The sequence below is a fragment of the Pseudonocardia spirodelae genome, from assembly GCF_037727765.1.
Classification (GTDB): Bacteria; Actinomycetota; Actinomycetes; order Mycobacteriales; family Pseudonocardiaceae; genus Pseudonocardia; species Pseudonocardia spirodelae.
Genome location: NZ_JBBJUP010000003.1, coordinates 1 through 111,610 on the forward strand (window position 1 = coordinate 1; position 111,610 = coordinate 111,610).

Below are 111,610 nucleotides of genomic sequence, written 5' to 3' on the forward strand. Positions count from 1 at the left end.
GCGAGCTGTTCCGGACCACCGAGCAGGAGCGCCGTCTGGCCGCCGCCGGGGTCGCCGTCGACCCCGCCGACACCCGCGGGGAGGTCGAGGACGTGCTCGCCCGGGTGCTGGAGCGGGCCACCCTGACCCGACCGGACGTGCCGCCGACCGGCACCGTCGGCGGGCGCGGCGGCCGCCAGGGCGTGCACTCCGAGAAGCTCGAGCACGCCCTCGTCGTGATGCAGAGCCTCGCCCGCCGCCACCCCGGTGCGTCGTGGTGACCGGGCCGGGCGGCGTCGTCGCGCAGGTCGTCGACCCCGAGATGCCGATGCTGACCCTCGACGACCTCGGCGTGATCCGGTCGGTGACCCGGGACGGGGACCGCGTGGTCGTCACGATCACGCCGACCTACTCCGGCTGCCCGGCCGTCGAGGAGATGCGCGCCGACATCCGCAGCGCCCTCGCCGGCGCCGGCTACCCGGCGTCGGAGGTGCGCACCGTGTTCGCCCCGGCCTGGAGCACCGACTGGATCAGCGACGCCGGGCGGCGCAAGCTCGCCGAGGCCGGCATCGCCCCGCCCGGGTCGGCGCCGCGCACGTCCGGGCCGGTGCCGCTGACGCTGGACACGCCGTCGTCGGTGGTGCGCTGCCCGCAGTGCGGCTCGCCCGCCACCGAGGAGCTGTCCCGGTTCGGGCCGACCGCGTGCACCGCGCTGCGTCGCTGCACCGCCTGCCGGGAGCCGTTCGAGCACATGAAGGAGCTGTGAGGATGAGCGAGCGGCGCCGCGCGGCCGCCTGGCGGGCCCGCGCCAACCAGGCGTCCGGGCGCACGATGCTGGCCCTCGACGACGAGATCGAGGCGCTGCTGGCCGAGGACGCCCCGGCGGCCCTGCCCACGGGGTTCCACCGGCTCGTCGTGACCGGGGTCGACCGGCTGTGCGACGACGCCGTCGCCGTCACCTTCGACGTCCCCGAGGACCTGCGCGAGCACTACGCGTTCCGCCCCGGCCAGTACCTGACGCTGCGCACGGAGACCGCGGACGGCGAGCAGCGCCGTTCCTACTCGGTCTGCTCCGCGGCCGGGACCGCCCCGCGGGTGGGGGTGCGCCGGGTCGACGGCGGCCTGTTCTCCGCGTGGCTGGTCGACGGGCTGAGCCCCGGCGACGTCGTCGAGGTCGGCCCGCCGAGCGGCTCGTTCACCCCGGAGCTGACCGCGGGCACCCACCACGGCCTGGTCGCCGCCGGCTCCGGGATCACCCCGGTGCTGTCGATCGCCGCGTCGCTGCTGGCCGCGCACGACGACACGAGGGTGACCCTCGTGTACGGCAACCGGCGCACCGACACGGTGATGTTCACCGAGGAGATCGCCGACCTCAAGAACCGCTACGGCCCGCGGCTGCACCTGCTGCACGTGCTCTCGCGCGAGCCCACCGAGGCCGACATCGTCAACGGCCGCCTCGACGCCGAGCGGCTGCGGCTGCTGTTCACCGCGCTCGTCGACGTCGACGGCGTCGACGACTGGTGGCTCTGCGGCCCGCTCGGGATGACCGAGGCCGCGGTGTCGGTGCTCGGCGAGCTGGGTGTCGACCGCTCCCGGGTGCACCGGGAGCTGTTCTACGTCGACGAGCCCCCGCCCGAGGTGCACCGCGCCGAGGACGACGCCGTCACCGGCGTGGGCGCCGAGGTCACGGTCGTCCTCAACGGACGGTCGACCACCCTGACCGTGGCCCCCGGCGAGTTCGTGCTCGACGCCGCCCAGAAGGTCCGCGGCGACCTGCCGTTCGCCTGCAAGGGCGGGGTCTGCGGGACGTGCCGGGCGAAGGTCACCGGCGGCGAGACCGAGATGCGCCGCAACTACGCCCTGGAGGACGACGAGGTCGCCGCCGGCTTCGTCCTCACCTGCCAGACCCGCCCGGTCTCCGGGACTGCGACGATCGATTACGACGCCTGATAATCGGCCCATGCCGATCGACGTCGAGCGGGACGGGCACGTCGCCGTGCTCACCATCAACCGGCCCGAGGCACGCAACGCGCTCGACCCCGGGCACCAGGAGGCCCTGGGCGCGGCGGTCGCGGCGTTCGAGGCCGACGACGACCTGCGCGTCGCCGTGCTCACCGGCGCCGGGGACACCGTGTTCTCCGCCGGCGCGGACCTGAAGACGCTGATCCCGGCCTACCGGGACCGGGTCCGCGCCGGGGAGTCCCCGCCGTGGAACTTCGGCGGGTTCACCACCACCCCGCGCACGAAGCCGATGATCGCCGCGATCAACGGCCACGCGCTGGCCGGCGGCTGCGAGATGGCACTGGCGTGCGACATCCGGCTCGCCTCGCCGAACGCGACGATCGGGCTGGCCGAGACGCGTTGGGCGATCATCCCCGGGGCCGGGGGCACGGTGCGGCTGCCGCGCGCGGTCCCGCCCGGGATCGCGATGGAGATGATCCTGACCGGCGACCCGGTCGACGCCGCCGAGGCCCACCGGACCGGGCTGGTCAACCGGGTCGTGCCCCTGCCGGAGCTGCTGCCGGCCGCCGTCGCGCTGGCGCACCGGATCGCCGGGCGCGGGCCGCTGGCGGTGCGCGCCGCACGGGCGTCGGTGCTGGCCGGGCTCGGCGTCGACGAGGCGACCGCGCTGGCCGGGGAGTTCGCGCGCTTCGTCGAGGTGATGCGCACCGACGACGCCGTCGAGGGCGCCACCGCGTTCGCCGAGAGGCGCGAGCCCCGCTACCGCGGACGGTGAGCGTGCGCCGCGGGCATCCGGTGGGGCCGACCGGCTCCGTGATCGTCCGCGCGCTGGGGCTGCTCGACGCGTTCGGGCCCGACCGGCCCGCGCTGACGCTGAGCGAGCTGGCCCGCCACGCCGGCGTCCCGCTGTCGACGGCGCACCGCCTGGTCGCCGACCTCGCCCGGTGCGGCGCCCTGGAACGCGACGACGCCGGCCGCTACCGGATCGGCCTGCGCCTGTGGGAGCTGGGGGCGCTGGCCCCGCGCGGGCAGGCGCTGCGCGAGACCGCGCTGCCGTTCCTGGAGGACCTGTCGCGCATCACCCGGGAGAACGTGCAGCTCGCCGTGCGCGAGGGCGCGGAGGTGGTGTTCGTCGAGCGGCTGGCCGGGTCGGCCGCGGTGCCGGTGCACACCCGCGTCGGCGGCCGCTTCGCGCTCACCGCGACCGGCGTCGGGCTGGTGCTGCTCGCGCACTCGCCGCCGGAGCTGCAGGACGAGGTCCTGGCCGGGCGGATCGAGCGCTTCACCCCGTTCACCGTGACCGACCCCGGGCGGCTGCGCAGGATGCTCGCCGACATCCGCCGCGACGGGCACTCGGTCAGCGACCGCCAGGTCACCGACGACTCGCTGTCGGTCGGCGCCCCGCTGCACGACGCCCGCGGCCACGTCGTCGCCGCGCTGTCGCTGGTCGTGCGGCACGGCAGCGTCGACGCCCGCGCGCTCGCCCCGCTGGTGCGCACCACGGCGGCGGGGATCAGCCGCGCCCTGTCCGCCCGCTGATTGTCTTCCATTTCCCGGAAGCGCCGTACGGCTCCGGGCCCCGGGCCCCGCATCCTCGCCGGTACCACCACCGACGCACGGAGACGACGGAGTCCCACATGCGCCCCACGCCACCGGCGGACGCGGTCCGCCGCCTGCTCGACGACGCCCCCATGTCCCGCTACCAGTGGGGCGCGGTCGCGGCGTGCGTCCTGCTCAACGTCCTCGACGGCTTCGACGTGCTGGTCATGGCCTTCACCGGCCGCTCGGTGTCCGCGGAGTGGGGCCTGTCCGGCGCCGGGCTCGGCCTGCTGCTGTCCGCGGGCCTGGTCGGCATGGCCGCCGGATCCGTCCTGATCGGACCGTGGGCGGACCGGGTCGGCCGCCGCCCGGTCGTGCTCGGCTGTCTCGCACTGGCCGGGGTCGCGATGCTGGCCTCGGCCGCCGCGCAGTCCCCCGGCCAGCTCGGCGCGCTGCGCCTGGTCACCGGGCTCGGCGTCGGCGGCATCCTCGCCACCAGCAACGTCATCGCCGCCGAGTACGCCTCGGCGCGCTGGCGCGGGCTCGCGGTCAGCCTGAACTCGACCGGCTACGCGCTGGGCGCCGTGCTCGGCGGGCTGCTCGCCGTCGCGCTGATCGGGCAGTTCGGCTGGCGCTCGGTGTTCCTGGCCGGCGGCCTGGCCACGCTCGCGGTGATCCCGCTGGTGTGGTGGCGGCTCCCGGAGTCGATCGACTTCCTGCTGGTCCGCCGCCCGCGCGGCGCCCTGGAGAGGGTCAACGCCCTGCTCGCCCGGACGGGGCACGCCCCGCTGGACGCGCTGCCCGGGGGAACCCCGGTGCGCACGGGCGTCGCCGCGGGCTACGGCGCCCTGCTGCGCCCCGCGCTGCGCCGCACCACGCTGCTGATCTGGGTCGGGTTCTTCTGCGTGATGGCCGGGTTCTACTTCGTCACCAGCTGGACGCCGACGCTGCTCGTCGAGGCCGGGCTCTCCCCGGAGTCGGGTATCGCCGGGGGCACCCTGCTCAACGTCGGCGGCATGTTCGGGGCCGCCGCGCTCGGCCTGCTCGCCGCCCGGTTCGCGCTGCACCACGTCCTCGCCGGGTACCTGGTCACCACCGCGGTGCTGCTGGGGGTGTTCATCACCACGACGTCCTCGCTCGCGCTGGCCTTCGTCGTCGCGGTGCTGGTCGGGCTGTTCGTCAACGGCTGCGTCGCCGGGCTGTACGCGCTGGCCCCCACCTCCTACGGCGCCGACGTGCGCACCACCGGCGTCGGCACCGCGCTCGCCGTCGGCCGTTCCGGCGCGATCCTCGCGCCGACCCTGGCCGGGGCCCTGCTCGACGGCGGCGCCACCCCGCAGTCGCTCTACCTGCTCTTCGCCGCGGTGTTCGTCGGCGCGGCCGTCCTCGTCCTGCTGCTGCGCCGCATCGGTGCGGCCACCACCACCCAGGGAGTCCCCGCATGAGCACGATCCCCCGCGACCAGTGGTACGTCGCCGCCTACTCCGGCGAGATCGGCCGGGAGCTGTTCGGCCGGACGATCTGCGGCGAGCCCGTCCTGTTCTGGCGCACCGAGGCCGGTGCCCTCACCGCGCACGCCGACCGCTGCGTGCACCGCCGCTTCCCGCTCTCCCAGGCCCCCAGCCGGCTCGTCGGCGACACCGTCGTGTGCGGCTACCACGGCTTCACCTACGGCGCGGACGGGAAGTGCGTCGCCGTGCCGGGGCAGAACCGGGTGCCGCGCACCGCGCGGCTCGCGCCCTACCCCGTCGTCGAGCAGGACTCGCTGGTCTGGATCTGGATCGGCGACCCTGACCGCGCCGACACGACGCGCATCCCGCGTGCGACCTACCTCGACGACCCGGGCTGGACGACCGTGCGGGGGATGGAGCCGCTGGCCGCGCGGTTCTCGCTGCTGGTGGACAACCTGCTCGACCTCTCGCACGAGACCTACCTGCACGGCGGCTACATCGGCACCCCCGAGGTGGCGGCCACCCCGATCTCCACCGAGGTCGACGAGGACGCCGGCATCGTCCACGTCTCCCGGCACATGGACGACGCCGAGTGCCCGCCGTTCTACGAGCGCTCCACCGGCCTGTCCGGGCGGATCGCGCGCTGGCAGGACATCGAGTACACCCCGCCGTGCCTGTACAAGCTGCACTCGCGCATCGCGCCGGTCGGCTCCGTCCCGCACGCCGACGGCTCCGACCCCGACGCCTTCCACGTCGAGGTCGTCTACGCGATCACCCCGGAGACCGAGACCTCCACGCACGACTTCTGGATGGTCGCCCGCGACTTCGCCCGCGACGACGAGTCGGTCTCGGCCTTCCTCGCCGAGCAGAACCGCACCGTCGTGCTGCAGGACGTCGAGGCCCTCGACGTGCTGGAGCGCGTGATCGCCGCCGAGCCCGATGGCTACCAGGAGCTGTCGGTCAACATCGACACCGGCGGGCTGGCCGCGCGCCGGATGCTGGCCCGGATGGCCGCGGGCGAGGAGGCGGTCCTCCGGTGAGCGACATCCCCGAGGCGCCCCCGGTGCTGCACGGGCGCCGGGTGCAGCGCATCCACTGGGTGCTGGGCACCGACCGGCAGCGCGCGGTGTGCCACTGCGGCGCCGAGCGCGTCTTCGACGACCCCGTCCCGCTCTGGGAGTGGCTGCTCGCCCACCCCGACGGGCACGACCCCGTCGCGGTCCCGGACCCCCGCGACCGCGTCCTGGAAGGAGCGACCCGATGACCGCCCGGCTCGTGGTGGAGAAGAAGGAGACCGCCGCCGACGGCGTCGTGGTCCTGACCCTGCGCGACCCGTCCGGCGCGGACCTGCCGGAGTGGACGCCGGGGGCGCACCTGGACCTGGAGCCGGCCGCGGGCCTCGTCCGGCAGTACTCGCTGTGCGGGGACCCGCACGAGCGGTCGGTGTACCGGGTCGCGGTGCTGCGCGAGCCCGGCGGGCGCGGCGGCTCCGCGCACGTCCACGACGTCCTGGCCGAGGGCGACACGGTGGGCGTCGGCGGACCGCGCAACCACTTCGCGCTCGTCGACGCGCCGGGCTACCTGTTCGTCGCGGGCGGCATCGGGATCACCCCGATCGTGCCGATGGTCGCGGCGGCGCAGGCCGCGGGCGCGGACTGGCGGCTGGTCTACGGCGGCCGCAGCCGCTCCTCGATGGCCTTCACCGAGCTCGCCGAGCGCCACCCCGGCCGGGTCGAGCTGGTCCCGCAGGACGAGGCCGGGCTGCCCGACCTCGCGGCGGTGCTCGGCGCCGCCGGCGACCGCCCGGTGTACTGCTGCGGCCCCGGCGGGCTGCTCGACGCCGTCGCCGGGATGGGCGCGGAGCTGGGACTGGACGTGCACCTGGAGCGGTTCACCCCCGCCGACGGCGCGCTCGACGGTCCGCAGGACGCGTTCGAGGTCGAGCTCGCCGGGTCCGGCCGGGTGCTCGAGGTCCCGGCCGGCTGCTCGGTCCTCGAGGCGCTGGAGGGCGCCGGGCTCACGATGCTGTCCTCCTGCCGGGAGGGCACCTGCGGCACCTGCGAGACCGGGGTGCTCGGCGGCGAGCCCGACCACCGCGACTCCCTGCTCTCCGACGACGAGCGCGCCGCCGGCGACGTGATGATGGTGTGCGTGTCCCGCTCGCGGTCCCCGCGGCTCGTGCTGGACCTCTGACCGACCGGCCGACCCGGACTTTCCGGAACACTGGGCCCATGGGATTCCTCGACGGTGTCATGGGCAACGCCTCCCGGGTCGACCCGCGGGCCGCGGCGCAGGAGTTCGCCCGCCTGCTCGCCCCCGGTGAGCAGGTCCAGGCGGCCTACCAGCTGCTGCGCGACTCGTTCCTGTTCACCGACCGGCGCCTGGTGCTGGTCGACAAGCAGGGCATGACCGGGCGCAAGGTCGAGTACCACTCGGTCCCCTACCGCGCGATCACCCACTTCTCGGTCGAGACCGCAGGCACGTTCGACCTCGACGCCGAGCTGAAGATCTGGGTGTCGGGCACCCCGGCGCCGCTGCAAAAGACCTTCGGCAAGGGCGTCGACGTGTACGAGGTGCAGGCCCTGCTCGCCTCCTTCGTCGCGCGCTGAGACGCGCCGTAGGGTCGGCCCCGTGTTCGTGAAGGTGTGCGGGTTGTCCACCCCGACCGACGTCGACGCGGCCGTGGCCGCCGGAGCCGACGCGGTCGGGTTCGTCGTGTACCCGCCGAGCCCCCGCCACGTCGACCCGGCCGGGCTCGGCGCGCTCGTCGCGCGGGTGCCCGAGGGGGTGGCCTCGGTGGTCGTGGTCGCCGACCTGCCCGCCGCCGAGGCCGCCGCGGTCGCCGCGGCGGCCGGGGCCGGCGTGCTGCAGCTGCACGGGCGCTACACCCGCGACGACTTCGCCGCCGCCGCCCGGGAGCCGGTCGTCCTGTGGCGGGCGACGTCGCTGGCCCACGACCCGGACCTCACCGTCGGGCTGTACGGCGAGGAGATGCTGCTGCTGGACTCGCCCGTCGCCGGGTCCGGCGAGCGCTGGGACGCCGAGGCGCTCGACCCGCGCCCCGACGGGCACTGGCTGCTCGCGGGCGGGCTGACCCCGGACACCGTCGCGACCGCCGTGCGACGGGTGCGCCCCTGGGGCGTCGACGTCTCCAGCGGCGTCGAGTCGGCCCGCGGGGTGAAGGACCACGCCCGCATCCGCGACTTCGTCGCCGCCGCCCGCTCCGCAGCCTGACCCCGCCCCGCCCGCTGCCGCTCCGCCCCGCGGTTGCTCCGAGGGGCACTCTCGGGGCTTAGAGCGCTACGAGGGTGCCCCTGGGAGCAGCGCCGGGGCGCGGTGCGACGACAGCGGATGCATTCTGCGCGCAGATCATGCATGATTCTCCCGATCAGGCATCATCTCGTCGTCGAGGAGCCGTCATGGCCGCGGGTTCACTGCAGGGCAAGGTCGCGATCGTCACCGGGGGCGCGTCCGGCATCGGCCGGGCGACGGCGGGGCGCTTCGTCGACGCGGGCGCGTCGGTCGTGATCGCCGACCTGGACGGCGAGGCCGCCGAGGCCGCCGCCGCCGAGCTGGGTGAGCAGGCCGTCGCCCTGCGGGTCGACGTCACCGACGCCGCCGCCAACGCCGCCGCCGTCGAGCGGGCCGAGAGCGCCTTCGGCCGGCTCGACGTGCTGTCGTGCAACGCCGGGATCACCGGCTACCCGGTCCCCGCGCTCGACGCCGACCCCGACGAGTTCTCCACGATCTTCGACGTCAACGTCAAGGGCGTCTGGCTGGGCGTGCGGGCCGCGGTCCCCGCGATGCGCCGCACCGGCGGCGGCGCGATCACCGTCACCGGCTCGGTGATGGGCGAGCGCACCCGTCCCGGGTTCGGCGCCTACGCGAGCTCCAAGGCCGCCGCCAACCACCTGGCCCGCACGCTGGCCCTGGAGCTGGCCCCCGACATCCGGGTCAACTGCCTGGCCCCGGTCGCGACCGACACCCCGATGCTGCCCAGGTTCCTCGGCACCGACGACCCCGAGGCCGCCCGCGAGCGCTTCATCGGTTCCATCCCGCTGGCACGGCTCGCCGAGGCCGGCGACGTCGCGGACGCCGCGGTCTTCCTCGCCTCCGACGCCGCGTCGTTCCTCACCGGCGTCGTCCTGCCCGTCGACGGCGGGCGGAGCATCTGATGGGCCTGCCCCTCGACGGCCTGCTCGTCGTCTCCTGCGAGCAGGCCGTCGCCGCCCCGATGGCGACCCGCCACCTCGCCGACCTCGGCGCCCGCGTCATCAAGATCGAACGCGCGGGCTCCGGCGACTTCGCCCGCGGCTACGACGAGACCGTCAACGGCCTGTCCAGCCACTTCGTGTGGCTCAACCGGTCCAAGGAGTCGGTCGCGCTCGACCTCAAGTCCCCCGACGGGTCGGCGACGATGATGCGCCTGCTGGAGCGCGCCGACGTCTTCGTGCAGAACTTCGCCCCCGGCGCCGCGGAACGCCTCGGGCTGGGCGCCGCCGCGCTGCGCGAGCGGTTCCCCCGGCTGGTGACCTGCTCGATCTCCGGCTACGGCAGCTCCGGCCCCTACCGCGACGCCAAGGCCTACGACCTGCTCATCCAGTCCGAGGCCGGGCTCGTCTCGATCACCGGCACCGAGGACGCGCCCGCCAAGAGCGGCATCCCGGCGGCCGACATCGGCGCCGGCATGTACGCGTTCTCCGGGATCCTCTCGGCGCTCTACGAGCGCGAGCGCACCGGCACGGGCACCGACCTCGAGGTCAGCCTCTTCGACTCGCTCGTGGAGTGGATGGGCTACCCGCTCTACTACGCCGGCTACGGCGGCAGCGCCCCGCGGCGCACCGGCACCAGCCACGCGGCCATCGCCCCCTACGGCACGTTCTCCGCCGGGGACGGCACCGACGTCGTCCTGTCGATCCAGAACGAGCGCGAGTGGGCCACGTTCTGCGAGGTCGTGCTGGGCCGCCCCGAGGTCGCGACCGACCCGCGGTTCGACAGCGGCCGGGCGCGCGTGGAGAACCGGCCCGCGCTGCACGCCGAGATCGACGCCGCGTTCTCGGCGCTGACCGGCGACGAGCTCGTCGAGCGGCTGGTGACCGCCCGGATCGCGCACGCCCGGCAGCGGGAGGTGGGCGAGGTGCTGGAGCACCCGCAGCTGTCCGCGCGGGACCGCTGGACCGAGGTCGGGAGCCCGGTCGGTCCGCTGCGCGCGCTGCTGCCGCCGATCACCGTCGCCGGGCGCACCCCGCGGATGGGCCCGGTCCCCGACGTCGGGGAGCACACCGAGGCCGTCCTGGCCTGGCTCGACGAGACCTGAGCACCCCCTCCCGACGACGTGAGGACCGCACCGTGACCGGAACCGAGAACATGCGACGGGTGGCGACCGCCAGCTTCCTGGGCAGCGCCATCGAGTGGTACGACTTCTTCCTGTTCGGCACCGCCGCCGCGCTGGTGTTCAACACCCTGTTCTTCCCCGGCAGCGACCCGCTGTCGGGCACCCTGCTGGCGTTCGCGACGTTCGGCGTCGGCTTCCTCGCCCGCCCGCTCGGCGGCATCGTCGCCGGGCACCTGGGCGACCGGATCGGGCGGAAGAAGACGCTCGTCGCGACCCTGCTGCTGATGGGCGGGGCGACCGCGCTGATCGGCCTGCTGCCCACCGCGGAGAGCATCGGGGTGTGGGCGCCGGTCCTGCTCGTCGTGCTCCGCCTGGCCCAGGGCCTCGGTGTCGGCGGCGAGTGGGGCGGCGCGGCGCTGATCACCGTCGAGCACTCCCCCGCGCACCGGCGCGGCTTCTACGGCAGCTTCCCCCAGCTCGGGGTGCCCGCCGGGCTGCTGCTCGCGACGGCGGCGTTCGCGCTGGTCAGCACCCTGCCCGAGGACCAGCTGCTGTCCTGGGGCTGGCGGGTGCCGTTCCTGGCGAGCATCGCGCTCGTCGCGGTCGGGCTGTTCATCCGGATGAGGATCAGCGAGCCGCCGGTGTTCGAGCAGGCCCGCGAGGCCGGCCCGGTGACGCTGCCGGTGCTCACCGTGCTGCGCGAGTTCCCGCGCCAGGTGCTGCTCAGCGCCGGCATCCGGTTCGCCGACAACGTCCTCTACTACGTCTGCGCCACCTTCGCGCTCACCTACGTCGCCACCGAGCTGGGGCTGCCGCGCAGCCTCGCGCTGACCGGCGTGCTCATCGCGTCGGCGGTCGAGCTGGTGACGATGCCGCTGTTCGGGGCACTGTCGGACCGGATCGGGCGGCGCCCGGTCGTCGCCGGTGGCGCCGTGCTCACGGTGCTGGCGGCGCTGCCGTTCTTCTGGCTGCTCGACACCGGCAGCCCGGCCGCGATCGTGCTGGCGATGGTCGTGACGATCTCGGTGGCGCACGCGGCCACCTTCGCGCCGCTGGCCGCGTGGTTCGCGGAGATGTTCGGCACCGGGGTGCGCTACAGCGGGGTCTCGGTCGGCTTCCAGCTCGGGTCGCTGCTGTCCGGGGCGCCGACGCCGCTGCTGGCCACCGCGCTGCTGGCCTGGTCCGGCGGGGCGCCGTGGCCGGTCGCGGCCATGATCGGTGTCGCCGGGCTGGTCACGCTGGTCTGCGCGGTGCTGGCGGGCGAGACCTTCCGCGGCGGCATCGCCGCACCGGCCCCCGGGCCGGCCGCGCGGGCCGCTGACGCAGGATGAGGACGTGAGCGCGGCGCAGGGCACGACGAAACGGGACCAGATCGTCGACGCGCTGCGCCGCGACATCCTCGCCGGGGAGCTGGCGCGCGGCGTGCCCCTGCGCCAGGACGAGCTGGCCCGCCGCTTCGGCACGTCGATCACCCCGGTCCGCGAGGCGCTCAGCGTGCTCTCGGCGGAGGGGCTGGTCGTCGCCGAGCACAACCGCGGGGTCCGCGTCGCGGGCGTCGACCCGGCCGAGGTCGCCGCGACCTACGTGGTGCGGCGCCTCACCGAGTCCTACGCCGTGCGCCGCGCCGCCCCGCGGATCTCGCCGCGCGACCTCGCGCGCGCCCGGGCCGTACTGGACCGGCCGGCCGCGGACCCCGCCGCCGCGCGCGAGCGCAACCGCGAGTTCCACTTCCTGCTCTACGACCGTTGCGGGCTGCCCGCGCTCACCGGGCGGATCGCGGCGATGTGGCAGGCCTTCCCCTGGGACCTGACCCTGCACGACGACGACCGCGCCGCCGCCTCGCGCGCCGAGCACGAGGCGATCCTCGACGCCATCGCCGCCGGGGACCCCGACGGCGCCGCCGCGGCGACCGAGCACCACGTCGCCCGCGGGTTCGCCTCCCTGGCCCGGGCCCTGGGCACCGACGCGGGCGCGGTGACCGACCCGTTCGACGACCTGGACTGACGTCCCACCGGGCGGGCGGCGGCGGCGCGGGCGGCCGTAGGGTCGCGGGCGTCCGCCCCGCGCCGTCGGAAGGAGACCCCGTGTCCGCACCGGACTGGGTCCAGCACGCGATCTTCTGGCACGTGTACCCGCTCGGGTTCACCGGCGCCCACCCCGACCGCGCCGACGGCGCCGACCACTCGCTGCGCCGGCTGCTGCCGTGGCTGGACCACGCGGTGGGCCTCGGGGCGAACGGGCTGCTGCTCGGCCCGGTGTTCGCCTCGGCGACGCACGGCTACGACACCACCGACCACCTGCGCGTCGACCCCCGGCTGGGCACCGGCGCCGACCTCGACGCCCTGGTGGCCGAGGCGCGGGCACGCGGGCTGCGGGTCGTGCTCGACGGCGTGTTCAACCACGTCGGCCCCGAGCACCCGCGGCTGCTCGCCGCCCGTGCCGACCCGCACGGCCCGGACGCGGCCTGGTTCCGCCGCACCGGCGACGGGGACGTCGCCGTGTTCGAGGGGCACCCCGGCCTGCACGTGCTCGACCACGGCAACCCGGCGGTGCGCGACCACGTCGTCGAGGTGCTGTGCCACTGGCTCGACCGCGGCGTCGACGGGTGGCGCCTCGACGCCGCCTACGCCGTCGGGGACGACTTCTGGGCCGACGTGCTCCCCCGGGTGCGCGCGCGGCACCCCGGCGCCTGGTTCCTCGGCGAGGTCATCCACGGCGAGCACGACGCCGTCACCGCGGCGACGACCATCGACTCGCTCACCCAGTACGAGCTGTGGAAGGCGGTGTGGTCGAGCCTGAACGACCACAACCCGCACGAGCTGGCGTGGGCGCTGGGCCGCCACGACCGGTTCGTCGCCGCCGCGGTGCCGAACACCTTCGTCGGCAACCACGACGTCACCCGGATCGCGTCGCGGCTGGACGACCGCCGCCACGTCGCGCTCGCCGTCGCCGTGCTGTGCACCGTCGGCGGGATCCCGTCGGTCTACGCCGGCGACGAGCTCGGCCTCACCGGGGTCAAGGAGGAGCGCGCCGGCGGCGACGACGCCGTCCGCCCCGAGTTCCCGGCCGACGGCTCGCTGCCCGGGGGCGCCGACACCGGGCTGCTCGACCTGCACCGGGAGCTGATCGGGCTGCGCCGCCGCCACCCGTGGCTGCACGGTGCCCGCACCGAGGTCGAGCACGTCGACGACTCCCGGCTCGTCTACGTGAGCCGCGGCGACGGCGGGGCCCTGCGCGTCACGCTGGACCTCGCCGCCGCCACCTGGGACGTCGCGGACGCCTGAGGCTCCGGCGGCGTCAGTACCGCAGCCCGGCCTCGCGCATCAGCGGCATGACGGTCTCGCCGAAGCGGTCGAGCTCCTCGTTGTAGTCGAGGAAGCCCATGATCATGCCCTCCATGCCGGCGTCGGACAGCTTCTGGAAGCCGTCGACGACCTGCTCCGGGGTCCCGACCAGCGGCATCCCGGCCCAGCCCGCGATGAAGCGCTCCTGGAACTTCTCGATCTGCTCGCCGAACGACTGGCTCTCCACGCCGATGATCGACATCAGGTTGCGGGCGCCCGGCCAGTCGCCCTTGTCGATGATGTCCTGGTGCACCCGCTTGGCCTCGGCCTCGGTGTCGCGGACGACGACGAGCCCGTAGGTCATCGTCGAGATGTCGCGGGAGTACTCCTCGCGCGCCTTCTTCTTGATCGACCTCGTGTAGTCGGGCATCTTGTCGATGTCCAGCGAGGCGAAGTTGATGTCGACGTGGCGGGCCGAGAAATCCGTCCCGGACGGCGAGTTCCCCGCGTTGATCAGCACCGGGCGCGGGTTCTGCAGCGGCTTGGGCTCGGACTCGCAGTGGGTCGAGGTGAAGTAGGTCCCGGCGAAGTCGAACTCGCCCTCCGCGGTCCAGCAGCGCTCGACGAACTCCAGCCACTCCGCACCGTAGACGTAGCGCTCGTCGTGCTCGAGCTGCTTGGGGTTGAACATCTGCATCTCGGGCGTGAACCAGCCCATGACCAGGTTCAGCCCGAACCGCCCGCCGGAGATGTGGTCGATCGTCGTCGCCATGTTCGCCGCGACGATCGGGTGCATCGTCGGGATGTGGGTGGTCGTGAAGATCGTGATCTGCTCGGTGCACTCGGCCAGCCCGGCGGCCCAGGTGAACGTCTCGAAGTTCGTGCCGTTGAAGTTGACGTTGCCGCCGAAGCCCTTCCACCGCGCGACCGGCACCATCGCCTCCATGCCGAGGCGGTCGGCCTTCTGCGCGATCGACCGCGTGTGCTCCCAGGTGATCTCGTAGGAGGTCTCGGCCTCGGTCATGCACAGGCCGCCGGAGCAGTTCGAACCGAACAGCCCCAGCTTCATCTTCTGGTCGTTGAAGATCGACGGACCGGTGCGCGGGTGCTCCAGCGGGAGCGTCTGCTCGCGCCCGTAGGTGACGGTCTCGACCATGGGGGGCCCTCCGGTGTCGGTGATGGAGTGATCGTCACCACGCTAGGGAGACCGGTCGTGCACGACCATCCGGCAGGCGCAGCGGCCTGGCCGAAACCCGTACCTCAGCCGCGGCGCAGCGTCTGCGACGGCAGCTCGCCGAAGCGGCGGCGGTAGTGCTCGGCGAACCGGGAGAGGTGCACGAAACCCCAGGCCACGGCGCGTTCGGTGACCGAGGTGTCCTCGGGCGACGCGGCGAGCAGGTCGGCGTGCACCCGCGACAGGCGCACGTCGCGCAGGTACTCGCTCGGCGTCGTGCCGAGGTGGCGGGCGAAGCCCGCCTGCAGGGCGCGGGCGGACACCCCGGCGTGGCGGGCCAGTTGCGGCACGGTGAGCGGCTGGTCGGCGTGGGCGTGCACGTGGTCGATCACCGCGCGGACCGCGGCCGGGTGCCGGCGCTCGGCGGGGGTGCGCAGCTCGTCGGAGAACCGGTGGTCGACGCCGTGCAGCAGCGCGGTCAGCACGTAGCTCTCCAGCTGCGCGCGGGCCAGCGGGGCCTCCGCGATGCCACCGGGCCGGTCGATCTCGGTCTGCAGGAACCGGACCGCGGCGAGCAGCCCGGCCCCGGCCCCGCGGCGGAGGTCGAAGCCGACGGCGAAGTCCAGCGGCTCGGTCACCGGGCGGCCGAGCAGCCCGGACAGGTGCTCCTCCAGCGGGCCGCGCGGGAACTTCATCGCGTACTGGGTGGCCTCGGGCGTCCAGGTCACGCACGAGTCCTCGGTGGGCAGCAGCACCGCGCCGCCCTCGCCGCCGCGGGTGACGGTCTCCTCGCGGCCACCGCGCCGGGTGACCCGCGTGCGCCCGCTCAGCGTCAGGTTGACGTGGTAGCAGTGGCGCAGCGGCGGCAGCGTCAGCGTCGCGTCGGCGCCGTAGACGAGGTAGCCGAGGGTGAGCCGTTCGGAGGCGACGCAGTGCAGCCGGGCGTCGAGGGGGCGCCCGCGGGAGGAGTCGAGGTCGTGCGGCACGTACACGTCGGTCACGACGCGGCGCGCCTCGTCGACGTCCTCGGTGTTCATCACCGCGTGCCCGGCCAGCGGCTCGGGGGTCTGCGGTGCGACGGCTGCGCTCACGACGATGCTCCCTTGCGACGACGTGCCCGGCGACCAGTATCGGCATCGGGGTCGGCGGCGCACGTCCGAGGACCGCGCCGGTGCGCATCACGGACAGACCGGTGCCGATCGGGGATGGATCGCCCGCGGCCGCCGGGTCACGATCGGACGCTGCCGTCGAACCGCGGCGACCGTGCCGCGGACCCCGACCCGGGAGGTACCCGTGACCGTCGACCTGCTCGCCCTGATCGGCTCGCCCACCGCGGGCGGCCGCACCGACGCCGCCGCGGCCGCCGTCCTCGCCGGAGCGCGGGCCGCGGGCGCCCGCGTGCGCACGATCGCGCTCGGTGAGCGGCCGCCGCCCGAGCAGGTGCAGGCCGCGATGGACGCCGCCGACGGCGTCCTGTTCGCCTCCCCCACCTACCGCGCCCGTTCCAGCGGGCTGATCAAGGGCGTCCTGGAGAACACCCCGCGCGGCGCCGCCGGCGAGACGGGCGCACCCCTGCTGGGCACGGCCGCCGCGATCGTGCACACCGGCGCGAGCGCCCACCACTTCCTGGCCGTCGACGACCTGCGGGCGGTGCTGGCCGGCTTCTTCGCCGCCCAGGTGCTCTCCCCCGGCCTGTACCTGGAGGCCCCGCACTTCGACGACACCGGCGCCCTCACCGGCGCCGCCCGCGACCTCGCCGCCGCGCACGGCCGGGCGTTCGCCGAGTTCACCGCGGCCGTGCGGGGCGCGCCCGCCGTCGTCGCGCTGCTCCCGCTGCTCTGAGCGCCGGGCCGGACGGTCCCGCAGCCGGCACCACCGGCGGCGCGACCCCGGCCGACCGCGTCGGCGGGAACGGTGCTGGTCCGTCCGGCCGAACCGTCCGGAGCGGGCCCGCCGCTCGCAGCACCGCGCCCTCCGGTGGTCGCGGGAGCACTCCTCGCGAACAACCCGTTCCGTACGGTCGATCACGGAACGGTCACGGGCCCTGATCCCCAGCAGGACCCGCGCGCCCCCGCTCCCCAGGCACCCGGGCGCGTCCGTTCCCGAACCGAGGAAGGACGCCCCGTGCCGAGGACATCCCCCGGCTCCGCGGCGGTCCGGCGCTCCCCGAGCCGGACCACGCGGGCCAGCACGCTGCCGACCGTCGTCACCCGCGACGCCGGCCCCACCCCGTCCGGTCGGCACCGCCGCGCCGGCCGGCGCGCCCGCACGCTGCGGGCGCTGACCTCGGCGCTCGCCGGTGGCGGTCTCGTCGCCGCGCACGCCGCCACCGGTGGCGGGCTCCCCCGGGTCGACGAGCTCGCCCTGCAGGCGTTCAGCGCACCGTCCGGGGCGCCCTCCCTCGACACCGCCCTCGCCGGTGCGACGACGGCGGAGGGCACCGGCGGCGCGGTCCGCGCGGTGAGCGAGCCGCCACCCCCGGGCGACGTCGACGCGGTCGTCGGTGCTGCCGACGACGCCGTCGGGGCCGCGGTGCGGGCGCGCGAGGAGGCCGCCCGGGCGGCCGCCGCGGCCCGCGAGCAGGCGGCCCGGGCGGCGCGGTCCGCCGCACCCGTCGCGTCGGCGGGGTCCGGCGGCGGCCCGACCGGCCCGGCGACGTGCGCGCTCGGCCGGGCCGGCATGGCCGGGGTCGCCGCGGACGTCGCCGTCGCCGGGGAGAAGCTGCGCTGCCTGTTCGGCGTCGAGTCGGTGCTCGGCATCGGCAGCCGCGGCAACGCCTCGGACCACCCGAGCGGCAAGGCGCTGGACTTCATGGTCGACCGGGCGACCGGTGACCGGCTCGCCGAGTACGCCCGGTCGAACCGCGACGAGCTCGGTATCACCTACATCATCTGGCGCCAGCGCATCGACACCGGCAGCGGCTGGGAGACCCAGGAGGACCGTGGTGGCGCGACGGCGAACCACATGGACCACGTCCACATCTCGTTCTCCTGAGCCGGGGGCCGGGCCCTCGCCGTGTGGCGACGGCCCGGCCGCGTGCTCAGCCCAGCAGCGCGCGCATCTCGGCGATCTCCGCCCGCTGGGCGTCGACGATCCGCTGCGCCAGCGCGCGGGCGCCGGGGTCGGCGCCCGCACCGAGCTCGTCGCCCGCCATCGCGACCGCGCCCTCGTGGTGGGCGATCATCAGCTGCAGGAACATCCGGTCGAACGCCGGGCCGGACGCGCGTCCGAGTGCGGCCATCTCCCGGTCGCCGGCCATCCCGGCCATCCCGGCCATCGGGCCGTGCGCGGCGTGGTCACCGGCCGCGGTCTCCGGCGCGCCCCAGGCGGCGAGCATGCCCTGCAGCTGCGCGATCTCCGGTCCCTGCGCGGACTCGATGCGCCCGGCGAGCGCGCGGACCTCGTCGCCGGCGCGGCCGTCGGCCAGCTGCGCCATGGACACGGCCTGGCGGTGGTGCGGGATCATGCCCTGGGCGAAGACGACGTCGGCCTCCGTGTGCGCGGCGGCGCCCGCCGTGGGCGCAGCCGGTACGGCGGTCGTGCCGGTGGCCGTGCCGGTGGTTCCGGCGCAGCCGGCCAGGACGAGGGCGGCGGTCAGTGCGGTGGCGGCGGCCGCCACGGTGGTGCGGTTCATCGGTGCTCCCGGTTCGGAACGTGGGTGATCGGCGGACTCCGGCGCTCTCCCGCGCCGGGGGCCGATCAGTTCCGCAGCACGCAGAGCTGCGCGAGCCGCCGTCCGACGGGTGGCGGCCGGGCGGCCGGTGCCCGGCTCCCGCGCCCGGGGGACGCCGTCCGGCCCGGCCACGGCGGCCGGACCGTCGTGAGCAGCAGCGCCGCGACCAGCGCGACCCCGGCGACGAGGACGGCGAGGCACAGGTGCAGCAGGTGCGACGCCGCGCCGTGGTCGCCGTGGTCGCCGTGGCCCCCGCGGTCCCCGTGGTCCCGGTGGCCCTCGTGCTGCCCGTGCCCGGTGCCTGCGGGTCCGGGTGACGCGGCGCCGGCGTGCGCCGGCGGGAGGCCGGCGGCGAGGGGCTCGGCGGCGGGCGGCGCGGCCAGGGCGTGCATGCCGAGCAGCCCGAGCAGGACCGGCAGCACGAGCAGCAGCCGCGTCCCGGTCGTCACGCCGGGGACGCTACCGGCCGGGGGACCCGCCCGGCACCTCTGGATACCCATACCCCCCAAGGGTATAGTGGACGGTGGACCGGAGGAGGACGCGATGCACGGCTATGCCGACACCAAGGACGCGCACGTCAAGCGGATGCGCCGGATCGAGGGCCAGGTCCGCGGCATCACCCGGATGATCGAGTCGGACAAGTACTGCATCGACGTGCTGACCCAGGTCGCCGCGGTCAACAAGGCCCTCGAGGCCGTGGCGCTGGGCCTGCTCGACGAGCACCTGAAGCACTGCGTCGCGGACGCCGCCGCCGAGGGAGGCCCCGTCGCCGAGGAGAAGATCTCCGAGGCCAGCGCGGCGATCGCCCGGCTGGTCCGATCCTGACCCTGATGGAAGAGGAACGATCCCTGTGAGCACCACCAGCTACACCGTCACCGGCATGACCTGCGAGCACTGCGTCGCCTCGGTGACCGAGGAGATCGGCGAGATCGCCGGCGTCACCGGCGTCGACGTCGACCTCCCGACCGGCGCCGTCACCGTCACCAGCGAGGGCGAGGTCTCCCCCGACGCCGTCCGCGACGCCGTGCACGAGGCGGGCTACCAGCTCGCCTGAGCCCCACAGCCATCCACCCGGCGCGGGTCGCACCGCCACCCGCGCCGGGTCCGACCGGAGGACCGACCATGACCGACACGTCCCCGGCCCACGGCCCCACCGACGCCCTGCCCCGTGCAGCCGCGCCCGGGACCGTCGCCGAGACCGGTGCCGTCACCACCGGCACCACCGTCACCGAGATCGAGCTCGCCGTCGGCGGCATGACCTGTGCGTCGTGCGCCCACCGCATCGAGCGCAAGCTCAACAGGCTCGACGGCGTCACCGCCACCGTCAACTACGCCACCGAGAAGGCCCGGGTCAGCGCCCCGGCCGGGATCGGGCTGGACGCGCTCGTCGGCACCGTCGAGGCGGCCGGCTACACCGCGACCCCGCCCGCCGACGGCGCCGACGGGGACGCCGACGCCGGGCACGACCTCGACGACCTGCGCGACCGGCTGGCCGTCGCGGCCGTGCTGTCGGTGCCCGTCGTCGTGCTGGCGATGGCCCCGCCGCTGCAGTTCGTCGGCTGGCAGTGGGCCTCGCTGCTGCTCACGCTGCCCGTCTGGGGCTGGTCCGGGGCGCCGTTCCACCGCGCCGCGTGGACCAACGCCCGGCACGGCGCGGCCACCATGGACACGCTCGTCTCGATGGGGACCACCGCCGCACTGGCCTGGTCGCTCTACGCGCTGTTCCTCGGCACCGCCGGGATGCCCGGCATGGTGCACCCGTTCGAGCTGACCGTCTCGCGCACCGACGGCGCCGGGAACGTCTACCTGGAGGTCGTCGCCGCGGTGACGACGTTCGTGCTGGCGGGGCGCTGGGTCGAGCTGCGCTCACGGCGCCGGGCCGGGGCCGCGCTGCGCGCGCTGCTGCAGCTCGGCGCCAAGGACGTCACCGTGCTCCGTGCCGGCGTCGAGGTCCGCGTCCCGGTCGCCGAGCTGGCCGTGGGCGAGGAGTTCGTCGTCCGGCCCGGGGAGAAGATCGCCACCGACGGCGAGGTCGTCGAGGGCCGCTCCGCGGTCGACGCCTCGATGCTGACCGGCGAGTCGGTGCCGGTCGAGGTCCGCACCGGGGACACCGTCGTCGGCGGCTGCGTGAACGCCGGCGGCCGGCTCGTCGTGCGGGCGAGCCGGATCGGGTCCGACACCGCGCTGGCGCAGATGGCCCGCCTGGTCGAGGAGGCGCAGAACGGCAAGGCCGAGGTGCAGCGGCTCGCCGACCGGATCTCCGCGGTGTTCGTGCCGCTGGTCGCGGTCGTCGCCGCCGCGACGCTGCTGGTCTGGATCCTCACCGGTGCACTCGCCGCCACCGCGTTCACCGCGGCCGTCGCCGTGCTGATCATCGCCTGCCCGTGCGCGCTGGGTCTCGCGACGCCGACCGCACTGCTCGTCGGCACCGGACGCGGCGCCCAGGCCGGCATCCTGATCAAGGGCCCGGAGGTGCTGGAGTCGACGCGGCGGGTGGACACCGTCGTGCTGGACAAGACCGGCACCGTCACCACGGGCACGATGTCACTGGTCGCCGTGCACACCGACGGCGGCACCGACGGCGGCACCGACGAGGCCACGGCGCTGCGCCTGGCCGGATCGGTCGAGCGCGCCTCCGAGCACCCGGTCGCGGCCGCGATCGCCGCCGCCGCGGCGGAGCGGACCGGACCGCTCGCACCGGTCGTGGACTTCCTCAGCCACGAGGGGCTCGGCGTCGAGGGCGTCGTCGACGGGCACCGGGTCCTGGTCGGACGCCCGCGGCTGCTGGAGGAGGCCGGGATCGGCACGCCGGACGGGCTGAGCGGCGCCGCGGCCGACGAGGCCGCGCGCGGGCGCACCGCGGTCGTCGTGGCCTGGGACGGGCGGGCCCGCGCCGTGCTCGTCGTCGCCGACACCGTGAAGCCGACCTCCGCCGAGGCCGTCGCCGAGTTCCGCAGGCTCGGGCTGCGCCCGGTCCTGCTGACCGGCGACAACCGCGCGGTCGCCGAGACCGTCGCGCGCGAGGTGGGCATCGAGCCGGGTCCGGACACCGTGATCGCCGACGTGCTGCCCGCGGACAAGCTCGCCGTCGTCGCGCGGCTGCAGGAGCAGGGACGGGTCGTGGCGATGGTCGGCGACGGCGTCAACGACGCCGCCGCGCTGGCCCGGGCCGACCTCGGCCTGGCCATGGGCACCGGCACCGACGTCGCCATCGAGGCCTCGGACATCACGCTGGTCCGCGGGGACCTGCGGGCCGCCGCCGACGCCGTCCGGCTCGCCCGGCGCACCCTGCGCACGATCAAGGGCAACCTGTTCTGGGCCTTCGCCTACAACACCGCCGCGATCCCGCTGGCCGCGCTCGGGCTGCTCAACCCCATGATCGCGGGTGCGGCGATGGCGGTCAGCTCGGTGTGCGTGGTGCTCAACAGCCTGCGGCTGCGCCGCTTCCGGCCGCTGGCGGGCTGAGGCCGGGGCCGCCCCACCGGCCGTCGCGGCCCGGGGGGCGGTCCCACCGGCTGCACGATCTCAACCGGAGGGACCTGTGCCGACGATCGCCCCGGGAACGACGGCCGGCATGGTCCCCGGGTACCCGGTCGCGCCGCGTCCACACCCGCCCCCGCCGCCGGGGGTCAGTCGCCCAGGAAGTGCTCCAGCGTGATCGGCAGTGACCGGACCCGCACGCCGGTGGCGTGGTGCGCGGCGTTCGCGACGGCCGCGGCCACCCCGACGATCCCGATCTCCCCGATGCCCTTCGCGCCCACCGGGTTGACGTGCGGGTCGTCCTCCTCGACCCACTCGGCGTCGATGTCGCCGACGTCGGCGTTCGCCGCCACGTGGTAGCCGGCGAGGTCGTGGTTGACGACGTGCCCGCGCCCCGGGTCGACGACGCCCTCCTCGTGCAGCGCCATCGACAGGCCCCACACCATGCCGCCCAGGAACTGCGAGCGGGCGGTGAGCGGGTTGAGGATCCGGCCGGCCGCGAACACGCCCAGCATCCGCGGCACCCGGATCTCGCCGGTGTCGGCGTGCACGGCGACCTCGACGAAGTGCGCACCGTGGGCGCCCATCGCGTACTCGGCCATCGCCGGGTTGTGCCCGGCAACGCCGTCGGCCTCCGAGCCGTCGTCGGGGTCGGTGCCCCACTTGTCGCGGAACCGGTCGGCGGCCTCGACGATCGCCGTCGCCCAGGACGCGGTGCCCGCCGAGCCGCCCGCCATCGTGGCGTGCGGCAGGCCGGTGTCGCCGAGGTTCAGGTCGACCTGTGACGCCGGGACGCCCAGCGCCTCCGCCGCGACCAGGGTGAGCACGGTGCGCGCGCCCTGCCCGATGTCGGCGGCGGCGATGTCGACCCGGTAGCGGCCCGGGGCACCGCCGGGGGCGCCGGCGTCGTAGCGGATGCCCGCGGCCGAGCCGGGCATGGCGAAGCTGGGGAAGAACGCGGCGGCCACCCCGGTGCCGTGCCACCAGCCGTCGACGAGGCGGGTGCGCGGGCGCGGGTCGCGCCCGGCCCAGCCGAACCGGTCCGCGCCGCGGCGCAGGCACGCGACGAGGTTGCGGCTGGAGAACGGCCGCCCGGTGTCCGGGTCGGCGTCGGGCTCGTTGCGGATCCGCAGCTCGACCGGGTCGATCCCGAGCGCGACGGCCAGCTCGTCCATCGCGGACTCGGCCCCGAAGCTGCCGGGGGCCTCGCCGGGGGCGCGCATGTAGGTCGGTGTCGACAGGTCCAGCGGCACCACCCGGTGCGAGGTCCGCCGGTGCTCGGCGGCGTAGAGGTGGCGGCTGATGACCGCGGTCGGCTCGCCGAACTCGGCCATCCGCGCCCCGGACTCGACGACGTCATGCGAGACCGACACCAGGCGGCCGTCGGTGCCGGCGCCGAGCCGCAGCCGCTGCACCGTCGCCGGGCGGTAGCCGGTGGTGTCGGTCATCTCGCGGCGCGAGAGCGCGAGCTTCACCGAGCGGCCGGGCACCGCCCGCGCGGCGAGCGCGGTCAGGACCGACCCGGCGTGCAGCGTGCCCTTCGTGCCGAACCCGCCGCCGACGTGCGGCGACACGACGGTGACGCCGTCGTCGCCGATGCCGAACAGCGCGGCGATCTGGCGGCGGGCGTCCCACACCGACTGGCTCGCCTCGAACAGGGTGACGTGCTCGCCGTCCCAGCGGGCGACGGTCGTGTGCGGCTCCATCGGGTGGTGGAACTCGATCGGCGTCGTGTAGGTCGCCTCGACGCGCACCGCGGCCGCGTCGAACGCCGCGTCGGGGTCACCGGTGCTGGTGTCCGGCGGGAACGCGACCACGACCTCGGGCGTGTAGGCCTCCGCCGAGTCCGGGTCGAACGCGGTGGTGGCGGGCTCGGCGTCGTAGTCGACGACGACGGCGTCGGCGGCCTCGCGGGCCGCCTCCGGGGTCTCGGCGAGCACCGCGGCGACGTACTGCCCGCGGTGGTGCACCACGGCGGACTGCAGCACCGACTGCTCGGCGCCGGCCTCGCCGCCGAGGCGCGGGGCGGTGTCGGGGGTGAGCACCGCGACGACGCCGGGCACGGCCGCGGCCGCGTCGGTGTGCACGGCGCGGACCCGGCCGCGGGCGATCGTCGCGCCGACCCCGCGCAGGTGCAGCGGCTGCGCGGCGTCCTGCTCGTAGGCGTAGACGGCGTTGCCGGTGACCTTGGCGGGCCCCTCGACGCGGGTGAGGCCCGGACCGGCTGCGGTGGTGGTCATGCGACCTCCGTCCCGTGCGCGGCGAGCGCACGCAGGGTGGCGGTGACCGTGCCGGCCACCAGCGGGATCTTGAAGGCGTTGCCGCCGGCCACGGTGTCGACCGCGCGGGCGCCGTCGGTCTCGGCCGCCGCGGCGGCGCGGAACGCCTCGTCGGTGGCCGGCCCGCCGCGCAGCGCCGCCTCGGCGCGGGTCGCGCGCCACGGCCGGTGCGCGACGCCGCCGAGCGCGATCCGCACGTCGCGGACGGTGCCGTCGGCGCCGACGTCGAGCGCGGCGGCCACCGACACCAGCGCGAACGCGTACGACGCGCGGTCACGGACCTTGCGGTACGCCGAGCGGGCCGCGACCGGCGAGGCGGGCAGCTCGACGGCGGTGATCAGCTCGCCGTGCTCCAGCACGGTGTCGCGCGACGGGTCGGCGCCGGGCAGCCGGTGCAGTTCGGTGGCCGCGACGGTCCGCTCGCCCGCCGGCCCGAGCACGTGCACCCGGGCGTCGAACGCGGCGAGCGCGACCGCCATGTCCGACGGGTGGGTGGCGATGCACTCGCCCTCGCCGGCACCGAGGATCGCGTGGTGGCGGGCCCATCCGGTCCGTGCCGAGCAGCCCTGGCCGGGGTCGCGCTTGGTGCACGGCGCGGTGAGGTCGGCGAAGTAGGAGCAGCGGGTGCGCTGCAGCAGGTTGCCGCCGGTGGTGGCCATGTTGCGCAGCTGCCCGGAGGCACCGGCGAGCAGCGCCGCGGACAGCGCGGGGAACGCGCTGCGCACCCGCGGGTCGGCCGCGACGTCGGTGTTGCGCGCGCCGGCGCCGATGAGCAGGCCGCCGTCGTCGGTCGGGGTGATCGCGGTGGACAGCAGCCCGGTGACGTCGACGAGCGTGCCCGGCTCGGCCACGCCCAGCTTGAGGTGGTCGACGAGGTTGGTGCCGCCGGCGAGGTAGGCCGCGGACGGGTCGGCCGCGACGGCGGCGACGGCGCTCGCGGCGTCGGCGGGACGGGTGTAGGCGAACGGCTTCACCGGCCCTGCACCGCCCCGTGCGCGACGGAGTCGACGGCGTCGACGATGCCGCGGTAGGCCGCGCAGCGGCACAGGTTGCCGCTGAGCCGCTCGGCGATCTCGGTGCGGTCCAGCGCGGCCGGGCCGTCGCCTGCCAGGTCGGCGGTGACGGCGCTGGGGTGCCCGGCGGCGGCCTCGTCGAGCATCCCGACGGCCGAGCAGATCTGGCCGGGGGTGCAGTAGCCGCACTGGTAGGCGTCGTACTCGACGAAGGCCGCGGCGAGCGGGTGCAGCTCGTCGCCCGAGGCCGGGCCGAGCCCGTCGGCGGTGGTGACCTCGGCGCCGTCGTGGGCGACGGCCAGTGACAGGCAGGACAGGACGCGACGGCCGTGCCCCGGCGCACCGGGGTCCTCGCCGGGCCCGCGCAGCAGGACGGTGCAGGCGCCGCACTGGCCGTGGTCGCAGCCCTTCTTGGCGCTGGTGACGCCGAGCCGGTCGCGCAGCGCGTCGAGGACGGTCGTGCGGGTGTCGACGGTCAGCTCGTGCCGGCGGCCGTCGACGGTCAGTGAGATCGTGGAGTCCACGACGGATGCCTCCTTCTCCGCGGTGGCGGAGGTGGTGGTCGGGAGACGGACAGCGACCGAAACGGAGTCGCCTCCGGTAAAGCTACGGAACAGCGTTCCGGTTACGCAACCCGGAGACCGGCGAGGAAGAACCTGACCGCCCGGCGCGCGTCGTAACGCGGGTCGCCGTCGGCACCCACGCACAGGTTGCCGATGCCCCGCAGGACCTCGTAGGCGGTGACGTCGTGCGGCACCTGCCCGGCGTCGGCGGCGGCCGCCACGATGGTGGCGCACGCGGGCAGGACCCGCTCGAGGAACAGCGAGTGCAGCGCGGCGGACCGGCCCGAGTCCTGGCTCAGCGCGCCGGCCAGGCCGTGCTTGGTCACCAGCAGGTCGACGAAGGTCCCCGCCCAGTCCAGCAGGGCCCCGTACGGCGTCGCGGCGGCGTCGAGGCAGGTCCGCGCCGCCGCCGCGCAGGACTCGATCTGGTGCCGGTAGACCGCGACGACCAGGTCCGGCCGGGTCGGGAAGTGGCGGTAGACGGTGCCCACGCCGACTCCGGCGCGGGCGGCGACCGCCCGCACGGGCGCGTCCACGCCGTCGGTCACGAACACGGCGGCCGCCGCCTCGAGCAGGGCCGACCGGCTGCGGCGGGCGTCCGCCCGCACCGGCTCCTCGCGCGTCCCCATGGCACCTCTCCCTCCGGCACGGCCGGGCCCGATCTCCGGAACGTCGTTCCGTACCGTATCCGGAGCAACGTTCCGCTTCATCTCCCGGAGGTCCCGCCGCGTCCCGGCCCTGGGTCGGCATCACGACCGCCGGTCGCCGAGGGGATCGTGCCGGCGGGGTTTAGCCACCGGGGTGTTCCGGTCATCGCTCTCCCATGACGCCTCAGCGGCACGCCCTGATCTCCGGGGCCGGCATCGCCGGCACCGCGCTCACCCTGCGCCTGGCCGCGTACGGCTGGCGCAGCACCGTCGTCGAGCGGGCGCCGCGGCGCCGCGACGAGGGGCAGAACATCGACGTCCGCGGCGCGGCCCGCGACGTCCTGCGCCGGATGGACCTGGAGGACGCCGTGCGGGCCGCCGGCACCCGTGAGGCCGGCTTCCGCGTCGTCGGCGACGGCGGCCGGGCCGTCGCGGAGTTCCCGGTCATCGCCGGCGACGGCGACGGCCCCACCGCCGAGCTGGAGATCCTGCGCGGGGAGCTGTCCCGGGTGCTGCTGGAGGCCACGGGCCCGGAGGTCGAGGTCCGCTTCGGCACGACGGTCACCGACGTCGACGACCGCGGCGACCGGGCCCGCGTCGCGCTCGACGACGGCAGCACCGTCGCGGCGGACCTGGTCGTCGTCGCCGAGGGGCTGCGCTCGCGCACCCGCGACCGCCTGCTCGGCGGCGCGACGGTCCGCGAGACCGGCATGTACCTGGCCTACCTGACGATCCCGCGGCTGCCCACCGACGACCCGTGGTGGAGCTGGCACCACCTGCCCGGGTCGCGGGGCGTGCACCTGCGCCCGGACAACCTCGGCACCACCCGCGCCATGCTGACCTTCCTGTCCGGCGTGCGCGGGCTGGAGACCCTGGCCCCCGGTGACGTGCGCACCCTGCTGCACCGCACGTTCGCCGACGCCGGCTGGGAGGCCCCGCGGATCCTGCGCGAGCTCGACGACGCCCCGATGTACTTCGACGCGGTCGGGCAGGTGCGCGCACCGCGGTGGAGCTCGGGACGGGTGGTGCTGCTCGGCGACAGCGCGCACTGCCCGTCCCCGCTCGGCGGCGGGGGCACCAGCCTGGCGCTGATCGGCGCGTACGTGCTGGCCGGGGAGCTCGCGCGGACCCCGGGCGACACCGCCGGGGCGCTGGCCCGCTACGAGCGCCTGCTGCGGCCGGCCGCCGAGGCCGCGCAGCGGCTCCCCCCGCTGACCCTGGCCAACCCGCGGACCGCGGCCGGGATCCGGGTGCTGCACACCGCGGCCCGCGCGGCCGCGAGCCCGGCCGGCCGCGCGCTGGGCGGGCTGCTGACCGGCCGGATCACCCCTGCGGTGAACGCGTTCGTGCTGCCGGACGTCCCGGCGCCGCCGGGCGCCGCGGCGTCCTCACGGCCGCCCACCACCACGCGGTGACGACGGCGGCCAGCCACGCCCCGCCCAGCGTCCAGCTGGTCAGCACGTCGGTCGCCCAGTGCACGCCCAGGTAGAGCCGGCTCAGGCTGATCGTCAGCACCACGGCCGCGGCGGCGGCCACCACCGCGACCCGCAGCCAGGCCGCCCGCAGCGCGGGCACCAGCACGACCGCGACGATGCCGACGATCACGAGCGCCCCCAGCGCGTGCCCGGAGGGCAGCGAGGCGTCCGGCTCGACGGCCAGCCGGGTCGCCACCGGCGGGCGGCTGCGGCCGTAGACGTCCTTGAACAGGGGCACCAGCACGGCCACCCCGGCCGTCGCGACGGCGACCGCGGCGGCGTCGGCCGCGCGCCGGGCCACCAGCAGCACGACGACGGCCGCCCCGGCCAGCAGCAGCGTGCCGTTCGTCCCGCCCCAGCGGCTGACCGCCTCCATCGCCGCGGTCAGGCCGGGGCTGCGGTGCGCCACCATCCAGTCGAGCACCGGGCGGTCGAGGACGGTGACCCGGTTCGGGGCGTCCTCGACGGCGTCGACGACCACGGACTGCGCGGCGTAGAGGGCCACCGCCGCTCCGCTGCCCCAGAGCACGGGACCGGGCAGCCGGAGCCCGTGGTGCAGGGCCGGACCGAGGGTCACCAGCCCGGCCTGGCGGGCGCACAGGACGACCGCGACCAGCACCCAGCCCAGTGCCATGGCCAGGCCCGCGGCCTGCTGGGCGTCCGCGTACTGCACGGCTGCTCCCCGTTCTTCCGTCCTGCAACGACCGGGCCAGTGTCGCGCCGGGACGCTGTGGTGACGCTGAGAGCGGGACCGGGGAATCGACGGAACCGTCACGAAGAGGTCACGGAATCGTGGGCACGGGAGGTGACCACGGGCCGGTGGAATCGACGGGAATTCGCCTGATCCCGCACTAACGGACGATGTCCCCGCAGGTGACGGCGTCGGAATTCGCGTCACTCGATCGAGTGATGATCGATTGTCGGGACCATTCCCCGGGGCCCACCCGACAATTCCGCGGACGGCCCTCCCCCGTAACGTCCGGGCCGTGATCGAGCTCGAGGGGGTCTCCAAGGTCTACCGGACGGGGGCCCTGGAGCTGCGGGCGCTGGACCGTGTCGACCTGCACGTCGAGGACGGCGACCTCGTCGCGATCATGGGCCCGTCCGGGTCGGGCAAGTCCACGATGATGAACATCCTCGGCTGCCTCGACGTCCCGACCGAGGGCACCTACCGGCTCGACGGCGTCGACGTCGGCGCGCTGTCGGACAACCGCCTCGCCGACATCCGGCTGCAGAAGATCGGCTTCGTCTTCCAGTCGTTCAACCTGCTGCCGCGCACCTCCGCCGCCCGCAACGTCGAGCTCCCGCTCGTCTACGCCGGCGGCCCGGACCGCCGGGGCCGGGCGCAGCGGGCACTGGCCCGGGTCGGTCTCGCCGACCGCGCCGGGCACCGACCCAACGAGCTGTCCGGCGGCCAGCAGCAGCGCGTCGCCGTCGCCCGGGCGCTGGTCACCGACCCGTCGATGATCTTGGCCGACGAGCCCACCGGGAACCTCGACACGACCTCGACGACCGACGTCATGAACCTGTTCGTCGAGCTGAACGAGGCGGGCCGCACGGTCGTGCTCATCACCCACGAGCCCGAGGTCGCCGAGTTCGCCAAGCGGGTCGTGACCCTGCGCGACGGCCGCATCGTCGGCGACGAGCGCCGGTGAACATCGGCGAGTCCGCGCGGATCGCGGTGCGGGGGCTGCGGGGCAGCCCGCTGCGCTCCCTGCTGACCATGCTCGGGATCATCATCGGGGTCGCCGCGGTGATCGTGCTCGTCGCGTTCGGCAACGGGCTGCAGCGCTTCGTCGCCGACGCGTTCGGCCCGCTGGCCAACCAGATCCAGATCACCCCCGACCGCGGCGGGATCAGCGGCTCCGGCTCGGCCCGCGACCTGACCGACGCCGACATCCGCGCGCTGCGCGACCGGACCGACGCCCCGGCGATCGCGTCGGTGAGCCCCTCGGTGACCGGCTCGGCCCAGCTGCAGCTCGCCGGCGGCGGCTCCTACCGCAGCGGGGTCACCGGCGCCGAGGCCGACTACCTCGACGTGAGCAACCGCGAGCTCGTCGTCGGGTCCTTCTTCGACGAGCGGCAGGCCACGACCCGGGCGAAGGTCGTGGTGCTCGGGCCGAACCCGGTCGCGTCGCTGTTCGGCGGCCGGGCCGGGGACGCGCTGGGCTCGGAGATCCGCATCGGCCGTACCACCTTCCGGGTCATCGGGGTGCTCGCGGCCAACGGCCAGCAGGACGACGTCGCCGTGCTCCCGCTCGGCGCGGCGCGCGCCTACCTGACCGGCGGCGGCGACGTCGTCGACCAGATCACCGTGCGGGCGGTGTCCACCGACGCCGTCCCGCAGGCGGTCGCCCAGGCCACCTCGATCCTCGACGACCGGCACCGCATCGACGACCCCGAGGACCGCGACTACACCGTCACCGCCCTGCAGAGCCTGCTCGACCAGTCCTCGCAGGTCCTGAGCTTCGTGACGATCTTCGTCGCGGCCGTCGCGGGCATCTCGCTGCTCGTGGGCAGCATCGGCGTCGCGAACATCATGCTGGTCACGGTGACCGAGCGGACCCGCGAGATCGGCATCCGCAAGGCGATCGGGGCGCGCCGCCGGGCGATCCTGCAGCAGTTCCTCATCGAGGCGATGGTGCTGACCGGCATCGGCGGGGTGATCGGCATCCTGCTCGGCGTCGGGGTGTCCGCGCTCGCCGGTGTCGTCCTGCCCCGCCTCGTGCCCGACTTCCCCGCCCCGTCCGTGTCCGCCGGATCGGTGGTGCTCGCGTTCGGCGTGAGCCTGCTGATCGGGCTGCTCGCGGGCGGGTTCCCTGCCAACCGGGCCGCGCGCATGCGGCCCATCGACGCGCTGCGCCACCAGTGACGGCCCGGCCGAGGAGGACTCCCATGACCCGACTGCGACTCGCCGGCGGCCTCCTGCTCGCCGCATCGCTGGGCCTCACCGCCTGCACCGGCGACTCCGCTCCCCCGCCGACGGCGGTCGTGGACCGCGGGGTCGTCACCACCGGGGTGTCCGCCTCCGGGTCGCTGGTGTCGATCACCCAGCAGAACCTGGGCTTCGCCGACGGCGGCCGGGTCGCCGAGCTGCTCGTCGAGGTCGGCGACACCGTCGCCCCCGGCCAGCCGCTGGCCCGCATCGACGACGCGGCGGCGCAGTCGCAGCTCGCCGCCGCGCAGGCCGGGCTGGACCAGCAGCAGGCGTCGCTGGGCAAGCTGACCGGTGCGAACACCGTCGAGGCGGCGCAGGCCGCGCTGGCCTCGGCCCAGTCGGTCCTCGACGCGACCCGCGGGCAGGTGGCGGCGACGAACGCGGCCAACGACACCGCCGTGGACCGGGCGCAGGTGCAGCTGAAGTTCGACCGCACGCAGTACGCGGCCGCGCAGCGGCAGCTGGAGTCCGACCGCGCCGCCTGCAGACGGGCCGGCGGGACCACGAGCACCGCGACCCCGGCACCGACGGCGGGCGCCGAGGAGTCCGGCTCCGGCGGCGGCCTGCTCGGCGGGCTGTCCGGCGGCGGGTCCGGCGCGTCGGGCGGGTCCGGGCTCGGCTCGGCGACGACCGACCCGTCGTGCAGCGCGATCGCCGCCGACGAGCAGGCCGTCACCACCGCGAAGGGCCAGGTCATCGCCTCGCAGACGGCGCTGTCGCAGGCCGAGGGCAACCGCGACACCGGCGCCGCGTCCGGCCGCGTCTCGATCGCGAACGCCGAGAGCGCGGTGTCCGACGCCCGCTCCCAGCTCACCGGCGCGAACAACGACGCCCCCGCCGACGTCGCGGTGCAGGGCGCGGTCGTCGCCGACGCCCGCAACACCCTCGCCGACGCCCAGCGGGCCGTCGACGACACGACCCTGCGCGCCCCCGTCGCGGGCACCGTCTCGGCGATCAACGGCGCGGTCGGCGACACGGTCCCGGCCGCGAGCGCGGCGACCGCACTCGCCCCGGGCACCGACGCCCGCATCCCCGACGCGGTCGGTGCGGCCTCCGCGGCCGGGTCCGCGGGGGCGTCCGGGGCGGCCCGGGCCGCCACCGGGGGCGGCGCACCGTTCCTGACGCTCAACGACCTGCAGACCTACCAGCTCGTGGTCCCGTTCGAGGAGAGCGACGCCGCCCGGGTGGCGGCCAACCAGACCGTCGACGTCACCGTCGACGCGCTGCCCGGGCTGAGCCTGCCCGCGACGGTCGTCGCCGTCGCGCCGACCGCGGACCAGGTCTCCGGGGTGGTCAGCTACTACGCGACCGTCGTGCTCAACCGGACCGACCCGCAGCTGCGCGACGGCCAGACCGCCCAGGCCGACGTGCGCACCCAGGCCCGCGACGGCGTCCTGCGGGTCCCGAACACCGCGGTGCGCCAGGAGGGCGGCCGCTCGGTCGTCGACGTCCCCGGCCCGGACGGCACGCCCCAGGCCCGCCCGTTCGAGCCCGGTCTCGTCGGCGACGAGTTCACCGAGGTCCGCTCCGGGCTCGACGACGGCCAGACCGTGCAGCTGCCGCAGGCCACCGTCGAGGCCACCCCGGGCCGGCCGGGCGAGCGGGGCGGCGCCGGCGGGAACTGAGCCCGGCCGGCCCCGTCCCGGCCGGGTCAGCCGCTCATGCCGCCGTCGATGGCGAAGGTCGACGAGGTGACCATCGCGCTCGCGTCGGAGGCGAGGTAGAGCGCGGCCCGCGCGATCTCCTCGGTGGTGGTGTGGCGGCCCAGCGGGATCATCGCGTCGAAGTCCACCGCGGCGGCGGCCTGGTCCTTGCCGGTGGCGCGCATCTCGATGTCGTCCTGGAACGGCGTCGAGGTCGGGCCGGGGTGCAGCGTGTTGACCCGGATCCGGCGCGGCGCGAGCTCCTTGGCCGCCGAGCGCATGAGCCCGACCTGCCCGTGCTTGGCCGCGACGTAGGCCGACAGGTCGCCGAACCCGACCAGCCCGACGACGCTGGAGGTGATGACGACGCTGCCGCCGTCGTTCATGTGCGGGGTCGTGTGCTTGAGCATGTGGAACGCGCCGAGCACGTGGATCGACAGGGTGCGGGCGAAGACCTCCGACGGGTAGTCGGTGATCGGGGCGAGCTCGCCGGAGTTGCCGGCGTTGGAGAACAGCACGTCGTAGCGGCCGTAGTGGGCACTGCCGGCCCGCAGCGCCTCGGCCACCGCGCCCTCGTCGGCGACGTCGGCCACCGTGGCCAGCGCGTGCTCGGCGCCCAGCTCCTCGGCGGCGGACTTCAGCTTCGCCTCGTCGATGCCGACGAGGTGCACCCGCGCCCCCTCGGCGACGAAGAGCCGGGCGGCGGCCAGGCCGATCCCGCTCTCCCCTCCGGTGATCAGCGCGACCTTGCCCTCGAGTGCACCCATCGTCGGGTCTCCCTGTGTGTCGGTGGCGTCCGCCGGCCGGTCACGACCGGTGTGCGCTCTCTCCTACCGGACCCCGGCGGCCACCGAAAGGTCTGATCGGTTGTGCATGACCGATCGGCGCGCGCTCGCCCCGTCGTGACGTCCGCTCACCGAGGCCCGGGTGTCGTTCGTTCGGCCGCGCACCGATCGCTGCCAGGGTGGGTGGGGCACTGTCCGACGCGGCCACCGGGCCGCAGCGAGAAGGGAAGCCCCGTGGGCGACATCGCCGGCAAGGTCGACAAGGCATACGAGTCCAAGAGCATCGAGGAGCTGGCCGCCGCCCCGGTCGCCGCGCTGCAGGGCGTCTCCGACGCCGACGCGCAGCACCTGAAGGACGCGTTCAACATCACGACCGTCCGGGACCTGGGCACCAACAAGTACTTCCTCTGGGCGCAGGCCATCGCCAAGCTCGCGGACTGACGCCGGCGGGGTGCGGGCCGTCCGGCCCGCACCCCGTGCGCGCTCCTCCGTGGTGGCCCCTCCGGACGGATGCCCGATCCTGCCCGGGGGTCTCGTGACCAGGAGGGACGTCGTCCGGACCGTCGCGTCAGCGGGCGACGCGGGGGTGCACGTCGGTCGGCCGGTCGTCGTCGCGGGGCTCCTGGCGGGTGTTCCCGTCCCGCGCCGGACGAGCGAACTCCGAGGTCGCGTCGGACTCGGCGTGCTGCTCACGGATCGCCTCCTGCGCCGACTCCGGGAGCTCGTGCATCATCGCCTCCACCCGCTCCCGCCGACGGTGCACCGCCTGCCGGTCCGGCATCCCCGTCGACGCCACCAACTGCGGCTTCATCGGCGGACGCCCCTCCAGCTCACCCGCCTCCTCCATCTCCCGCGCCGCCTGCGCCGCGTCCTTCTCCTCCGACATCCCGATCGGACCCTCACGACGCCCGTTGAGGAACTGCGCCACCACCGGCTCGTCCGAGGTCAGCAACACCTCCCGCGGACCGAACATCGCCAGATGCTTGCGATACAACAACCCGATGTTGTCCGGCACCGTCTGCGCCGAATTGATGTCATGGGTCACGATCAGGAACGTCGAGTCCGTCATCGCGTTCAGATCGATGATCAACTGATTCAGATACGCCGTCCGCACCGGATCCAGACCCGAGTCCGGCTCGTCGAACAAGATGATCTTCGGATCCAGCACCAACGCCCGCGCCAGCCCCGCACGCTTGCGCATCCCACCCGAGATCTCCCCCGGCAGCTTGCCCTCCGCACCCACCAGACCGACCATGTCGATCTTCTCCATGACGATGTCGCGGATCGCCGACTCCGACTTGCGCGTGTGCTCCCGCAACGGGAACGCGATGTTGTCGAACAGGTTCATCGACCCGAACAACGCACCGTCCTGGAACAGCACCCCGAACAGCTTGCGGATCTCATACAGCTCGGACTCCGAGCACCGGCACAGGTCGACGCCCTCGATGACGATCGAGCCCTTCTCCGGCTTCAACAGCCCGATCAGCGACTTCAGGAACACCGACTTCCCCGTACCCGACGGGCCCAGCAGCACCGACACCTCGCCCGGGGGCAGGGTCAGCGTCACGTCCGACCAGATGTTGGCCCGACCGAAGGACTTCGTCAGCCCCTCGACCTTCACCTCGACACCCGTCATGGGCGGCCTCCTCCCGTGTCGACGACAGGGTCGCACCGCGACGGCGTCGGGGCGAGCGCCCGGACGATCAGACCCGGCCGTCGACCCCCACCATCCGCAGCGCGAACTCGGCGAGCTGCCAGGCCACCTCGTTCTCCCCCGGGCCGCCGTCCTCCCGGAACCAGACCGCGACGCCCATGCCCTGGTCCAGGATCGCGTAGGCGGCGAGCCGCGGCGACGCCACACGGAACACGCCGGCCGACACGCCCTCGGTGATCAGCCGCCGGAACCGGAGCTCGTAGTCCGACCGCAGGCCGAGCACACCCGCGCGGTGCGGCTCGGTGAGGCTGCGCAGCTCCCGGTTGCCGACGAAGGCCTCCACCCGGTGGCGGGCGTGGAAGCGCACGTGCGCCTCCACGGCCCGCCGCAGCCGCTCGACCGGGTCGGTGACCCCGGCGACCGCCGCGTCGTGCCCGGCCAGCAGGGCGCGCATCGTCGCGTCGATGACCGAGGCGAGCAGCTCCTGCTTGGAGCGGACGTGCTTGTACAGGCTCGGCCCGCGGATCCCGACGGCCGCGCCGATGTCGGCCATCGTCGTCGCCTCGTAGCCACGGCGGGCGAACTCCGCCAGTGCCGCCGCCCGGATCTCCTCGCCACGCACGGCTAACACCCTATAGCTGAAGTGTGACCTCAGGCTCCCCTCACTGGATACGGGTGCATGATGCTGCTAGAAGTCGGCTAACAGTCATTAGCCAGCGGAGGACTCATGGCCGTCGATCTCGCCCACGACCCCGACGTCGCCGCGCTCGCGGAGCGCACCGCGCGGTTCGTCCGGGAGGTGGTGATCCCCGTCGAGGAGGCGCACGACGGTGTCCTGCCCTCCGAGGCCGCCCGGGTCGAGCTGCAGGACGCCGCGCGGGCCGCGGGGGTGTTCGCGCCGCACGCGTCGCCGGAGTTCGGTGGGCACGGCCTGGACATGCGGGCCCGTGCCGCGGTGTTCGAGGAGGCCGGGTACTCCCTGCTCGGGCCGATCGCGCTCAACATCGCCGCACCCGACGAGGGCAACGTGCACATGCTCGAGCGGATCGCCTCCGAGCAGCAGAAGGCCCGGTACCTCGCCCCGCTCGCGGCCGGCGACGTCCGCTCCTGCTTCGCGATGACCGAGCCCGCACCGGGCGCCGGCTCCGACCCCGACGCCCTGGCGACGACGGCGACCCGGGTCGACGGCGGCTGGCGGATTGACGGCCGCAAGTGGTTCACCACCGGCGCCGACGGGGCCGCGTTCGCCATCGTCATGGCGCGCACCACCGGCGTGCCCGGCGACCGGGGCGGCGCGACGATGTTCCTCGTCGACGCCACCAACCCCGGGATGACGGTCGGCCGCCACATCCCGACGCTGGACGAGTCGCTGTTCGGCGGGCACCTGGAGGTGGAGTTCTCCGATTGCCGGGTCGACGACGACGCCGTGCTCGGCGAGGTCGACCAGGGCTACCGCTACGCGCAGGTCCGGCTCGGGCCCGCCCGGCTGACGCACTGCATGCGCTGGCTGGGGATCGCCCGCCGGGCGCAGGACATCGCCGTCGCCTGGGCCGCCGGGCGGCAGGTGTTCGGGTCGCGGCTGGCCGATCTCGGCATGGCCCAGGCCATGATCGCCGACAACGAGATCGACATCGCGGCGTCGCGGGCGCTGATCCTGCGGGCCTGCTGGGAGCTCGACCGCGGCGCACCGGCCGGCACCGAGGTCTCGATCGCGAAGACCTTCGCCGCCGAGGCCGTGTGGCGGGTGGTGGACCGGGCGGTGCAGCTGAGCGGCGGGCGCGGGGTGTCCGGGGACGTGCTGCTCGGGCGCTTCCTGCGCGAGGTCCGCCCGTTCCGGATCTACGACGGCCCGTCGGAGACCCACCGCTGGTCGATCGCGAAGCGCACGGTCGGGCGCCACCGCGCGGAGCAGGCCCGATGAGCGCCGCGCACACCACCCAGGACGGCCCCGACCCCGCCGCGCTCGACCTCGCCGTCCTCGACGTGTTCCTGGCCGGGCACGTCGACGGCTACCGCGGCGGCGTCACCGCCGAGCTCGTCTCCGGCGGGCGCTCCAACCTCACCTACCGGGTCACCGACGGCGAGCACGTCTGGATCCTGCGCCGGCCGCCGCTGGGCACGCTGACGCCCTCGGCGCACGACATGGGTCGCGAGTTCCGGGTCACCGCGGCGCTGGCCGGCAGCGGCGTGCCGGTCGCCCCGGCCGTCGCCCTGGCCGACGCGTCGGTGCTGGGGGTGCCGTTCGCCCTCACCGGGTTCGTCGACGGGCTCGTGGTGCGCAGCGCCGAGGACCTCGGCGCCCTCGACGACGACACCGTGCGCGCGACCGCGTTCGCGCTCGTCGACACGCTCGCCGCGCTGCACGCCGTGGACGTCACGAGCGGGCCGCTCGCGCAGCTGGGCCGCCCGGCGGGCTACCTGCGCCGCCAGGTCGACCGCTGGTACGGCCAGTGGCAGCGCGTCCGCACCCGCGAGCTCGCCGACGTCGAATCGCTGCACGCGCTGCTCGACCGCAGCTGCCCCGCCGAGAGCGACCACGCCGTCGTGCACGGGGACTTCCGCATCGACAACGCCATCCTCGACCGCGACGACCCCACCCGGGTCCGCGCACTGGTCGACTGGGAGATGGCGACCCTCGGCGACCCGCTCGCCGACCTCGCGCTGCACACCGTCTACGGCGACCCGACGTTCGCACCGGTGCTGGCCGGGTCCGCGGCGTCCACCAGCCCCCGGATGCCCGGGGCCGGGGAGCTCGTCGGGCGCTACACCGCGGCGTCCGGCCGGACCCTGCGCGACTGGGCGTTCCACCGCGGGCTGGCCTACTTCAAGTCCGCGGTCATCGCCGAGGGCATCCACGAGCGGCACCTGCGCGGCGACACCCGCGGCGACGGCTTCGCGACCGTCGGGGAGGCGACGGCACCGCTGGCCGCCGCCGGACTCGCGGCCGCCCGCGACACCGGCGGCTGACCGGGCCCGTGGACCGCACGCCCCGGGAGAATCTCGGTTCGTGAGAGAGGCGGCCGCCACCATTCTTCGTCCCTTCTTGCTCCGGTCGGCCCTGATCCCGGGGCCGTCGCGGAACGCACGATGAACGGGTGCAGCACCATTTCCCGGAATGCTCCCCCGATCTCGGCGACGGTCCCGGCGCGGCCCCGACCGGCGAGATGCCCAACCACGAACGGATGCGGATGCGGGCGGCCGCGATGCGGGCGGCCGCGTCCTACCCCGGCCCGGTCGGTGAGCTGCTCGTGCAGGAACTGGAGGCGTGGGAGGAGTTCGGGCACCGGCTCGGCGGTCACGCGCTGATGACACGGCTGGTCACCTACCTGCTCGGCGACCGCTGAGCGGGCCGCTCCGCCGCGGGCGCGCACCGCTCAGGACGACGGGCGGGCGCGCCGGACCTCGCCGACGACGGTGTGGACACCGGCGTAGCTGCCCTCGGGCAGCGAGGTGAGGAGCCGGCGGACCGGGCCGCTCACGCCCCAGGCGTCGGCCTCGGCGATGATCCGCCAGCGGGGCACCGGGAAGTCGAGCCCGGCCAGGACCTGGTGCAGGGACCAGCGCAGATGCCGGTCCAGACGGTCCTGGGGGTCGGGTTCGTCGGGCACGGCCCGCAGGTCCGCGGCGTCGCGCACCACGGCCAGCGGCCTGCGCGCGAGCGGCCGGGACGGCGCGGCACCCGGGACGCTGCGCGGGCCACCGGCCCGTCCCCCGGGCAGGATCACCAGGGCGGGCACGGGCCGGGCGGTCACGCGCCGGGCTCCGTCGGTGTGGTGGGCTCCTGCGAGCCCGTGCACGACGGGTCGTCGCGCAGGTGCCGGAAGCTGCGCGGCGTGCGCAGCAGCGGATGGGACGGGTCCGGGTGGTGCGCCACCAGGCACGGCCGCCTCGGCGGGATCGCCGCCCAGCACCGCTCGCACAACCGGGTCTCGACGTCGTTCGGCATCGGGTCGCTCCCCCGACGGGCCCGGCCCTGGTGGCCGGAACGGTACGATCCAGGGTCGCGGCGGTCGGCGAATCGATTCGAGGACCTTCCGGAGCAAATTCCGGGAGGAATCGTCCGGGACACTCTTCACGCCCGCCGAATCTCATGCCCGGCTCCATTCTCGGGAACCGAGAGACCGGGTGGGGGCGGCCCCACCGGCGGCGGGGCCTGCACCGGCGGGGCCTGGGCCGGCCGGGGCCCGGGCCCCCGAACCGGCTGTGCCCGTCGGCTACCCGGCCCGGCGACGATCAACCACTCTCCGGCCGCCCCGACGGGTGCACCCGCCCCCGGCCCGGACACCTCAGCGTCCGGGGCCCCGTCCCGCCCAGCTCCACGCGTAGCCCGGGTCCTCGCTCGCGAGTCCGCCCTCGCCGAGGCCCAGCGGGCGGAACGTGTCGACCATGACGGCGAGCTCGTCGAAGGACTCCGCCCCCAGCGCCCGCTCGGTCGCCCCGGGCTGCGGGCCGTGGCTGTGCCCGCCCGGGTGCAGGCTGATCGAGCCCTGCCCGATGCCCGAGCCCTTGCGGGCCTCGTAGTCGCCGCCGCAGTAGAACATGACCTCGTCGGAGTCGACGTTGGCGTGGTAGTAGGGCACCGGCACCGCGAGCGGGTGGTAGTCGACCTTGCGCGGCACGAAGTTGCAGATCACGAAGTTGGCGCCCTCGAACACCTGGTGCACCGGCGGCGGCTGGTGCACGCGCCCGGTGATCGGCTCGAAGTCGGCGACGTTGAAGGTGTACGGGTAGAGGCAGCCGTCCCAGCCGACGACGTCGAACGGGTGGGTCGGCACCACGTAGCGGGTGCCGGTGACGCCGTGCGGCCCGCCGCGGTGCTTGACCAGCAGCTCGACGTCGGTCTCCTCGACCACCACCGGGTCCCCGGGGCCGTGCAGGTCCCGCTCGCAGTACGGGGCGTGCTCGAGCAGCTGCCCGTAGCGCGACAGGTAGCGCTTCGGCGGCGCGATGTGCGAGGTCGCCTCGATCGCGTAGGCCCGCAGCGGTTCCGACCCGGTCGGCACCCAGCGGTGGGTGGTGGCGCGCGGGAGCACGACGTAGTCGCCCTGCACCGCGGCCAGCGGGCCGAACACCGTCTCGACGGTCGCGGCGCCGGACTCGACGTAGACGACCTCGTCGCCCACGGCGTTGCGGTAGAGCGGGCTCGTCTCCCCGGCCACGACGTAGGAGATCCGCACGTCGGCGTTGCCGAGCACCAGCCGGCGCCCGGTGACGGCGTCGACGGCCTTCCAGTCCGGGGACCCGAGCTCGTGCAGCTTCAGGTGCCGCGGGATGAGCGGCCGGTTCTCCGTCAGCGACTGGTCGCCCGGGTCCCAGGGGGTCGCGTCGACGATCGCCGACGGCACGCCCACGTGGTAGAGCAGCGAGGAGTCCGAGGAGAAGCCCTCCTCCCCCATCAGCTCCTCGCGGTAGAGCGCGCCGTCGGGGCGGCGGTGCTGGGTGTGGCGCTTGGGCGGGACGTCACCGGCCCGTCGGTAGTACGCCATCGCGGGTCCTCTCGATCGGCGTGGTGCAGCCGCGCGCACGGTCGAGCGCGGCCCTGAGCATGTCGTGGCCGGGGGCGGCGAGCACGGCGGCGACGTGGGCGTCCGGGCGGATCACCCACACGTCGTCGGGCCGCGCGCCCAGCGCCGCGGTGAGCTCGCCGTCGTCGAGGTCGGCGACGGCGAGCACCCGCACCGGTCCGGGCACCCCGTCCGCGGCGCCGCGGCCGACGTCGGGGTCCACGGCCGCCCCGGCCAGGAGCAGGAACCCGTCGCGGGCCAGCGCGCGCAGCCGCCGCACCCCGTCCGGCCCGGTCACGGGTGCGTCCGGGACGAGCACGCCGGGGCCGGCCGCGGGCACCCGGCCGCGCGGTGGCCGCCCGGCGAACGGCCGGCGGGGATCGGGGGTGGTCAGGTCCGACCCGACGTACCAGAACGGCTCGGCCAGGCGGCCGGAGTCGACCCGCTCGCGGGCCGCCGGGTCGTCGGCCGCGCGGGCCAGCACGTCGGCGCGCACCCGGGCCCGGCCGGCGTCCTGCGGGACCAGGAAGTCCATCGTCGCCGTGGTGACCGCGACGTTCTCCACCGCCGCGGCGTGCCGCTCGGCGTGGTAGCTCTCCAGCAGCGACTCCGGCGCGCGGCCGTACCCGACCCAGGCGATCTTCCACGCGGCGTTCTCGGCGTCGGCGACGCCGGAGTTCAGCCCGCGGGCGCCGAAGGGCGACACCAGGTGCGCGGCGTCGCCGGCGAGCAGGACCCGACCGCGGCGCATCCGGTCCGCGACGCGGGAGTGGAACCGGTAGACCGAGGACCAGACGATCTCGTGGCCGCCGTCGCCGACGATCCGCCGGACCCGGTCGTCCAGCGCCCCGGACGCCGTCTCGGCGGCCAGGTCGTAGCCGGCCGGGACCTGCCAGTCGATGCGGAACGTCGAGTCCGGGCAGGGGTGGATGAGCACCTGGCGGCCGGGGTTCCACTCCGGGTCGAAGTGGAAGTGCCGCTCGTCCGCCCGCCCGGGCAGGTCGGCGCGCACGTCGCAGATCAGGAAGCGGTCGTCGAAGCTGTGCCCGTCGAAGGAGACGCCGAGCAGGGCGCGCAGCGCGTCGCTGCGGGCCCCGGCGCACACGACGAGGAACGACCCGTCGACGGCGCCGCCCCCGGCCGGCGTCACGCGCACGCCCCGCGGGCCCTGCTCGATCCCGACGACGTCGTGGCCCCACCGCACGTCGATCAGCGGCTGCGCGGCGATGCACTCGTCGAGGATCTGCTCGGTGCGGGCCTGGGACAGGTTCACGAACGGGGGGAACGCGGGGCACCCCGCCTCGGGGAAGGTCTGGCTGAACAGCTCGGCGCCGCGGTGGAAGGTCCGCGCGGTGGTCCAGGTGACGCCCTCGTCGGCGATCCGGCGGCCGGCGCCGACGGACTCCCAGACGTCGAGGACGTCGCGCTGCTGGCAGATGGCCCGGGAGCCGGTGACGTCGCGCTCCGGGCGCCGGTCCAGCACGACGGACGGCACGCCGTGGCGGGCGAGCAGCAGGGCGGTGGTCTGCCCGACCGGGCCCGCCCCGAGCACCAGCACGGGCGGCAGCGGCCACACCGGTGTGGTCATCGCGGCTCCTCGGTGGTCGTCGGCCGGTCAGCCCTGCAGGAGGGCCCAGACCTCCTGGTCGCGCTCGGCGGTCCAGATGACGGGCCGCTCGATCCCGGACAGCTCGTCCCACAGCCGGGAGACGTCGAAGGGCAGGCAGTGCTCGAAGATCGGCCAGTGGCCGTAGTCGTCGACCAGGGCCGCGTGGGTCGCCGCGAAGGCCTCGGCGAGCGTGCCGCCCCGCTGCTGGACGGCGGCGACCTCGCGCAGCATGACCTGCAGGAACGAGCGGGTCTGTGCGATCGCGGCGTCGACCTCGGCCCGGCCGCGGCTGACCGCGCCGCGCCCGCCGACGAGCTGCTCGGCCTCCAGCGCGGCGAGCCGGTCGAGGGTGGCGCCCGCCCACTCGCGGTGGAACGCGTCGCCGGTGTAGAGCGCGGCCCGGGCCTCGACGAGGTCGCCGGCGAACAGGATGCGCCGGCGCGGCAGCCAGGCGGTGATGTCGCCCTCGGTGTGCCCGCGGCCGTGGTGCTGCAGGACGAGCTCGCCGCGGTCACCGCCCAGGTCGATGGTCATCCGGTCGGCGAAGGTCAGGGTCGGCCAGGTCAGGCCGGGCACCGAGTCCGCGGCCTCGGCCAGGCGCGGCATCCGCGCGAACTCGCTGGCCCAGTCCTGCTCGCCGCGCTCGGCGATGAGCGCCGCGGTGGTCTCGTGGGCGACGACGGTCTGCGCGTCGAACGCGCTCGCGCCCAGCACGCGCACGGCGTGGTAGTGGCTGAGCACCAGGTACCGGACGGGCTTGTCGGTGTGCTCGCGCAGCCGGGCCAGCCACTTCGCGGCGGCGACCGGGGTGGCCAGCGCCTCGAAGCAGACGAGGAAGTCCTCCCCCTCGATCGCGCCGATGTTCGGGTCGCCCTCGGCGGTGAGGGCGTAGACCCCGTCGGCGAGCACCTCGAGGGTCTGCTCCTTGGCCGCGGTGTCGGCGGAGGAGGCGAACGACCTGGCCATCTCGGAGTCCTTCCGGCGAGCGAACGATCAAACATTGAAGTTCTCTCACCGAGGGTAGGCCCGCGCGGGCCCGAGCACCAGCCCCGGCTCAGGACCGCCGCTTGACCCAGTCCGCCTGCTGGGCGGCGCGGGCGAGCCGTCCGAGCAGGTCGTTGAGCACCTCCAGGTCGCCGTCCGGCAGCAGCGCGGCCCACTCCGACTCGCGCCGGTTGTGCCTCCGGAACGCCTCCTCCAGGCGCCGGCGGCCCTCGGTGGTGAGCGAGAGGTGCACCATCCGGCGGTCGCGCGGCGCGGGCCGCCGCTCCACCAGCCCGGCGGCAGCCAGGGTGTTGGCCAGGCTCGAGACGGCGGCGCGGCTCATCCCGCACAGCCCGGCGACCCGCCCGGCCTCCTGCTCCCCGGCGATCCACACCGTGAACAGCATCCGGAACGCCGACCAGCTCCAGCCCGCGGGCCGGTGCACCGTCGACTCGAGGTCGTAGACCAGCGAGCTCGCGACCCGGTGCAGGAGCAGGACCAGCGTCATCGACGCGCGGTCGGTCTCGGGCATCCGCTCGGCCGTGCGGTCCAGGGCGGTCCCGGCGAAGGCGAGGAACCCCGACGGCGGGTCCGGGGGCGGCCCGTCCGGCTCCCCGGCCCCGTCCCGGCCGGGCTCGGGGGCCGGCGGGCGGTCCGGGGCCCCGCCGTCGCGGCCCAGCCCGGACAGGAACGCCTCGATCACCTGTCCGCGCAGGTCCGGACCCTGCCCGGGGGCCGGCGCGACGGCGCGGGTGCCCGCCAGCAGGGCCAGCAGCTGCTCCACCAGCACCGGGGTCGGCCACGGTGTGCGGACCTCGCCGTCGGCGCGCGCCCGGTCGAGGAGGGCGGCGATCCGGTCGCGCCGGCGCACCGCCGCCTCGACGGCGACCGGCGGTACCCCCGGCACGTCCGCGCCGGGGGCGCCCAGCACCGCGACGGCCAGCGCGCGGAGCGCGGCGAGCCCGCTCGCCCCGCGCACCGCCCGCTCGATCCGTGCCTCCGCGGCGTCGACGCCGTGCCGGTAGGCGGCCTCGACGACCGCGTCCTTGCCGGGGAAGTAGTGGCGCACGGCGCCGTTCGCCATCCCGAGCGCGGCGCCGACCTCGCGCAGGGTCGTACCGGCGGGGCCGCGCTCGGCCATCAGCTCCCAGGCCGCCCGGGCGATGTCGGCCCGGCGACGGTCGTGGTCCACCTGTCTCGGCACGGCGCCTCCGTTTTTCTCCGATGGGAGACGATAGCCTCAACCGATCCGGTCCGCGCCGCCGGCGAGCTCGCGCAGCACCGCGAGGGCGCGGTCGACGAGCGGGCTGCGGTCGGCCGCGCGCGTCGCGGCCGTGAGCTCGATGGACACCGGCTCGTCGCCGGGCCCGAGGAAGGGCAGCGCGACGACCCCCGGCAGGGCGAGCGCCGCGGCGGGCTCGGGCACGACCGCCACCCCGAGCCCGGCCGCGACGAAGGTGACCATCGTGGAGGTCTCCACGACCTCGTGTGCGATCGGCGCGTCGAACCCCGCCTCCGCGCACATGCCGACCACGAGCGCGTGCATCGACGACCCGCGGGCGCCGGCGTGCGCGACGAGCTCGGCGGTGCGCAGGTCCTGCACCGTCACCCGGCGCCGGGCCGTGAACGGGTGCCCGGCGGGGGCGAGCACCACGAGCGGGTCGCGGCGCAGCGGGCACAGGTCGAGCCACGGTTCGGCCGGCGGCGGGCGCAGCAGCCCGATGTCCATCCGGCCCTCGGCCAGGGCCTCGACCTGGTCCGGCACGAGCATCTCGCCGCGGAAGGCGACGGCCACCGACGGGAGGCGGTCGCGCAGGGTGCGGGCGAAGCGGGGCAGCAGGGTGTACGTCGCCGAGCCGACGCAGCCGACGACCAGGCTGCCCTGCAGCCCGGAACCGATCCGCCGGGCCTCGGCCTCGGCGGCGGCGACCGCGTCGAGGACCGCCCGGGCACGGTGCAGGTAGGCGCGCCCCGCCTCGGTCAGCTCGACCCGTCGCGTGGTGCGGCGCAGCAGGTCGGTGCCGAGCTCGGCCTCCAGCCGGCGGATCTGGGTGGACAGCGGCGGCTGCGCCATGGCGAGCCGCTGCGCGGCGCGCCCGAAGTGCAGCTCCTCGGCCACGGCGACGAAGTAGCGCAGGTGCCGCAGTTCCACCCCACTCATACTTCCACGGTATCGATGGGGCGCGGACGTGTATTTCCGAATATCAGATCCGGGTCGTAGCGTGCAGGGGCGCGGGCGCGGCGCCCGGGAGCGGGAGAAGAGCCATGCGTGATGCGGTGATCTGTGAGCCGGTGCGGACCCCGGTGGGTGGGTTCGGGGGGTCGTTGCGTGATGTGGCGGCCCATTCCCTGGCCGCGACGGTGATCGGTGCGGTGATGGAGCGGACCGGGCTCGACGGCGGGGTCGTCGACGATGTGGTGCTGGGGCACTGTTACCCGTCGATGGACGCGCCGGCGATCGGGCGGGTCGCCGCGCTGGACGCGGGCCTGCCGGTGACCGCGGGGGGTATCCAGATCGACCGCCGGTGCGGGTCGGGGCTGCAGGCGGTGCTCTACGCGGCGATGCAGGTCCGTACGGGTGCGGCGGAGGTGGTGCTGGCCGGTGGGGCGGAGTCGATGTCGGGGGCGTCGTTCTACTCGACCGGGATGCGCTGGGGTGCCGCGGGTGCGGTCACGTTGAACGACTCGCTGGCCCGGGGCCGGGTGACCGCGGGCGGGGTGCGCTTCCCGGTGCCGGGCGGGATGCTGGAGACCGCGGAGAACCTGCGCCGCGACTACGGGATCGGCCGCGGCGAGCAGGACGAGTACGCGGTGCGGTCGCACCAGCGGGCGGCGGCGGCGCAGGCGGCGGGGGTGTTCGACGAGGAGATCGTCGCGGTGACGGTGCCCGGCCGCAAGGGCGACACCGTGGTGGAGCGTGACGAGCACGTCCGCCCGGACTCCACGGTGGACAAGTTGGCGAGGTTGCGTCCGATCCTGGGTCGTGACGACCCGGACGCGACGGTGACCGCGGGTAACGCCTCGGGGCAGAACGACGGTGCCGCGGTGTGTGTGGTGACCAGCCCGGACACGGCCGCGGAGCTGGGGTTGCGGCCGCTGGTGCGGGTCGTGTCCTGGGGGTTGGGCGGGGTCGCGCCGAAGACGATGGGTATCGGCCCGGTCCCGGCGACGGCCACGGCGCTGGCGGGGGCGGGGTTGACGCTGGCCGACATGGACCTGATCGAGCTGAACGAGGCGTTCGCCGCGCAGGTCCTGGCGTGCACGCGGGAGTGGAAGTTCACCGACGCCGATTTCGAGCGCACCAACGTGCACGGGTCGGGGATCTCGATGGGGCACCCGGTCGGGGCGACCGGTGGGCGGATCCTGGCCACGCTGTCGCGGGAGATGGTGCGTCGTGATGCCCGCTACGGGCTGGAGACGATGTGCATCGGCGGCGGGCAGGGCCTGGCCGCGGTCTTCGAACGCGTCTGACCGACCGGCCGCCCGGGCGCGGACCGGCCGGAGCGGAGATCGCCGACGCCGACCACGGCCGAGGGTCCCGGGCGATCTCCGCCGTCCGGCCCTGGGCCGCCGGCGCCGGGAGTCGTAGCGTCGGCGACCACGGGAGGCGCACATGGATCGGATGGCCGTGCAGCTGCGCAACGTCATCGTCGCCACCGACGAGTACCGGCGGGCCGAGGCCGCGGCGCTCGGCGTCGGTGTCCTCGAGGCCGCGGCGCTCGGGGAGCTCTACCACCGCGGCCCGCTGCCGCCGTCGGCGCTGGTGATCCGGCTCGGGATCGCCTCGGCCAGCGTCACCTCGCTGCTCGACCGCCTGACCGCGGCCGGGCTCGCCCGGCGCGAACGGCACCCGACCGACCGGCGCAGCGTCCTGATCGTGCTCACCCCGGAGGGGCGCCGGGCCATCGCGGCGATGTTCGACATGTTCACCGAGGACATCCTGGCCGCGGTCCAGCACGCCCGCCCCGAGCACGTCCGGGAGTTCACCGAGGTGCTGGCCGGCATCGCGGCGTCGCTGCTGCAGCGGGTGGCCGACCCCGACGCCGTGACCCGCGACCTCGCCCGCCGGGTCGGGAACGGCGAGCCGGACGCCGCCCCCGACACCGCCGGGCACGCCTGACGGCCGGCGGTGGCGGGGCTCAGGCGGCGTCGCGCGCGCGGCCGAGCCGCTCGACCAGGGTCACCAGCCGCACCAGCGAGCACGGGTGGCGCTCCGGCAGGTCGGCGTGCGCGGGGTGGCCGCAGACCCCCGCGGCGTCGGGCCGGTGCCCGAGGGCCAGCCGGTCGCAGATCGGCCCGCGGTCCGGCGACGCCAGCAGCAGATCGGCCATCCGCACGAGGGCGCGCGGCGACACCGCACGCCGATCCGTCCCGTACGTCGTTTCCGACACGACACACCTCCGCTCTCCGGTCCGTTCCACGGTAACCGCGGCGCGCCCCCGGGAAAGGGCACGGACCGTTCCTTTTGTTCGGCCCCCGGATTTCTCGTGGAGAACGGTTCCGTCCCCGCACACGACCGGTCCCGGCACGGTCCGACGTGCCCGCCCGCCCCCGCCGAGCTGCCCGTTCCGACCGGAACGTTCCGGACGAGGCGAACGACCGACGTGTTGCGGGTCTTTGGTCACCACCGGCCGCGACGGGCGGGACCTATCGTGGTCCGATGACCGACCACGAGCATCGCGCGTCGATTCCCGCGGTCGACACGCCGCTTTTCCCGACATTCTCCGCGACCGATCTCCTGGCGTGGCTCGACGGCCGCGACACCGAGGAGTCGGACCTGCTCGACTTCGGCGTGATCACCATCGGGCCCGACGACCGGATCGTCGGGTACAACCGCTACGAGTCCGAGCGCGCGGGCATCCGCCGCGACCGCGTGCTGGGGCGCGACCTGTTCGTCGAGGTCGCCCCGTGCATCAACAACTACCTCGTCGCCGAGCTCTTCCACGCCGGCGGGGACCTCGACCTGGAGATGGACTACGTGTTCACCTTCCGGATGCGCCCGACGCCGGTCCGGCTGCGGCTGCTCGCGGCCGCCGGCGCGGACCGCCGCTACCTGGCGATCCGGCCGAGGTGACCTCCGACCCGGTGCCCGCGGACGCCGCGGAGGAGCTGCAGGACCTGCTGCAGTTCTTCTACCAGTGTCCGGTCGGGCTGATCGAGACCCACGACGACGGCCGGGTGCGCCGCATCAACCCGGCGGCCGCCCGGATGCTCGCCCCCGCGCTGCGCCCCGGGGAGACCCTCGAGGGCGTCACCGGGGTCCTCGACCGGCTCGCCCCCGGACTCGCGGCGACGCTCACCGCCCACCGCGAGCGGCTCGGGCCGCTGCACCCGGGCCGGCGCATCGTCGTCGCACCGGCCGCGGGCGACGGGCGGCAGGTCGAGCTGCGCTTCGTGCGGGTGAGCCCCGACCGCGTCATGGTCGCGGCGTCGGACGTCACCGTCGAGCAGCACCTGGCCCACCGGACACTGACCCTCGCCGCGCGGCTGCGCGACGTCATCGCCGCCACCGAGGCCTACCGCGACGCGGCCGCGGACGTGCTCGGGGTCGGGGTCAGCGGGGTCTCGGCGCTGGAGGAGCTCGTGACCCGCGGCCCCCGCACCCCCAGCGCGATCGCCCGCAGGCTGGGGCTGAGCTCGTCGAGCGTCACCGCCGTCATCGACCAGCTGGAGTCCGCCGGGCTGGTCGAACGCGTCGACAACCCGGCGGACCGGCGCAGCACCCTGGTGACCCTGGCCCCGGGCGCACAGGACCGCGTCCGTCCGGTGCTCGACCTGCTGCTGTCGGGCATCGACCGGGTCGCCGAGGGGACCTCGGCGCACGCGCAGGACGTCGCGGCGACCCTGGAGGCGGTCACCGCCGCGCTGCGCAGCCGCACGGCCCTGCGGGGCCACGGCGCGACGCCGGCGGGTCAGCAGGGTCGCGCGTCCCGGTCCTGACCGCGGGCCTCAGCGCAGCCGGCGGGGCGTGCGCAGCGCGGCCTCCAGCACGGCCGACAGGTCGGCGTACTCGCCCACCGGCAGGTCCACGAGCAGCCGTCGCAGCACGCCCGGTGCGCCCCACGCGTCGGCCTCGGCCAGCACCTGCCAGCGCTGGGCCGGGAACGCCAGGCCCGCCAGCACCGGCCGTGCCGCCCGCAGGACGGCCTCGCGGCGCGGCGGGACCGGCCGCGGCACGACGACCGCCGACGCCCGCCGGCGCGGTCGCGCGCTGCCGGCGGGCGCGGCGGCGGGCGGCCGCGCGGGACGGGTCAGGGGCACCGTTCCCGCGACGGTCACCGGCCCGCCCCCGTCCGCCGCGGCGGGCACCGCAGCTCGTCCGGTCGGGTCTGGAGTTCCTCGCGCACGGCCACCTCCGGCGTCGTCCCCGGTGGTGCCGGGGCGGGCCCCCAGCATGTCGGCCCGCGGGCGCGGTCCTCGTGGGCCGGGCGGAGCAGTTCCGCCGGAGAATCGCGCGCCGCGGATCTCGCGCCTCCCGAGAGTCTCCGGGCCCGAGATTCACCGGTCCCGGGCGGACCCCGCGCACTCGTCGAGCGCACCGAGCAGGATCCCGACCCGCCGGGCGAAGTCGGTCAGCAACGCCTCCTCGGCGTCGCCGAAGGCCTGGTCCGCGGCGAAGCGGACCAGGGCGGCACCCCCGAGGAGGCGGTCGCGGTACACGACCGGCACCCCCACCACCGCGGTGATCGGGAACCGCTGCAGGAACCGGAGCTGCTCCGGCGAGGTCTCCGGGGGCGGGTGACCGCTCTCGACGCGGTAGCGGACCGGGCACCGCTCCTCCACCACCGGGCGCCACAGCCCGATCCGGCTGCGCTGGGCGGTCGCGTCCATCGTCGCGGTCATCGCGGCGGTCAGCCCCGGGTCGGGGTGGTGGGCGGTGAGCGGGAGCAGCCACTCACCGTCGGCCGACAGCATCCGCAGGGTGGCGGCGGTGCCCGCCGCGACCGCCAGCCGCTCGGTCATCGACCCGAGCAGGGCGCGCACACCGCCCTCGACGTCGCGGTCGAGCCGGTCGCGCAGCCACTCGCGCGCCGGCGTCGTCGTGCGATCGACCGTGGTTCCCCTGTCCACGACCCGCACCTCCGTCGGCGTCCCCGTTCGGGGGGACTCGCGGCGCGGTCCGGCGCCGTTACGCCCCGCACCGGGTGCGGCCCGGGGGCGATGGGCCGCACCCGGCTCTCAGGCGGCGGGTGCCCCCGTCCGTCCGGTCCTGTGCTGTGCGGCCGGTGCCGGCTCCGTACCCGGCCGGCGCGGGATCGTCGCCAGCGCGAGCGCGCCGAACACGACCACCCCGAACACCGCCAGCGCCACCGCCGACCAGCCCGGCAGCGCGCCCACGGTGAGCAGCGTGAACGCCGGGATCGCCGCGGTCACCCAGGCCTGCACGACCGTGACCCAGCCGGTGAAGCGGGCGATCCGGTCGCGCTTGAGCCCCAGCAGGACGAAGAACAGACCCCACAGGAACGCCCAGTACAGCCAGATCACCCCGAACGCCGCGTCACCGGCGATCGTGAAGTTCGCCCACGAGTAGCCGACGGCGGCGACGGCGACGAACAGCGAGAACCAGCCGACCCCGGTGCTGTCGAGCCGGGCGAGCTGGCCGATGCCGACGTAGAGGTAGGTGAACCCGAACAGGTAGAGCCCGGACGCGGCCAGGATCTGCGCCCGGTCCCCGTCCGCCCCGACGATCAGCAGCGTCGGGGTCAGCACCTGCAGCGCCCCGACGAACAGGTTGATCGGGGCCGCCGCCCGGCCCTCGACCAGCCCCAGCAGCATGAGGCCGTTCACGAACAGGACGGCCCCGACGTACAGCAGCCCGACCGATCCCATGACCGGCTCACCTCGCCGAGGCCGTCGGGACGCCCGGTCCCGGGTCGATCCGGGTCGGTCCGTCCTTCGCCGGGCGGACGTCCAGGTCGAAGATCTCGGTCGGGATGTACACCGTCGAGCACGAGTTCGGGATGTCCACCACGCCCGAGAGCCGGCCCTCGATCGGCGCCGCCCCCAGGATCATGTAGGCCTGGATGTCGGAGTAGCCGAACTGCTGCAGGTAGTCGATCGCGTGCAGGCAGGCCCGCTGGTAGGACAGGTGCGAGTCCAGGTAGCGCTGCTCCCCGGCCAGGGTCACCGAGGTGCCGGAGAACGCCAGCCACTCGCTGTACTGCGGGTCGGTGCGCCCGGGCATGAACACCGCGTTCTCGCTCACCCCGTACTTCGCCATCCCGTCCTTGATGACGTCGACGTGCAGGTCCATGAACCCGCCCATCTCGATCGCCCCGCAGAAGGTGATCTCGCCGTCGCCCTGGGAGAAGTGCAGGTCACCCATCGACAGCTTCGCGCCCTCGACGAACACCGGGTAGAAGACGCGGCTGCCCTTCGTCAGGTTCTTGATGTCCTGGTTGCCGCCGTTCTCCCGGGGCGGTGCGGTGCGCGCGGCCTCCGCGGCGACCCGGTCGAACTCGCCGCCGGTCAGGTCGCCGAGGATCGCGGAGTCCGGGTTCGGCGGCAGCGCCAGCGGCGGGACGCGCTGCGGGTCGGTGTCGATGAGCGCCTGCTCGCGGGCGTTCCACCGGCGCAGCAGCTCCGCCGAGGGCGCGGTGCCCATCAGGCCCGGGTGCACGATCCCGGTGAACGACACCCCGGGGACGTGCCGGGAGGTGGCGACGCCGCCGCGGAAGTCCCAGATCACCTTGTAGGCGTCGGGGAACTGCTCGGTGAGGAAGCCTCCGCCGTTGCGGGTGGCGAACACCCCGGTGTAGCCCCAGCCCTGCCCGGCCAGCGGCCCGGTGTCCTCCTGCGGGATCGGGCCGACGTCGAGGATGTCGACGATCAGCAGGTCACCCGGCTCGGCGCCGAGCACCGAGATCGGCCCGGACAGCACGTGCACCCCGGCGAGCGGGGCGTTGAGGATGTCGTCGGCGGAGTCGTCGTTGTGGATCGCGCCGTCGAACCACTCCCGGCAGTCGACCCGGAACGTGTCGCCGGGCCGTACCTGGACCAGCGCCGGGATGTCCGGATGCCACCGGTTGTGGCCGACGATCCGCTGTTCGGTGAAGCGCTTGCCCGAGTCGAGCGGGAACACAGTGGTGGGCATGGTGATCAGAGCTCCTGCGGTGGTGGGACGGCCGTGGTCACGGCCGTGGGAGGTGCGCCGTCGCGGGCGACGGGGCGGGCCGCCGTCCGTGCGCGGGTCGCCCGGGCAGCCGGTGGACCACCTCGGGCTCGGTCCGGGAGCGCTCGCAGTGGTCGAGCACCGCGGTCCGTCGCGCGCGGGCGTCGCCGACCAGCGGGGTGGTCGACCACCGCCGCACGGCACCGAGCCCGCAGTCCGGGCACGGGTGCCGGGCCGGGGCGGACCCCAGCGGCAGGCGGACGTCGAACGGCCCGTGATCCGGGCACCCGAACTGGTAGACGATCATCGCGACCTCCCTCGGACCTGTCGTGCACGCGGCACGGTCCTCGCGGCCGGTGGGAGCCGACACCGACCACAGGCCCGGGAACCGGGGACGAAGGTCCCGCGGCCCGGGGGAAGGGGGAACGCCGACGCCGGGCCACGGTGCGCCGGGGAGCGGACGCACCGGGACCCGGCAGCCGGGCGACCGGGTGCACGCCGGGTCCCACCCGGCGTGCCGGGGGCTCAGGCGGCGGGGTCCGCCGCGGCGCCGTGGTCCTGCGTGCCCGTGCAGGAGGGGTCGTCACGCAGGTGCCGGAAGCTGCGCGGCGTGCGCAGCAGCGGGTAGGACGGGTCCGGGTGGTGCGCCACCAGGCACGGCCGCCCCGGCGGGATCATCACCCAGCACCGCTCGCACAACCGGGTCTCGACGTCGTTCGGCATCGGGTCGCTCCCCCGACGGGCCCGGCCCTGGTGGCCGGGACTGTGCATCGAGGGTCCCGCCCGGCGCCGCCCCGGTTCGACGTCCCTGCGGAGCAATACCGGATGAGAAGCGTCGGGAACGGCTTTCACGCCGCGCGAACCTCACGGCCGGCTGGACTCTCGGGATCCGAGAGACCGGCCGGGCGCGCGGGCTCAGGGCTGCGCGGACAGCAGCCGGATCTGCACGACCACCGCGTCGAGGACGTCGCGCATGGACAGGATCCCCGCTGGCACCCCGGCCCGGGTCACCAGGAGGTGGCGGGTCCCGGCCTCCAGCATCGCCTCGGCGGCCTCCCGGACGCGGTCCTCGGCATCCACCGAGACGATCTCGGTGGTCATCACGTCGAGGGCGATGGTGTCGTCCGGGTCCAGGCCGGCGGCGAGCGCACCGGTGAGGTCCCGCTCCGACAGCACGCCGACGGTGGTGCGGCGACGCACCACGACGAGCAGGCCGATCTCGCCGGAGGTCAGCTCGCGCGCGGCGTCGCGCAGGCTGGTGTCCCAGTCGATCTCGGCGAGCGGGCCGCGCATGATGGCGCGCACGGCGGTGTCGTCGCGGACCGGTCCGGTGGTCGCGCTCATCCCGGCACCCCCGTCCGGACGACCGCCAGCGGGCACCGCAGCTCGTGCAGCAGGGCCTGGCTGGTCGAGCCGTGCAGCAGCCCGGTCAGGCCGGCACGGCCGCCCGTCCCGACCACGAGCAGCTGCGCGGTGGCGGCCCGGGCCAGCAGCGCCGCGCGGGGTGGGCCGTGGGCGACGATCCGGCGTACGCGGACGTCGGGGAACTTCTCGCCCCAGCCCGCCAGTGCCTCGGCCAGGATCCGCTGCTGGACCCGTTCGGTCTCGGCGCGGTCGATCCCGCCGGTGTCCTCCTCGACGCGGTCGGCTGCGGAGTCGTGCCAGGCGTGGACGGCGACCAGGTCGGCGCCGACGGCGTCGGCGTGCTCGAAGGCGAAGGCGAGCGCCGCCTCGCTGAGCGCGGTGCCGTCCACACCGACGGCGACCGCGCCGTGGGTCTCGGCGGGGCCGCGCCGCGGCGGGACCGCGACCAGCGGGCACGTCGCGGACACCGACAGCATCGCCGTCGTGCTCCACCCGAAGGACTCCAGCGGCTCACCGGTGTGCGGGGCGGTGACGAGCACGGCGGCGTCGCGGCTGTGCTCGCGCAGGACGGCGACGGTGTCACCGGTGAGGACCCGGCTCTCGACCGGCACGTCCGGGGCCACGTCGCGGGCGCGGTCCTGCGCCGCGTCGACCGCCTCGGCCGCGGTGCGGGCGAAACGGTGCCCTGCGACGTGCAGCAGCCGCAGCGGCAGACCGCGGGCCGCGGCGGCGCCGGCCGCCCAGGTGACGGCGGTCCGGTCCCGGGCCGAGCCGTCGACGGCGACCGCGACGCAGGCGTGGGGTGACGACATCTCTCCTCCTGGGGTGGCTCCCGCCACGGTGACCGGACCTCGGGCCGGGCGCGTCGGCACCAGGGCCCGCTGCGGGCGGGACCTACGCCCCGTCCGCAGGCCCGGCGGCGGGGTCGAGCACGGCGGCACCGGTGATCCGGTCGGCCGCGAGGTCGGCCAGGGTGGCGGCCGCGTCCTGCAGGCGGCGGCGCACGGTGCGCGGCCGCAGCCGCAGCGCCGTCGCCAGGCGCAGGAACTCCTCGCCGTCGGCACGGGTGTGGGCGGTGACGCTGCGCAGGGTCCGCTCCCGGAACAGCTCGCGCCCGTAGTCCAGCTCCGGGATCGGGGTCAGGTGGATCCCGGCGACGGCGAGGGTCCCGCCGGCGTCGAGCGCCCGCAGCGCGACCGGCACCAGCTCGCCCACCGGGGCGAAGGTGATCGCCGCGTCGAGCGGCTCGGGCGGGACGCCGTCGGCCGGCCCGGCCGAGACGGCGCCGAGCTCCAGCGCGAGCCTGCGGGCCGTGCCGGCCCGCGTCAGGACGTGCACCCGGGCGCCCTGGGCGATCGCGACCTGGGCCACGACGTGCGCCGAGGCACCAAAGCCGTAGATCCCGAGGCGGCCGCCCGGGGGCAGCTCGGCCGTGCGCAGCGCCCGGTAGCCGACGATGCCGGCGCACAGCAGGGGTGCCGCGGTCACCGGGTCGAGGTCGGCGGGCAGCCGGTAGGCCCAGGCCTCCGGGACGACGGCGTGCTCGGCGTAGCCGCCGTCGGCGTCCCAGCCGGTGAACCGGGCCCGCGGGCACAGGTTCTCCCGGCCGGCCCGGCAGAACCGGCAGCTGCCGCAGGTCCCCCGCAGCCAGGCGGCACCGATCCGGTCGCCCGGGCGGAACCGCGACGCACCCGGCCCGAGACCGGTCACCTCGCCGACGATCTCGTGGCCGGGCACGACCCGCTCACCGCGCGGCGCCAGGTCGCCCTCGGCGAGGTGCAGGTCGGTCCGGCACACACCGCAGGCCAGGACCCGCACCCCGACCTCCCCCGCCGCGGGCTCGGGCACCGGGCGGTCCACCGCCACGAGCGGCCCGGACCCGATCGGGCCCGGCCGGTCCACGACCCAGGCGCGCATCGCCGGTCAGTGCCGCGTCCGGCCGGTCCACAGCGGCTCGACCCGCGCCCACTCCCGCTCCCACGCCCGGGCGAACCGGCTGGCCGTCCACCGGTACAGCAGCGACGCGACCGCCAGGACCACCAGCCCGCACACGACCGCGGCGAGCATGCCCGACACGACGGCCGCGCCGACCGCGTCGGCCGCGGTGACGGGTGCGGGGACCAGCCGGTCGTCGGCGGTCGTCCAGATCCGGGTGGGCGCACCGGCGGGGCCGGGCAGGTCCACCACCGTCGTCCCGACGTGCTCGCGCCCGTCGTGGCCGGTCCAGCGCACGGTGGCCGGACGCCCGTCCGACCCGCCGCGGTCCGTGGAGACCGGGACGTCGTGCACGAGGACGGCGGTGACCGGGGCCCGGTCGGTCGCCTGCGCCCGTGCTCGCTGCACGGTCGAGTCGTGCACCGCGGTCCCCACGGTGAGGGACACGACGGCGGCCACCACGACCAGGACGCCGACGACGAGGCTGACGGCGTCCTCCAGCCGGACGGCCCGCCGGCGGTCGCGTTCGGCCGCGGACGGTACGGGGTGTCGCGGTCCCATGGGTCACCTCCCGATGCGCCGCCGAGGATGCGACGGCCCGGGGCCTGCGGGGCAGGGCCGCGACGCCCGTCCCCGCAGGGCCGATGGGCCCGGACGGTCCGGGACCTGGGCGCCTGACGGGCGGGCGTCCGGTGCGCGACGGTCGGGGCGGTGGCCCGGGCCCCGGGCCGGAGCGGAGCGGAACGCCATGATCACGACCATCGAGGACCTCCCGCCCGGTGTGGACGGCATCCGGGTGTCGGGCACGATCACCCGCGCGGACTACGACGGCATCGTCGTCCCCCTGCTCGACGCGGCCAGGACCGCGGGGCGGCGGCTGCGGGTGCTCGCCGTCCTGGACGACTCGTTCGACGGGATGACCCCGGACGCGCTGTGGGAGGACGTCACCCTGGGGGTGCGCGCGCTGCCCCTGTTCGACGGCTGCGCGGTCGTCAGCGACCGCGAGTCCGTCCGCCTGGCCTGCCGGCTCGCCGCGGTCGCGGTCCCCTACTCGCTGGCCGTCTTCCCGGAGTCGCAGCAGGACCGGGCCGTCGCCTGGCTCGCCGACCTGCCGGCCGCCGGGTTCAGCATCGACCTCGCCGCCGCCACCGGGGTGGCGGTCGTGCACGTGGGGCGGCCGCTGCGCGCATCGGACTTCGACCGTCTCGCCCGCGAGATCGAGGACTGGGCCGAGGCACACGGGGAGCTGACCGGCCTGGTCGTGTCCGCACCGTCGTTCCCCGGCTGGGAGAACATCGCCGGGGCGGCCCGGCACGTCGCGTTCGTGCTGCACGAGCACCGGCGGATCCGCCGGATCGCGCTGGCCGTGGACGGGCTCCTGCCCGCGGTGGCCCCCGCGGTCGCGGGCACCCTGCTGCACCCGGGCGTGAAGCACTTCGCCCACCGCGACCTGGAGGCCGCCGTCGCCTGGGCCGGCGCCGGGCGCCCGGCACCCGTCGACGCCTGAACGGCACCGGCGTGGACGGCCGCGGCACCGTGGGCACCGTGGGCACCGGGGCGGCCGCGGAGGTCCGGGAGACCCACACCGGACTCGTCGTCCTGGCCGGCGACCACGCGTACAAGGTCAAGAAGGCGGTCCGGACGCCGTACTGCGACTTCTCCACCCGGGAGCTGCGGGTCCGGGCACTGGCCCGCGAGCTGGAGCGCAACCGGCGCTTCGCCCCGGACGTCTACCTCGGTGTGGGGGGCTACCGCGGCCCGGGCGGCCCGGACGGGGAGCCGGTGCTCGTGATGCGGCGGATGCCTGCGGGCTCCGACCTCGCCACCGTCCTGCGCGACGCGGCCCCCGGCACCGTCCGGACGGTGCTCGACCGGGTCGCCCGCGCCGTCGCCGACGCGCACGCCGCGGCACCACCGGGCGCCGCGGACCGCGCGGGACCGGACGCCGTCGCGGCCCGGTGGGCGGCGAACCTCGACGAGCTGGCCGAGCTGACCGGCGACGACGCCGTCCGCGCCCGGACGGCCCCGCTGCGGCGGCTGGCCACCCGCTTCCTGGCCGGTCGGGCGGCCCTGTTCGCGGCGCGGGCGGACCGGGTCGTCGACGGGCACGGCGACCTGCTCGCCACCGACGTGTACGTGCTCCCCGACGGCGTGCGGCTGCTGGACTGCCTGGACTTCGACGACGACCTGCGCCAGGTCGACCCGCTCGACGACGTCGCATGCCTCGCGACCGACCTGGAGCTGCGGGGCCCGGACGGTGCCGCCGGTCTGCTCGTCGCCGCGTACCGCCGGATCACCGGGGACCCGGCGCCGGACGCACTGACCCACCACTTCCTCGCCTACCGCGCGGTGATGCGGGCCAAGGTGGCGGCGCTGCGGGCCCGGCAGGGCGCCGCCGGCGCCTCCGCGGAGGCGGACGCGCTCAGCGCGCAGGGCCTGGACCACCTGCGGACCGGTGCGGTCCGGCTCGCGCTGGTCGGCGGGCCACCGGGCAGCGGCAAGACGACGCTGGCCCGCGCACTGGCCGCGGCGACCGGCGCGACGGTGCTGTCCAGCGACGTCGTGCGCCGCGAGCTCGCCGGTCCCGGCGCCGGACCGGCCCCGGCGCCGTTCGGGACCGGCCGCTACGCCCCCGGCCCGGTCCGGGAGGTGTACGACGAGCTGCTGCGCCGGGCCGGTGCGCTGCTCGCGCTCGGCGAGTCGGTGGTGCTCGACGCGTCGTGGACCGCCGCGGACCTCCGCCGGGCGGCGGCCGGCACCGCCGCGGCCGGGCACGCGCCGCTGGTGCCGCTGCGCTGCGCGGTCGCCCCGCGGGTCGCCGCGGCCCGGATCGCGGCGCGCACCGGGTCGGACTCCGACGCCGACGCCGGGGTCGCCGCCCGGATGCGGGCCGCCACCGACCCGTGGCCGGAGGCGGTGCGGGTGGACACCGGCGCGGCGTGCGGGGACGCGCTCGCGACCGCCCTCGCGGCCTGGGCGGCCGCCGCCGGGCGCTGACCGGCCGCTCAGCCGGGCGCGGACAGCCGGACCCGGGCGTCGACGGCGACCGCCTCGGTGCCGCCGCGACCGTCGGGGCGCAGCACCAGCGGGTCGATCCGCGCCTCGACGATCCGCGGCACGGCGCGCGCCAGCCAGGCCCACCGCAGCACGGCGTCGCGCAGCGCGGCGCGGCCGGCCGGGTCGAGCCGGGCGGCGAGGCCGGAGTCCTCCAGGGCCGAGTCGAGGTCGGCGGCGCGGACGGCGGCGAGCAGGTGGCTGCGGGTGCCGGGGGTGCCGGCCGCCGGTCCGCCGCGCGCCAGGGTCAGCACCGGCCCGACGACGTCGTCGACCGCCATCCCCAGCAGCGCCTGCTCCCCGCCGGCCGGCACCGGACGGACGACGACGCCGTGCAGGGTGTCCCCGAAGCGCGCGGCGAGGCGCGCGACGACCGCACGGATCTCCTCGGTGGAGTCGACGCCGGGGACGACCGCGCCGGCGCCGCCGGAGTGCAGCAGCCCCGTCGCGTCCGCCGTCAGCGTGACCGGGCCGCCCGCGTCCCGCCACCGGTCCACGGCCTCCGCCGCGGAGCGCACCCGCCACACCGGGGCCGCCGGGATCCCCGCCGCGGCCAGCAGCCGGGCGGCGCCCGCGGGGTCGAGCCGGCCCTCCCCCGCGCCGGCGACCGCCGCGAGGGCCCGCGCCGGATCGGTCCGGTGCACCACCGGGTCGGGGTCGGCGTCGTGCTCCAGCCAGCGCCGCCGCCGCACCGCCGCCGCGATCGTCGCGGCCGCCGTCGCGACGTCGTCGTGCACCGGCTCCGCCGCGCGGGCCGCCGTCCCGGCGGTGCCCGCGACCGGGACCACGAGCACGGGCACGGGCTCGCCCGTCGCGCGCCGGATCTGTGCCAGCGGGTCGCCCAGGTCGGTCGGGATCGCGGTGACCAGGACCGCGTCCACCCCCGGGTCGTGGGCGACGACCGTCACCACCCGCGCGACGGTGCGCGCGTCGGCCACCACGGTCGTGTCCACCGGGCCGCCCAGGGCGGCGGTGGCCGGGAGCAGCTCGGACAGCGCGAAGCGGGTCCCCGGGTCGACGCGCACGACCTGCAGCCCGGCGTCGGCGCAGGCGTCGGCGGCCAGCGCCCCGAGTCCCCCGGCGTTGGTCACGATCCCCACCCGCGGGCCCGCGGGCAGGGGCCCCCGGCGCAGCGTCGCGAGCATCCGCACCGCCCGGCGGACGTCGGGCGCGGTCACCAGACCGGCCTGCCGGTAGAGCGCCTCGCGGGCGCCGCGCGGCGCCGCCCCGTGCCCGGGCGGGCCCTCCCCGGACGGGACCACGACGACCGGCATGGTGCGGGCGGCCCGCCGGGCGACGGCGCAGAAGTCGCGCGGACGGCGCACCGGCCCCAGCTGCAGCACCGCGCCCCGGGTCCGGCCGTCGTGCGACCACCAGGCGAGCAGGTCATCGGCCCCGACGTCCAGCCCGTCACCGGTGCCGGCCAGCGAGCTCACGCCGAGACCGGCCCGCGCCAGCTCGTGGCCGAGCGCGACGGCGACACCGCCGGACCGGGCGGCGACGCCGATGTCACCGGGCGGGGCGGTGGCGGCGAAGGACGCGTCGAGCCGGACGGCGGGGTCGGTGTCGACCACGCCGAGGGAGTGCGGCCCGACCAGGCGCATCCGGTACCGGGCCGCGACGGCCGCGAGCCGGGCGGCGTCCGGCCCCCTCACCCCGGAGCCCAGCACGACCAGGGCCCGCACCCCGGACCGTCCGCAGTCCTGCGCCACCGTCACCACCTGGTCGGCGGGCACGCACAGCACCGCCAGGTCCGGGACCCGGTCGAGCCCGCCGACCGTCGCCGCCCACGGCAGGTCCGGTGCGGGCGAGCCGTGCGGGTTCACCACGGCGAGGGCCCCGGTGAAGCCCGCCCGCCGGATCCGGTCCAGGACCGCGCGGCCCACGGTCCCCGGCCGCCGCGAGACCCCGACCACCGCGACCGAGGACGGCGCGAGCACCGGCAGCAGCGACGCGGCCGCGGCGGCGGAGACCCGCGACCAGTGCGGGTCCTCCCCGCCCGGGGCGGACACCGGCCCGGTGCCGATCCGGACGTGGACGGCGGCGCCGTCCGGCCGGGTCCGCAGCGGCCGGTCCAGCTCGCGCAGCGCGCGCAGCGTGGGGCCGTCGTCCGCGGCCACCTCCCCGGTCAGTGCCGTGATCCCGGCGGTGCCCGCGTCGTCGGCCAGCGCCCCGAGCACCAGCGCCGCCGTGCCCGGGTCGTGGGCGTCGCCGACGGCGGCGAACTCCGCCGTGCGCCCGTCCGGGAGCGGGACGTAGTGGGCGGCCCCGAGCAGCGTGCCCGCCTCGAACACCCCGACGGCGTGCGACGGGGCCGCCACGAGGGCCCGGGCCGCGCGGGCCGGGCCGGGGCCGCACGGGGGGTGACGGTCGTCGGCGTCGAGCCGGTCGTACAGGTCCGCGACGGCCGCGACGTCGGCCCCGGTCAGCGCGCGGACGACGACGCGACGGCCGCCGTCCGGCGGCACCCCGGTCCCGTCGGCGGGACCGGCGGGCAGGGTCGGTGCGCTCATCCTCGGCCTCCTCGACGGGTGCCCCGGTCGTCGCGACGACGCTAGGAGCACCCGCGCGCCCCGCACAGGGACCGAGGTCGCATCCCGGGCGGGCCGTTCGGTACGCCCCGGTGCCGCCGGGCTCCGCCGGGCCGCGGGCCGACCGGCCCTGGGGGACGGCCGGGGCTCCCGGCACCGTGGTCGCCGTCCCGACGGACACGACGAGAGGACACCTCATGAACGCGATGACCACGCGACGGGCCGCGGTCCTGCCCGGTCCGCTGGCCGAGATGGAACGGATGGTCGACGACTTCCTGCGCGCCTTCCCCGTACGCCGCCCGCTCCCGGCGATCGGCGGGATCGAGGAGGCGATGATCCGGGTCGACGAGTTCGTCGACGGCACCGACCTGGTCGTGCGGGCCGAGCTGCCCGGCGTCGACCCGGCGAACGACATCACCGTCACCGCGGCCGACGGGCTGCTGACCGTGAAGGCGGAGCGGCGCAGCGAGGAGGAGGCCGCGGAGGCGGGGTACCGGCGCCGCGAGCTGCGCCGGGGGTCGATGTCGCGGGTGCTGCAGCTGCCCGAGGGCGTGACCGAGGCCGAGATCCGGGCCACCTACAAGGACGGCATCCTGGAGGTCCGCGTGCCGATCCCCGCGCAGGCCGAGCCCGCCGAGGCCACGCTCATCCCCGTCACCACCGAGTGATCCCCGGCCCGGGAGGCCGGCACGACGCGGCCCCGGACCCCGGCGGGTCCGGGGCCGCCGCGCGGCCGCCGTCGGAGGCCCCGCCGGACGACGTGGCCGCGCCGACCGACCACCGCATGCGCCCCCGCGACCGGGCCGCCGGGACCCCCGACCGGACCACCGCGCACCCCGCCGGGTCGGGGAGCTCGCCCGGCTGGTGATGGGGCAGCACCACCAGCGACGCCGTCCGCGCCTCGTCGGCCACCGCCCGGTCCCAGCGCTGGATCCGCATCTCCGCCTCGACGTCGAGACCGCCCACCTCGAACGCGATCTCGTCGGCGCGCCGGTCCAGCACGCTGCGCGCGACCTCCCGCGACCCCGGTGCCGGGCGCGCGCCCAGGAACGACCGCTCCGCCGGCGCGAGCACCGCGACCAGCCGCAGCGCGCGCCGGCGGTGCAGCGCGACCCGGGCCGCCCAGCGCACGTCCTCGAGGTCGAGCTCGTCGTGCCCCAGCACCACCACCGGTCCGGTCATGTCCGTCCCTCCATCCGGCCGCGACGGGCTCCACCCTGCGCGGCGGGTGGTCACGGCGTCCGGCGCGCCGCGCGACCGCCCGTCTCGGCGATCAGCCGCGTCACCAGCGGCGGGGTGACCACGACGACCGGACAGGCGGCCCGCCGCGTGCACGCCGTGCTGACCGAGCCGAGGACCACCCGGCCCAGCACCCGGTGCCTGCCGTGGCTCCCGACGACCAGCATGGCCGCGTCCCGCGACACCGCGACCAGGGTGTCGACGACGTCGCCCTCCAGCAGCTCGCCCTCCACCGTCACGCCCTCGGTCAGCGGTGTGGCGACGAGGTCGTCCTCGAGCCCGGCCTGCTCCTCGGCCCGGACCGTGGCCCGGACCTCGAACACCGGCGCCGGTGGCGCGAACAGCGGTGCGGGGTCCCAGACCCGGACCGCGCGGACGCGGCGCCCGCCGCGCGCCGCCTCGCCCGCCGCCCAGCGCAGCGCGGCGCGCCCGCTGATCGACCCGTCGATCCCGACGACGATCACGTCGCCGTCCGCGGCCCCTGCAGCGTTCATGTCGCACCTCCGCGTCCGCGTTCCGCCTCCGGTCCAGCGTCACCGCCCGGACCCGGCGGCACCGCGGGCGAACGGCCCCGGCCGGCGGGACCTGGGACCCGCCCGTGCGCGGCACCGCGCGGCACGGTCCAACGACCCGCGGATGCCGGGGCGTTCGGGGGTGGGCCGGGGCGGCCCCCGCGGCGATCCTCGCCGGCGGACGGGGAGAGGAGCCGGTCATGACCCGTGCGCCCGGGACCACGCCGGTCCGCGCGCGGCCCGGTGGCGTCGTGCGGCTCGACCTCGACGGCCCGGTGCGCGCGTGCGACTACGACGACCTCGACGAGGCGGTCGAGCGGTCCCGCGCCGCGGGCGTGTCGCGCCCCGCGCTCGTGGTGAGCGCACCGGCCTTCGCGGGCTGGGACGGGCCCGCCGCGCTCCTGCGCCACCAGCTGTTCGTGCTCGAACGGCACGACGCGCTGCGCCGCGTCGCCCTCGTGCTCGGCGGGCTGCCGCCCGCGGTCCACGAGCTCGCCGAGCTGCTGCTGCCGCCCGCCGTCCGCCTGTTCGCCCCCCGCGACCTGGACGCCGCCCTCTGCTGGGCCGCCGCGCCGGGTCCGGTGGTGGAGGGCCTGTGACCGTCGACCGAGGAGGAACCCGTGCACGCACAGATCGTGGTGGAGTCGTTGTTCGGCAACACCCGCGCCGTCGCCGAGGCACTCGCGGACGGCCTGCGCTCGAGCGGCTACGACGTCGACCTCGACCCGCCGGACCCGGCGACCCCGCTGCGGGCCGGCGAGCTGCTGGTGGTGCTGGGCCCCACCCACGCCTTCGGCATGACGCGGCCGGCGACCCGGCAGGAGGCGCTGCGGCGCGGCGCCGCCGACGGCAGCGGGGACGGGATCCGCGAGTGGATCGACCGGCTGCCCGCCGCCGGGCCGGACGCCCCGGTCACCGTCTGCGTCGACACCCGCGTGTCGGGTCCGGTCCCGGGCTCGGCCGCCCGCGCCGCGGCCCGGGCGCTGCGCCACCGGGGCTACCGGGCGGCCGCGCCGCCGTGCTCGTTCCGGGTCACCGGTGACGGCCCGCTGCGCCCCGGCGAGCTGGACCGGGCCCGCGCGTGGGGCGCGTCCCTGCGCCCGCTGGCCGCCTCCGCGGACGGCGCCCGGTGAGCGGGCGGCCGGTCACGGTCGGGGTGACGGCGGTGTTCGCCGAGCTGGCACGGCTCTGGGACGAGCGCTCCGACGCCGTCGACGTCGGGCTCGACGTGGTCGACGACCGCCCGCTGCCGGCCCTGCTGCGGGCCGCCGAGCACGCGGGGCTGCTCGTCGTCGGCAGCCGCCCGCACCCGGCCCGGCCGGTCCGCCGCTCCACCGTGGCCGAACTCGTCCGGTCGGCGCGCTGCCCCGTGCTCGTGCACCCGGTGGCCGACGGACCCGGGGACCGGTCCGGCGAGGTCCACGCGGCCGGGGGCACGACGGTGCCCCGGGCCCGGTGAGGGTCAGCGGGCGAGGACGGCGGCGAGCGGCCGGCGGGGCGTGCGGGGCAGCTCCCGGTCGTCGACCGGGAACCCCAGCCGGACGACGAGCTGCGGGCGGGAGTCGACGTGCAGCACGTCGCGCGCGAGCAGGGACCGCGTGGACGGCAGTTCCAGCGCCTGGCTCAGCGGGGCGGTCGCGAGGCCGGCGGCGACCGCGGTGAGCAGGACGGCGCTGGTCGCCTCCCCGGCCCGCAGCCGGTCCGGGCCGGTGTCCCCGGGCGTGCAGAGCACGGCGAGCACCGCGCCGTCGCCGGCGGCGGCACCCGCGCCGGCCGCGGCCAGCCGCCCCTGCGGGAAGGCGCGGTTCGGGTCGGCACCGCGGGGCGCCGGTCGGGCCGGGCGGGCCGTGGCGGGGATGCCGTCGCGGGCCCCGGCGAGGCGGTGCGTCCAGCTCATCAGCTCGGCGAGGTAGCCGGGACGCCGGCGCTGCTGGTCGGCCGCCCGGGCCAGGACGTCGTCGAGTGCGGCCCGCCGGGCCGGGCCGGTGACCGGCACCAGGGTCGCGCCGCGCTCGCGGGCGGCCTCGCCCAGCGCCGTCCAGGTGGAGGCGGGGACCGGGTCCGTCGCGTAGCGGCGGCGGTCGGTGCGCCGGCGCCCCAGTGCGGGCCACAGCGCCGCGGCGCGGGCGTCCGCCGCCCCGGGGACGGGCCGCACGGTCGCGAGCAGCTGCTCGTCCTCGGGGTCGGGGAAGCGGTCCACCCGGACCGCGGCGCCTGCCGCGGCCAGGGCGACCTGCAGGTGGTGCAGCGCGGCACCGCAGCTGATCACCAGGTCGCGCCGGTCGGGGTCGGTCTCGGGCAGCCGCCGCAGCGGGTCCGCGTACAGCGCGACCCCGTCCGCCCCGATCCGCCAGCGCCAGGGCTGGCTGTTGTGCAGCGACGGCGCGCGCAGCGCCCACTCGACGGCGTCGTGCAGCCGCGGGCCGGGCGGCGGCGCGGCGGGCACCGTCGCGGTCGCGTGGTCGCTGTCCTCGCCGTGGTCCACGACGGGCACCCCCTGACGGCCGGCGCGGGTCCGGCCCCGTGATGGTGCTGGCCGGCCGGTCAGCCGGTCAGGTGTGACGTGGCGCCGGTGGACCGCTCGATGTCGAGGACCGCCGTCTCGAACAGGCGGTGCTGCAGGTCCGCCAGTGCCCGGGCGACCGCGAGCTCCGCCCCGATCTCGGGCACCTCCCGGTCCCCCGGGTGGCGACGGGCCTCACCGGTCCCGGTCAGGGCGCCCGCGTCACGGGTCGTGAGCCGGGCGACGGCGTGGGTCCGCCCGGGCTCCTCGGCGATGTCGATCGTGACCGTCCACTGCTCGGTGTAGCTCATCGGGCTCCTCCTCCGGATCGTCTCCCGGCCCCGCTCCACCGTCGCCTCCCGCCGGGCCGCCGCACAGGGTCCGGAGTCCCGCGCGACCCACGGACGTTCGACCGGCCGTGCCGTCCGGGCCCGACGACGCGCCCGGTGCGGGCCGGAAGTCCCCGCGGGGTGGGGTCACCGGGCCGGTGCGGCTCCGGACGGCTGTCGACGACGCTGCCGGTGCCCCGGCCGCGCGGGCGGGGTCGTCCACGGAGCGGAGCGGTCCATGGAAGCCACGACGATCACCCGCCGCGGGCTGCTGCGGTCGGCGGCGGCCGGCGCCGTCGTCGCCGTCGCGGGCGGCTGCGGGCTCCTGCCCACGGGCGGCCGGTCCGCACCGGTCCCCGGCGTGGCGTTCGCCGACCCGCCGCAGCGGCTCGCCGGGGCCGGCCGTCCGGTCGTGGACCTGACGGCAGCGCCCGGCGCCGAGCTCGGGGGTGTCCCGGGCGCCGGGCTGGGCTACGAGGGCACCTCGCCGGGCCCCACGCTGCGGGTCCGTCCGGGCGAGGAGCTGGCCCTGCGCCTGCACAACCGCCTCGACGTGCCGACCAACCTGCACACCCACGGTCTGCGGGTTCCCCCCGCCCCGGACGGGGACGACCCGTTCCGGACGGTGGAGCCGGGCGGGAGCGCCGACTACCGCATCCGGATCCCGGCCGATCATCCCGCGGGCACCTTCTGGTACCACCCGCACCACCACGGGACGGTCGCCGACCAGGTGTTCGGTGGCCTGGTCGGCGCGCTGGTCGTCGAGGGCGGACCCGACCTGGGGACGGCCGCGGAGCACGTCCTCGTGATCACCGACAGCGATCTCGCCCCGGCACGGCGGGGCGGCGGACCGGGCCCGATGGAGCGCATGGCGGGCCGCGAGGGCGACACCGTGCTGCTCAACGGCCGGTTGCAGCCGGTGCTGGGCGTGGTCCCGGAGCGCTCCGAGCGCTGGCGCCTGCTCAACGCGACCTGCTCGCGGGTCCTCGACGTGGGGCTGGAGGGGCACCGTCTGCTGCACGTCGCCACGGACGGGGTGTTCCTGCCGCGGCCGGCGTCGCGCGACCGGGTCCGGCTCGCGCCGGGGAACCGGGCCGACGTCGTCGTCCGCCCGTCACGGACCCCGGGCCGCTACGCACTGCTGGCCGAGAGCCTCGACCGGGGAGGCCCGGGCGCGATGGCGGGCACCGGGCCGACGGGCGGCGGACCGGTCGTGCTCGGTGCCGTCGACGTGGGCGGGCGGGCCCGGCCGACCCCGGAGCCGCCCGCGGTCCTCGCCGTCCCCGCGGCGCTGCCCCGGCCCGGCCGGACCCGCACGATCACCCTCGACGGCGGCGGCGCGGGCATGGGCACGGGGATGGGCACGGGGATGGGCATGCGGTTCGGCATCGACGGCCGGGCGTTCGCCCCCGACCGGGACGACATCGTGATACGCGCGGGGACCGTGGAGGACTGGGTGTTCGACAACCCCGGCCCGATGCTGCACCCGGTGCACCTGCACACGTGGCCGCTCGTCCCGCTCGACGACGACGCGTACGGGTCCGCCGGCACCGCCCGCGACGTCGTCGTCGTGCCGGCGGGAGGTCGTGTGCGGGTGCGGGTGGCGTTCACCGGCGCCACCGGGCGGACCGTGCTGCACTGCCACGTCCTGGACCACGAGGACCTGGGGATGATGGCCACCGTCGTCGTCGACGGCCCGGTGCCGTGACGGGACCTTCGGGCACCGCGCCGACGGGCTTTCGCACCTGACCGGGCACGTCCCCGGCCTGCGACGGTCGGCTCCCCGAGGCCGACGGACGGAGACCCGCGATGCTGCGCCTGGTGGACGGCCTGCCGGACGGCGTGGTGGGGGTGGCGGCCAGCGGTGTCCTGACCGGCGCCGACCTCGTCGACGTGCTGGTCCCCGCCCTGCGGTCCGCGGATGGCGGGGCCCTGCTGCTGGAGGTGGACGACACCACCGACACCGCGGTCCCCGGCGCCTGCGGGCCCCTCCCCGATCCCGACGTGCCCCCGGTCCGGGCCTGCGCGATCACGGCCGCACCGGGCACCGTGGCGGCCGCGCGCCGGATCGCGGCGGCACTGCGTCCCCGGCGGACGCGGGTGTTCGGCCCGGCCGAGCGCGACGCGGCCGTGGCGTGGCTGGCCGCGGGCCCGCCCGCCCGGCGCCGGGCCGCCGCCACCGACCTCCTGCCGGCCTGAGCGCGGGCCGACCGCACCGCGCCCGGCCCGCGCTCACGACGCGTCCGCGTCCCGGGCGATCGCGACGGGGCAGTGCGCGTGCCGCAGCACGGCCTGGCTGGTGGAGCCGAGCAGCATCCCCGACACCGCCCCGCGGCCCCGGGAGCCGACGACGACGAGCTGCGCGGCCGAGGACTCCCCGACCAGCGCCGCGGACGGCGTGTCGAGCAGGACGCGCGACCGCGCGACCAGTCCGGGCCGCGCGCCGCGCCACGGGCTCAGCGCGTCGTCCACGCGGGCCGCGGCCGCGTCCACCGCGCCGGCCTGGCGGGCGGTGCGGGCCATCAGCTCCGCGGTCCACGGGTCGAGCTTCTCGTCGAACCAGCCGTGCACCGCCACCAGCGGCACGTTGCGGCGCACCGCCTGCTCGACCGCGAACTCCAGCTCGGCACCGGGCTCGTCGGTGAGCCCGACGACCACCGGCCCGCCCTGCTGTCCCGGCTCGCGGTGGACCACGACGGGGCACCGTGCGGTGGCCGCGGCGGTCACGGCCACCGACCCGGCGACCAGTGCGGTGAACCCGCCCCGGCCCCGGCTGCCGAGCACCAGCAGCCGTGCCCCGGCCGACACCTCCCAGAGCACCTCGGCCGCCGAGCCGCCGAGGACGCGGGTCCGGACCAGGCTGCGGTCCAGGACGTGTCCCGCGGCCTCGGCGGCGTGCGCCAGCCGTCGCTCCGCGTCCCGCACGACGACGTCGCGGCCGTGTTCCTGGCCCAGGTGCGGCAGGCCGATGGGCAGGAACGTCGACCACGGCACGGCCGCGACCAGCCACAGCGGCGCACCGCACCGGGCGGCCTCGTCGGCGGCCCACCGGGCCGCGGCGTAGGAGGTGTCCGAGCCGTCGACCGCGGCGACGACCGGCCGGTCCCGCTCCTGCGACCGGCCCGCGGGCGCCGGCGCCGGCGCGGCCCTCACGACCGCACCGTCCCGTTCAGCGGCCGCGCACCGACCGCGACGAGCACGGCCCCGGCCACGGTCAGCGCGGCCCCCACCGCGCCGGCGACGAGCACCGCCGTCGAGCCGGTCGCCCCGGTGACCTGCCCGGATCCCGCCGCGTCGACCGCGCCGCCGATACCGACGACGAGGCCGAGCAGCAGCGCCCACGCACCCGTCGTGAGCAGGACCGAGCGCCCGGTCGGGGGCGGGGCCTGCGGGGCGGCCGTGGCCGGGGCGGGCGGCGCCGGGCGCCGGGTCAGCACGGCCTGTCCCCCACCGCCCTCGGCCCGTACGGGCTCCGTCGCGGCCCGGGCGGCGGGCTCCGGGTCGCCGGGCATCGGCCCGGCCGGGTCCCCGGGCCCCTGGTCCAGGCGCAGCGGCGGGTAGGCGTCGGTCATCAGCGCGGCGTAGGCGACCACCCGCAGCACCCAGCGGTCGATGCCGGTGACCAGCGCGAGCAGCCCGTCGGGGTAGCGCCCGGTGAACAGCAGCACGATGCCGACGAACAGGACCAGCAGCGACAGCAGGCCGCCACCCTCGGTCGCGAACGCGCCGTCGGTCCCGACCCGGCCCAGCACGGTGCCGCCCGCGCCGACGAGCACGGCCAGCACGAGGTAGTGCGGGACGGCCAGCAGCCACCACTTCACCAGGACGAGCCCGCGGGACAGGTGCTGCGGGTAGGCGACGTCGAACCGGGCGGCGTCCTCCGGGCGGTCGTCGAGGGCGAAGCGCGGGTAGCGGTCGGTGCCGAGGCCGCCGTAGCCGTACCAGGACACGCGCCAGCCCCAACGCAGCACGCCGACGTTGTAGGCGAAGACCACGGGCGGGTAGCGGCCGGTGACGAGCACGGCCAGGAAGGCCACCACAGTCAGCACCCAGAACGCGGTCCCGAGCACCGCGAGCACCACGACGTGCGGGATCAGCAGCAGCCACTTGACCAGCCACAGCCACCGGGAGACCGGGGCGTCGAGCCGGGCCTGGACCCGTACCGGGCCGGCCGGGTGTGCAGCAGTCGATGCAGTCATGCGGCGAGGGTGCGGCCGGGTCCGCGGTGTCCGGCAGGGCCCGCGGGCCCGCGGCCGCCGGTCCGTCCGGCCCCGGCCGGGCGGGACCGAGGGCCGCCCGGACGGGGGCGGCGTGCCCCTGCCGCCGGGACGCCGGGGGTGCGGAGATGGCCGCAGCGCGTTCCGCCGTGGAGCGCCCGGCCGAGGAGTTCGCATGCCCCCCACCGACCCCGGAACCCTGCGTGCGGCACTGACCTGGGCCGCCCGCGCGCCGTCGGTCCACAACTCGCAGCCCTGGCGGTGGCGGGTCGGCGAGGACGCGGTCGAGCTGCACGCCGACCTGAGCCGCTGGCTGCAGCACGCCGACGCCGACGGCCGGGACATGCTGCTCAGCTGCGGCGCCGCGCTGCACCACCTCGTCGTCGCGTTGTCCGCGCTGGGACGTCGCGCCACCGTCACCCGGCTGCCCGACCCGGCCCGGCCCGAGGTGCTCGCGTCGGTGCGGGTCCCGGCCACCGAGCGCGGCGCCCCCGGGGACGCGATCGACACCGCCGCCGCCATCTCGACGCGGCGCACGGACCGCCGCCGCTACGGCGACTGGCCGGTGCTCGAGCGCCAGCTCGACGAGCTGCGGGCCCGCGCCGCGGCCTGCGGGGCGGCCCTGCGGACGGTCGGCGACGGCGCCCCCCGGCGCGCGCTCGCCGACGCCTTCCGGACGGCCGCGCTCGCCCACGCGGCCGAGGACGGCTACGACCTGGAGCTCGCGCTGTGGTCCGGCCACACCGCCGCCGAGGACGGCGTCCCCGCCGCGAACGTGCCGCCGCCGCCCGCGCCCGGTGCCGGGATCCCCGGCCGCCGCTTCGCCGGCGCCGACCTGCCCCCGGCGGACCCGGGCCCCGACGGCGCGACCCTGCTGGTGCTGGGCACCTCGTCCGACGACCGGCTCGCCCGGCTGCGCGCCGGTGAGGCGCTGAGCGCGGTCCTGCTCCACGCGACGACGCTGGGGATGGCGACCTGCCCGCTCACCGAGCCGCTGGAGGTCGCCGACACCGCCACCGCCGTCCGTGACCTGGTGCTGGACGGGACCCTCTCGCCGCAGGCGGTGCTGCGGATCGGGTGGCCGGTCGCGACGGACCCGCCGCCCGCCACCCCGCGACGGCCGCTGCTCGACCAGGTCGACGGGCTCGATCACCTCCGGCCGTGACGCCGTGGACGCCGTGCCGTGGTGACGCCGCGGGCGGGCTCAGCCGGGCGCGTTCGAGGGCGCGTCCGTCGCGGCGGGCGCCCCGGTCGTCGCGACGCGGGCGGGCAGGACGAGCACGGGCAGGTGCGCGTGGTGCAGCACGGCCAGGGTGGTGCTGCCCAGCGCGTCCTGCCAGCCCGGGCGCCCGCGCGAGCCCACGGCGAGCACCGCGGCCCCCTCCTCCGACGCGACCCGCAGCAGCTCCCGGGCCACCGCGCGCGCCGGGCCGGGCAGCGGGGCGGGCTCCGCGACCCGGCGGACCCCGGCCGCCGGTCCGCTCCCGGGGTCCGCGGGGGGCGCCGTGGCCTCGCCGACCGAGACCGCCACCACCGGGCGTCCCGGCAGCACCGAGTCGGCGCCGCGCAGCGCCCGCAGGGCTCCCGGTGACCCGTCCCAGCCGACGACGACCGGGCCCGTCGCGACCCGCGCGCGCTCATCGGTGAGCATCGGGTGCGGCACGACGAGCACCGGCACCGGGCTGTGCCGGACCACGAGGTCGGTGACGCTGTCGAGCACGGCGGGCATCCCGGACAGCCCCCGCGAGCCCAGCAGCACCAGCTCGGCGCCCGTCTCGCGGGCGATCTCGGCGAACCGCAGGCCGTCGCCACCGTAGCTGCGGGCGACGCGGGTCGACGCCGTCCAGCCCGCGGCCTCGGACACCACCGCCCCGAGGTGCACGGTCCGCTCCGCCTCCGCGGCGCCCTCCAGCTCGACGAGGTCGAGCAGCTCGTCGACGGTGCGGGCCCGCTGCCCGACCCGGCGCCGCAGCGCCTCACCGGCGAACGGCGGGGTCCAGAGGTCGAGCAGCACCGCCGACGCGGTGGGCAGCAGCAGTGCACCGATCTCGACGGCCGCGACCGCGGCGGGTGTGCCGTCGAAGCCGACCAGGACGCGCGGCCCCGCGGCGCCGGTGCTCACGGCTCCACCGGCCCGTCGTGCTCCGGCCGGACGACGGCCACCGGGCACAGCGCGTGGTGCAGCAGGGCCTGCGCGACCGAGCCGAGCAGCAGCCCGGCCGCCGGGCCCCGCCCGCGGGTACCCACCACGACGAGCCCGGCGCCGCCGGAGGCCCCGATCAGGGCCGCGGCGGGCGACCCGTGCGCGACGTGGGTCACCACGTCGACCGCGGGGTACTTGTCCCGCAGCGGCTCCAGCGCGCGGTCCAGCTCGGCGGCCTCGGCCCGGGCGAGCTCGGCGAGGTCGAGCAGCACCACCACGGCCGGGTCCATCGCCGGCTCCGACCAGGCGCGGACCGCGACCAGGGCGACGCCCCGCGCGGCCGCGGCCTCGAACGCGTGCACGAGCACCGCCTCGGCGCCCGGGGACCCGTCGACGCCCACCACGACCGGCCCGTCCGGGACGTCGGCGCCGCGCACGACGACCACCGGGCAGTGCGCCGAGGCGATCAGCGGGATGCCGGTCGAGCCCAGCAGCAGGCCGTGGAAGCCGCCGCGTCCGCGCGACCCGATGACGACCGAGGCCGCCCGCCCGGACTCGTCGGCGAGCACCCGCTCGGGCCGCCCCTCCCGCACGACGGTGTCGACCCGCTCGCGCGGCAGGCCGGCCCCGGCCGCGTGCCCGACGGCCTCCTGCAGGCAGACCTCGGCCGCGACGAGGGCGGCGCCGCGTCCCTCGGCGCGTTCGCGGGCCCACGGCCCGGTCACCGACGCCGCGGGCGGGACGACCATCACCAGGCGCAGCCCCCGGTCCGCCCCCGCGGCCGTGCGGGCGGCCCACCGCACGGCGTCCAGGGCCGCCGCCGACCCGTCGACCCCGACCACGTCGGGCCATGTCGTGGCACCGTCCGCGGTCCCGTCCGTGGCCCTGGCACTGGTACTGGCGCTGTTCATCGCGCTCCCTCCGTCGCCGCCCACGCTGCGCCGACCGGGCCCGCCGCGCGGCGGCCCGACGACCCGCTCCCCGCGGGACGAACGTCACGGGTACGTCCGGACGCCCCCGCCGGGAGCCGGACCGGAGCACCGGCCGGGCCCCGGAGCGGGAGCGCCGGGCCGACGGACCCGGTGGGCAGGGCCGTCGGGCCCGTGTGCGGGCCCGGCCCGCGACGCGATCCTGCGGCGGGCCGGCCGGGCCGGCCCGCCGACGAAGGGAGAACGGGACATGGACACGTCACAGCACGCGGGCGTCCGCGCGCGCCACGGCTCGGCGGACGGGAGCGGGCGATGAGGACGGGGGGCCCGGGGACCCGGACGGCGGTGGACTTCGCCGGGGTGCGCCTCGGCACGGTGCAGCCGGACGGGCAGGTCGTCGACGACGCCGGCATCCACATCGGATGGACCGACCCGGCGGGCCGGGTCCTCGACTTCGGCGGGATCCACATCGGCGACACCGCCGCCGGTGCGGACGCGCAACGGGTACCGGTGGCGGGCGGCGCCGCGACCTGACCGTCCGGGAGCGGCGGCGGGCCCCGGGGGACGGGCGTCCCGCCGCCGCGGGGACCGACGGCCCTGCCGGACGCCGGGACCGGCGCGGACAGTGCGGGCCATGTCGGGATGGCAGATCGTCGGGACCACGGCCGCGGTGGCGGTGCTCGTGGTCATCGCCCTGAGCGTGCGGGTCGTGCAGCAGTACCAGCGCGGCGTCGTGTTCCGGTTCGGCCGGGTCCTGGAGCGGGTGCGGGCACCGGGCCTGCGCCTGCTCGTCCCGGTCGCGGACCGCATGGTGAAGGTCAGTACGCAGGTGGTGGTCCTCGCCGTCGCACCGCAGGGCGCGATCACCCGCGACAACGTGACCGTCGAGGTCGACGCGGCCGTCTACTTCCGGGTCGTCGACCCGGTGAAGGCCATCGTGAACGTCGAGAGCTACAAGCACGCCGTCGCCCAGGTCGCCCAGACCTCGCTGCGCACGATCATCGGCCGCGCGGACCTGGACACGCTGCTGTCGGACCGCGAGCGGATCAGCGCCGAGCTCAAGGCCGTGATCGACGCACCGACCGAGCAGCCGTGGGGGGTGCGCATCGAGCTCGTCGAGCTCAAGGACATCGCGCTGCCGGAGTCGATGAAGCGCTCGATGTCGCGTCAGGCCGAGGCCGAACGCGAGCGGCGGGCGCGGGTCATCGCCGCCGACGGCGAGCGGCAGGCGTCGCGGCAGCTGGCCGCGGCCGCCGCCGCGATGTCCGCGACCCCGGGCGCGCTGCACCTGCGGCTGCTGCAGACCGTCGCCGACGTGGCGGTGGAGAAGAACAGCACGCTGGTGATGCCGTTCCCGGTGGAGCTGCTGCGCTTCTTCGCCCGGTCCGACGGTGACGGCGCCGAGGGGGCCGCCGGGGCCGCCGGTGGTGCCGCCCCGCCCGGGCACGACGGCGGCGCCCCGGGCCCGAACGGCGCCGCACGCCCCGCGCAGCCGGTCCCGCCGTCCGGCTGACGGCTCGCCGTCCTGCCCGGCGCGCGCCGGACGCCCGGGGCGCCGGGTCAGGCGGGAGCCGCCGGCCGGAGCACCGCCGCGGCGGCGGTCGCGAGCGTGCCGGCCTCGAACTCCAGCCGCGCCCGGTCGCCCGGCAGGGCCCGTTCGGTCAGCAGGCCGGACAGCACGGTCAGGAGGAAGCGGGCGTGCCGTTCGAGATCCCCCGGGGCCAGCGCGCCCTCCTCCCGCAGGACGGTCAGCCACGTCACGAGGCGGTGCACGCCGAGCCGCTCGAGCGCCAGGTAGGCGTGGACGGCGTCCTCCGACGGCGGTGCCGCGATGTAGGCGTCGTGCTGGGCGCGCCAGTGCGCGCGGGCCCGGTCGCCCGTCCCCACCTGCGACACCATCAGCCGGAGGCAGGCCACGAGGCGTTCGGCGGGGGTGCCCGCACTGTCCCGCATCGGGTCCTCGGGCAGGTCGATGTCGTGGATGCCCGCGACCACGGTGTCGACCAGCTCGCGTTGCGTCGGGAAGAAGTGCCGCAGCGACCCGGTGCTCACCCCCGCACGCGCGGCGACCGCCCGCACGCTGAGCCGGGCCGTCGGGTCCTCGCCGAGCATCGTCGCCGCCGCGATGAGGATCTTGTCCCGCGTGCTGTGTGCCATCGGCCCGTCCACTCCGTCCACCGGTCGTCCCGACATGTCTAGCACACTGTGCTACCTTCGCCACGCTACTAGCACAGTGTGATAGCCACGCCCGGCGCACACCGCGACGACGAGGAGCAGACCATGACCCACCCCGACCGCTCGTGGCTCCTGCGCGACGACCGGCCCGTGCCGGCACCCGGCGTCCCGCCCGGGATCGAGTACCACCGCGTGTACGCGGGCGGGCGACGACGCGTCCTGCGGGGCCTCGTCGCGATCGTGCTGCTGCTCGCCGGGTTCGTCGGGTTCGCGGTGCTGCTCACGCGGCTGTCGGAGATCGTCGACGCGGCGCTGTTCGCGCGGTCCGGACCCTCGACCCCACTGCGCCAGGCCGCGGGGGCGCTGGCACTCGCGGCGCTGATCCCCTACTGCATGCTGGTCCAGCGCGTCGTCTACGGCGTCCGGGCGGCGTCCCTGCACTCGGTGGCGGGGCGGTTCCGGTTCGGGGTCCTCGGTCGCGCACTGCTCGTGTTCGGCCCGCCGCTGCTGGTCGTGGTCGCGCTCGGGTCGCTGGGCCCCGTGGAGCCCGTCGGGTGGGCGACGGCCGACCTCGTCTGGTTCTTCGTCATCGGGATGCTGCTGACCCCGCTCGCCGCGGCGGGCGAGGAGTACGGGTTCCGCGGCCTGCTGTTCCGGGTCCTCGGCAGCTGGGCCCCCGGGGCCCGGTCCGGCGCGGTCCTCGGCATCGTGGTGACGACCGTGCTGTTCTCGCTCGTGCACGGCACGCTCGACCCGTTCCTGTTCACCTCCTACCTCGTCCTGTTCTCCTCGATGGCCGTCGTCACCTGGCGCACGGGCGGGCTCGAGGTCGCCGTCGTCCTGCACGGGGTCTACAACGTCTCCGCCCTCGTCCTGGCCACGGCCCTGCACGTCGACGTCGGTGGAGCGCTCGCGAGCCGGTCGGCGGCGGTCGGGTCGTGGACGAACCTGGTGCCCGGCGCCGCGCTGGTCCTCATCACGGCGGCCGTCTGGTGGACGACCCGCGGGACCGGACCCGAACGGACGTCCGCGGCCGGGTGGCCGGCGCGCGGGGCACGGGACGCCGGAGCGCCCACGGTCCCGCTGGTGGCCCGCTGACCCCGGGGTAGCACCGGAGAGCCGGTCCCGGCGGACGCTGCGCTCAGTGCGTCGCGAGCGCACGCTGTCCTGCACCGTGACCGACGATAAGCTTCACGAGGCACGACGTCGTGCGCCGCCCGTAGCAGGAGGTACGGATGCAGCTCCGCCCCGAGATCGACCTGTCCTGGCGCCGCGCAGCATCCACCGGTCTCGATCCGGCGGCCACGGTCGACACCCACGACCTCGCAGAGTTCGACCCGTCGAGCCGGCTGCGCCGGGCGGCGGAGCCGGTGCTCGACGTGGTGTCCGAGCATCTGCGCGACGCGCGCTACTCGTTGATCCTCGCCGACCGTGACGCACGGATCGTCGACATCCGGTTCGGGCAACGGTCGTTGCGGCCCCGGCTGGAGGCAGTGGGCGCCGTGCTCGGCAAGCAGTTCACCGAGGCCACCACGGGCACGAACGCGATCGCGACCGTGACCGAGCTCCACCACGGCGTGGCCGTGCACGGCGAGGAGCACTACCTCGAGTCCTTCAAGCGCTTCGCCTGCTACGGCGTGCCGGTCCGTGACCCGATCACACGACGCCACGCCGGGGTCCTCGACATCACGTGCCTGGCCGAGGACGCGAGCCCGTTGCTGCGGCCGTTCCTGCTGGGAGCCGTCACCGAGATCCAGGACTCGATGCTCGACCAGGCTCCGCGACTGCACCGCCGCGTGATGGCGGCGTTCGAGCGGGCCTGCCCCCGCTCGGGCGGACCGGTGGTCGCCTTCGGGCCGGACCTGGTGCTCGCCAACGATGCGGCTACGGACCTGCTCGACCCCGTCGATCACGCGGCCCTGCAGGCCCTGGGGCGTGAGCACGGTCCCTCCGACGGGCAACGGCTCGTTCTGGCGTCCGGGTTGCAGGTGGGAGTGCTGCTGGAGCGCATCGACGGCGGCGGCCTGCTGGTCCGGCTCCAGCTGACGGAGAGGGCCGCCCCCGTTCCCCGCAGACCCGCCGTGCGGGCGGTCCGCGACTGGCACGCCGATCTGCGGGCCGACCTGGGTCGTCTGCGCGACGACCACTCGTCGGTCGTGGTCCGCGGTGAGCCGGGGACCGGCCGGACGACGCTGGCGTCGCAGCTGGTCGCCGGTGGCGCGGTCCGGGTGCTCGACGGTCCTCGGCTCACCGTCGCCCGGGTCGACGAGGTCGCGGCGGAGCTGAACGCGACCGAGCCGGCCGGCGGCCCGCGCACCCTGGTGGTCGACGACGCGCACCACGCCACGGACGCCGTCGCCGCCCATCTCGCGCAGGTCGTCGACGACCACGGTCTCCGCCTGATCATGACGACGGGCCCGGGGAGGCCGACCGGCGCACTGGCGGCGTGCGCGGCCAGGTGCCCGGGGCGGCTCGATCTCGCCCCGCTCCGCGCCCACCGGGACCGCATCCCCGCGTTCGCCTCGGCTGTGATGCGGGAGCACAGCGCCGGTGTGGTCCGCCTGTCCCCCGGTGTCGTCCGCGTGCTGGCCGCCCAGGACTGGGCGGGCAACATCCGGGAGCTCGTGACGGTCATCGCGCACGCCCACCGCAGGAGGGCTGTCGGCGACGTGACCGTGGCCGACCTGCCGGCGGGCTACCGCCAGGCGCCCACCGGCCCGATCACGGGATCGTTGCGCAACGCCGAGCGCGACGCGATCGTCCGCGCTCTCGCCGGCTGCCGCGGGAACAAGGTGCACGCCGCCCGGCAGCTCGGCATCAGCCGGACCACGCTCTACCGCCGTGTCCGGGAGCTCCACATCGACCCGGGCACGATCCAGCCGCCGGACGTCTGAGTCCGGACCTCACGGGTGTCGTCTGTACCGGGGATGGACAGTTGCGCACCCACGCATCCGGGCACGCTCGGGATCCGACCGATCCCGACAGAGGAGTCCGGATGACCCAGCACCACGAGAGCCTCTACATCGGAGGACGGTGGACCGCACCCAGCAGCGATCGGCGCATCACCGTCACCTCCCCGAACTCCGGTGAGGTCATCGGCTCGGTGCCCGAGGCGCTCGAGGCCGACGTCGACACCGCGGTGGCCGCCGCCCGGACCGCGTTCGACGACCCGGACGGCTGGGCCCGGTCCGCCCCCGCGGAGCGGGCCGCGGTCCTCCGCCGCTTCGCCGACGCGCTGGACGCCCGCACCGACACCATCGCGGCGACCGTGTCCAGCCAGAACGGCATGCCGGTCGCGGTGTCCTCCCAGCTCGAGTCCGTCTACCCGGTCATGTTGCTGCGCTACTACGCCGACCTCGTGGAGAACCAGGGCGACGACGTCCGCGACGGGCTGTTCGGCGGCCGCATCCGGGTCCGGCACGACCCCGTCGGTGTCGTCGGCGCGATCGTGCCGTGGAACTTCCCGCAGACGCTGTCGTTCTTCAAGATCGCCCCGGCCCTCGCCGCCGGGTGCACGCTGGTGGTGAAGCCGTCGCCGGAGACGGTGCTCGACAGCGTGCTGGTCGCCGAGGCCGCGATCGAGGCGGGGCTGCCCGCCGGTGTGCTGAACATCGTCCCGGGCGGACGTGAGATCGGCGCGCACCTCGTGTCGCACCCCGGGGTCGACAAGGTCGCGTTCACCGGCTCGACCGCCGCCGGCCGCCAGATCGCGGAGACCTGCGGGCGGCTTCTGCGCCCGGTGACCCTGGAGCTGGGTGGCAAGTCGGCCGCCGTCGTCCTCGACGACGCCGAGCTGGACCTCGCCACGATCGGCAACGACCTGTTCGTGGCCACCCTCGCGAACAACGGCCAGACCTGCTTCCTCGGCACCCGGATCCTGGCCCCCCGGAGCCGCTACGCCGAGGTCGTCGAGGTGTTCTCGGCGTTCGCCGGGTCCATGACCGTCGGCGACTCGCTCGACCCGGGCACCCAGATCGGCCCCATGGCCAGTGAGCGCCAGCGCGACCGGGTCGAGGGCTACATCGCGAAGGGCCGCGCCGAGGGCGGCCGGGTCACCGTCGGTGGGGGGCGCCCCACGGACCGCGCCGCCGGCTGGTTCGTCGAGCCGACGGTGTTCGCCGACGTCGACAACAACGCCACGATCTCCCAGGAGGAGATCTTCGGTCCCGTGCTGTCGGTCATCGCCTACGACGACGACGCCGACGCCGTCCGCATCGCGAACGACTCCGACTTCGGGCTGGGCGGCACCGTCTGGACCGCCGACCCGGAGCGCGGGCTCGCGGTCGCATCACGGATCCGGACCGGCACCGTCGGGGTCAACCGCTACCTCCCCGACCCGGCCGCCCCGTTCGGCGGGGTCAAGGCGAGCGGCATCGGCCGTGAGCTCGGACCGGAAGGTCTCGCGAACTACCAGAGCCTCAAGTCCATCTACTGCTGAGTACCCCACCCGAACGATCGGAGAACGTCAGTGAAGACGCGTGCCGCTGTCCTCTGGGACCGCAACAAGGACTGGACGGTCGAGGAGATCGAGCTGGACGCCCCCAGGGCGGGCGAGGTGCTCGTGAGGATGGAGGGCAGCGGTCTCTGCCACTCCGACGAGCACGTCCTCACCGGTGACCTGCCCTGGCCCCTGCCGATGATCGGCGGTCACGAGGGCGCCGGTGTCGTGCAGGAGGTCGGTCCCGGCGTCAGCGACGTCGCGCCCGGCGACCGTGTCATCTTCAGCTTCCTGCCGGTGTGCGGACGCTGCCGACCCTGCGCCCAGGGCATGAGCAACCTGTGCGAGTTCGGGATGTACCTGGGCACCGGCACCCAGATCTCCGACCACACCGCACGCCACCACGCTCGCGGCCAGGACCTGGGCCTGATGTGCCTGCTCGGCACGTTCGCCGAGCACACCGTGATCAGCACCGCGAACTGCATCAAGATCGACGACGACCTCCCGCTCGACGTCGCCTGCCTGCTCGGCTGCGGCGTCATCACCGGCTGGGGTGCGGTCACCTACACCGGCGAGGCCAAGCAGGGTGACACCGTGGCCGTCGTCGGGGTGGGGGGCATCGGCATCAACGCGGTGCAGGGCGCCGCGGCCGCCGGCGCCGAGTACGTGGTCGCCGTCGATCCGGTGGCGTTCAAGCGGGAGAAGGCGCTCGAGTTCGGAGCGACCCACGCGGTCGAGTCGAACGAGGAGGCGACCGCGCTCATCACCGAGCTGACCCACGGCCGGATGGCCCAGGTCGCTGTGAACACCGTGGGTGTCGGCACCGGGGAGCAGATCGGCGCCAGCCTCGGCATGGTCGGCAAGCGCGGCCGCGTCGTGGTCACCAACCTGCACGCCGCCACCGAGACCACGGTGCCGATGAACGCCCTCGACCTGACGCTGCTGGAGAAGCAGGTCCGCGGCTCGCTGTTCGGCTCGTCGAACCCTCGGGCCGACATCCCCCGCATGCTGGAGCTGCACCGCAGCGGGAAGCTCAAGCTGGAGGAGCTCCGGACCAACACGTACTCACTCGACGACATCAACTCCGGTTACGACGACATGCGCAACGGACGCAATCTCCGCGGCGTCATCTCGTTCTCCTGACCGCAGGGGCGGGTGCGTCGTCGATACCCGGTGCATCCGCCCCTGTTCCACCTCGGCCGGAGGAAGCCGCCCCCCGGGTTCGGTGAGGTGGGCGGCGGCCCGGCGATCGCGCGGGGCGAACGCGTCCAGGACCGGTCAGACCGCGGACACGCGGAAGTCCTTCCGCTCCAGCAGCCAGGCCACCGCCACGCCGACGACGACGAGGCCCCAGAACGGTCCACCGATGTTCAGCACCGTGACACCGGACGCGGTCACCACGAAGGTGACCAGCGCACTGAGCGTGAAGCGCTCCCCGAAGGCCGAGACGAAGGCCACCTGCAGCACCTTGAGCATCGCCAGCCCGCCGAGCGTGGCCACGAAGGCGGGCGGGGCCGCGAGCATCAGGCTGGTGAACAGCGGGGCCAGCGCGCCGAAAGCCATCGCCAACACCCCGCAGGTGATACCGGCCGTGTACTGCCGCCGGCGGGAACCGGACGCGGTCAGCAGGGCGTTCGTGGGTCCGGTGAGGCAGGTCGAGACCGCGCCGACGGCGGCCGCCAGGGCCGACCACACCCCGCACAGTGCCGTCGCGGCGTTGACCGGGACGTCGTGCCCCGCGGCGCGCAGCACCGCGATGCCCTGGCCGTTCTGCACCACGATGACGGTGATGGCCAGTGGGACGACGAGCTCGAGCACGGTCTGCCACGACCAGGCGGGTGTCACCAGGACGGGAGCGGCGAGCCATCCTGCGTCGCCGGGCGCGTACCGGAACGACCCGGTGATCGCGACGGCGAGCACACCGACCGTCAGGGCACCGACGACGGGAGGGACCCGCTTCGCGGCCGGAGCCCACGCCGTGAGGAGCAGGAACACCACGACCATCGGCGCGGCGATCGCCGCGTCATCGGTGACCGCCCGGACGAGACCGGTGCCGAAACCGATGAACACTCCGGCGACCATGCCCATGACGATGGGCATCGGGACCGCCGCCATCGCGACCCGGATCCAGCCGCTCAGCCCGAGCACCAGGACCACACCGGCGGTCACCAGGTAGGCGCCGACGACCTCCGCCCACGAGAGGTGCCCGAGAGCGGGACCGATCAGCACGCTGCCGGGGATGGTCCACAGGAACGCCAGCGGCTGCCGGTACACCCAGCTGGCGACGACGGTCAGCACGCCGTTGAGGAAGAAGACCCCGAAGATCCACGACGCGATCTGGCGCTGGTCGAGGCCGCCCTGCGTTCCGACGGCCAGGATGACCGCCACGGGGCCCGTCGCCGCGAAGATCAGCCCGATCAGGCCGTTCGCCAGGTACTGCGGTCCGAGATCCCGCAGTACCCGTCCGGGGCGCGTGACCGGCAGCGGGGGGCGTTCGAACCGGGCCGCCGCAGCGGGACCATCCGTCGTCGTCATGGGTGCCTTTCCTGGGCGGGGCGGATCGGCCGGACCGGGGCGGCTCAGCCGGGGTCGTGCCGGGCGATCAGCTCGGCCCGGGTGCGGACGCCGAACTTCGCGTAGATGCGGGTCAGGTGGTACTGCACGGTCTTGGGCGACACGTGCAGCTCCGCCGCCACCTCGCGGTTGGCCATCCCGCGGGTGACGAGCTCGGTGACGGCGGTCTCCTGTGGCGTCAGGTCGACCGCGGCCCGGTCGTCGCGGCCGGCGCTGATCCCACCGGCCCGGACCTCCCGGTCGCACCGTGCGACGTAGGTCGTCGCCCCGAGGGAGTCGAAGAGCTCGCGCGCCACGAGCAGGACGGTGTCGGCATCGCGGCGCCTGCCCGCTCTGCGGAGCGTCTGTCCGTAGGCGAAGTGGATCCGCGCGCGGTCGTAGCGCAGCGCCATCCCGTCCAGGGTGCGCAGGGCCGCCTCGAACGACGCGGTGGCGGCGTCGGCGTCGCCGCGCGCGCCGTGCCACCGGCCGCGGGCGTAGCCGAGCCGGGCGGCGGTGGAACGGTGGCCGCGCTCGGCGGCGCGGCTCTCGTGCGGCCGCAGGAACCGGTCCGCCTCGTCGAGCCGCCCCGTCATCACCAGGGCGTTCGCGTAGACGTCCGTCCACGGCCACCAGCCGGGTTCCTCCAGGCAGCCACCGGCGCCGGGACGGTCGAGCGGGGCGAGCACCCGCACGACGCGTTCGTAGTCGGCCGCCGACTCGGCGATGTGCGCCCGCGCGAGCACCGCGGGCACCCGCATGATCTCGTAGGCCGTGCCCCACGACTCGCTCCGGCGGGCGGCGCGGTCGGCGGCGTCGGACTCGCCGCGCAGGGCGTGCACCTGCGCGGCGGTCCACTCGACGAGCGGCATCGTCAGGGCGATGCCGGTGCGTTCCCCCAGCGCACGGCCCCCGTCCACCGCGGCGAGCGCGCCGTCCCAGTCGCCGCCGAGGAAGCGGGCGCGGGCCAGCCAGCCCCAGGCCCACAGGGAGATGCGGGACGAGCCGCCCAGCTGGGTCGTCGGGGTCGCGCTCTGCAGCTCCTGCCGGGCCTGGTCGACGTCGTCGGTCACCACGGCGAGCCAGCCGCGGCCCATCGTGACCCGCTGGTGCTGGGCACCGTGGCGGACCTGGTCGGCGGCCAGCCGGTAGGCCTCGGCCGCGCCGGTGGGATCACCCGCGGCGGCCAGTCCGAGACCCCGGATCGCGGCGGCCTCCACGGCTTCGGGCGAGCCCGGCTCGGCGTGGCGTGCGACGCGGTCGGTCCAGTCGACGATGTCGCGCCCCCGGCACCGTCCGAGCGCGTGGAGCACGTGGCGCTGGGCGACCAGGGCGGCGGTGCGGGGGTGCGCGTCGCCGTCGGCGAGCTCCCAGGCCCGGCCCAGCCGGGCACCGGCCTCACCGGCCTTGCCCTCGATGATCGCGAGGTAGCCGAGGACGGCGTTGCGCAGCGGCGTCTCACGCAGACTCTCCACCACCGGGACCAGGGCCTGGGCGTCCAGCCCCTCCCCGGCGCCGATCATCGCGTCGACGGCCCGGGTGAGGCGGCTCTCGCGCAGGGCCCGTTCGTCGGTGAGCCGACTCGCGTCGAGCAGCAGGCCCGCCACGGTGCTCCACCGGCCGTCGGCCGCCGCCTCGCCCGAGAGTTCATCGAGGCGTTCGGCGAGGCCCGGGTCACGACCGGTCGTGGCGGCCGCCAGGTAGCGCAGGCGCCGTTCCGGCTGCTCCACCAGGGCGGCGGCGAGCCGGCGGAGCTCGGCGGCGCGGGCGGGGCCGAGGTGGTCGAGCACCGCGGCGCGCACCATGGGATCGGGCGGACCGACCGTGGGTCCGAGCTGCCCGCCACCCCGGGTCACCAGCCGGGCGGCGGACGCCTCGCCCAGCGGCCCGAGGACGTCGTCGAGGCGGGCCAGGCGCGCCGCCTCGTGCAGCTCGACCCGCTCCCCCAGCACGCAGACGGCCTCCACCAGGGTGCGCGCGTCCCCGTCGAGCAGATCGAGCGCGGCGCGGACGGCGACCGACACCGCAGCCGGTGGCGGGAGCCGGAGGAACGGGTCGACCCACTCGTCGGGGTCGACCTCGTCGATCAGGGCCGTCACGTGGCGCGGGTTGCCCCGGGTGTGGCGGCGCAGCCGCTCGGCCGCCAGCGGCGTCAGCGGGCGGCCCCGCGCGGCGGCGATCGCCCCGACGCTGCGCACGTCGAGCGGGTCGAGCCGGACGGAGCCCTCGACGTGCGCGAGGATCTCGTGGTGCCCGATGTCGGCCCGGGCGGGGTCGAGCGCCAGCACCACGAGGACCGTCGTCCGGGGGTGGTGGGCGACCAGTGTGCTCAGCGCCTGGAGCGACAGCGGATCGGACTCGTGGGCGTCGTCGACGACGACCAGCCCGGAGGCGTCACCGATCCGTCCGGCGAGCCGCTCGGCCCACTCGAACGCGGTGCCGTCCGGCTCCGAGGTCCCGAGGAGCTGGGCGACCACCCCGCCCGCGCGTGACCGCTCCCACCGGGCGGCACGCCCGCGGAGCACGACACCGTCGGCCGTACGGGTGACGGCGTCGAGCACGGCCGTCCGGCCCGACCCCGACGGGCCCGTCAGCGCGACCAGGCACGCGGCGGTGGCCGCACGCCGCCGGTACGACGACAGCCGGGTGAGGACGGCGTCACGCCCTTCGAGCTGCATCATGCATCCGATTCTCGTGGTCACGGCACCCGGGCGGGACGCGCGACCGCGCGTCCCGCCCGGGCTCCCGGACTCACCCCAGGTCGCCGCCGGCGACCGGCAGGATCGTCCCCGTGATGTAGGACGCCTCGTCCGAGGCCAGGAACGTCAGGGCGGCGGCCTGCTCGTCGAGCGTGCCGTACCGCTTCATCAGCGACGACTCGGTCGTCTGCTCGATGATCGTGGCGTACCAGTCGCGTTCCTGCTGACTGTCCGGGGCCGGTCCGCGCGGGGTCCGTCGCGGGGGGGCGTCGGTCCCGCCGGGAGCGGTCGCGACGACCCGGACACCGTGCGGTGCCAGCTCGAGGGCCAGGGTCGAGGTGATCGCGTTGACCCCGCCCTTCGCCGCCGCGTACGGCACCCGGTTGAGCCCCCGGGTGGCGACCGAGGAGACGTTCACGATCGTCCCGCCGCCCTGCTCGATCATGTGCGGTGCCACAGCGCGGCAGCACCACAGGGTCGGCCACAGCGACCGGTCGATCTCGGCCCGGATCTGCTCGGGCGGGTAGTGCTCGAACGGCTTGGCCCAGATCGTGCCGCCGACGGTGTGGATCGAGACGTCGATGCGGCCGAACCGCTCGATCGCCGTCCCGACCACGGCGGACGCGCCCTCCCAGGTCTCCAGGTCGGCGGTGACACCGATCGAGGTCGACTCGTCGGATCCGTCCCCGGCCAGCTCGTCGGCGAGCTCGTGGACGTGCTCCGCACGGTCGGCGAGCACGAGGGTGCCGCCCTCGGCCGCGATCCGGCGGGCCGTGCACTCCCCGATGCCCTGTGCCGCGCCCGTGACCAGCACGACCTTGCCGGCGAAGCGGCCGGGCGTGACGAACCGCGGACGCCGCCGCTCCTCGGTGTCCCGCATCGCGCGGCGCATCGTCGCCTTGGAGTTCTGCGCGTGCTCGATGATGAGGGTCCGTACGGTGTCGCGGTCACCGGCCTCGAACGCGTCGACGATGTCGAGGTGGTCCTGCGCGCAGTGCGGATGGCACCAGACCGCCGAGCGGAGCGTCTCCGCCATCGCCCCCTTGACCCCGAGCGCCTGGTAGGCGTGCAGCAGGTGCTCGTTGCCGGTGAGGGTGAACAGGTAGTCGTGGAAGGCGGCGTTGGTCTCGGTGTAGGCGTGCGCGTCGGTGAAGCGCTCGTTCTCGACGTCGACGTAGGGCACGGTCGCCTGCGCGAGGAACCGGTACCCCGCGATCTGTCGGCTGTCGAGCCGCCCGACGACCAGCTCCAGCGCTCCGAGCTCGAGTCCCTGCCGGGCGTCGAAGATCGCGTCGGACTTCTGGATCGACGGATGCTCCTCGCCGATCTCGTAGCCGTCCGCCGCGACCACCGCGGAGCCCGACGGTCGTGGCACGGCCTTCGGCTCCACCAGGGGGCGGAGGTCGTCGGCGCGCCCGAGCTCCTGGGACTGCACCGCACGGGCGTCGGCGTGGGCGATCAGGTCGGCGTCGTCGTCGAGATCGGTGGGGTCGCCGTCGGTCGCGAACGCGGCACTGATCTGCTGGCCGGTGATGCGCCACACCGCGTCGGTGGAGCCGACGGACTCGGGGCGACCGCCGCCGAACAACGGAGCGGGGTCACCGAGGAGGGGCACGTCCCGGCCGTTGATGCCGCGGCCCTCCCGGCCGCCGAGGGTCTGGAGCGTGCCGTCACCGTCGGCGGGGGCAGCGACCGTGGTCTCCGGCTCGGCCGGCTCCTCGGTCTCCGCCTCGGCCCCGCCGGTGTCCGGCTGCTCGGCGGACGGCTCGGGAGCCGCCTTCTCCCCGCCCTGCTCGCCCGGGGCGGCGGCGAGCGCGAACTTCTCGTAGTAGAACCCGGCCGGTTCGTGCCCGGAGTCGGCGAAGAAGGTGCGGACGGCCTCGACCATCGGCGGCGGCCCGCACAGGTAGACCGCCGCGTCGCCCTCGTGCAGGTGCTCGGGCCCGACCAGTGCGGTGACGTACCCCTGGTTCGGGGCCGTCGTATCGGGGTCGGCGACGCAGTGGTCCCAGGTCAGGCCGGTCTTCTCGGCCAGGTCGCGCAGCGTGTCCAGTTCGACGACGTCGGCGTCGGTCGTCGCGCCGTAGACCAGGTGCACCGGCCGCTCGCTGCCGGTCGCCGCCAGCGTCCGCAGGATCGACAGGATCGGCGCCAGCCCGGTGCCGCCGGCGAGCAGCAGCAGCGGGGCGTCGGACTCGCGCAGGAAGAAGCTGCCGTGCGGCCCGGTCAGCTCGATCGCGTCGCCGACCTGCGCCCGCTGGTCGAGGTACTCCGACATCTGCCCGCCGGGCGTGATCTTCACGAGGAAGCTCAGCTCGGTCTCGTCGGGTCCGTTCGAGAACGAGTACGACCGCGTGACCTCGGTGCCGGGGACGGCGATGTTCACGTACTGCCCCGGCAGGAACGCCAGCTTGTCGCGCTGCTCGATCTCGATCCGGAGGTCGACGGTGGTGTCCGACAGCCGGTTGACCGCGGTGACGGTGCCGGTGTGGGTGGCCGCCGCGGTCTTGGCGACGGCCGAGGTCGTCGCGATCTGCACGACCATGTCCGAGCGGGGACTGGCCTGGCAGGCCAGGAGGTAGCCCTGCTCGGCCTCGTCGTCGGACAGCGCGTCCTCCAGGTAGGAGCCGCCGTCGTAGCTGCCGGACTCGCAGAAGGCCTTGCAGGTACCGCAGGCACCGTCGGAGCAGTCGACGGGGATGTTGATCCGGGACCGGTAGGAGGCGTCGGCGACGCTCTGGTTCTCCCGGCAGTCGATGAACCGGGTGACCCCGTCCTCGAACGACAGGGCCACCTTGTGGGTCGCCGTTCCGGCGCCGGTGGAGGACGGGGCGTCAGCGGTGACGGTCATCGCCGTCCTCCCTTCTAGAAGTGGTAGATGTCGACGACGTGGTGGATGTAGTCGTTCTTGAGCACCACGGTCTTGCGCCGGATCAGCGGGGCGTCACCGGAGAAGTCGATCGTGTAGAACGACGTGCCGTAGTACGGGTCGATGGTCTTGTACCGGAAGTACATGGTGTGCCAGTTGAACCGGATGTCGACCAGGTCGCCGCGGCGCTCGATGACCTCGACGTTGGAGATGTTGTGGCTGGTGCGCGGCTCGGGGATCGATGTGGCCGAGGAGCGCTCGGTGCGGATCCGGAACACCCGGTCCTCGAGGCCGCCCTTGTTGCCGTAGTAGATCAGTGAGATCTCGCGCTGCGGGTCCTCGGTGAGCCGGTCGTCGTCGTCCCAGGACGGCATCCAGTAGACGACGTCGTCGGCGTAGCACTCGAGCCACTTCTCGAACTCGCGGTCGTCGAGGTAGCGGGCCTCGCGGTAGAGGAACTGCTCGATCATGTTCTGCGTGATCGGCTTCGCGCCCGTGGACGGGGTGGCGGAGCCGTTGCGGTTCTCGGTGGTGGTCATCGCGTGTCAGCCCTTCGCCGCGGCGGTCTTCGAGGTGGCGCGGGTGGTCCGCTTGGCCGTGGTGCCGGAGCCGGTCGACGTGCGCCGCCGCCCGTTGCCGTTCGCCGAGCCGTTCCCCTTCGCGCCACGACCCCCGCCGTTCGCGGCACGACGGTCCTCGGCGGTCAGCGACCCGTGCCCGTGGGCGTCGTGCCCGTCGCCCGCGGCCTCCTTCGCCGCCGCGGCGCGCATGATGCGCTGCCAGTACCCGTGCTGGACGGGGTACAGGCCCTCGTCCTCGTTCTTCAGCCCGGCGGAGATCACGCCGTCCATGTCGAGTGCCTTGGCGACGTCGTCGGGGCCGGTGAGCCAGTGCTCGGCGCCGCGGGACATGTCGTTCCAGGGGGCCGTGGTGGCGTGGAAGGTGAGCTGGCAGGAGCGGAACTCCTCCAGGTCGTCCGGGGTGGCCATACCGGAGGCGTTGAAGAAGTCCTCGTACTGGCGGATCCGGTGGGCGCGGGCCGCGTCGCTCTCCCCCTTCGGCGCGATGCAGTAGATCGTCACCTCGGTCTTGTCCGGCGCGATCGGTCGGAACATCCGGATCTGGGTGGAGAACTGATCCATGATGTAGACGTTCGGGTAGACGCACAGGTTGCGGCTGCCCTTCACCATGAACTCGCCCTTGGCGTCGCCGAACTGCTCCTTGAGCTTGTCCATCTCGCTCCACAGCGGGCGGTCCTGCGGGTTCGCCGCCCACGTCCACAGGCAGAGGTGGCCGTTGGGGTAGGACCAGTAGCCGCCACCGGACTTGCCCCAGCCGCCGGCGTCGAGCGCCTTGGTGTCGTTCTTCGACTCACCCGAGCTGCGGCGTGACGTGGTCGCGGCGTAGTTCCAGTGCACCGAGGAGACGTGGTAGCCGTCGGCGCCGTTCTCGGCCTGGACCTTCCAGTTCCCGTCGAAGGTGTAGGACGAGCTGCCGCGCAGCACCTCCAGGCCCTCCGAGGACTGGTCGACGAGCATGTCGATGACCTTGGTGGTGTCACCCAGGTGCTCGGTCAGCGGCACGACGTCGGGGTTGAGCGACCCGAACAGGAACCCGCGGTAGGACTCGAAGCGCGCCACCTTCGTGAGGTCGTGCGAACCCTCGGTGGCGAAGTTCTCCGGGTAACCCGCGCCGTCGGGCTCCTTGACCTTCAGCAGCTTCCCGTCGTTGCGGAAGGTCCAGCCGTGGAACGGGCAGGTGAGGGTGAGCCGGTTGTCGGTCTTGCGACGGCAGAGCATCGCCCCGCGGTGCGCGCAGGCGTTGATCAGGCAGTGCAGCTCGCCCTGCTTGTCGCGGGTGATGAGGATCGGCTGCCGACCGATGTACCCGGTGAGGTAGTCGCCGTTGTTCGGGAGCTGGCTCTCGTGCGCGAGGAAGATCCAGTTCCCCTCGAAGATGTGCTTCATCTCCAGTTCGAAGATCTCCTCGTCGGTGAAGATCCGACGGTTGGCGCGGTAGATGCCGGCGTCCCGGTCCTCGACGACGGCCGAGTCCAGCAGGGTCTCCAGATGCGCGAGGTCTTCGGTCATGACGTCCTCCGTGGTGGTCACTCCGGTGTGCGCCGGATGGCAGCGTCACGAGCAAGTTCGCACGTACTCCGGTTCCGCACACTGGGTGGATGCCCAGTCCTGACCCAGGGGGTGCACCCTGATCCGTCCGATACGGACCCGTTGCGTCCCGTTCGAGATGGACACGGTCAGAAAACGCCTGATCGGACACCGGTCTCCTGCGACCGGAGCCGGCTCCCGGGTCGCCGTCGGTCGTTCGGCACGCTCGTCCGGTCGAGCGTGGCGACGACACCGTGGATCGGAATCCCGGTTCCGCTCGTGCCCGGACCGACGACGGCGGCCGGCGCCAGCAGGGGGGCCCAGCGCCAGGTCGACCGTCATCGGCACGCCGGCGACGGCCTCGACGCGAAGGCCGCCCCGGCCTCGTCCGGCGCCTCCGCCCTGGCCTCGGGCCGGCGGTGAGGAACAGGTCTGTCGGTGAGCCGGGCGGAGGACCTCTCGGTGGCGGGCTGCGTGGAACCCCGCGGAACCAGGCCCATCCGCGACGTCGTGACCGACGTCGACCCGGGGGGAGGCGTTCCACCGGGGCTCTCGGCCGCGCGGCCACGAGCGACGGCTCGCCGCATCGGCCGGACGCCCGCACCCGACCGCGACGTCTCCGCGGTCAGGATCGCGTGAGGTCCCGACTGATGATCTCCTTCATGACCTCGTTCGCCCCGCCGTAGATCCGCTGCACACGGGCGTCGCGGAAGGCCCGCGCGATCGGGTACTCGTTCATGTAGCCGTACCCCCCGTGCAGCTGGACCCCGGTGTCGATCACCTGCCACTGCACCTCGGTCGCCCACCACTTCGCCTTGGCCGCATCGACCGCGGTGAGGGTCCCCGCGTTCAGCTCGCGGACGCACCGGTCGACATAGGTTCGGGTCACCTCGATCCGCGTCCGGAGGTGGGCGAGGGTGAACCGGCGGCGCAGGAGGCGATCCACGCGTCGATGGCCGCGCCCGCCGCCACCGCCGAGCTCCCCGGCGGCCGGCACGGCCGGCGCGACGCCGAGCAGACCGCCGAGATGCCCCGCCTCCGATGACCGGGGAGGAGAGCACCCCGTCGGACTGGGCGCCGGGCGCCGAGATGAACTCGTTCGAGACCGTGATGTGGCGGATCGAGAACGACCCGATGCTGCGCACCCCGGCGATGTCCTGTCTGGAACTGGACGTCGTGCCCGATCACGAGCGGCTCCTCGCCGTCCACGAGGCCGCGGTCGCCGCCGTCCCCCGGCTGCGGCAGCGTGTCGTCGAGCCCCTGTTCGGGCTCGGGGTTCCGCGCTGGACCACCGACCCGCACCTCGACCTGCGTTTCCACCTGCGCCGCCACCGGCTGCCGCGCGGCGGCGGGTGGCCCGCGCTGATGGACGGGCTGTCGCAGTTCTACATGACCCCGCTGGACCGCACCCGGGCCCTCTGGGAGGCCCTCCTCGTCGAGGGCCTCCCCGGCGGCGGCGCCCTGTACGCCCTGAAGATGCACCACTCCGTCTCCGACGGGCTCGGCGTGATGCAGCTGCTGGGGAGGGTCCTGTCCCCGGACCGCGACACCGACCGCCGGGACCCGACCGTCGCTCCCCCGGTCGCCGCGACGCCGATGTCACCCGCCGAGGCGCTGCTGGCCCAGGCCGGTCACGACGTCGCCACCGCCGCCGGGAACGCCGTCGGCGCCGCCGGGTTCGTACGGCGGCTGGCCACCCGTCCGCTGACCACCACCCGCGACGCCGGCGCCTACCTCTCGTCGCTCGGCCGGGTCCTCCGCCCGCCGTCGGCGGCGAACTCCGACCTGCTGGCGCAGCGCTCCATGACGCTGCGCCTGGCTGCGCTCGACGTGCCGTTCCCCCGACTGCGTGCCGCCGCATCCGCCGCGGGAGGCTCGGTCAACGACGCCTTCCTGGCCGCCCTGCTGGGCGGCTACCGCGTCCTGCACGAACGCAGCGGGACGGCGGTGCCGGACGCCGTGCCCACCGCCATGCCGATCTCGTTGCGCCGGCCCGACGACCCCGAGGGCGGCAACCGCATCGCGTCGGCCCGCTTCGCCGGTCCGGTGGGGGAACGGGATGCGGCCCGCCGGATCGCGCTGGTGCGCCACGCCGTGCGCGCCGTCCGGGACGAACCCGCGGTCGACGTGATCGGGCTGGTGTCCCCGGTGCTGGCCCGGCTCCCGGGCGACGTCGTCGCCACCCTGGCCGGTCCGATGACCAAGGGCAACGACCTCCACGCGAGCAACGTGCCTGGTCTGCGCGGCGACCACCATCTGGCGGGCGGGCGCGTCGAACGGTTCTACGGGTACGGCCCGCTGGGCGGAGGAGCGTCCCTGATCACGCTCGTGACCCACGGCGACACCGCGTGCATCGGCGTGGGTGTCGACACCGCTGCCTTCCCCGACCACGACCTGCTGCTGGAGTCCCTGGTCGAGGGGTTCGCCGAGGTGCTCGCACTCGCCCCCGGGCCGGGACGGCCCACGGTGCGCGGATGACCGGCTCCGTGCCCGCCGCGCCGGTGGCGACCATCGAGTTCCACCGCGGCCGCAGCCTGCGGTCGCGGGTGGTGTCCGGGGTGCTCGACCGGCTCATGACCCGTGCGCTGCGCGACTGGACCGGGTCCACGCTCGATCCCGAGCTGCGTGACCGGCTCGCCGCGTTCGACCGGCTCGCCGCGCATCTCCCGCTCCCTCACGGCACCCGGGTGGGCACGGTGTCGGTGAACGGGCTCCGGGCCGAATGGGTGGTGGGCCGCGGGGTCCGCGACCTCGACGCCGTCCTGATGTACCTGCACGGTGGGGGCTGGGTGTTCGGCGGCCTGAACTCGCACCGCGCGTTGGCGTCGCGCCTGTCGTCCGCGGCGGGACGCCCGGTCCTCCTCCTCGACTACCGGATGGTCCCCGACGTGTCGCTCGACGAGGAGGTCGAGGACTGTCTGGCGGGCTTCCGGTGGCTCGTCGAGCGCGGGGTCGCACCCGCCCGGATCGCGATCGCCGGGGACTCGGCCGGCGGGCACCTCGCGCTCGCGACGGCGCTGCGGGCCCGCGACCGCGGTCTCCCGGTCCCCGGTGCGGTCGTCGGGTTGTCCGGGGTCTACGACATGACGCCGTCCGCCCGGGCCGGTCTCGGGCCGCAGGACGATCCGACCGGCTCGGCGGTGGCGTTGGAGTGGCTGATCGAGACCGTCCTCGCCGGTGACGAACCGCAGCGGTTCTCACCGCTCCACGGCGATCTGGCCGGGCTCCCCCCGGTCCTGCTGGTGGTGGGGTCGGACGAGGTCGTCAGACAGGATGCGGAGAGGCTCGCCCGTCGGCTGGCCTCGGCGCGTGCCGAATGCCTGCTGCAGGTGTGGGACGGCCAGCCCCACGTGTTCCAGGCCTTCGCCCCGCTTCTGCCGGAGGCCCGGCGCTCGATCACCGAGATCGGCCGATTCCTGCGACGGCAGTTCGACCTGTCCCACGATGTCCATCCGCCATCGCGGGACGTCGCCGACCGACGACCGTAGGCGGACGCGACCACCCCCGTGCGCAGCTCACGTGGTTCCCTGCACCGAGGGAGGGGCGTGCAGGGGGCTACCGGCCTTCACCGGATCCCGGCCCAGGGCTTCGTCCACGAGGTCCGGAGCCGTCACCGACAGCGGTGGCGACGACGCACACCAGTACGGTGACGCTCCGGACCACGTGCCGCGGTGAGACGATCCAGGTATGCGGACCGTCGGCGTGGGATGCACCGTGACGAGCCGGTCGGGCGTAGTAGATGCCGTCGTCGTGAACCGTGTGCTGGATTCCTCCCGCCCGTCCCGGAGGAACTGCCGGACACTCACGCCTGTCGAACCGCTCGCTCGTCGGGTGCCCCGGAATCCGAGGTCCTCGAAACAGCGCCCGGCCCGGCCGAAGATCATTCGTCGGATCCGGTCGCGGCGCGGGGCGCTCGTGTCATGTTCCGTGTCACGAGTCCGCCTGTCGATCGCGTCGGCCTGCGTTCGTGCTGCTCAGAGCGTGGAGCGGGCGACGGGAATCGAACCCGCGCAGCCAGAGTGGAAGGCCGCGCCGGGCCCGGGTCAGGGACCGCCACCTCGACCGGAGCCCGGCAGGTCGACCCACTCGTGGCCGGTGTCGACGGCGCTGATCGCGCGCCGGTCGCACGGCGGCGGTGCGTGATCCCTGACGACTGCACGCGCCGCGAGACGCTCCGGGCTCATTGGCTGCGGGCCAGAAAGCCCAGAACGATCCATCGCGTCTGCGTGACGGCGTCGTCGATCGGGCCGGTTCCCTGCGTGGCGTGGCTGATGATGAGGCGGGCGAGGGCATCGACGAACCGTCGCGTGTCGCCGTCGGCCGGCTTGCCCATGGTCCCGGCGATGCGGGGCGTGAGCGCGTCCGTCGCGCGTTCCAGGACGACGTCGGGGGTCGCGGTCAGCAGCGGCAGAAGGCTCTCACTACGACCGTCGTCAGCGCTCAGGATGGCCTTGAGCAGCACGTTCTGCGCGCCGTGGTCGAGCACCGCGGCGACGGCAGCGGTGGCGCCGGCCTCGAGGTCGTCCGGGTGGGCGTCGAGCTGTCCGACGATGACGGCGATGAACCCGTCGGTCTCGCGCGCGACGAGGGCGTTGCCGAGCTCGCGCTTGGTGCCGATCTCGTTGTAGAGGTGCTGGCGACTGATGCCGGCCCTGGCGGCGACGGCGCCCATGGTCACCGCTGACCACCCGTCGGAGGTGGTGATGTCGCGAGCGGCATCGAGCAGACGGGTGCGGAGCTCCTCGCGCATGTCCTGACGGAAGGACCCGGCGCTGCTCATGAGGCGAGTTTACAAGACCGACCGTCATGACGGTCTGTTGACAAACGATCCGCTTTTGTCAAACGATGTGGTCATGAGCACCACGACCGACCCGGCCGACGAGCGGCGCGTCCTGAGCGAGGACGAGGCCCGGGCGATCCGCCGCGGCGTCCCCCACCCCAGGGTGCCGATGCCGACGGTCGCCTTGCCGACGCTCGCGCTGTTGCTCGGATCGGCCGCGGCCTGGGCCGCTGCGACCTGGTGGGTGCTGGCGGGTGGGAGCCCGTGGCGCTACCTCGTCACGGTGCCGGTTCACGCGCTGATCACCTTCACGATGTTCACGGTGCTCCACGAGACCGTGCACCTGGCCGGTGGACGTCTGCGGTGGGTCAACGAGGTCATGGGCCGGATCGCGATGCCGTTCGTGGTGGCCTGGGCGGCGTTCCCCGTGCTGCGCTACATCCACATCGAGCACCACCGCAACACCAACGAGGACACCTCACGCGACCCCGACGCGTGGTCGGACGCCGGGCCGCGGTGGCAGTGGCCGCTGCGCTGGACGACCCTCGACCTCTGGTACTTCCGCTTCTACCTGCCCCGCCTCCCGGCCCGCCCCCGCGCCGAGGTCGCCGAGCAGTTCGGCATCGCGCTCGTCGTGATCGGCGCCTTCGTCACGCTGGCGCTGACCGGGCACGGCTGGGAGCTGCTCATGATCTACCTCATCCCGCAGCGCCTCGGCATCGGACTGCTCGTGTGGTGGTTCGACTGGCTTCCCCACCACGACCTCGACGCCACCGCGGGCTCCGACCGCTTCCACGCCACACGCGTGCGGGTCGGCTGGGAGCGGATCATGAACCCGCTGATGCTCTACCAGAACTACCACCTGGTGCACCACATCCACCCGACCATCCCGTTCTACCGGTACGTGCAGGTCTGGCGACGGGCCGAGTCGGACTGGCTCGACCGCGACGTCCCGATCTCCACCGCCTGGGGCACGGAACTCAGCAGCGACGAGTACCGGGCATGGCGACGGATCACCGCGCACTTCGACCGTGACGCCGACCTCCCCCGTCGCGCCCATCGCCTGCGGGTCAGCGCCGTCCGCCGGCTCACCCCCGACGCGCTGTCGATCACCCTCGACGTCCCCTCCGACCTGCGCGAGGCGTTCACCTTCAGCGCCGGGCAGCACATCGGCGTGGGCGCCGAGATCGACGGCGAGACGGTGCGGCGCACCTACTCGATCTGTACCGCCGCCGGCTCGGGCGTCCTGCGGATCGCCATCCGCCGCACCGAAGGCGGGCGGTTCTCGGGATGGGTCCACGAGCGCCTGAGGGTCGGTGACGAGCTCGAGGTCAGTCCACCGAGCGGCCGGTTCACCCTCACGCCGGATCGCGGTCGGTCCCGTCAGCTCGCCGCGGTCGCCGCGGGAAGCGGTATCACCCCGGTCATCTCGATCCTGGCCAGTGCGTTGGACGCCGAGCCCCGGAGCCGGGCCACCCTCTTCTACGCCAACCGCGACGCCGAGCACACCATGTTCGCCGACGAGCTGGCCATGCTCGCCCGACGCTTCGAGGGCCGCCTCACGGTCGTGCACCACCGCTCCCGCGGCGACGACGGCCCCCGCGACGTCCTCCCGGGACGGCTCGACGGCGAACGCTTCACCGCGCACCTCGACCAGCGCTCCCTCGACGACGCCGACTGGTACCTGTGTGGCCCGTCAGCGATGCTCGACGACCTGGTCTCGGTCCTCGACGCCCGCGGGGTCCCCGTCGGCCGGGTTCACCGTGAACTGTTCGTGGCTCCCGAACACGACGCTCCTACGACCGATGACGCCGTTCCCGCCACGTTGACCGTCACCCTCGACGGCGAGCAGACCGAGATCGACACGAGCGGGACCGCGTCGGTGCTGGAGAGCGCACTCGACGCCGGAGTGCCGGCGCCCTACCTGTGCTCGGGCGGCATCTGTGGCACCTGCCGGGCCACCGTCACCCACGGCACCGTGCACATGCAGCAGAACTACGCCCTGTCCCCCGCCGAGGTCGACGCCGGCCAGGTCCTCACCTGCCAGGCACGCCCCACCAGCTCGTCCGTGGGTGTCGACTACGACGCTTGACGCCGCCGCGGGGGGTGAACCGCCCCGATGTGTCCGGACAGTGATGTGCCCCGGGTCGCCCGGAGTCGGATCGCCGGATGATCACGGTCCTCCGATCATCCGAGCGGATCACCAGCCGCCGTGCCGAAGAGGTATCCGCCCGGGGACGGCTCGATGCGAGCGGCGATGACCCACCAGCACACCGGCGACGAGCGGGGACCGCGCGATCGCCGACCGTCCCGGGGAGCACGTCCCGGGGGGGGAGCAGTCCGCCGACGACACCGGTGGGGCCGAGGGCCGGAGGGGCGACGACGAGGGCGGTGTCGGCGATGCGGTCCCCGACCTCATCGCACGGCGGCAGCCTGCACGGGGCGTTCGACGATCGAGCGTCGGGCCGGAAGGACCGTCTGAGCTGCACGAACGGTGTGGAGCGGGCGACGGGAATCGAACCCGCGTAGCCAGTTTGGAAGGAAGTTCGCGGGCTTCTTCCAGTGCCTCCACCTGCGACGATGACCGCATTAGCGGGTGCACGGGTGTCTCTGACAACACCGTTCGCCAAGAGCTCGTGTCACGCCGCGTGTCACAGCAGATCTCTATCGAGCGCGGATCACGGGCGTAAGCGACCGGTGGAACTCTGCGACCATCGGTCCCTAGGGTGCCGTCATGCCTGACGTTCCGCACCTGCCGCCAGAGCTGCGTGCTCTGGGCCGACGCGCACCCCGAGCACCCGCTGACGGTCAGCGTGAACGTCGACAGAAGCTCAGCGGTACCCACATGAAGTACTTCGTCACCAAACAGCTCGCTTGCCCGACGCCTACCACCTTCGACCGGCCCACCGACTGGCTGCCAGAGCAGACGCTCGAACGCTGCGTGCTTCCCTACGTCCGCGAGCTCGCCTACACCTCGTGGCGCCTGCGCCCCTACGCCCTCGACATGGGTGACGAGGGTCCGCCCTTCCGCTGGAACCTCGAACGGCGCGCGCTGCTCCGGGCCGACCTCGACGCGGCGTTCCTCCACGTCTACGGACTCGATCGCACCGAGGCCGAGCACGTGCTCGACTCGTTCTTCGTCGTTCGCAAGTACGAGGTGCGCGACCACGGCGAGTTTCGCACCAAGCGCCTCGTTCTCGACGCCTACGACCGTATGGCCGCCGCGACCGCTCGTGGCGGACACGGATGGCTGCCTCTCGCCGACGTTCCGGCAGGGGCGGGACCGCGGCACCCGGCCCGTCCCGCACAGGAAGGAATCCTGTAGTGCACTCGTCGGAGCTCGAGTTCCGCCGCCGCTGGTACGAAGCCCACGCTCGGCAGTTCGCCGCTGACCCCGCAGTCGAACGCGAGTCCACCACCCGTCAGGCGGGCTTCGCCCGGAGCGCTGAGGAGGCCCTGGGTCATCTCGCCACCCTGCGCCGCACCGGCGACGTCGAAAGCTTCCGGGCGATGATGCAGGCGTGGGCGGTCAAGCCGGACACCGTCGCGTTCAACGGCTTCGCCGGCCAGATGTTGCTCAACCAGCTTGTCAAGCGCAGCGAGGACCCGTACCGCACCGGCTCCCTTCTCGCCGAGGCGCTCACTGCGCCCGACGACATCGACGGGGCCACCGCGAAGATCCGCAGCGTGGTCGACGCCATCGAGGCCGTCCGCAGCGGTGGGCAGCCCGCCCCGCGCAGCGCGGCGTTCCTGCTGTCCTACTTCTGGGCCCTCGCCGACCGGCGGTGGCCGATCCACTGGACCAGCGCCGCATCGTTCGTCGAGTTCATCACCGGTGTTCCTCTACCGAAACCTGTCGACGAGCGCTATCGCGAGTTCACCGCTCGAGCGCAGGAACTCGACACCGACGTCGACCGGGTCGAACGGGTCGCCCGGTGGTGGGAGAACAGCCGGCCCACCGTCGTCGATCCCGTGCTGGTCGACCGGTGCGCGTTCGGTGCGGACGCCGATGCGGTGGACCATGACGACCTCGTTCGCAACGCCGCCGCGCTCGTCGCGTTCGCCCGCTACACCCGCGACCTGGGAGCCGATGTCGAGAAGGAAGCCGGACGTCCGCTGCAGAGCGCCGCACCGGCCCGGGACTGGAAGGACGGCCGTCCTCGCGCCGACACCTGGGTCGACTGGACCGACGGCCGAACCGCCCCTGGCATCCGCATCTGGATCAACGCCCAAGGCATGGGCATCGGCGTCAAGCCCGGGCTTCCCCGGTCCGGCTGGTACGACGAGGCCGCCGCCGTCATCAGTGACCAACCTGTTCCAAGCTTCGGGGTTTTCGGGGCACGCGGGAGCCGGCACGGCGAGGACGCCGGATTCGTCGGTTCTGCCGGCGAGTTCCTCTACGGTCGCTGGTTCGACCGCGACCAGCTCACCGGGCTCGACCTTCGCGCCGAACTGCTCAGCACGGTCGAGCGCGCCCGGCCGGTACTGGATGCACTGATCACCCTCGCGGGTGGAGAACCGGGAACTGCGCGGCCAACCACGGCCCCCGACCCCCTCGTCGCACTCGCCGAAGAGTTCCGCAGATGGGGGTACCCGCGCCCCGCAGACGACACCGACCGCGCCGCCCGGGCCCGGTTCGCCGACCTGCTCGCCGACGGCGCGTTACCGGATCAGGATCCGGCGGAGCTGCGCAAGATCTGGAACACCCAGGCCTACGGTGGCCCCGGGCCGATGGCCCCGCTCAACGCCGCCCTCGGCGATCCGGCGACCTACGACCGGTTCCTCGACACCGTTCGTCATCTCTGTCACGGAGACGGCGAGGACGCCGACCGGATCGACGCGGTCCTCACCGACCCACAGTGGAAGATCCACGGGCTCGGCGAGAGCGTATGCATGAAACTCTTGGCGATCACTCGCCCCGAACGGTTCTTGCCGGTCTTCCCCTATAAGGGCGAGCACGGCAAACACCGCCTCCTACAGCTCCTCGGGATGCCGGAACCCGCCGCGACGAGTCGCGGACACGTCCAGGTCGATGCCAACGACCGGCTACGCCGCCGGGTCGAGCACCTGTTCCCCGGTGACCCGTGGGGCATGAGCCGATTCCTGCTCTGGTATGTCAGCCACGAACCCGAGCGGACCGACGACGATCCGATCGCCGACCTCGCCGAAGACCTGCTAATCGACCGAGCCTTCCTCGACGAAATCATCGAGCTGCTCCGCGACAAGGGGCAGGTCGTTCTCTACGGGCCACCCGGCACCGGGAAGACGTACATCGCCAAGAAACTCGCTGAGGTACTCGCCCCCGATCGCCGACGACGCAGCATTGTGCAGTTCCATCCGTCAACCTCTTATGAGGACTTCGTGGAGGGGTATCGCCCGCAGACCGTCGACGGTGCTGTTGCCTACTCACTCACCGACGGCCCGCTGCGGACTCTCGCCGGAAGAGCGAAGGAAGCACCTGGTACCCGTCACGTCATGCTCATCGACGAGATCAATCGTGGGAACCTGCCGAAGATCCTCGGCGAGCTGCTGTTCCTGCTCGAGTACCGCGGTGAGCAGGTCGGCACCCTCTACCGACCCGACGAGGCGTTCGAGCTGCCTCCCGACCTGTGGTTCATCGGCACCATGAACACCGCGGACCGCTCGGTCGCTCTGATCGACGCTGCCCTGCGCCGCCGCTTCCACTTCGTTCCCATCTACCCAGACAGCGGCCCGCTGGAAGGTTTGCTGCAGCGTTGGCTGAAGAAGCACGACGAACCCGCCTGGGTCGCCGGGCTCGTCGGCATGGTCAATGGCGAGCTCATCGACGCACTCGGTGGCCCGCATCTACAGATCGGGCCCAGCCACTTCATGCGCCGCGGTCTCGATGAGACTGTTGTGGCGCGGATCTGGCGCTACAACGTGGAACCGTTCGTGGAAGACCAGTTCTTCGGCGACCAGGCCCGAATCGATCGGTTCCGCTGGGCCGAGGCGTGGCGGCGGTACCAGGACTGGTCCGGCTCCCAGGGGTCGTCGAACGCGGACGCTGAGGAGTGAACTCGTCGACGCTCGTGCTGCACGAGCATTCGTCGGCGATCCATACCCTGCCCGACCAGAGCGCGAGGGCACTGACCACGGTCGCCCCGCACGCACTGTCGGTGGCGCCGACCGCGCGGGCCGGGGAATGGAAGATCTCAGCGACCAAGTTCGTCGGGTCGGTCTCGGTCACAGGTCTCCGCGTGCTCATACGTCCCAAGGTCCGTCCGGAGAACGTGTTCCTGTTCCTCTCGGCCGGCCTTCCTCACTCCGCATGGCGGGACGAGGCATTCGACTACGCCGCTGACGGAGATCTGCTTCCCGCTGTGCTCAGCTTCTTCGCGCGGACGGTCGAGACCACGCTCGCCCGAGGGGTGCTGAGGTCCTACCGAGAACGACACGAAGCCCTTGCCACCGTCAGAGGTCGCATCGACTTCCCGGCCCAGCTCCGGCGGGCGGCACTCGATCTCCCGGTCGCGTGCCGATACGACGATTACACCACCGACAACGACGAAAACCGCTACCTCCGCGCCGCCGTCCGTTCGGCCTTACGCTCACCCCAACTGCCGCCGCCGGACCGGCATCGCCTGATCCGCGCCTTGGCCGGGCTGGACGAGGTGGCCGACACCGCGCCCACGGCGGATGATATCGAGCGCATCATCATGACCCGACTCAACGAGCATTACCGGCCCGCGCTGCGACTTGCCGAGATCGTCCTGCGGAACCTGTCTCTGGTCGATATCGAGGGACGTCGATCCGCCTCTGCCTTCCTCGTGGACATGCCTGATCTGTTCGAGCGGTGGGTCAGCGGAGGACTCGCGGCGCGGCTGCGGGGACGGCTCCACGTCGACACCCAGACCCATCGCAGGCTCGATGTCGGTGGCCGTATCCCGTTGCGCCCCGACCTGGAGTTCCGGCGTCGTAGCGAAGTCGTCGGTGTCGCTGACGTCAAGTACAAAATCAGCGACGACGCCAGGGCCCGTGGCGACGACTATCGCCAGGTGCTCGCCTATACCGTCGCGCTCGGTCTCGACGACGGTGTGCTCATCTACTGCCGAGCCGGGGACGGACGCTCGGAGAGCGCCGCCACTGTCGTTCGCAGCGGGACCCGACTGCACGTCCTCACGATCGATGCCGGCGGCACCATCGACGCCGTGCTGACCGATCTTGACGTTCTGGCGGATTCCATCGCCGCACGCTGTAGTTCCGCAGCACTACCGATCGGGGGCTCCCCATGACAACCGGATCCACCCAGCAGGTGGCGGCTCACGCCCGTCGCCTCGTCATCGAACAGATCGAGCGCCGCGGCGGCACGGCTCGCGAAGTTCCGGTCGGACGCCGTACCGAGGTGCATATGGACGGCCCGGACGGCCTCCGCCGGCTCCGGGTGGTGAGTCGGCGTCGCGGGGACTGGCAGTCCAGTATCCGCAACGGAGACACCGAGACTGAGCCCGATCGCTTCTGGGTGTTCGTCGACCTGTCCACCGAGCGTCCCGAGTTCCACATCGGGGCCGAGGAGGAGGTAGTGCACGGCATCCGCACCCGGCATGAGGCGTACCTCCGTCGCAACGGCGGCCATCGTGCATTCAACGACGCCTCGCTGCACTGCAGCATCCGGACCCGCGACATCGATGGATACGCCCGACGCTGGGACCTGCTCGGATTCGATTAGAAGAGCGTTGTTCGGACAGCACAACACCATCGGACGCGATCAGTTACCGACAGAAGTGTCAGAGGGCGCGAGCACACTCCACTCAGGCGGACACTGACCGAGCCGATGTGGGTCGACGAGCTGGAGCAGCTCGCGGTCGACACGACCACGGCCATGCTGGCAGCGGGAGGCTGGGTCCCTCCCCCGACCGCGCACTTCCTCTGCGCGGAGCTACCGCGGCTGCCCTACGTCGGCTACCTGCGCACCCGGCCGTTCTACCGCGGCGAGGACGCCCACCGTGCGATCGCCGGTCTGGGCTGGATGGCGTCGATGGCGCAGACGTCGCGCCTGGTGCTGGTCTGGGAACAGGCCGACCTCTCGGTCGCGCTGGAACGGCCGTCTCCGCTGCCGTCCGGGCTGGTCGTCGTCGACGTCCCGCGCGACGGTGAGCACGAGGTCCGCTGGCACCCGATGCAGGTCGTCGAGACCGGCACGACGCTGGCCGGTCTCCCGACTGCGGTGCCGGAGTGGGGCCTCCGGCAGCGGATCCCGGGTGGTCGGCTGCCGGAATCGATCGTCGATCTGGTCGCGCTGTGGCGTGAGGAGCGCACCTGGTCCGACGTCCGTGAGTTGGCCGACCTCTACCTGACGATGGTCGAGGACGGCTACGAGCCGGGCTGGCGGGGGCGCCCGGAGCATGATCACGAGCTGCCGCTGTGGCGGCGGGTCGTGGCCGAGCTGCCGGGCACGGTGTTCGAGATTCAGGAGTCCGCGTAGGCGTCGTCCCAGCCGTCGTCGGTCTCGTCGGCGAACGGGTCCTCGTGGGCGTGGTCGACGTCGCGGTCCGCGGCGGTGTCCTGGCTCGCCTCGTACACCTCCTGGGCGTGGATCTCGTCGAGCGCACGGCGGGCGCGGCTGACCGCGTCCTCGGACTCGGCGGAGGTGGGCACGCGGACGTCGTCCTCGTGCCGCTCCCGGGGTTCGGCCGCGGCGAGGTCGCGGACGTCGTCCACCGCCGTCTCCAGGACCGGCCCGATGCGGTCAGCCAGATCGAGGTCGTCGTGGTGGACCTCGTCGAGGTCGTGCTCAGGATCCGGCCGGTACTCGTCCTCGTCGCGCATGGCCTCGTCGTGCGCGGCCAACCACTCGTCAGCCGAGACCCGGTCATCGGGGTCGTCCCGGTCGGCAGTGCGATGGGCCAGGGCGATGAGCGCCCGGTCGTGCTTCTCCCGGTCGACGGCGGTCCGCAGGAGCCAGCGTCCGCGGGCGGCCTCGACCTGTCCCAGCTCACCGACGCGCTGGTCCAGTTCGGCGGCCAGCGCGGCGGCGGCGCTCTCGGTCCGGCGCAGGACGGCGGTGTGCCGATGGTGCTCGGCGGCCTGGCGGGTCCCGGCGAGTTCGTTGGCGACGTAGCGGGGCGCGCCTGCTGCCGCTCCTAGGCCCGCACTCGCATCCGCAACGCCCCGTCGGACAGCTCGAACTCCTCCCGATCCGCCCGCGGCCGCCCCAACGCCTCCCACCCCGCGCAGTACGCGGCGTGATGCTCGACCATCCCCGGCTTCGGCGCGGCGCCGAGGACGTCGAGGGCGTCGGTGGGGCCGGCTTCGGCGTCGTCGGTGTCCTCGCGGCCGGTCAGCGCCCGGCAGGCCGCGACCGCGCCGGCCTTGCGTTCCCACTCGGCGCGGGCCTCGATGTCGTCCCGGTCGGGGACCTGGCCGAGGAGGTCGACGGCCCAGCGCGGCGGCTCGGCGGCGGCTTGGGCGCCCAGGTCGGCGGTGCGCTGGTCCAGGTGCTCGGCGAGCCTCGAGGTAGCGGGTCATCTGCGGGTCGTCGAGCTGCGGAACGCGGTCGGTCCACGTGCCGACCTGCGGCTCGAATCGCTGCCGGTCGCGCATCCGGGCGTGGATCACGTTGGTCAGATTCCGCGCCCCGGCGAGCGGCTGCCCGGTGATCGTGTCGTGCAGGACGGTGTAGGGGTCGGGGCCGGACACCTCCGCGCGGCGGAGTGGGTGGGTGAGCGAGGTCGAGGCGTCCTCGGCGGCGAGCTGGTCGCGCTGCTCGAGGGTCAGGACACCGGTGTCGGTGAGCCGGTCCAGCCACGCGGTGGTGCGGCGGACCGACGCCTGGTGCGCGGCGTCGGCGAACAGCTCGGCCGCCGTCGCCACCGATCCGGCCCAGTCCGCGGACTCCTCAGCGAACGCGAGCGCAGACCGGTCCGGCTCGGCCAGCTCCGGCGCCGTTGTCAGGACGGCCTTCGGGGAACGGTGCAGCTGGTGGCGATCGCTGCCGTCCGCGGCGTCGGGCAGCTCGGTCACGGTCGCGACGTAGGCGGTGTTGGCGTCGACGCCGCGGGTCAGGCCGACCAGCGCGGCGGCGTGGTCAGTACGGTCAGTGATCACCGAATGGCTCGTCTGGACGGTGGCGCCCTGCCCGCAGTACCGGGTCAGGAGGACGTCGATGCTGCCCTTCTGGCGACCCGCGGGCCTGGGCTGGAGACGAGCCATGACACGAACGCTACGGGCGCTCGAGTCATGCTCCGTGTCACGAGTCTGTCTGTCGATCTTGCCGCAGACTGCGTTCGTGCTGGTCAGAACCTGGAGCGGGCGACGGGAATCGAACCCGCGTAGCCAGTTTGGAAGACTGGGGCTCTACCATTGAGCTACGCCCGCATGCCCGCACCACAGGTCCGGACATCCGAAAGGGTAGCCCATCTCGAACTCGTGAACGTCGCCACCCCTGGGTACGTATACCAGGACGACGAGGACGTTCAGGAGGATCCGGACACCGATGAGGGCGCCCCACCGCAGACTGCGGTCCGTCGACGCCGCGGCGGCCGAGCCCGGCCTGGACTCCGAGTCCGGGTTGCGGGCCGCGTACAACGCCCACGGCGCCGAGCTCTACCGCTACGCCCTGCGCCAGCTCGGCGACGAGGGCGCGGCCCAGGAGGCGGTGCAGGAGGTGTTCCTGCGGGCATGGCGGCGCGCCGACAGCTACGACGCGAGCGTCGCGAGCCTGCGGGTGTGGCTGTTCGCGATCGCCCGCAACGTGGTGATCGACGAGATCCGCAGGGTCGCGGCCCGGCCGTGGCGGCGCCGGCTCACCGACGAGCCCGAGGCAGGGACCGACGCGATCGGCCCGGCCGACGACGCCCTCGTCGACGCCTGGCTGGTCGAGGAGGCGCTGCGACGGCTGCGGCCCGAGCACCGCCAGGCGATCGTCGAGGCGTACCTGCGGGGGCGTCCGCACGCGGAGATCGCGGCGGAGGCGGGCGTGCCGATCGGTACCGTCCGCAGCCGTGTCTTCTACGGGTTGAAGGCACTGCGACTGGCGATGGACGAGATGGGAGTGGAACCGTGACGGGCGACGAGCACCGCGCTCTGCGCGAGTCGCTGGGCGACCTCGCGATGGGCCGGCTGCACGGGGACGAGCGCGCGACCGTCGAGGCGCACCTGCAGGGCTGCCCCGACTGCCGCGACGAGCTGGCGGCCATCGCGAGCGTGCTGCCCGCGCTGCGCTCCGTCGATCACGACCGCCTCGACCACTCCCCCGCGCCCCCGCCCGACCTCGGCGACCGCATCGTGGCCGCGGCGCGCGCCGAGCGGCCGGAGCGACGGCGCCGGCCGCGCCTGCTGCCCGTGGCGGCCGCCGCCGCGGCGGCGCTGCTGGTCGGCGGCGTCGGCGGCTACCTCGTCGGTGCTCACGACCCCGTCCCGCGCGAGCCGGTCGCGGTCCAGGCGCTGGACCCCGCCGTCGAGGCCAGCGCGGTCGCGATCCCGCACACGTGGGGCGTGGAGATCGTGCTCGACGGCGACGGGTTCCGGTCCGGCGCGACGTACCGGGTCGTCGTCGAGGCCCGCGACGGGCGCGTCGTCAACGCCGGCGAGTTCATCGGGACCGGTGCGAGGCCGATGATCTGCAACCTCAACTCGTCGGTGCTGCGCGGCGACGCGGAGTCGTTCTCCGTCGTCGACGCCGGTGGCGGGACCGTCCTGCGCGGCGATCTCGCCGCTACCTGAGCCGGCGGGCGGCGCCGGCGACGAGCCCCAGCAGGAACAGGGTGCTGACCAGCGCCGTCCCGCCGGCCGAGACCAGCGGCAGCTGCTGGCCGGTGACGGGAAGCAGCCCGACGACGTAGCCGACGTTCATGGCCGCCTGCACGACGACCCAGGTGACGGTGGCGGCCGTGGTCAGCTGCAGGAACCGGTCGCGGGTGCGTGCCGCGACGCGCAGCCCGGTCCAGGCGAGCAGTAGGTACAGCCCGAGCACGGCCAGGCCGCCGAGCAGCCCGAGCTCCTCGCCGATCACGGCGAACACGAAGTCGTTCGCGGCGTTGGGCAGGTAGTCCCACTTCGCACGGCCCTGGCCGAGGCCGGTGCCGAACACGCCGCCGTCGGCGAGGGACAGCAGTGCCTGGCGCGACTGGTAGCCGGCACCGAGCTCGTCGCCGGCGCCGAGGAAGGTGCTGATCCGGTCACGCCGGTAGTCCGCGGTCAGGCCGAGGACCGCGACCCCGGCGAGCGCGCCGCCGGCGAGCCCGCCGAGCAGCAGCAGCGGGGCCCCGGCGAAGAACAGCAGTGACAGCACGACGACGCCGAGCGCGACCGTCGTGCTCAGCGCGGGCTGCAGCATGAGCAGCGCCGCGGCCAGCAACGCGACCGGGACGAGGGGCAGCACGGCGTAGCGGCCGTGGCGCACGGCCCGCCCGCGCAGCGCCAGGACGTGCGCGCCCCACAGCAGCAGCACGACCTTGACCGCCTCGCCCGGCTGCACCGTGAACCCGCCGACGGAGATCCAGCGCCGCGCACCGCCGCGCACCTCGCCGATGCCGGGGACCAGTACGACGACCAGCGCACCCAGGCACGCCAGCAGCAGCACCGGCGTCCACCGGCGCAGCCGGGCGGGCGGCACCCACATGCCGAGGGCGAACGCGCCGAGGCCGAGCACCAGGAAGACGAGGTGCCGCACGAAGACGGTCAGCACCATCCCGTCGGCGACGGTCCGGCCGCCCGCGGACGCCGACAGCACCATGACGACGCCGATCGCCAGCAGCGCTCCGGTCGTCCCGAGCAGCAGGTGCAGCGGTGGCACGCGGCGCAGCCGGGCCGCCACGCCCGCCCCGGGGCGACCGGCACGGCCGGTGACCCCGCGGGCGTCGCGCTGTCTCGGCACCGTCACCCGATCAGTGTCGGGGCGAACCGGGCGGATGTGTCGCAACCGGACGTCCCGGCGCGTCGGGCAACGGTGCGACCGTCAGACCGCGCGGGCGTGGACGACGAGGTTGTCGACGTAGCTGCGGGCGCCACGGTCGAACTCCCCGGCGCAGGTGACCAGCCGCAGCAGGTCCGGCGACGCGGCGCCGAACACCGCGAACGTCGGGAACCGGTCCTTGGGCACCTGCTCGACGCGCTCGACCGCGTAGCGCAGCACGGTGCCGTCGCTGCGTCCGACCTCGACGACGTCGCCCGGGCCGAGGGCGCGCACGTCGAAGAACACGGCCGGTCCGTCGCGGGAGTCGACGTGTCCCATCAGGACGGTCGGCCCCGGGTTGCCGCCGCGGTCGAACCAGCCGACGCGGTCGAAGTCCTGCGGGACCTCGGCGGTGCCGTCGCCGGCGACGCCCAGGCGCACGAGCTCGGCCTCGTCCACGCCCGCGGCGGGGATCCGCACCGAGGTCGGGACGACGTCCTCCCCCGGTCCGGCGGTCACCGGCACCTGCGTGACCGGACCGGCGGGCCGCTCCGGCGCCGCCGGCGTCGCGCAGCCGGCGAGCAGGAGCAGCAGCGCGACGACGCCCGGGAGCAGCAGGGCTCCCGGGCGCCGCCCGCGCGTGGTCTCAGCTCTGCGCACGACCCCGGCGGACCATCACGACGCCCGCTCCGGCTGCGGCGGCGACCCCGGCCGCACCGATCGCGTAGAGGGCGGTGGAGTCCGAGGACCCACCGGCGCCGGTCTCGACGCCGCCCATCGGGACCTCCTGCAGCTGGCCGCGCACGGCCCCTGCGGCGTAGTCGGCGGTGTGGGTGTCACCGGTGAAGCCGGCCGGGTTCGCCTCGACCTGCTTGAGCGAGAAGCCGGTGCCGGTGTCCTGGCCGTTGTCACCCTCGAGCCCGGTGGTGAAGGGGCCCTGCAGGCAGCCCGACGACGTGCGGGTGTCGCCCTCGCCCTCGGGGTTCGGGAAGGAGATCCGCGGCGGGCCGGGCTGACCGGCGGCCGCCTCGTGCATGTGCGTCGCGGTCGCGGCCGGGCTCTGGTACTCACCGGTCACGCCGCGCAGCGTGATGTCGTAGCAGATGATCTCCTCGTCGGAGTTGATCCGGAAGTTGAACTCACCGCTCGCACCCGGCTGGCCGGGAACCGACGCACCGTCGTTGTTGATGACGGTGTCGGGGGTGGCCATCACCGTGTACATGCTGGTGAACGAGTCGGGCTCGGGCACGTCCGCCTGCTGGGCGAACGCGACGCCCGCGGTCGCGGCGAAGCCGAGAGCAGTCGCGGCGGTGACGGCGGCGAGACGGGGGAGGGTGCGACGCATCGCGGGTCCTTTCCGGGAGGTTCGTCCTTCTTGACCATCTCTACGGCGGCCGGGGTGATCGCGTTCACGACTCACCCGGACGGGTCGTCGCACGGCGCCGGCTCACCTCACGCGGGGGGCGCGGGGCAGCGGGCTAGACTCCCGACGACGGGGTGTGGCGCAGCTTGGTAGCGCACTCGCTTTGGGAGCGAGGGGCCGTGGGTTCAAATCCCGCCACCCCGACCAGCGACGGACGAGCGCTCCGACCTGCTCAGAGCAGCTCGACGTACCCGTCGGTCCCGTGCACCCGGATGCGCTGCCCGTCCCGGATCTCCCGCGTCGCCCCGGCCACCCCGACGACGGCCGGCAGCCCGTACTCCCGGGCGACGACCGCGCCGTGGGTCATGGTCCCGCCGACCTCGGTGACCAGCCCCGCGATCGTCACGAACGCCGGTGACCAGCTCGGATCGGTCGCGACCGTGACCAGCACGTCGCCGGGCACGAGGTCGGCCCGGGCCATGTCCGGCACGACCCGGGCACGCCCCTCGACGGTTCCGCGGGACACCGCGATCCCGGCCAGCGCGCCGTCGGGGAGGTCGTCGCGGTGGAACGAGCCCGACAGCGTCTCGCCGTCGGAGGTCAGCACCCGGGGCGGGGTCAGGCGGCGGTGCGCGGCGTGGGTCGCCCGGCGCTCGCGGATCAGGTCGTGGTCCGCGCGGCCGCTGCGCGCGACCTCGCGCAGCTCGTCGTAGTGCAGGAAGAACGCGTCCGTGCGGCACCGCAGCACGCCGGCGGCGACCAGCCGGTCGGCCTCGGCGAGCAGGGCGCGCTTGTGGATCAGGTAGCGGCGCACCATGCCGAACTTGGGGTACTCGCGGAAGCCGATGAAGGTCCGCAGCCGGTCGATCATGGCGGCGGTCTCGTCGGCCCGTGCGTCCCCGCCGGGCAGCGCGCGCAGCCGGGCGAGCACGTCGCGGGCCGTGTCCTGCGCCCGCCGCTCCCCCTCGGCCGCCCGGCGGCGGCCCTCGCCGGGGGTGGCGGCGTCGACGTGGGACAGCAGCAGCGGGACGAGGGTGGCGGGTCGCTCGCTCCACCGCGTGCGGGCGATGTCGATCTCGCCGACGCAGCGGGCGCCGTAGGTGTCGAGGAAGCCGGTCAGGGCGTCGTGGGCGGCGCGTCCGCCGGGCAGGGCGGGCAGGCCGTCGAGGTCGTCGTCCTCGTGCAGGGCGCGCAGGTGGGCGACGACGGCGGGGTGCGGCCGGACCACGTCGGCGACGTCGAGCAGGGCGAGCCCCATCTCGGAGGTGACGTTGCCGGGCGCGGACAGGGTGAGGGTGTCCGCGGCGCCGCTCTCGCCGAGCCAGGTGTGCAGGTGCTCGTCCAGCCAGAACGAGGCGTCCATGGCGGTGGTGAACACGGCGTGGGCGCGCCGGTCGAACAGCAGCCGTCGCAGCTCCTGCATGTCCTCGTCGAGGAACGCGAACAGGTCCTCGCCGTGCCGGCCGGCGACGTCGCGCTCGGCGGCGGCGAGGGACGCGCGGCTCTCGGCGACCAGCTCGCCCACCAGGCCGGGGTCTGCGTCCAGCCAGGACGACGGCGCCGGTGCGGCCGGGCCGGCGACCGGCGGCGCGTCGCCGAACGCGCCGCGGCCCAGCACCGTCTCGACGGCGTCGCGCACGAGCGGGTCGGACCGGCCCATCATCTCCAGCAGGCCCGCGCGGGCGGTGGGGTCCGCGAGCGCACCGCTGATGTCGACGAACAGCCTGCTGCCGGCCTCGGCCATCGGCCGCGGGGTCGTCCGCTGCCAGTACGAGCGCCCCAGCGGGGTCATGGCGTCGGTCATCATCTGCTGGTGCCCGACCGAGAGGTACACGCGCAGCGCGTCGTCCCCGGCCTGCGGGACGGGGAACAGCGTGGTGATCGGGCGGGCCTGCACGATCGCGAACCCGTCCGCGGTGCGGCACCACTCGACGTCCTGCGGCACGCCCAGCCGGGCCTCGATGCGCCGGCCCAGCGCGACGAGGGCGAGGACCTCGTCGTCGTCCAGCACGGCGGCTGGCGCGGTCGCCACGGAACGCTCGAGCACCGCGCCGTCGCGCACCGTCCAGCGGTCGGGGTCCGCGACGCCGGAGACCAGCGCCTCGCCGAGCCCGGGGACGGCCTCGACGACGGCCGTGCGCCGGTGCGAGGTCACGGGGTCCGCGGTGAACAGGACGCCGGACGCCCGGGGCGCCACCATCCGCTGCACGACGACGGCCATCCGCACGTCCCGCTCGTCGATCCCGTGGCGGCGCCGGTAGGTCACCGCGCGCTCGGTGAACAGCGACGCCCAGCACCGCGCGACGTGCGCGAGCACCGCCGCGGCGCCGACGACGCCGAGATAGGTGTCCTGCTGGCCCGCGAACGACGCGTCCGGGAGGTCCTCGGCGGTCGCGCTGGAGCGCACCGCCCAGGCGGTGCCGTCGCCGGCCGCGGCCAGTGCGCCGGTCAGCTCCGCCGCGGCGGCGTCCGGGACGGGCAGGGCGGCGATCAGCGCACGCACCTCGGCGCTAGCCGTGGCGATCGCGGCGCGGTCCGCGGGATCGGCCGCGCCGAGGCGGGCCAGCAGCCCGTCCAGACCCGGCGCCCCGGCGACGGCGGCGGCGAACGCGTGCGTCGTCACGCAGAACCCGGGCGGGACCGTGACCCCGGGTATGCGGGTGAGCTCCCCCAGGTGGGCGGCCTTGCCGCCCACCTCGCCGACGTGGTCGCGGCCGATCGCCGCCAGGTCCAGCACGAGCGGTGCGCCCCCGGTCATCCATCCCCCGTCCGTCTCGCCGCCGCAGGTCACGGCGGCGGAGACGGAGATCGTCCGGCACGACCGGGGGCTTGCCGCAAGCCCCGCCGGGCGCTATACGTTGAGCACGGGGTCAGTCCACCGGCCGCCACGGCCGCGGCGGCAGCGTCGGGAGCCCGCTGGGCGCGCACTGCC

Annotated in this window: 112 protein-coding genes and 2 tRNA genes (1 of these 114 cut by a window edge); 60 read left to right on the forward strand and 54 right to left on the reverse strand. The window is 75.1% G+C overall.

Annotated features, from left to right (window positions below):
- The 16 genes from WJX68_RS04050 to WJX68_RS04125 all read left to right on the forward strand — a co-directional run.
- The coding region (locus WJX68_RS04050; protein WP_340286222.1) for a Phenylacetic acid catabolic protein at positions 1–260 on the forward strand (260 nt) is incomplete at its 5' end.
- A complete protein-coding gene (gene paaD / locus WJX68_RS04055; RefSeq protein ID WP_340286223.1) occupies positions 257–745 on the forward strand; it encodes a 1,2-phenylacetyl-CoA epoxidase subunit PaaD in 489 nt (162 codons plus the stop codon). The genes WJX68_RS04050 and paaD, both read left to right, overlap by 4 nt.
- 2 nt (positions 746–747) lie before the next feature.
- Entirely contained in the window at positions 748–1,929 is a 1,182-nt protein-coding gene (gene paaE, locus WJX68_RS04060) for a 1,2-phenylacetyl-CoA epoxidase subunit PaaE (RefSeq protein ID WP_340286224.1), read from the forward strand.
- 10 nt (positions 1,930–1,939) lie between these two features.
- Positions 1,940–2,716 (forward strand): enoyl-CoA hydratase/isomerase family protein, encoded by a 777-nt coding sequence (locus WJX68_RS04065; protein ID WP_340286225.1) that lies wholly within the window; start codon positions 1,940–1,942, stop codon positions 2,714–2,716.
- 38 nt (positions 2,717–2,754) lie between these two features.
- The gene (locus WJX68_RS04070) at positions 2,755–3,480 is read left to right on the forward strand and encodes an IclR family transcriptional regulator (protein WP_340286226.1); all 726 of its coding nucleotides are present in this window, start codon (positions 2,755–2,757) and stop codon (positions 3,478–3,480) included.
- 98 nt (positions 3,481–3,578) lie between these two features.
- The gene (locus tag WJX68_RS04075; RefSeq protein WP_340286227.1) at positions 3,579–4,925 is read left to right on the forward strand and encodes an MFS transporter; all 1,347 of its coding nucleotides are present in this window, start codon (positions 3,579–3,581) and stop codon (positions 4,923–4,925) included.
- Positions 4,922–5,971, forward strand: coding sequence for a Rieske 2Fe-2S domain-containing protein (locus WJX68_RS04080; protein WP_340286228.1), 1,050 nt, complete (start codon positions 4,922–4,924; stop codon positions 5,969–5,971). Before WJX68_RS04075 ends, WJX68_RS04080 begins: the two co-directional genes overlap by 4 nt.
- Entirely contained in the window at positions 5,968–6,195 is a 228-nt protein-coding gene (locus WJX68_RS04085) for a hypothetical protein (RefSeq protein ID WP_340286229.1), read from the forward strand. Before WJX68_RS04080 ends, WJX68_RS04085 begins: the two co-directional genes overlap by 4 nt.
- A complete protein-coding gene (locus WJX68_RS04090; RefSeq protein WP_340286230.1) occupies positions 6,192–7,124 on the forward strand; it encodes a PDR/VanB family oxidoreductase in 933 nt (310 codons plus the stop codon). The genes WJX68_RS04085 and WJX68_RS04090 overlap by 4 nt, the downstream gene beginning before the upstream one ends.
- 38 nt (positions 7,125–7,162) lie before the next feature.
- Positions 7,163–7,540, forward strand: a complete 378-nt coding sequence (locus WJX68_RS04095; RefSeq protein ID WP_340286231.1) for a PH domain-containing protein — start codon at positions 7,163–7,165, stop codon at positions 7,538–7,540.
- A 28-nt stretch (positions 7,541–7,568) separates the two neighbouring features.
- Positions 7,569–8,165 (forward strand): phosphoribosylanthranilate isomerase, encoded by a 597-nt coding sequence (locus WJX68_RS04100; protein ID WP_340286648.1) that lies wholly within the window; start codon positions 7,569–7,571, stop codon positions 8,163–8,165.
- Positions 8,166–8,350: 185 nt separating this feature from the next.
- Positions 8,351–9,106, forward strand: a complete 756-nt coding sequence (locus tag WJX68_RS04105; RefSeq protein WP_340286232.1) for an SDR family oxidoreductase — start codon at positions 8,351–8,353, stop codon at positions 9,104–9,106.
- The gene (locus WJX68_RS04110; RefSeq protein WP_340286233.1) at positions 9,106–10,248 is read left to right on the forward strand and encodes a CaiB/BaiF CoA transferase family protein; all 1,143 of its coding nucleotides are present in this window, start codon (positions 9,106–9,108) and stop codon (positions 10,246–10,248) included. Before WJX68_RS04105 ends, WJX68_RS04110 begins: the two co-directional genes overlap by 1 nt.
- Before the next feature lie 32 nt (positions 10,249–10,280).
- Complete coding sequence (locus tag WJX68_RS04115; RefSeq protein WP_340286234.1) at positions 10,281–11,597, forward strand: MFS transporter; 1,317 nt, start codon at positions 10,281–10,283, stop codon at positions 11,595–11,597.
- 4 nt (positions 11,598–11,601) lie between these two features.
- Positions 11,602–12,270 carry a GntR family transcriptional regulator gene (locus WJX68_RS04120; RefSeq protein ID WP_340286235.1) on the forward strand — a complete coding sequence of 223 codons (669 nt, stop codon included), beginning with the start codon at positions 11,602–11,604 and terminating at the stop codon, positions 12,268–12,270.
- A gap of 80 nt (positions 12,271–12,350) precedes the next feature.
- Positions 12,351–13,550 (forward strand): alpha-amylase family glycosyl hydrolase, encoded by a 1,200-nt coding sequence (locus WJX68_RS04125; protein WP_340286236.1) that lies wholly within the window; start codon positions 12,351–12,353, stop codon positions 13,548–13,550.
- 13 nt (positions 13,551–13,563) lie between these two features.
- Here the strand turns inward: WJX68_RS04125 and WJX68_RS04130 are convergent, their stop codons facing one another.
- Positions 13,564–14,706 carry an LLM class flavin-dependent oxidoreductase gene (locus WJX68_RS04130; RefSeq protein WP_340286237.1) on the reverse strand — a complete coding sequence of 381 codons (1,143 nt, stop codon included), beginning with the start codon at positions 14,704–14,706 and terminating at the stop codon, positions 13,564–13,566.
- Between the two features lie 104 nt (positions 14,707–14,810).
- On the reverse strand, positions 14,811–15,815 hold the full coding sequence (locus tag WJX68_RS04135) for an AraC family transcriptional regulator (RefSeq protein WP_340286238.1): 1,005 nt from the start codon (positions 15,813–15,815) through the stop codon (positions 14,811–14,813).
- Positions 15,816–16,017: 202 nt separating this feature from the next.
- On the opposite strand from WJX68_RS04135, the gene WJX68_RS04140 reads away from it, so the two are divergent.
- Both WJX68_RS04140 and WJX68_RS04145 read left to right on the forward strand, forming a co-directional pair.
- Entirely contained in the window at positions 16,018–16,566 is a 549-nt protein-coding gene (locus WJX68_RS04140) for an NADPH-dependent FMN reductase (protein WP_340286239.1), read from the forward strand.
- Positions 16,567–16,848: 282 nt separating this feature from the next.
- The gene (locus WJX68_RS04145; RefSeq protein ID WP_340286240.1) at positions 16,849–17,718 is read left to right on the forward strand and encodes a VldE C-terminal domain-containing protein; all 870 of its coding nucleotides are present in this window, start codon (positions 16,849–16,851) and stop codon (positions 17,716–17,718) included.
- Between the two features lie 46 nt (positions 17,719–17,764).
- Here WJX68_RS04145 and WJX68_RS04150 read toward each other — a convergent pair whose 3' ends face one another.
- Both WJX68_RS04150 and WJX68_RS04155 read right to left on the reverse strand, forming a co-directional pair.
- Positions 17,765–18,358 carry a DUF305 domain-containing protein gene (locus tag WJX68_RS04150; protein WP_340286241.1) on the reverse strand — a complete coding sequence of 198 codons (594 nt, stop codon included), beginning with the start codon at positions 18,356–18,358 and terminating at the stop codon, positions 17,765–17,767.
- Between the two features lie 65 nt (positions 18,359–18,423).
- A complete protein-coding gene (locus tag WJX68_RS04155) occupies positions 18,424–18,846 on the reverse strand; it encodes a DUF6153 family protein (protein ID WP_340286242.1) in 423 nt (140 codons plus the stop codon).
- Positions 18,847–18,940: 94 nt separating this feature from the next.
- Between WJX68_RS04155 and WJX68_RS04160 the strand changes: the two genes are divergently transcribed.
- From WJX68_RS04160 to WJX68_RS04170, 3 genes are all read left to right on the forward strand, one after another.
- A complete protein-coding gene (locus WJX68_RS04160; RefSeq protein ID WP_340286243.1) occupies positions 18,941–19,222 on the forward strand; it encodes a metal-sensitive transcriptional regulator in 282 nt (93 codons plus the stop codon).
- Between the two features lie 25 nt (positions 19,223–19,247).
- Positions 19,248–19,451, forward strand: coding sequence for a heavy-metal-associated domain-containing protein (locus tag WJX68_RS04165; RefSeq protein WP_340286244.1), 204 nt, complete (start codon positions 19,248–19,250; stop codon positions 19,449–19,451).
- A gap of 200 nt (positions 19,452–19,651) precedes the next feature.
- Complete coding sequence (locus tag WJX68_RS04170) at positions 19,652–21,862, forward strand: heavy metal translocating P-type ATPase (protein WP_340286650.1); 2,211 nt, start codon at positions 19,652–19,654, stop codon at positions 21,860–21,862.
- A 164-nt stretch (positions 21,863–22,026) separates the two neighbouring features.
- Here the strand turns inward: WJX68_RS04170 and WJX68_RS04175 are convergent, their stop codons facing one another.
- The 4 genes from WJX68_RS04175 to WJX68_RS04190 all read right to left on the reverse strand — a co-directional run bounded on the left by WJX68_RS04175 (position 22,027) and on the right by WJX68_RS04190 (position 26,361).
- On the reverse strand, positions 22,027–24,117 hold the full coding sequence (locus WJX68_RS04175) for a xanthine dehydrogenase family protein molybdopterin-binding subunit (protein WP_340286245.1): 2,091 nt from the start codon (positions 24,115–24,117) through the stop codon (positions 22,027–22,029).
- The gene (locus tag WJX68_RS04180; RefSeq protein WP_340286246.1) at positions 24,114–25,130 is read right to left on the reverse strand and encodes an FAD binding domain-containing protein; all 1,017 of its coding nucleotides are present in this window, start codon (positions 25,128–25,130) and stop codon (positions 24,114–24,116) included. The genes WJX68_RS04175 and WJX68_RS04180 overlap by 4 nt, the downstream gene beginning before the upstream one ends.
- A complete protein-coding gene (locus WJX68_RS04185; RefSeq protein WP_340286247.1) occupies positions 25,127–25,693 on the reverse strand; it encodes a 2Fe-2S iron-sulfur cluster-binding protein in 567 nt (188 codons plus the stop codon). The genes WJX68_RS04180 and WJX68_RS04185 overlap by 4 nt, the downstream gene beginning before the upstream one ends.
- 101 nt (positions 25,694–25,794) lie before the next feature.
- A complete protein-coding gene (locus WJX68_RS04190) occupies positions 25,795–26,361 on the reverse strand; it encodes a TetR/AcrR family transcriptional regulator (protein ID WP_340286248.1) in 567 nt (188 codons plus the stop codon).
- Positions 26,362–26,555: 194 nt separating this feature from the next.
- Here WJX68_RS04190 and WJX68_RS04195 point away from each other — a divergent pair, with 194 nt between their 5' ends.
- A complete protein-coding gene (locus WJX68_RS04195; RefSeq protein WP_340286249.1) occupies positions 26,556–27,794 on the forward strand; it encodes an FAD-dependent monooxygenase in 1,239 nt (412 codons plus the stop codon).
- On the opposite strand, the gene WJX68_RS04200 is transcribed toward WJX68_RS04195, so the two are convergent.
- Positions 27,703–28,527 (reverse strand): phosphatase PAP2 family protein, encoded by an 825-nt coding sequence (locus WJX68_RS04200; RefSeq protein WP_340286250.1) that lies wholly within the window; start codon positions 28,525–28,527, stop codon positions 27,703–27,705. The genes WJX68_RS04195 and WJX68_RS04200 overlap by 92 nt on opposite strands.
- A gap of 313 nt (positions 28,528–28,840) precedes the next feature.
- On the opposite strand from WJX68_RS04200, the gene WJX68_RS04205 reads away from it, so the two are divergent.
- Genes WJX68_RS04205 through WJX68_RS04215 form a run of 3 tightly spaced genes read left to right on the forward strand, consistent with a single transcriptional unit; the run spans position 28,841 to position 32,417 of the window.
- A complete protein-coding gene (locus WJX68_RS04205; RefSeq protein WP_340286251.1) occupies positions 28,841–29,509 on the forward strand; it encodes an ABC transporter ATP-binding protein in 669 nt (222 codons plus the stop codon).
- Positions 29,506–30,726, forward strand: coding sequence for an ABC transporter permease (locus tag WJX68_RS04210; RefSeq protein ID WP_340286252.1), 1,221 nt, complete (start codon positions 29,506–29,508; stop codon positions 30,724–30,726). Before WJX68_RS04205 ends, WJX68_RS04210 begins: the two co-directional genes overlap by 4 nt.
- Before the next feature lie 23 nt (positions 30,727–30,749).
- Positions 30,750–32,417, forward strand: a complete 1,668-nt coding sequence (locus WJX68_RS04215) for an efflux RND transporter periplasmic adaptor subunit (RefSeq protein WP_340286253.1) — start codon at positions 30,750–30,752, stop codon at positions 32,415–32,417.
- Between the two features lie 26 nt (positions 32,418–32,443).
- Here WJX68_RS04215 and WJX68_RS04220 read toward each other — a convergent pair whose 3' ends face one another.
- Complete coding sequence (locus tag WJX68_RS04220; protein ID WP_340286254.1) at positions 32,444–33,202, reverse strand: SDR family NAD(P)-dependent oxidoreductase; 759 nt, start codon at positions 33,200–33,202, stop codon at positions 32,444–32,446.
- Between the two features lie 252 nt (positions 33,203–33,454).
- On the opposite strand from WJX68_RS04220, the gene WJX68_RS04225 reads away from it, so the two are divergent.
- The gene (locus tag WJX68_RS04225) at positions 33,455–33,661 is read left to right on the forward strand and encodes a hypothetical protein (protein WP_340286255.1); all 207 of its coding nucleotides are present in this window, start codon (positions 33,455–33,457) and stop codon (positions 33,659–33,661) included.
- A 127-nt stretch (positions 33,662–33,788) separates the two neighbouring features.
- Here the strand turns inward: WJX68_RS04225 and WJX68_RS04230 are convergent, their stop codons facing one another.
- Together WJX68_RS04230 and WJX68_RS04235 are read right to left on the reverse strand one after the other, a co-directional pair.
- Positions 33,789–34,856, reverse strand: coding sequence for an ABC transporter ATP-binding protein (locus WJX68_RS04230; RefSeq protein WP_340286256.1), 1,068 nt, complete (start codon positions 34,854–34,856; stop codon positions 33,789–33,791).
- 67 nt (positions 34,857–34,923) lie between these two features.
- On the reverse strand, positions 34,924–35,496 hold the full coding sequence (locus tag WJX68_RS04235; RefSeq protein WP_340286257.1) for a TetR/AcrR family transcriptional regulator: 573 nt from the start codon (positions 35,494–35,496) through the stop codon (positions 34,924–34,926).
- Between the two features lie 105 nt (positions 35,497–35,601).
- On the opposite strand from WJX68_RS04235, the gene WJX68_RS04240 reads away from it, so the two are divergent.
- The 3 genes from WJX68_RS04240 (at position 35,602) to WJX68_RS04250 (ending at position 38,218) form a co-directional block, all read left to right on the forward strand.
- A complete protein-coding gene (locus WJX68_RS04240; RefSeq protein ID WP_340286258.1) occupies positions 35,602–36,795 on the forward strand; it encodes an acyl-CoA dehydrogenase family protein in 1,194 nt (397 codons plus the stop codon).
- Positions 36,792–37,841, forward strand: coding sequence for a phosphotransferase family protein (locus WJX68_RS04245; protein ID WP_340286259.1), 1,050 nt, complete (start codon positions 36,792–36,794; stop codon positions 37,839–37,841). The genes WJX68_RS04240 and WJX68_RS04245 overlap by 4 nt, the downstream gene beginning before the upstream one ends.
- A gap of 128 nt (positions 37,842–37,969) precedes the next feature.
- Positions 37,970–38,218, forward strand: a complete 249-nt coding sequence (locus WJX68_RS04250) for a hypothetical protein (RefSeq protein WP_340286260.1) — start codon at positions 37,970–37,972, stop codon at positions 38,216–38,218.
- Between the two features lie 30 nt (positions 38,219–38,248).
- Here the strand turns inward: WJX68_RS04250 and WJX68_RS04255 are convergent, their stop codons facing one another.
- The 7 genes from WJX68_RS04255 to WJX68_RS04285 all read right to left on the reverse strand — a co-directional run bounded on the left by WJX68_RS04255 (position 38,249) and on the right by WJX68_RS04285 (position 45,132).
- Positions 38,249–38,626, reverse strand: coding sequence for a DUF2795 domain-containing protein (locus tag WJX68_RS04255; protein ID WP_340286261.1), 378 nt, complete (start codon positions 38,624–38,626; stop codon positions 38,249–38,251).
- Positions 38,623–38,820 (reverse strand): hypothetical protein, encoded by a 198-nt coding sequence (locus WJX68_RS04260; RefSeq protein WP_340286262.1) that lies wholly within the window; start codon positions 38,818–38,820, stop codon positions 38,623–38,625. Before WJX68_RS04260 ends, WJX68_RS04255 begins: the two co-directional genes overlap by 4 nt.
- A 340-nt stretch (positions 38,821–39,160) precedes the next feature.
- Entirely contained in the window at positions 39,161–40,360 is a 1,200-nt protein-coding gene (locus WJX68_RS04265) for a homogentisate 1,2-dioxygenase (RefSeq protein ID WP_340286263.1), read from the reverse strand.
- Positions 40,335–41,966: an FAD-dependent monooxygenase gene (locus tag WJX68_RS04270; protein WP_340286264.1), complete on the reverse strand. Its 1,632-nt coding sequence runs from the start codon at positions 41,964–41,966 to the stop codon at positions 40,335–40,337. The genes WJX68_RS04265 and WJX68_RS04270 overlap by 26 nt, the downstream gene beginning before the upstream one ends.
- A 27-nt stretch (positions 41,967–41,993) precedes the next feature.
- Positions 41,994–42,953 carry an MBL fold metallo-hydrolase gene (locus WJX68_RS04275; RefSeq protein ID WP_340286265.1) on the reverse strand — a complete coding sequence of 320 codons (960 nt, stop codon included), beginning with the start codon at positions 42,951–42,953 and terminating at the stop codon, positions 41,994–41,996.
- A gap of 88 nt (positions 42,954–43,041) precedes the next feature.
- Positions 43,042–44,175, reverse strand: a complete 1,134-nt coding sequence (locus tag WJX68_RS04280; protein WP_340286266.1) for a TetR family transcriptional regulator — start codon at positions 44,173–44,175, stop codon at positions 43,042–43,044.
- Between the two features lie 36 nt (positions 44,176–44,211).
- A complete protein-coding gene (locus tag WJX68_RS04285) occupies positions 44,212–45,132 on the reverse strand; it encodes a LysR family transcriptional regulator (RefSeq protein WP_340286267.1) in 921 nt (306 codons plus the stop codon).
- Between the two features lie 104 nt (positions 45,133–45,236).
- Between WJX68_RS04285 and WJX68_RS04290 the strand changes: the two genes are divergently transcribed.
- The gene (locus WJX68_RS04290; RefSeq protein WP_340286268.1) at positions 45,237–46,442 is read left to right on the forward strand and encodes an acetyl-CoA C-acetyltransferase; all 1,206 of its coding nucleotides are present in this window, start codon (positions 45,237–45,239) and stop codon (positions 46,440–46,442) included.
- A gap of 142 nt (positions 46,443–46,584) precedes the next feature.
- A complete protein-coding gene (locus tag WJX68_RS04295) occupies positions 46,585–47,091 on the forward strand; it encodes a MarR family winged helix-turn-helix transcriptional regulator (protein WP_340286269.1) in 507 nt (168 codons plus the stop codon).
- Positions 47,092–47,110: 19 nt separating this feature from the next.
- Here the strand turns inward: WJX68_RS04295 and WJX68_RS04300 are convergent, their stop codons facing one another.
- The gene (locus tag WJX68_RS04300; RefSeq protein WP_340286270.1) at positions 47,111–47,302 is read right to left on the reverse strand and encodes a hypothetical protein; all 192 of its coding nucleotides are present in this window, start codon (positions 47,300–47,302) and stop codon (positions 47,111–47,113) included.
- 329 nt (positions 47,303–47,631) lie between these two features.
- Between WJX68_RS04300 and WJX68_RS04305 the strand changes: the two genes are divergently transcribed.
- Positions 47,632–48,045 (forward strand): hypothetical protein, encoded by a 414-nt coding sequence (locus WJX68_RS04305; RefSeq protein WP_340286271.1) that lies wholly within the window; start codon positions 47,632–47,634, stop codon positions 48,043–48,045.
- Positions 48,042–48,911: a MarR family transcriptional regulator gene (locus tag WJX68_RS04310; protein ID WP_340286272.1), complete on the forward strand. Its 870-nt coding sequence runs from the start codon at positions 48,042–48,044 to the stop codon at positions 48,909–48,911. Before WJX68_RS04305 ends, WJX68_RS04310 begins: the two co-directional genes overlap by 4 nt.
- Before the next feature lie 9 nt (positions 48,912–48,920).
- On the opposite strand, the gene WJX68_RS04315 is transcribed toward WJX68_RS04310, so the two are convergent.
- The 10 genes from WJX68_RS04315 to WJX68_RS04360 form a co-directional block, all read right to left on the reverse strand.
- Complete coding sequence (locus WJX68_RS04315; RefSeq protein ID WP_340286273.1) at positions 48,921–49,232, reverse strand: hypothetical protein; 312 nt, start codon at positions 49,230–49,232, stop codon at positions 48,921–48,923.
- Positions 49,233–49,469: 237 nt separating this feature from the next.
- Positions 49,470–50,042 (reverse strand): GAF domain-containing protein, encoded by a 573-nt coding sequence (locus WJX68_RS04320; RefSeq protein ID WP_340286274.1) that lies wholly within the window; start codon positions 50,040–50,042, stop codon positions 49,470–49,472.
- Positions 50,043–50,150: 108 nt separating this feature from the next.
- On the reverse strand, positions 50,151–50,801 hold the full coding sequence (locus tag WJX68_RS04325; protein WP_340286275.1) for an AmiS/UreI family transporter: 651 nt from the start codon (positions 50,799–50,801) through the stop codon (positions 50,151–50,153).
- 7 nt (positions 50,802–50,808) lie between these two features.
- Positions 50,809–52,065, reverse strand: coding sequence for a formamidase (gene fmdA / locus WJX68_RS04330; protein WP_340286276.1), 1,257 nt, complete (start codon positions 52,063–52,065; stop codon positions 50,809–50,811).
- Positions 52,066–52,102: 37 nt separating this feature from the next.
- Entirely contained in the window at positions 52,103–52,390 is a 288-nt protein-coding gene (locus tag WJX68_RS04335; RefSeq protein WP_340286277.1) for an FmdB family zinc ribbon protein, read from the reverse strand.
- Positions 52,391–52,608: 218 nt separating this feature from the next.
- The gene (locus tag WJX68_RS04340) at positions 52,609–52,806 is read right to left on the reverse strand and encodes a hypothetical protein (protein WP_340286278.1); all 198 of its coding nucleotides are present in this window, start codon (positions 52,804–52,806) and stop codon (positions 52,609–52,611) included.
- A 192-nt stretch (positions 52,807–52,998) separates the two neighbouring features.
- Positions 52,999–53,427 carry a CBS domain-containing protein gene (locus WJX68_RS04345; protein WP_340286279.1) on the reverse strand — a complete coding sequence of 143 codons (429 nt, stop codon included), beginning with the start codon at positions 53,425–53,427 and terminating at the stop codon, positions 52,999–53,001.
- A complete protein-coding gene (locus WJX68_RS04350) occupies positions 53,424–54,260 on the reverse strand; it encodes a universal stress protein (RefSeq protein ID WP_340286280.1) in 837 nt (278 codons plus the stop codon). The genes WJX68_RS04345 and WJX68_RS04350 overlap by 4 nt, the downstream gene beginning before the upstream one ends.
- Positions 54,261–54,342: 82 nt before the next feature.
- A complete protein-coding gene (locus WJX68_RS04355; RefSeq protein ID WP_340286281.1) occupies positions 54,343–55,365 on the reverse strand; it encodes a zinc-dependent alcohol dehydrogenase family protein in 1,023 nt (340 codons plus the stop codon).
- Positions 55,366–55,371: 6 nt separating this feature from the next.
- Positions 55,372–55,944, reverse strand: a complete 573-nt coding sequence (locus WJX68_RS04360; protein ID WP_340286282.1) for an Rv1733c family protein — start codon at positions 55,942–55,944, stop codon at positions 55,372–55,374.
- A gap of 187 nt (positions 55,945–56,131) precedes the next feature.
- On the opposite strand from WJX68_RS04360, the gene WJX68_RS04365 reads away from it, so the two are divergent.
- The gene (locus tag WJX68_RS04365; protein WP_340286283.1) at positions 56,132–56,890 is read left to right on the forward strand and encodes a SpoIIAA family protein; all 759 of its coding nucleotides are present in this window, start codon (positions 56,132–56,134) and stop codon (positions 56,888–56,890) included.
- Positions 56,891–56,928: 38 nt separating this feature from the next.
- Positions 56,929–58,380 carry a bifunctional aminoglycoside phosphotransferase/ATP-binding protein gene (locus WJX68_RS04370; protein ID WP_340286284.1) on the forward strand — a complete coding sequence of 484 codons (1,452 nt, stop codon included), beginning with the start codon at positions 56,929–56,931 and terminating at the stop codon, positions 58,378–58,380.
- 8 nt (positions 58,381–58,388) lie between these two features.
- Here WJX68_RS04370 and WJX68_RS04375 read toward each other — a convergent pair whose 3' ends face one another.
- Complete coding sequence (locus WJX68_RS04375) at positions 58,389–60,950, reverse strand: acetate--CoA ligase family protein (RefSeq protein ID WP_340286285.1); 2,562 nt, start codon at positions 60,948–60,950, stop codon at positions 58,389–58,391.
- A gap of 215 nt (positions 60,951–61,165) precedes the next feature.
- Between WJX68_RS04375 and WJX68_RS04380 the strand changes: the two genes are divergently transcribed.
- On the forward strand, positions 61,166–61,636 hold the full coding sequence (locus WJX68_RS04380) for an Hsp20/alpha crystallin family protein (RefSeq protein WP_340286286.1): 471 nt from the start codon (positions 61,166–61,168) through the stop codon (positions 61,634–61,636).
- Here the strand turns inward: WJX68_RS04380 and WJX68_RS04385 are convergent.
- Positions 61,623–62,150 (reverse strand): hypothetical protein, encoded by a 528-nt coding sequence (locus WJX68_RS04385; RefSeq protein WP_340286287.1) that lies wholly within the window; start codon positions 62,148–62,150, stop codon positions 61,623–61,625. The genes WJX68_RS04380 and WJX68_RS04385 overlap by 14 nt on opposite strands.
- Before the next feature lie 50 nt (positions 62,151–62,200).
- Positions 62,201–62,701, reverse strand: coding sequence for a universal stress protein (locus WJX68_RS04390; protein ID WP_340286288.1), 501 nt, complete (start codon positions 62,699–62,701; stop codon positions 62,201–62,203).
- Between the two features lie 218 nt (positions 62,702–62,919).
- On the opposite strand from WJX68_RS04390, the gene WJX68_RS04395 reads away from it, so the two are divergent.
- The 3 genes from WJX68_RS04395 to WJX68_RS04405 are packed head-to-tail and all read left to right on the forward strand — an operon-like array spanning position 62,920 to position 64,178.
- Complete coding sequence (locus tag WJX68_RS04395) at positions 62,920–63,318, forward strand: SpoIIAA family protein (RefSeq protein WP_340286289.1); 399 nt, start codon at positions 62,920–62,922, stop codon at positions 63,316–63,318.
- A 21-nt stretch (positions 63,319–63,339) separates the two neighbouring features.
- On the forward strand, positions 63,340–63,852 hold the full coding sequence (locus tag WJX68_RS04400; protein WP_340286290.1) for a flavodoxin family protein: 513 nt from the start codon (positions 63,340–63,342) through the stop codon (positions 63,850–63,852).
- Complete coding sequence (locus WJX68_RS04405; RefSeq protein ID WP_340286291.1) at positions 63,849–64,178, forward strand: universal stress protein; 330 nt, start codon at positions 63,849–63,851, stop codon at positions 64,176–64,178. The genes WJX68_RS04400 and WJX68_RS04405 overlap by 4 nt, the downstream gene beginning before the upstream one ends.
- Before the next feature lie 3 nt (positions 64,179–64,181).
- Here WJX68_RS04405 and WJX68_RS04410 read toward each other — a convergent pair whose 3' ends face one another.
- Together WJX68_RS04410 and WJX68_RS04415 are read right to left on the reverse strand one after the other, a co-directional pair.
- Positions 64,182–65,204, reverse strand: a complete 1,023-nt coding sequence (locus tag WJX68_RS04410) for an Acg family FMN-binding oxidoreductase (RefSeq protein WP_340286292.1) — start codon at positions 65,202–65,204, stop codon at positions 64,182–64,184.
- 59 nt (positions 65,205–65,263) lie between these two features.
- Positions 65,264–65,533, reverse strand: a complete 270-nt coding sequence (locus tag WJX68_RS04415) for a DUF1876 domain-containing protein (RefSeq protein WP_340286293.1) — start codon at positions 65,531–65,533, stop codon at positions 65,264–65,266.
- Between the two features lie 256 nt (positions 65,534–65,789).
- Here WJX68_RS04415 and WJX68_RS04420 point away from each other — a divergent pair, with 256 nt between their 5' ends.
- On the forward strand, positions 65,790–67,259 hold the full coding sequence (locus tag WJX68_RS04420; protein ID WP_340286294.1) for a multicopper oxidase family protein: 1,470 nt from the start codon (positions 65,790–65,792) through the stop codon (positions 67,257–67,259).
- Positions 67,260–67,360: 101 nt separating this feature from the next.
- Positions 67,361–67,750: a SpoIIAA family protein gene (locus tag WJX68_RS04425; RefSeq protein ID WP_340286295.1), complete on the forward strand. Its 390-nt coding sequence runs from the start codon at positions 67,361–67,363 to the stop codon at positions 67,748–67,750.
- Between the two features lie 33 nt (positions 67,751–67,783).
- Here WJX68_RS04425 and WJX68_RS04430 read toward each other — a convergent pair whose 3' ends face one another.
- Together WJX68_RS04430 and WJX68_RS04435 are read right to left on the reverse strand one after the other, a co-directional pair.
- Complete coding sequence (locus WJX68_RS04430) at positions 67,784–68,704, reverse strand: universal stress protein (RefSeq protein WP_340286296.1); 921 nt, start codon at positions 68,702–68,704, stop codon at positions 67,784–67,786.
- Positions 68,701–69,750 carry a DUF4389 domain-containing protein gene (locus WJX68_RS04435; protein WP_340286297.1) on the reverse strand — a complete coding sequence of 350 codons (1,050 nt, stop codon included), beginning with the start codon at positions 69,748–69,750 and terminating at the stop codon, positions 68,701–68,703. Before WJX68_RS04435 ends, WJX68_RS04430 begins: the two co-directional genes overlap by 4 nt.
- 193 nt (positions 69,751–69,943) lie before the next feature.
- Here WJX68_RS04435 and WJX68_RS04440 point away from each other — a divergent pair, with 193 nt between their 5' ends.
- On the forward strand, positions 69,944–70,933 hold the full coding sequence (locus WJX68_RS04440; RefSeq protein WP_340286298.1) for an Acg family FMN-binding oxidoreductase: 990 nt from the start codon (positions 69,944–69,946) through the stop codon (positions 70,931–70,933).
- Between the two features lie 39 nt (positions 70,934–70,972).
- On the opposite strand, the gene WJX68_RS04445 is transcribed toward WJX68_RS04440, so the two are convergent.
- Both WJX68_RS04445 and WJX68_RS04450 read right to left on the reverse strand, forming a co-directional pair.
- Positions 70,973–71,890: a universal stress protein gene (locus WJX68_RS04445; protein ID WP_340286299.1), complete on the reverse strand. Its 918-nt coding sequence runs from the start codon at positions 71,888–71,890 to the stop codon at positions 70,973–70,975.
- Complete coding sequence (locus tag WJX68_RS04450) at positions 71,887–72,753, reverse strand: universal stress protein (protein WP_340286300.1); 867 nt, start codon at positions 72,751–72,753, stop codon at positions 71,887–71,889. The genes WJX68_RS04445 and WJX68_RS04450 overlap by 4 nt, the downstream gene beginning before the upstream one ends.
- A gap of 399 nt (positions 72,754–73,152) precedes the next feature.
- Between WJX68_RS04450 and WJX68_RS04455 the strand changes: the two genes are divergently transcribed.
- On the forward strand, positions 73,153–73,374 hold the full coding sequence (locus WJX68_RS04455) for a hypothetical protein (RefSeq protein ID WP_340286301.1): 222 nt from the start codon (positions 73,153–73,155) through the stop codon (positions 73,372–73,374).
- A gap of 100 nt (positions 73,375–73,474) precedes the next feature.
- On the forward strand, positions 73,475–74,353 hold the full coding sequence (locus WJX68_RS04460) for an SPFH domain-containing protein (RefSeq protein ID WP_340286302.1): 879 nt from the start codon (positions 73,475–73,477) through the stop codon (positions 74,351–74,353).
- A gap of 47 nt (positions 74,354–74,400) precedes the next feature.
- Here WJX68_RS04460 and WJX68_RS04465 read toward each other — a convergent pair whose 3' ends face one another.
- A complete protein-coding gene (locus WJX68_RS04465) occupies positions 74,401–74,997 on the reverse strand; it encodes a TetR/AcrR family transcriptional regulator (RefSeq protein WP_340286303.1) in 597 nt (198 codons plus the stop codon).
- Positions 74,998–75,120: 123 nt separating this feature from the next.
- Here WJX68_RS04465 and WJX68_RS04470 point away from each other — a divergent pair, with 123 nt between their 5' ends.
- From WJX68_RS04470 to WJX68_RS04485, 4 genes are all read left to right on the forward strand, one after another.
- Positions 75,121–76,113, forward strand: a complete 993-nt coding sequence (locus WJX68_RS04470; RefSeq protein ID WP_340286304.1) for a CPBP family intramembrane glutamic endopeptidase — start codon at positions 75,121–75,123, stop codon at positions 76,111–76,113.
- A gap of 137 nt (positions 76,114–76,250) precedes the next feature.
- Positions 76,251–77,909, forward strand: a complete 1,659-nt coding sequence (locus WJX68_RS04475) for a sigma-54-dependent Fis family transcriptional regulator (RefSeq protein ID WP_340286305.1) — start codon at positions 76,251–76,253, stop codon at positions 77,907–77,909.
- Between the two features lie 101 nt (positions 77,910–78,010).
- Entirely contained in the window at positions 78,011–79,453 is a 1,443-nt protein-coding gene (locus WJX68_RS04480; RefSeq protein WP_340286306.1) for an aldehyde dehydrogenase, read from the forward strand.
- Positions 79,454–79,483: 30 nt separating this feature from the next.
- The gene (locus tag WJX68_RS04485) at positions 79,484–80,596 is read left to right on the forward strand and encodes an NDMA-dependent alcohol dehydrogenase (RefSeq protein WP_340286307.1); all 1,113 of its coding nucleotides are present in this window, start codon (positions 79,484–79,486) and stop codon (positions 80,594–80,596) included.
- A 135-nt stretch (positions 80,597–80,731) separates the two neighbouring features.
- Here WJX68_RS04485 and WJX68_RS04490 read toward each other — a convergent pair whose 3' ends face one another.
- From WJX68_RS04490 to WJX68_RS04515, 6 genes are all read right to left on the reverse strand, one after another.
- Positions 80,732–81,988, reverse strand: coding sequence for a benzoate/H(+) symporter BenE family transporter (locus tag WJX68_RS04490; protein WP_340286308.1), 1,257 nt, complete (start codon positions 81,986–81,988; stop codon positions 80,732–80,734).
- Positions 81,989–82,032: 44 nt separating this feature from the next.
- On the reverse strand, positions 82,033–84,687 hold the full coding sequence (locus WJX68_RS04495) for a helix-turn-helix transcriptional regulator (protein WP_340286309.1): 2,655 nt from the start codon (positions 84,685–84,687) through the stop codon (positions 82,033–82,035).
- Positions 84,688–84,757: 70 nt separating this feature from the next.
- A complete protein-coding gene (gene benC, locus WJX68_RS04500; protein ID WP_340286310.1) occupies positions 84,758–87,556 on the reverse strand; it encodes a benzoate 1,2-dioxygenase electron transfer component BenC in 2,799 nt (932 codons plus the stop codon).
- Positions 87,557–87,570: 14 nt separating this feature from the next.
- Positions 87,571–88,113 carry a benzoate 1,2-dioxygenase small subunit gene (benB, locus tag WJX68_RS04505; RefSeq protein ID WP_340286311.1) on the reverse strand — a complete coding sequence of 181 codons (543 nt, stop codon included), beginning with the start codon at positions 88,111–88,113 and terminating at the stop codon, positions 87,571–87,573.
- A gap of 6 nt (positions 88,114–88,119) precedes the next feature.
- Positions 88,120–89,664, reverse strand: coding sequence for a benzoate 1,2-dioxygenase large subunit (benA, locus tag WJX68_RS04510; RefSeq protein ID WP_340286312.1), 1,545 nt, complete (start codon positions 89,662–89,664; stop codon positions 88,120–88,122).
- A gap of 643 nt (positions 89,665–90,307) precedes the next feature.
- Positions 90,308–90,571, reverse strand: a complete 264-nt coding sequence (locus tag WJX68_RS04515) for an acyl-CoA dehydrogenase family protein (RefSeq protein WP_422785653.1) — start codon at positions 90,569–90,571, stop codon at positions 90,308–90,310.
- 18 nt (positions 90,572–90,589) lie between these two features.
- Between WJX68_RS04515 and WJX68_RS04520 the strand changes: the two genes are divergently transcribed.
- From WJX68_RS04520 to WJX68_RS04530, 3 genes are read left to right on the forward strand one after another with little or no spacing between them, the layout of a single operon-like run.
- Positions 90,590–90,727 carry a hypothetical protein gene (locus WJX68_RS04520; protein WP_340286672.1) on the forward strand — a complete coding sequence of 46 codons (138 nt, stop codon included), beginning with the start codon at positions 90,590–90,592 and terminating at the stop codon, positions 90,725–90,727.
- Positions 90,724–92,160: a wax ester/triacylglycerol synthase domain-containing protein gene (locus WJX68_RS04525; protein WP_340286313.1), complete on the forward strand. Its 1,437-nt coding sequence runs from the start codon at positions 90,724–90,726 to the stop codon at positions 92,158–92,160. Before WJX68_RS04520 ends, WJX68_RS04525 begins: the two co-directional genes overlap by 4 nt.
- A complete protein-coding gene (locus WJX68_RS04530) occupies positions 92,157–93,170 on the forward strand; it encodes an alpha/beta hydrolase (RefSeq protein ID WP_340286314.1) in 1,014 nt (337 codons plus the stop codon). Before WJX68_RS04525 ends, WJX68_RS04530 begins: the two co-directional genes overlap by 4 nt.
- 692 nt (positions 93,171–93,862) lie before the next feature.
- On the opposite strand, the gene WJX68_RS04535 is transcribed toward WJX68_RS04530, so the two are convergent.
- Positions 93,863–94,462, reverse strand: a complete 600-nt coding sequence (locus WJX68_RS04535) for a TetR/AcrR family transcriptional regulator (protein ID WP_340286315.1) — start codon at positions 94,460–94,462, stop codon at positions 93,863–93,865.
- Between the two features lie 73 nt (positions 94,463–94,535).
- Here WJX68_RS04535 and WJX68_RS04540 point away from each other — a divergent pair, with 73 nt between their 5' ends.
- The 6 genes from WJX68_RS04540 (at position 94,536) to WJX68_RS04565 (ending at position 102,905) form a co-directional block, all read left to right on the forward strand.
- Positions 94,536–96,554, forward strand: coding sequence for a fatty acid desaturase (locus WJX68_RS04540; RefSeq protein ID WP_340286316.1), 2,019 nt, complete (start codon positions 94,536–94,538; stop codon positions 96,552–96,554).
- A gap of 753 nt (positions 96,555–97,307) precedes the next feature.
- Complete coding sequence (locus WJX68_RS04545) at positions 97,308–97,787, forward strand: hypothetical protein (RefSeq protein WP_340286317.1); 480 nt, start codon at positions 97,308–97,310, stop codon at positions 97,785–97,787.
- Positions 97,787–100,498, forward strand: a complete 2,712-nt coding sequence (locus tag WJX68_RS04550) for an McrB family protein (RefSeq protein ID WP_340286318.1) — start codon at positions 97,787–97,789, stop codon at positions 100,496–100,498. Before WJX68_RS04545 ends, WJX68_RS04550 begins: the two co-directional genes overlap by 1 nt.
- Positions 100,495–101,715 (forward strand): McrC family protein, encoded by a 1,221-nt coding sequence (locus WJX68_RS04555; protein ID WP_340286319.1) that lies wholly within the window; start codon positions 100,495–100,497, stop codon positions 101,713–101,715. The genes WJX68_RS04550 and WJX68_RS04555 overlap by 4 nt, the downstream gene beginning before the upstream one ends.
- The gene (locus tag WJX68_RS04560; protein ID WP_337832236.1) at positions 101,712–102,149 is read left to right on the forward strand and encodes a hypothetical protein; all 438 of its coding nucleotides are present in this window, start codon (positions 101,712–101,714) and stop codon (positions 102,147–102,149) included. Before WJX68_RS04555 ends, WJX68_RS04560 begins: the two co-directional genes overlap by 4 nt.
- 105 nt (positions 102,150–102,254) lie before the next feature.
- Positions 102,255–102,905: a hypothetical protein gene (locus WJX68_RS04565; RefSeq protein WP_340286320.1), complete on the forward strand. Its 651-nt coding sequence runs from the start codon at positions 102,255–102,257 to the stop codon at positions 102,903–102,905.
- On the opposite strand, the gene WJX68_RS04570 is transcribed toward WJX68_RS04565, so the two are convergent.
- Both WJX68_RS04570 and WJX68_RS04575 read right to left on the reverse strand, forming a co-directional pair.
- Positions 102,890–104,632 carry a hypothetical protein gene (locus tag WJX68_RS04570; protein ID WP_340286321.1) on the reverse strand — a complete coding sequence of 581 codons (1,743 nt, stop codon included), beginning with the start codon at positions 104,630–104,632 and terminating at the stop codon, positions 102,890–102,892. The genes WJX68_RS04565 and WJX68_RS04570 overlap by 16 nt on opposite strands.
- Positions 104,633–104,723: 91 nt before the next feature.
- Positions 104,724–104,797: transfer RNA gene (locus WJX68_RS04575), tRNA-Gly, on the reverse strand.
- A gap of 118 nt (positions 104,798–104,915) precedes the next feature.
- Between WJX68_RS04575 and WJX68_RS04580 the strand changes: the two genes are divergently transcribed.
- Positions 104,916–105,485 carry a sigma-70 family RNA polymerase sigma factor gene (locus tag WJX68_RS04580; protein ID WP_340286322.1) on the forward strand — a complete coding sequence of 190 codons (570 nt, stop codon included), beginning with the start codon at positions 104,916–104,918 and terminating at the stop codon, positions 105,483–105,485.
- Complete coding sequence (locus tag WJX68_RS04585; RefSeq protein ID WP_340286323.1) at positions 105,482–106,144, forward strand: zf-HC2 domain-containing protein; 663 nt, start codon at positions 105,482–105,484, stop codon at positions 106,142–106,144. Before WJX68_RS04580 ends, WJX68_RS04585 begins: the two co-directional genes overlap by 4 nt.
- On the opposite strand, the gene WJX68_RS04590 is transcribed toward WJX68_RS04585, so the two are convergent.
- The 3 genes from WJX68_RS04590 to WJX68_RS04600 form a co-directional block, all read right to left on the reverse strand.
- Positions 106,137–107,303 carry an FtsW/RodA/SpoVE family cell cycle protein gene (locus tag WJX68_RS04590; protein ID WP_340286324.1) on the reverse strand — a complete coding sequence of 389 codons (1,167 nt, stop codon included), beginning with the start codon at positions 107,301–107,303 and terminating at the stop codon, positions 106,137–106,139. The genes WJX68_RS04585 and WJX68_RS04590 overlap by 8 nt on opposite strands.
- Positions 107,304–107,378: 75 nt before the next feature.
- Complete coding sequence (locus WJX68_RS04595; protein WP_340286325.1) at positions 107,379–107,975, reverse strand: class F sortase; 597 nt, start codon at positions 107,973–107,975, stop codon at positions 107,379–107,381.
- Positions 107,962–108,660 (reverse strand): CHRD domain-containing protein, encoded by a 699-nt coding sequence (locus tag WJX68_RS04600; RefSeq protein WP_340286326.1) that lies wholly within the window; start codon positions 108,658–108,660, stop codon positions 107,962–107,964. The genes WJX68_RS04595 and WJX68_RS04600 overlap by 14 nt, the downstream gene beginning before the upstream one ends.
- A 148-nt stretch (positions 108,661–108,808) precedes the next feature.
- Here WJX68_RS04600 and WJX68_RS04605 point away from each other — a divergent pair.
- Positions 108,809–108,885: transfer RNA gene (locus WJX68_RS04605), tRNA-Pro, on the forward strand.
- 25 nt (positions 108,886–108,910) lie between these two features.
- On the opposite strand, the gene ppsA is transcribed toward WJX68_RS04605, so the two are convergent.
- Both ppsA and nhaA read right to left on the reverse strand, forming a co-directional pair.
- Entirely contained in the window at positions 108,911–111,436 is a 2,526-nt protein-coding gene (gene ppsA, locus WJX68_RS04610; RefSeq protein WP_340286327.1) for a phosphoenolpyruvate synthase, read from the reverse strand.
- A 112-nt stretch (positions 111,437–111,548) separates the two neighbouring features.
- Positions 111,549–111,610, reverse strand: partial view of a Na+/H+ antiporter NhaA gene (nhaA, locus tag WJX68_RS04615; protein WP_340286328.1) — the end only. The gene runs 1,279 nt beyond the window's last position; only the last 62 of its 1,341 coding nucleotides appear in the window; the start codon falls outside the window, past its right edge; its stop codon occupies positions 111,549–111,551.

What these genes read in the sequence shown, in the direction of transcription:
- WJX68_RS04150 (WP_340286241.1), bottom strand. Translation starts at nt 18,358, where the DNA reads ATGAACCGCACCACCGTGGCGGCCGCCGCCACCGCACTGACCGCCGCC.
- WJX68_RS04160 (WP_340286243.1), top strand. Translation starts at nt 18,941, where the DNA reads ATGCACGGCTATGCCGACACCAAGGACGCGCACGTCAAGCGGATGCGC.
- WJX68_RS04495 (WP_340286309.1), bottom strand. Translation starts at nt 84,687, where the DNA reads ATGATGCAGCTCGAAGGGCGTGACGCCGTCCTCACCCGGCTGTCGTCG.
- WJX68_RS04560 (WP_337832236.1), top strand. Translation starts at nt 101,712, where the DNA reads ATGACAACCGGATCCACCCAGCAGGTGGCGGCTCACGCCCGTCGCCTC.
- WJX68_RS04415 (WP_340286293.1), bottom strand. Translation starts at nt 65,533, where the DNA reads ATGAGCTACACCGAGCAGTGGACGGTCACGATCGACATCGCCGAGGAG.
- WJX68_RS04295 (WP_340286269.1), top strand. Translation starts at nt 46,585, where the DNA reads ATGGATCGGATGGCCGTGCAGCTGCGCAACGTCATCGTCGCCACCGAC.
- WJX68_RS04350 (WP_340286280.1), bottom strand. Translation starts at nt 54,260, where the DNA reads ATGTCGTCACCCCACGCCTGCGTCGCGGTCGCCGTCGACGGCTCGGCC.
- WJX68_RS04420 (WP_340286294.1), top strand. Translation starts at nt 65,790, where the DNA reads ATGGAAGCCACGACGATCACCCGCCGCGGGCTGCTGCGGTCGGCGGCG.
- WJX68_RS04290 (WP_340286268.1), top strand. Translation starts at nt 45,237, where the DNA reads ATGCGTGATGCGGTGATCTGTGAGCCGGTGCGGACCCCGGTGGGTGGG.
- WJX68_RS04340 (WP_340286278.1), bottom strand. Translation starts at nt 52,806, where the DNA reads ATGCCGAACGACGTCGAGACCCGGTTGTGCGAGCGGTGCTGGGTGATG.
- WJX68_RS04105 (WP_340286232.1), top strand. Translation starts at nt 8,351, where the DNA reads ATGGCCGCGGGTTCACTGCAGGGCAAGGTCGCGATCGTCACCGGGGGC.
- WJX68_RS04080 (WP_340286228.1), top strand. Translation starts at nt 4,922, where the DNA reads ATGAGCACGATCCCCCGCGACCAGTGGTACGTCGCCGCCTACTCCGGC.
- WJX68_RS04175 (WP_340286245.1), bottom strand. Translation starts at nt 24,117, where the DNA reads ATGACCACCACCGCAGCCGGTCCGGGCCTCACCCGCGTCGAGGGGCCC.
- WJX68_RS04490 (WP_340286308.1), bottom strand. Translation starts at nt 81,988, where the DNA reads ATGACGACGACGGATGGTCCCGCTGCGGCGGCCCGGTTCGAACGCCCC.
- WJX68_RS04390 (WP_340286288.1), bottom strand. Translation starts at nt 62,701, where the DNA reads ATGAACGCTGCAGGGGCCGCGGACGGCGACGTGATCGTCGTCGGGATC.
- WJX68_RS04455 (WP_340286301.1), top strand. Translation starts at nt 73,153, where the DNA reads ATGAGGACGGGGGGCCCGGGGACCCGGACGGCGGTGGACTTCGCCGGG.
- WJX68_RS04475 (WP_340286305.1), top strand. Translation starts at nt 76,251, where the DNA reads ATGCAGCTCCGCCCCGAGATCGACCTGTCCTGGCGCCGCGCAGCATCC.
- WJX68_RS04305 (WP_340286271.1), top strand. Translation starts at nt 47,632, where the DNA reads ATGACCGACCACGAGCATCGCGCGTCGATTCCCGCGGTCGACACGCCG.
- WJX68_RS04570 (WP_340286321.1), bottom strand. Translation starts at nt 104,632, where the DNA reads ATGGCTCGTCTCCAGCCCAGGCCCGCGGGTCGCCAGAAGGGCAGCATC.
- WJX68_RS04275 (WP_340286265.1), bottom strand. Translation starts at nt 42,953, where the DNA reads ATGGCCAGGTCGTTCGCCTCCTCCGCCGACACCGCGGCCAAGGAGCAG.
- WJX68_RS04360 (WP_340286282.1), bottom strand. Translation starts at nt 55,944, where the DNA reads ATGGGACCGCGACACCCCGTACCGTCCGCGGCCGAACGCGACCGCCGG.
- WJX68_RS04345 (WP_340286279.1), bottom strand. Translation starts at nt 53,427, where the DNA reads ATGAGCGCGACCACCGGACCGGTCCGCGACGACACCGCCGTGCGCGCC.
- ppsA (WP_340286327.1), bottom strand. Translation starts at nt 111,436, where the DNA reads ATGACCGGGGGCGCACCGCTCGTGCTGGACCTGGCGGCGATCGGCCGC.
- WJX68_RS04375 (WP_340286285.1), bottom strand. Translation starts at nt 60,950, where the DNA reads ATGAGCGCACCGACCCTGCCCGCCGGTCCCGCCGACGGGACCGGGGTG.
- WJX68_RS04395 (WP_340286289.1), top strand. Translation starts at nt 62,920, where the DNA reads ATGACCCGTGCGCCCGGGACCACGCCGGTCCGCGCGCGGCCCGGTGGC.
- WJX68_RS04220 (WP_340286254.1), bottom strand. Translation starts at nt 33,202, where the DNA reads ATGGGTGCACTCGAGGGCAAGGTCGCGCTGATCACCGGAGGGGAGAGC.
- WJX68_RS04425 (WP_340286295.1), top strand. Translation starts at nt 67,361, where the DNA reads ATGCTGCGCCTGGTGGACGGCCTGCCGGACGGCGTGGTGGGGGTGGCG.
- WJX68_RS04075 (WP_340286227.1), top strand. Translation starts at nt 3,579, where the DNA reads ATGCGCCCCACGCCACCGGCGGACGCGGTCCGCCGCCTGCTCGACGAC.
- WJX68_RS04480 (WP_340286306.1), top strand. Translation starts at nt 78,011, where the DNA reads ATGACCCAGCACCACGAGAGCCTCTACATCGGAGGACGGTGGACCGCA.
- WJX68_RS04385 (WP_340286287.1), bottom strand. Translation starts at nt 62,150, where the DNA reads ATGACCGGACCGGTGGTGGTGCTGGGGCACGACGAGCTCGACCTCGAG.
- benC (WP_340286310.1), bottom strand. Translation starts at nt 87,556, where the DNA reads ATGACCGTCACCGCTGACGCCCCGTCCTCCACCGGCGCCGGAACGGCG.
- WJX68_RS04365 (WP_340286283.1), top strand. Translation starts at nt 56,132, where the DNA reads ATGATCACGACCATCGAGGACCTCCCGCCCGGTGTGGACGGCATCCGG.
- WJX68_RS04095 (WP_340286231.1), top strand. Translation starts at nt 7,163, where the DNA reads ATGGGATTCCTCGACGGTGTCATGGGCAACGCCTCCCGGGTCGACCCG.
- WJX68_RS04240 (WP_340286258.1), top strand. Translation starts at nt 35,602, where the DNA reads ATGGCCGTCGATCTCGCCCACGACCCCGACGTCGCCGCGCTCGCGGAG.
- WJX68_RS04245 (WP_340286259.1), top strand. Translation starts at nt 36,792, where the DNA reads ATGAGCGCCGCGCACACCACCCAGGACGGCCCCGACCCCGCCGCGCTC.
- WJX68_RS04435 (WP_340286297.1), bottom strand. Translation starts at nt 69,750, where the DNA reads ATGACTGCATCGACTGCTGCACACCCGGCCGGCCCGGTACGGGTCCAG.
- benA (WP_340286312.1), bottom strand. Translation starts at nt 89,664, where the DNA reads ATGACCGAAGACCTCGCGCATCTGGAGACCCTGCTGGACTCGGCCGTC.
- paaE (WP_340286224.1), top strand. Translation starts at nt 748, where the DNA reads ATGAGCGAGCGGCGCCGCGCGGCCGCCTGGCGGGCCCGCGCCAACCAG.
- WJX68_RS04380 (WP_340286286.1), top strand. Translation starts at nt 61,166, where the DNA reads ATGAACGCGATGACCACGCGACGGGCCGCGGTCCTGCCCGGTCCGCTG.
- WJX68_RS04265 (WP_340286263.1), bottom strand. Translation starts at nt 40,360, where the DNA reads ATGGCGTACTACCGACGGGCCGGTGACGTCCCGCCCAAGCGCCACACC.
- WJX68_RS04325 (WP_340286275.1), bottom strand. Translation starts at nt 50,801, where the DNA reads ATGGGATCGGTCGGGCTGCTGTACGTCGGGGCCGTCCTGTTCGTGAAC.
- WJX68_RS04215 (WP_340286253.1), top strand. Translation starts at nt 30,750, where the DNA reads ATGACCCGACTGCGACTCGCCGGCGGCCTCCTGCTCGCCGCATCGCTG.
- WJX68_RS04285 (WP_340286267.1), bottom strand. Translation starts at nt 45,132, where the DNA reads ATGAGTGGGGTGGAACTGCGGCACCTGCGCTACTTCGTCGCCGTGGCC.
- WJX68_RS04580 (WP_340286322.1), top strand. Translation starts at nt 104,916, where the DNA reads ATGAGGGCGCCCCACCGCAGACTGCGGTCCGTCGACGCCGCGGCGGCC.
- benB (WP_340286311.1), bottom strand. Translation starts at nt 88,113, where the DNA reads ATGACCACCACCGAGAACCGCAACGGCTCCGCCACCCCGTCCACGGGC.
- WJX68_RS04460 (WP_340286302.1), top strand. Translation starts at nt 73,475, where the DNA reads ATGTCGGGATGGCAGATCGTCGGGACCACGGCCGCGGTGGCGGTGCTC.
- WJX68_RS04540 (WP_340286316.1), top strand. Translation starts at nt 94,536, where the DNA reads ATGAGCACCACGACCGACCCGGCCGACGAGCGGCGCGTCCTGAGCGAG.
- WJX68_RS04535 (WP_340286315.1), bottom strand. Translation starts at nt 94,462, where the DNA reads ATGAGCAGCGCCGGGTCCTTCCGTCAGGACATGCGCGAGGAGCTCCGC.
- WJX68_RS04470 (WP_340286304.1), top strand. Translation starts at nt 75,121, where the DNA reads ATGACCCACCCCGACCGCTCGTGGCTCCTGCGCGACGACCGGCCCGTG.
- WJX68_RS04565 (WP_340286320.1), top strand. Translation starts at nt 102,255, where the DNA reads ATGTGGGTCGACGAGCTGGAGCAGCTCGCGGTCGACACGACCACGGCC.
- WJX68_RS04600 (WP_340286326.1), bottom strand. Translation starts at nt 108,660, where the DNA reads ATGCGTCGCACCCTCCCCCGTCTCGCCGCCGTCACCGCCGCGACTGCT.
- fmdA (WP_340286276.1), bottom strand. Translation starts at nt 52,065, where the DNA reads ATGCCCACCACTGTGTTCCCGCTCGACTCGGGCAAGCGCTTCACCGAA.
- WJX68_RS04335 (WP_340286277.1), bottom strand. Translation starts at nt 52,390, where the DNA reads ATGATCGTCTACCAGTTCGGGTGCCCGGATCACGGGCCGTTCGACGTC.
- WJX68_RS04195 (WP_340286249.1), top strand. Translation starts at nt 26,556, where the DNA reads ATGACGCCTCAGCGGCACGCCCTGATCTCCGGGGCCGGCATCGCCGGC.
- WJX68_RS04260 (WP_340286262.1), bottom strand. Translation starts at nt 38,820, where the DNA reads ATGCCGAACGACGTCGAGACCCGGTTGTGCGAGCGGTGCTGGGCGGCG.
- WJX68_RS04530 (WP_340286314.1), top strand. Translation starts at nt 92,157, where the DNA reads ATGACCGGCTCCGTGCCCGCCGCGCCGGTGGCGACCATCGAGTTCCAC.
- WJX68_RS04065 (WP_340286225.1), top strand. Translation starts at nt 1,940, where the DNA reads ATGCCGATCGACGTCGAGCGGGACGGGCACGTCGCCGTGCTCACCATC.
- WJX68_RS04300 (WP_340286270.1), bottom strand. Translation starts at nt 47,302, where the DNA reads ATGGCCGATCTGCTGCTGGCGTCGCCGGACCGCGGGCCGATCTGCGAC.
- WJX68_RS04090 (WP_340286230.1), top strand. Translation starts at nt 6,192, where the DNA reads ATGACCGCCCGGCTCGTGGTGGAGAAGAAGGAGACCGCCGCCGACGGC.
- WJX68_RS04545 (WP_340286317.1), top strand. Translation starts at nt 97,308, where the DNA reads ATGAAGTACTTCGTCACCAAACAGCTCGCTTGCCCGACGCCTACCACC.
- WJX68_RS04440 (WP_340286298.1), top strand. Translation starts at nt 69,944, where the DNA reads ATGCCCCCCACCGACCCCGGAACCCTGCGTGCGGCACTGACCTGGGCC.
- WJX68_RS04110 (WP_340286233.1), top strand. Translation starts at nt 9,106, where the DNA reads ATGGGCCTGCCCCTCGACGGCCTGCTCGTCGTCTCCTGCGAGCAGGCC.
- WJX68_RS04170 (WP_340286650.1), top strand. Translation starts at nt 19,652, where the DNA reads ATGACCTGTGCGTCGTGCGCCCACCGCATCGAGCGCAAGCTCAACAGG.
- WJX68_RS04355 (WP_340286281.1), bottom strand. Translation starts at nt 55,365, where the DNA reads ATGCGCGCCTGGGTCGTGGACCGGCCGGGCCCGATCGGGTCCGGGCCG.
- WJX68_RS04465 (WP_340286303.1), bottom strand. Translation starts at nt 74,997, where the DNA reads ATGGCACACAGCACGCGGGACAAGATCCTCATCGCGGCGGCGACGATG.
- WJX68_RS04525 (WP_340286313.1), top strand. Translation starts at nt 90,724, where the DNA reads ATGACCGGGGAGGAGAGCACCCCGTCGGACTGGGCGCCGGGCGCCGAG.
- WJX68_RS04190 (WP_340286248.1), bottom strand. Translation starts at nt 26,361, where the DNA reads ATGGGGACGCGCGAGGAGCCGGTGCGGGCGGACGCCCGCCGCAGCCGG.
- WJX68_RS04270 (WP_340286264.1), bottom strand. Translation starts at nt 41,966, where the DNA reads ATGACCACACCGGTGTGGCCGCTGCCGCCCGTGCTGGTGCTCGGGGCG.
- WJX68_RS04230 (WP_340286256.1), bottom strand. Translation starts at nt 34,856, where the DNA reads ATGACGGGTGTCGAGGTGAAGGTCGAGGGGCTGACGAAGTCCTTCGGT.
- WJX68_RS04130 (WP_340286237.1), bottom strand. Translation starts at nt 14,706, where the DNA reads ATGGTCGAGACCGTCACCTACGGGCGCGAGCAGACGCTCCCGCTGGAG.